The following is a 115,343-nucleotide window of genomic DNA, read 5'->3' on the forward strand; positions in this document are numbered from 1 at the left end:
TCCCATTCCGAACCCGGAAGCTAAGCCCTCCAGCGCCGATGGTACTGCACCCGACAGGGTGTGGGAGAGTAGGACACCGCCGAACACCCGTTAACCGTAAGCCCCCCAACACTGTTGGGGGGCTTACGGCATTTCAGGAGCATCTGGTCGCGCAGATGGCTCAAAGTTCTGCGCTCCTTCGGTCGACTGGGTAAGGTTGCCCCGCGGATCTGGTTGGTGGGATCGGCTGTCCAGGCAGTGCTGATCCTTCCAACTATTCGTGAGTCGATGGAGGGGAATCTCTAGTGCCGAAGAAATTGACCAAGAATGCTTCCGCAGTGAGAGCTGCAGCGATTTTCATGGGCGCCGTTGCGACCGCTGCTTCGGTGGCGGGTTGCAGTACGACGGACACGGCTAGCGGAGGTTCGCTCCTAGAGCAGCTCCAAGCAGACGGTACGGTCACCGTTGGGTTCGCCGGCGAGGCGCCGTACAGCTTCGAGGAGAACGGACAGTTGACCGGCGCGACGGTCGCATTGCACCGTGAGATTTTCAAGAACCTCGGAATCGACACCGTTGAGGGTGTGAACACCGACTTCGGTGCGCTGATACCCGGGTTGCAGGCTAGGCGTTTCGACGTCGTCAGTGCTGGAATGTCGATCCTGCCTCAGCGCTGCCAGCAGGCGGCGTTCAGCGAGCCCGAATTCAACTACACGACAGCGCTGATGGTTCCGGAAGGTAATCCTGCAGGTCTCACCGATATGCAGTCGGTGAAGGACAGTGGTGTGCGGATGGCCGCGATGACTGGCGCTATCGAATCGGACTACGCTCAAGCACTGGGAATTGATGCCATGCAGGTGGCGTCGCCGCAGGACGGAATGGATGCTGTTGCGAACGGGAGGGCGGACGTGTTCGCTCTCACGGGTATCTCGCTGAACTGGCTCGAGAAGAACAACCCCTCGATTCCCGTGGACGTAACCGAATCCTTCGTTGCAGTGATCGACGGAGTCCCTCAGGTCGGTGCCGGTGGCACAGTATTTCGCACTGAGGACGCGGAACTGCGCGACGCCTACAATGCGGAGCTGGAAAAGATCACCGCCGACAAGGACAAGTATCTGTCCATCGTCGGCGAGTTCGGATTCACCGCTGCGGAGCTGCCTGATCCGACACTGACAACTGCCAAGCTGTGCGATGGGGTCAGCTGAGCTGCTCGGAGGCTTAGGTAAGTGAAGGACAATATCGACGCTCTCCTGGATGCTTGGCCGGGCATCTGGGAGGGTCTCGTAGTGACCCTCGAGCTGACTGTGGGGGGCGCGTTGGTCGCCTTCGCGCTGGCTGTGCTGCTCGGACTGGCGGCTCGGGCGAACAACGTGGTGATCAGAGGGTCTGCAAGGGCATTCATCGAGTTCTTTCGCGGGACTTCACTGTTGGTTCAGCTCTTCTGGTTCTTCTACGTGGTCCCGCTGTTCGGATTCTTGATCGAACCTCTCGTCGTGGGAATTTTGGCGTTGGGTCTGAATTTCGGAGCGTACGGCGCGGAAGTGGTACGTGGCGCCGTGAATTCGGTCCCTCAACCACAGTGGGAAGCTGCCACCGCGCTCGATTTCAGTCATTGGCAACGGCTTCGACGAGTCATCTTGCCGCAGGCATGGGCCGAAATGATCCCGCCGTTGACGAATCTCTTGATTCAGCTCCTCAAGGGGACGGCTCTGGCGAGCTATATTCTCCTGCAAGACTTGACATTCGAGATCGATCAACTGCGGCAGACCACGGGAGATACGCTCTTCGCATTCGGTGTCGGACTCGTCATCTATTTCGTAGTCGGATATCTCCTGACGCTGTTGATGAACGCACTCGAGGTGCGGGCGAAGAACCGTCTGGGAACGGGGCCGTCCTTGCGTGAGATCTTCAGCCTCGCTCCGAGCGATCCTCGTGGAATGGAGGTCGCGAAGAGATGACCACTCAATGGAGTTGGGAGCGCGCTTTCGAGGCCTTGCCGATACTCCTCGACGGATTCAAGATCACCTTGCTGGCCACTGTCCTGGGGTTCGCCATAGCGGCTGTCCTCGGACTTGCGATTGCACTGATACGACAGTCGGCACCACGTTGGGTCAGCGGGCCCGTCCGCGCAGTCAGCGAGTTCATCAGACTGACACCGCTGGTGGTGCAACTGCTGTTCGTGTACTACTTGCTCACGGACCTGTCTGCGCTCCAAATCGGAATCGTGGTGCTGGGGATTCACTATTCGACATATATGGCCGAGGTCTATCGGGCAGGAATCGATGCCGTACCGGTCGGCCAGTGGGAAGCCGCACGCGCGTTGTCACTCGCCCCGAGCCGAACGTGGCGTGCGATAGTGTTGCCTCAAGCAATTCGGCGGGTGGTTCCGGCGCTCGGCAACTACGCGGTGTCGATGTTCAAGGACACCCCCTACCTGTTTGCGATCACCGTGGTGGAAATGGTCACGGCCGCTCAGCAATTCGGTGCGAGGAACTTCCAGTACCTAGAACCGTTGACTCTGGCCGGTGTGATCTTTCTGGTCGCCAGCTATCCGACCTCTCTACTGATACGGCGATTGGAGAAACGCCTTGCCCAATGATGCGAGCACCGATGTCCCGATGATCCAATTCGACAATGTCGTGAAGAGATTCGGGGATCACGTTGTACTCGATCACCTGAAGTTCGAGGTGGCGCGCGGAGATCGTGTCACTTTGATCGGGCCGAGTGGGTCTGGGAAGACCACGATTCTGCGGTTGCTGATGACGTTGGAGAAAGTGGACGAGGGTGTCATCTGGATCGAGGGCGATCGGCTGACGCACGAGCAGAAGGGAAGCAGGCTCGTTCCGGCGTCGGAGAAGTATCTTCGGAAAGTTCGACGCCGCATCGGCATGGTGTTTCAGCAGTTCAACCTGTTTCCGAACATGAACGTGATCGAGAACATCACGGAAGCGCCTATTCACGTCCTGGGCCTAGACAAGGCTGCGGCGGCGAAACGAGCCCGCGAACTGCTCGACATGGTCGGCCTCTCCGACAAGGAGACTGCTCATCCGACGCAACTGTCCGGCGGACAGCAGCAACGAGTGGCGATTGCCAGGGCGCTGGCGATGGACCCCGACATTCTGTTGCTCGACGAGGTGACGTCGGCGTTGGATCCGGAATTGGTTGCCGATGTCCTGGATGTGCTGAGGAACGTGGCCGAAACGACGGACATCACCATGCTCATCGTTACGCACGAGATGCAGTTCGCCAGGGACGTCTCGAACCGGGTGATGATGTTCGATGCCGGCAGGATCGTCGAGGAGGGTGATCCCACCACGATCTTCACTGCACCGCAGAACGAGCGAACCAGAACCTTCCTGAAGGCGATACTGGCCGACTGATTTTCACGGCCCCCAACGCGGGGGCCACGAAGAATGTGGACCGCTATCGGGACCGTGTCGTCGCAAGTTCAGCGTCGTCGTCATCAGTACGCCGCGCCAGCCGCCCAGCCATCCACGCACACACCAGCAGCTGTAGCTGATGAAACAGCATTAGTGGCAGCACTATCAAACCGATTGGTTGGCTGGCGAACAGTACCGTGGCCATCGGAAGACCGGTGGCGAGGCTCTTCTTCGAGCCGCAGAAGGTGATAGTGATCTGGTCTTGCTTGCTGAATCCCAGACGCGTCGATCCGAACCAGGTGACAGACAGGACGATCGCGAGCAGTATCGCGCAGACCACGAGCAGTGCGAACAGTCGGCCGACGGACAGCGTGCTCCAGATCCCTTCGTTCATTCCTTCGCTGAATGCGACATAGACAACCAGCAGGATCGATCCACGATCGACGATCTTGAGAGGTGCGCCGTGTTCCTTGACCCAGGTGCCGATCCAGCGTTGTACCACTTGGCCGGCGATGAAGGGGAGCAGCAACATGAAGAGGATTCCGACAACGGAGGACGCATCGAAACCAGACCCCTCAGTCGTCATCAGCAACGCCACGAGCAGTGGCGTGACGAAAATGCCGAGAAGGTTCGAGAACGAGGCGCTGACGATCGCGCCGGGCACGTTGCCGCGGGCGATGGATACGAAGGCTATCGAGGACTGAACCGTCGACGGTAGGAGACAGACGTAGAGGATTCCCAAGTACAACGGTTGGGTCAGGATGGATGGGACGAGAAACCGGGCGGCGATTCCGAGGATCGGGAATAGCACGAACGTGGCCGCGAGGATAGTGACATGCAGACGCCAATGCCGTAGTCCGTGCAGGGCTTCCCGCGAGGACAGCCTTGTTCCGTAGAGGAAGAAGAGCAATCCGATGGCCACCTTGACTGCCCAGCCGAATGCCGTCAAAGCCGTACCTTCCGCGGGTACGAGGCTGGCGATTCCGACGGTGATCAGGATCCCGAGAATGAACGGGTCGAGTCTTCCGAGCAGCGGGATCTTGGTCAACATGGTTCGACCCTAGGGGACTCTCGGATATTTTGAAAGACGATGAGATCGTTTACTGTAATTCTAAATTGTGATAGCAATAGGTATGTTCGATCCCGTTCATCTTCGAAGTTTTCTCGAGGTCGCGCGAAGTCGGAGTTTCACTGCGGCAGCTCGGCGCCTGAATTTGAGGCAATCGACTGTCAGTCAGCATGTGGGAAAGCTGGAACTTGCCGCGGGATGCCGTCTGTTTCTGCGTGATACACATTCGGTGGAGCTGACCTCGGATGGCTCCGTCATGGTCGGCTTTGCCACTTCGATACTCGAGCGGCATTCGGACGCCGAGCGCTACTTCACGCGGTCGGGCGTCAGGGGCCGGGTTCGGTTCGGTGCGTCGGAGGATCTGGTTTTACACGAACTTCCCCGAGTTCTCTCCGAGTTTCGGCGCAGCCATCCGCTCGTCGATTTCGAACTCACGGTCGGCTTGAGCGAGGTGCTGTTCCGTCAATTGCGTGATGGGAAATTGGATCTGGTCTTCGGGAAGCGTCGGCCAGGCGAACGCCACGGAGAGCTGGTATGGGCTGATCGCCTGGCATTCTTCGCGGCACCCGACTTCGTGCTGGATGACGACGGACCGGTGCCTCTGGTGACCTATCCGATACCGTCGATCACGAGGGAAGCCGCACTCCACGCGCTGAAAGAGTCCGGACGGGGTGCCCGCGTGGCCTGCGTGACGGACAGTTTGAACGGACTCAGGGCAGCTTGCCTTGCCGGCCTGGGCGTCGTCTATCACGCTGAGATGCTCCCACCCGCGGGGTTGGTACCGGTACGGACTCGGGTGCGCGAAGCATTTCCCACTGCTGGCGTCGAGTTCGTGCTCGAGGCCCGGCGCAGTGCCCTCAGTGAACCCGAGCAGGCTCTGCGTGCTGCCATCCTCGAGAACGCGGATCGGTTGCGCACGTGAGCCTGGACGGCAGTCGACCGCGCCGAGTTCTCGGCACCTCAGAAGATGAGAACAGACAGTGCGGTTGCCAGGACCAGTCCCGACACCACCGGGACGAAACACTTTCGGGCGAGGTCGAGGACTGGCACCCGGGCGAAGCCGGCAATCGCAATCAGTGAGGACCAGGCAACCAGTGTTCCGCCGCCGGACCAGATATTTCCCATCTGACCGATTGCGGCTAGGGTCGCGGGGTCCATGCCCACAGCCGGTCCGAGCGCACCGGCGAGGGATCCTGTCAGTGGGAGCCCTGTGAATCCGGAGCCCTCGAGACCGGCGATCATCCCGATGAGGAGAATGACGAATGAGGTGACGACTGCATTCTGTGGCAGGTGAGACTGAGCGGCGTTCACCAGGTCGAAGAGTATCGTCGGACCGCTGGAAGGATCTGAGTAGCCGAGGATTGCGCCGGAGAAGTCACCGTTGCCGATGAAGAAGAATCCGGCAATCGGAATCACGATGCCCATCGCCTTGAACGCGAAGACCAAACCGTCGATCAGATGCTCGGATGTCGTTTCGAGGAAGCTCTTCTTGTCGTTCGTCGCAGCTACGGCAAACAGAATCATTGCTGCAATTCCACCCACCATCGCCGCGGCGTCGCCGCCCTGGAGGCTGGGCACGAGATCGGTGAACTTGCCGATGATGAGATAGACGATGAACACCAGATATGCGACAGGCACCAGGATCGCGAAAGCCTTTGCCGCGCGGAAGCTCGTGAAGGTCTCTTCGATGGCTTGACGAGAGGAGACAGCGACCGGCTGCGTGAGAACTGTTCCGGATGCATCTTCTTTTGCGGCGATACTGCCGGGGGCGGCTGCAGTGGCAGGCGAACTCGAAGCGATTCTCTTGGCATCCGTCGCGGATGCTGTGGACGCTGTGCCGGGAGACGTCGAATCACCATCGGGTGCGGCGCTGCGGCCAGGTTTTCCGAAGTCGCTTTCTGCGCGTGATTCCCAGTCGGAGAGTAGCTCCGGCGAGGGTTGGCGCATGTGCTTGCGCTGGGAGAAATATGCGATGACGAGCGCTGTGATTCCGACGATCAGAGACATCACCAGTGCGCGATCGGCGACCGTGTCGGGATCGACTCCTGCGGATTTCGCCGACAAACCTGGCGCAACCTTGATGATGTAGTCCGATGACAGTGCCATTCCCTGTCCACATATGGCGATCGCCATTCCGACTGTGATCGGTGGCAGGCCGGAGCGAATGGCGACAGGTATCAAGACCGCGCCGATCAACGGAACTGCCGGCGTGGGCCAGAAGAAGAGCGAGATCGTATAGGTGACGGCGGCCAGCACGATGAAGCTACTGGTTCCACCACGCATGATGCGTCGGAACGGCGCGACCATCAAGCGGTCTGCGCCCATCTGTCGCATTGCGCCGAGCATTGCCGTCACCAGCGAGATGATCAGGAAGATGTTGAACAGCTCCTGTGCGGCTACCAAGCTGGCGTTGAAGATCGACGCGAGGCCCGTTACGAGGCTGTCGGAAAACACGAACGCGGTCAGGAACGTGCCGATGACGGCGGGGACGACGATGTTCTTCCGCATGAGCATTGTCCCGAGGATGACGATGATTCCCCCGAGGTAGACCCAGTGCGCGGCTGTGAGAGTTACATCCACGATGTGCCCTTCGACATAGGCGGTACAGACTAGTGGCTCTAGTCACAGGGTTGTGATGTTGCACCGGGTCGTTCGCAAGGGCAATAGCAGACTGCACATCGAGAGTTGGTCCAGCTGTGCAGCATGCCCAGAATTTCTTGTCTGGATTGCTTGTTGTCGTACGCCTGTAGAGGAATCCTCGGCAGAGTTCTTCAAGCCGATTGCGTACTGGCATTAGGGTTGCCTAACCTATCTTGAGGCTGGCATCACCGGACCACATCTTGGAAAGAAAGTGGATTCGTATATGAAAACTGCGGTTGACACGGCGCATCTTTCTACGGGCAAAGATCTCGGTCCCGGTACCTCCCCGGCTCTGGCGGCGCTGTTGGCCGGAACGTTTGTCGGTACGGTGAGCAACAACATCGTGAATGTCCCGTTGAACACGATCCTCACCGACTTCGATTCCGGCCTCGGAAGCGGGATTTTCGTCGTTGTCGGGTTTCTTCTCACCTTCGCGGCAACGATGCCTCTGGCCGGGTGGGCTGGTGACAGGTTCGGGCGGCGCCGCGTCTACTGCGCGGCCATGCTCGGGACTGCGATCTGCTCGCTGGGAGCAGCGCTGGCGCCGTCCCTCCTGGTCCTGGTGATCTGGAGGTCTCTCGGCGGAATAGCGGCGGCCGCCATCGTGCCGGCGGTTATGGGATTGATCGCATGGCTCTTCGGGCCCGCACGGCGGGCGCGTGCAGTTGGTGCCTGGGCTGCGGTGAACGGGATCGGTCAAGCAGTCGGTCCGTCCTTGGGAGGCGTGGTCAGCGACTGGTGGGGCTGGCGTTGGGTATTCGTACCTCTAGTGCCGATTGCCTTGATCGGGTTTGCTGCAACGCTCCGCTATGTACCCCGCTATCCGGGGAAGAAGATGCAACTCGACATGCTCGGCGCATTCGCCATCACGCTCGGTGCGGCCCTGTTCGTCCTGGGAGTCACCCTGATCTCGCAGGAACGAGTGCCTGGTGCCGTAAGTGCCGCCCTGGTTCTCGGCGGGATCGCCGCATTCGTTCTCTTCGTCGTTCACAGTCGTCGTACGGCCGACCCGTTCGTTCCAATTCACCTGGCAGTCGAATCAAGATTTCTACGCAGTGCACTGGCCGTCTTCGTCTTGATGTTCACGCTTTCCGCGGTACTACTTGCCCTTCCGCTCTACCTGACGGACTCAGGGCTGTCGACCACTCAGACAGGATTGTTGCTCTTCGTGCTTCCAGTAGTCATGGCGTTCGTGGCGCCCGTCGTGGGCCGCGTAGTCGACACAGTCGGAGGTCGAATGGTCATGCGATCCGGATTGGTCATCATGATCGGTAGCCAAGTGGCACTGGCGATCACGCTCTCATCCGGCGTTCGGAATTCGATTCTCATCGCAGCGGTACTCGTGGTGGCGGCGGTCGGAATCGGCATGGTGCAGACCCCAGCCGCAGCGGGTTCGACGAGGTCACCGGCTGGAGCGGTCGGAACGGGTCTAGGGCTGTTCAACCTGATCCGCTTCGGGGGCTCCGCTGTGGGCGCTGCCTGGGTTGGGATTGCGGCACACCTGGCAATCCAGCCGTACGCGTTGCTCTTCGCGGTGGTCGCCGTCGTCGTATCTATCGGACTAGCAGGATCCTTCATCGGGAAGAACCCGTTGGATGCCTGAGTACTGAGCAACGATCTCGTTATCGACGGATTCTCTGACGTCGGATAGCAGATCGAGACGGACTGCAAGCCACAATGTGAATTGGTTCTCCGGTACTCGGACATCCATCCCGACGAGTCGCGACATGCGATCCAGCTTCGCGATCACGGTGTTCCGATGAATCCCGAGGCGCCTCGATGTCGCATTGATGTTTCCACCTTCCTCGAGGTAGGCGAACAGCAGCTCCTCGCTGTCGCTGTGCGAGTTGGACGTCCGTAGCGGGCCTAGAACATCGCGGACAAGCCTTCGGCTCTCGTCCGTGTCCGCTGCCCGCATGAGGACGTTGAATCCTCGCAAATCGTTGTAGGCCACCGAACCCGACAGCCCCAGTCGTTGGGCAACGCCCAGGGTTGTCCGGGCCTCGCGGTAGCTTTCGCCGATAGCGCGGGCGCCTGCTGCGGGACGGCCGTGCGACACGGGAATTCGCTGGCCCAAACGTTTTTCGAGATCCAGAGACATCGCCCGTGCGTACTCGTTGATCTCGGACTCCTGCTGCGGTCCGCTCGGGGCGATCAGTGAACGTACGACCACGAGCACGTCTCCGATGACCGTAACGTGGGAACGCGCTGGGGAAGCGGGTAGGACTCCGGCGGCATATCGAGCCAGTCGCACCATGCTGGCCCCGGGATGGTCTCCAGATCGGTCGACCAGTCCGGGCGCGACGAAGACTATGTAGTGTAGATCGAGGTCGATTTCGTGCAGTGCGGCACGAGTACTCAGGTCGTGGTCGTTGACAAAGTTGCCGTGCACCAACGCCTGGACGAAGTCGCCTCGCGCTCGCTCCTCTGCTTCGTCGACGCTGCGTTGGCGGAGCATCTCCGTGCCGACTATGGTGCCAGCCTGTTCGACGACGACCTGGTACTGAGCGATATCGTGCCGCCTCGGGTTCGCTTGCGGCACGATCACCACGATCCACCCTTCGTAGCGACCCGCCAGGTGCATGGCTCCCGCTACCACCGTCGTGGGAGCAAAAAGCCCGTCCGGGTGTTCCAGTCGATGTGTGAACGTGTTGTGCGGGTGTGCCGATGACGACGCGTTCAATCGTGGAAGCGCGGCGGCGAGTGATTCACGCAGCGCGATGGCATCTTCCGACTCGACGTCCGGCAGCCCAGCCTGCGCGAGTAAGTGACCGCGAACATCAAGAGCGACAGCGATACCCGACGTCAGCGTTGCGACTTCGCGGATCAACATGGGGAGCCCGGCGCCTCGGTGCAGCAATCCAGCGAGAGACTGGTGCACCGTCACCGCATATCGCATCACGTGCGCTTCCTGCGTCAGCGCACGTTCGGCAAGAAGTCTGTTGAGTGCCGTAAATCCCACCGGGAGTTCGAGTTCCACCACGGTGAGATTGGCGGGCCAGGTGATATCTCGGGGCGCCGATCCGTCGATGATGAGAACACTTGCCCGCCGTGCAGCCACCGCCTCGAGCTCTCGATGCTTTGTGGGCAAGGATTCGGGCCGAGCATAGATGGCGACGTCGGATAGACAGTCGCGCCGGTCGATCACCTCGCTCCAAGGAAGGCACCAGGTGACGGCCTCCACGAGTCCTTCTTCGCCCGCCAGAACCCGGGCGGATGCCATCAAGGGCTCCTCGAGTAGGCCTCGTACCGACAGACGCTCGTCCTCTGCGTTCGATGTCGTCGCGTTCTCCACTGCGTGCCCCTCCTCGGGTAGCGATGAGTGTGCAGTATGTCGGAGCGCACTGCCAGGGCCATTATGCACTGTGCCCTGATTTTTGCCGATTTTCGGGCCATCATGCACATGGTTGTTCGTCGGTGACGGTGATAGAAATCTCCGCATCAACTTCCTCCCGACGACTCAACGGAGAAGACATGCATCAGGTTCATCGGATCACCCTCGACGACGCGCTTCCGCTGTTGGCCGCAGGACGAGCCAAGGCAGAGGAGATCGGCGTCAAGCAGACTCTGTGCGTCTGCGACGACGGCGGCAACGTCCTGGCGCTGCACCGACTCCCGGGAGCGCGCCTCACCGGTGTCGACATCGCAATCGCAAAGGCCTTCACCGCAGCTGGTCACGAGCGCGCCACTCACCTCTTCAACGAGGCGCCGGACGGGCCCGCGCTCCCGGGCAACGAAGCGTTCGGTATCAGTCACATGCTGCCTGGAAAGTTCGCCATTTTCGTCGGTGGATTTCCCCTTGTGTTCGAGGGGCAGATCGTCGGTGGAATAGGAATCAGCGGAGGAAATGGCAAGCAGGACAAAGCAGTCGGAGCAGCCATGCTCGCCGAGTTCGAGTCGCTCGCCCTTGTGCGTAGCTGAGCGCAGATTCTCGCCACCGCCAACCGCAAATCAACTCACACCCGCCGGCACAGTCACCGTGTCCGTGTCCGGCACATCGCAAGTCGAAGCCCGAAACTCCCCCCAATCGGATTGACCTTCCAAAAGATCAGTACTCCCTTTCGAGAAAGATGAGGCACAACAATGACCGAACTCTTGGCCAGGGACGAGTTCCGCAAAGCCCTCGAAAATGCCATCAAGGGCCGCGAAGCGAAAGATGCGTCGTTCAGCAAGGCATGGGCTGAGGGAAAGCTCGAGAGGCACCACTTCGCTCGGTGGGCCGAGAATCACTACCACTACGTCGGTCCCTTTGCCGACTACTTGGCGAACATCTACTCGAACACCCCTGATCACTACACCAACGCCAAGGACTTCACGCTCCAGAACATGTACGAGGAGGAGCTGGCCGATATCCGGCACACCGACCTGTTGATCAAGTTCGCCGAGTGCTGCGGCACCACGAAGGAGCGGGTCGAGGACCCCTCGAACATGAACGCCATCACTCGCGGCTTGCAGTCCTGGTGCTACGCGGTCTCACAGCGTGAGCACTTCGTCGTGGCGACAGCTGCCCTGGTGGTCGGCCTCGAGTCGCAGGTTCCGAGTATCTACAGGAAGCAAATTGTTCCGTTGCGCGAGGTGTACGGATTCACCGAAGACGAGATCGAGTTCTTCGACCTGCACATCACGTCAGATGTCGTGCACGGCGAGCGCGGCTACCAGATCGTGCTCGACCATGCGGACACACCTGAACTGCAGCAGCGTTGCTTGCAGTTGGTGCAGTGGGGTGCGGAGATGCGTTTCTCATACACCAAAGGCCTCTACGACTCGTACGTTGCGCCCGAACTCGAGCTCGCGAACGCCTGACAGCGCAGGTGGGGGAGCCCAGGCTCAGTGGGCTCCCCCGGTGCACTTTTGTCCGAACAGGAGAGAGCGATGGATACGAATTGGACGCGGGTAGCCACCCTGCGCGAGGTTGGCCGCCGGCGAAAGCTGCGGGTCGATGTCGGTGAGACGCCGGTAGCATTGTTTCAGGCCAATGACCGGATCTACGCGTTCCACGATCTGTGTGTCCACCAAGACCGGTCGCTCGCCAAAGGCACTCTGCTCAACGGCCGTGTCATCTGCCCCGGTCACCAGTGGGCATTCGACCTCGATACCGGGTACGAGGAAGACCAAGATCAGTGCCAGCCGACCTACGCGGTCAAAGTCGAGGACGACTACGTCTACGTCGACCTCGCCCGACGCCCCGATAACACTGAGACTGCGACTACGTCGAACGAAGGCGCCGTCAGAGAGCAAGTGAACTCATGACGCTCAATACCATCATCACCGTCGGCGCAGGTCAGACCGCTGCAGTGGCTGCCCGCACTTTGAGACGCCGTGGGTTCGACGGTGAAATCATACTGATCGGCGACGAACCTCACGCGCCGTACCAGCGGCCTCCGCTGTCGAAGGAGTTCCTGGCGGGAGAGGCTGACCCCGAGTCCTTGATGCTGCTTCCGGAGGCATGGCGACAGAAGCAGGAGGTCGAACTCCTGACGGGTGCGGCAGTTAACCGAATCGATTCGAATGCCGCAGCGGTCGAACTGTCCGACGGGCGCAGCGTTGCTGCCGATGCCGTTCTGATCGCAACCGGTGGCAGGCCGCGCACCATGCCCGTTACCGGTTCCTCGCCAGAGCGCGTGCACTACCTCCGGACCATGGACGACGCCGAGCGACTCGCCGCCCAACTTCGGCCGAGTACACGTCTGGTGCTGATCGGTGGAGGATTCGTCGGTCTGGAAATCGCCTCGACAGCGAAAGCTCTGGGAGCAGAGGTGACTGTCCTCGAAGCGGACGAGGTTCCTCTCGCTCGAATCCTCGGACCCGAGATGGGCGATGTATGCACCCGGATGCAGTTGGACAACGGCGTGGCTGTGCGAGGTGGAGTCCGTGTCGGCGCGGTGGCGACTCGGCCCGACGACGTGCTCGTCACGCTCGACAGCGGTGACGTGATTTCGGCAGAGGTAGTGGTAGTGGGAATCGGCATCATCCCCAACGACGAGGTGGCGCGGGCTTCCGGTCTCGATGTCGGGGACGGAATACTCGTGAACGCGCAAGGGCAGACGGCCATCCCGCAGGTATTCGCGGCCGGTGACGTGGCGGCGCGTTTCTCGGATTCCGCAGGCCGTCACGTACGCGTCGAACATTTCGACAACGCAAGCAAGCAGGGTGCGGCCACGGCCAATCTGATGCTCGGGCGCGTCGGAGTCGTGGACTCCGCTCACTGGTTCTGGTCGGACCAATTCGGCAAGAACCTTCAATTCGTCGGCAGTGCCCGGTATACCGAGCTAGCGCTCCGAGGCAGTGTCGAGGGCGGCGAGTTCACGGCCTTCTATCTGGACAACGGGATCGTCCGCGGTGCGTTCGCTCTCGATCGTGGCGAGGATATCGGTGCAGCACGCGAGTTGATCGGCACATCGATCGAGCCCGCTCGACTGGCGGATGAGAGTACCGATCTGTACGACCTGCTGGACGAAGATGAAGAATTGGTGACGGCATGACGATCGAGGGAATGAACTACATTGACGGACATTGGGTTCCGTCTTCATCCGGTGCAACATTCGAGTGCCGCAACCCTGCCGATCCCAATGACGTGATCGGCGCGTTCCCCGAGTCGAGCTCGGCCGACGTCAATGCGGCGATCAGCGCGGTAGCGAAGGCTGCACCGCAGTGGGCGGCCACTCCACCCGAGCGACGCGGCGCAATACTCGAATCTGCGGCAGCGTACCTGGAAGAGCGAGCCGATGAGTTGATCGGAGAGTTGGTCCGAGAAGAGGGAAAGACGCGTGCGGAGGCTGCCATGGAGGTGAGCCGCACGCCGATGAACTTGCGATTCTATGCTGGTGAGGCGCTTCGCACGACTGGCAGTACGTATCCGACACCCGGCGAGGGCCTGGTCATGACGCTGCGTCAGCCGATCGGCATCGTCGGCGCGATCACGCCGTGGAACTTTCCTTTGAACATTCCTTCGCGCAAGCTCGGTCCGGCGCTCGCGGCGGGAAACGTTGTAGTGTTCAAGCCTTCCGAACTGACGCCATTGATGGGTCAGCGTCTGGTCGAGGCGCTGCTTGCCGGGGGTCTGCCAGCCGGAGCCATTGCATTGGTGCAGGGGTCAGGTCGAGCCGGTGCGGCAGTTGCGGCGGACGAGCGCGTGGACGCCGTCACGTTCACCGGATCCACCGAAGTGGGCCGAGTTATCCACACCGCCGTGGGACCTGAACGGCGTAGCCAACTCGAGATGGGTGGCAAGAATCCTGTCGTGGTACTCGAGGACGCCGACGTAGACAAAGCTGCCGCACTGATAGTCAAGGGAGCCTTTGGATTGTCCGGACAGGCATGCACCGGTACCAGTCGGGTAATTGCCGTCGACGCCGTTCACGACGGGCTGCTCAACCGTGTGGTCGAACTGGCGTGTGAGATCGTCGTCGGCCCGGGAGGTGACACCGGCGTCGGTATGGGACCGCTCGCCAGCGCAGGACAACTCGAGAAGTTCCGTGACTACGTCCGGATCGGTTGCGAGGAAGGTGCCGAACTGGTTTGCGGTGGTGAGGTTCTCGGTGACGGAGGTGGATACTTCGTCCAACCCACCGTGTTCGCCGAGGGAAGTCCGGACATGCGAATCGTCAGAGAAGAGGTGTTCGGGCCTCTGCTGGTATTCCTGCGGGCATCCGATTTCGACGAGGCGGTCGCCTTGGCAAACGATTCGGAGTTCGGGCTCAGCGCGGGAGTCGTCACCAATGATGTCGCTCGGGCGCTCTCGTTCGCGAGTCGTTCCGAATCAGGATTGGTCAAGATCAATCAATCCACCACCGGCCAGAGTATGAACGCACCGTTCGGTGGTCACAAGTCGTCGAGCACGCAGACCCACAAGGAACAGGCGGGCGACACGATGATGCAGTTCTACCAATCAGAGAAAACCGTTTACCTCAGCCCCTCGGCTTGAGCCCTACTCGTAGTTTGATTTGAAAGAGAAGACCATGGAATTTACTCGCGTTGCGCGTTCCGGACAGGTTGCCGAAGGTATGGTGCGCCGTTTCTTCGCCGGCGAACACGAGTTCGCGGTCGCCCGGCTCAATGGAAAGGCCTATGCGACCACCAATTACTGCACGCACCTGGACTGTCTGCTCTCGTCGGGCAAGCTGGTGGACGACGGTATCGGATGCTCCTGCCACGGAAGCGTGTTCGACCTCGAGACCGGTGAGCCGGTGTGCCCGCCTGCCACAGTGGCTATCAAGACTTACCCGGTCGAGGAACGTGACGGCGAGATCTTCGTCGGAATCGACCCTGATGACGCGGCTTCGGTTCCACGTCGGCGCGCCGCGCGCGGGTGCACGAAATGAACCCCCGGCCTGCCACGCTCTCCACTGGCGGAATGGTCTCGTCCAGTCACCCCGCAGCAAGCACGGTGGGTGTGCGCGTACTGATGGATGGCGGCAATGCGATCGATGCCACCTTGGCAATGGCAGCCATGACCTGGCTGACCCTGCCGGGCCAGTGCGGAATCGGTGGCGATGCGTTTGCGGTGGTCCGTGAGCCAGACGGTTCGGTGTGGACGATAGGCGGTAGTGGTTTCGGGCCTGACGGCGGAGATCTGGCGTTCTACGAGAGTCAAGGTCTGCGGTCGATCCCCGCCGATGGGGCACTGGCCGTCACTGTCCCGGGTGCGCCGGCCGCTTTGGGTGCACTCCATGCGGCTGGGGCCACTCGCTCGCTCACCGCTCTGTGGGCACCCGCGATTCGGGCCGCCGAGCGTGGGCTGCCGTGCTCCGCCAAGACCCGAGGGGACGTTCGAGAAGTACAGGACGCCATCGCCGCAGATGCCGGACTACGTTCCGTGTACCTTCCGGATGGTCGGTTGCCGCAGGTAGGAGAGGTGCTGCCGCAGCGCGAACTCGCCAAGTCGATCCGTGCACTCGCCCGCGACCCACGCAGCTTCTACAAGGGCGCTTTCGCCGAGAAGGCCGTCGAGGCGTTGTGCGCCGCCGGTGCACCGTTCAGCGGTGACGAGTGGGTTGCCGGTGCGGAGGTGCACCCCGAAGCCGCGATCAGCGGGATCTACGCGGGCGCGGTGATCCATCAGACACCCCTACCCACACCTGGGTGGATGGTGCTCCAGCAAGCAGCGCTGTGCGACGCAGTCGTGGGCTTTTGGCCGTGGCTGAACGCACCTGCCATCGACCGGATGGCCAGTGCCGCGCGGATGGCCTTCCAGGACCGGTTGGCGCACTGCGGCAGCGACAATGATGCCTGGAAGGCGTTGCTGGAGCCCGAAGCCATCGGGGTGGCGAGGGGTCACCTCGACCGAAGGGTGGCGCCCACGGCGATGATCGACGCGCGCGATGGGGATACCACCTCGACGGTTGCGGTCGACTCCGAGGGCCGGGCGGTGAGTTTCATTCACTCGCTCGCTTTCACCTTCGGATCCAAGATGACCGTCCCCGGAACCGGTGTGCTGCTGAACAACCGTTGGGCACGGGGCGCGTATCTGATTCCAGGGCACCCCAATGCCGCGGCACCTCGGCGGAAGCCGCTCCACACGCTCAATGCGTGGGTGGTTACCGATACTTCCGGAGACCTGCTGCATGTCGGAAACACCCCCGGTGGAGACGGCCAGGTGCAGTGGAACATGCAGCTGATCTCGCACCTCCTCGACCATGGTCTGGACCCGGCCGAGGCCGTATCGGCCCCGAGGTTCACGGTGTTTCCCGGCAGCGATGCCGACGTCATCGGTCGTCCCCTGGAACTTCGGTGCGAGTCACGCATTTCGGAACAGGTGCGAGATGAGTTGGAAGAACTCGGTCACGACATCTCTCTTCAGGCGCCTTGGGGCGCGGAAGGCAGTGCTCAGATCATCTCGGTGGACAACACACGTGGCCTACTGTCCGGTGCCGCTGATCCTCGTCAGGAAGGAATAGCACTCGGTGCCTGAACAATTGATTCCTGTTGCCCCCAAACCCCAGGGCCGCTATGTCCCAGCGGTGGTGCATGGCGGGATCGCCTACTGCGCGGGCATGACTCCTCGCATTGACGGGGTGTTGACCGTAACCGGTGTCGTCGGACAGGATGTGACCCTGCCACGCGCCCAGGAGGCGGCAGCGCTGTCGGCGCGGAATGCGGTTGCGGCGGTCGCTGCGGCTGCCGGCGGGGCGGACATCATAACCAGGTGCCTGCGCATGAGCGTTTTCGTTGCCTGTGCACCGGATTTCCGGGAGCTGTCCAGGGTGGCGGATGGCGCCTCGAATGCCCTTGCCGAAATCTTGGGAATCGATGCGTTGCCTGCGCGCAGTGCGATTGGCGTCTGCGCGCTTCCGTCCGGTGCCCCGGTCGAGGTCGAATTGACCGCGGCCGTCGACGCTCGGCTTGCGATCCGGATCTGATCCGGCGGTGGGCGGGCGAACCCACTTCGGTACCCGGGGGCGAGATCACAACGGCGGAAGTGTCTTCTCGACCAGCCATGCGTCCGAGAAATGCCGCAGCGGTTCATCGGTGTAGTGGGCGGCGAGGTCGGTGAATTGCTCGACGGTGACGGTGGAGTGCCGACGAGTCTGCGTCCATTGCCGGAGCAGAGCGAAGAAGCTCTCGTCGCCTAGTTTGCCTCGCAGGGCATGCAGGGTGAGTGCGCCCCGTTTGTAGATGCGGTCGTCGAACATCAACTGTGGCCCCGGATCCGCGACGACCAGATCTTGCGGTTTGCGGGCCAGGTCCCGATGAGCCTGTACTGCGAGTTCGTGCGCCGACGGCCCGCCCGAGTTCTCGGACCAGATCCATTCGGCGTAGCAGGCGAAACCTTCATGTAGCCAGATATCTTGCCACCGACCGAGTGTCAGGCTGTTGCCGAACCATTGATGAGCGAGTTCATGTGCAACCAGGCGCTCGTATGAACGCTGACCTGTGCAGTGGTTGGCACCGAAGATCGAGATACCCTGCGCCTCGAGCGGGATCTCCAACTCGTCATCGGTCACGACCACCGTGTACTCGGCGAACGGGTAGGGACCGAACAATCGGACGAAGACGTCCATCATCTCGGGCTGTCGGCCGAAGTCCACGTCGAATGCCGATCGTAGTCGTCGGGGGGTAACTGCGAACAGTGGAACGCTTCCTGAACCGACGCTGCGGCGCTCGTAGGGTCCGATCTGGATGGTGGCGAGGTAGCTCGACATCGGCTCGGTCTGCTCGTACACCCATGTCGTCTGGCTTGCCCGAGTCCGCTTACTGACCAACGCGCCATTTGCCACCGTGTAGTACGCCGAATCGGTGGTGATCGAGATGCGGTAGCTGGCTTTGGAACTCGGATGGTCGTCGCATGGAAACCAGGAAGCCGCCCCATTCGGCTGACTGGCGACCAGGGCGCCCTCGGTCAGTTCCTCCCAGCCGACCTCACCCCACATACTGGGGATCGGCTTCGGGGATCCCCTGTACGCGACGACGAGGACCAGCGCACCGCCGGCGGGGATCTTGTGTGCGGTCGTGACGATCAGCTTTCCGTTCCGGTGAAGCCATTTGGTTTCGCGGGAACCGTTGCTGACGACCCTCGTCACCTGAAGGCTCGACGCAAGATCCAACGTGAAACGGGAGCGGGGTTCGGTAGTGACCGTGGTGATCGTCGCCTTGCCCGTCAACCTGTTGGTTTGCACCTTGTAGGTGAGGTCGAGTTCGTACCGCGACACCCGGTATCCCCGGTTGCCGTTTTGGGGGAGATAGGGGTCGATCGGGTCTTCAACCCCCTTGCCGGACGTCACGTCGACGCCCACGGTGCGATCGGATTGCCTTGCCAGCGCGTGGACGGCGGCACGGTGTCGCCGCGCATGACCAGCGAGGCCGGGCCCACAGTGCCGCCCTCGCCGATCTCCGCGGCCGGCAGCGCGACGCAGTGGGGGCCGAGCGTGGCCCCGGCCCTCAGAGTGACAGTGTCCATGGACATGATCCGATCATGGAACAGGTGAGTTTGCACTACGCACCCACGTTCAACGGTCGCTCCGTCCTCGAGTGTCACGAGATCAGCCTCTGGTAGCCAATAGGTTTCACACCACACACCCTTGCCGATTGTGGCACCGAGTCCGCGCAGCCAGATGTTGAGAACGGCAGTCCCTGTAGCTGCACGGGCGAACCATGGCGCGGCGACGGTCTCCACGAAAGTGTCTGACACCTCGTTGCGCCACACGAATTGACTCCACAGTGGATGCTCGATCTGTCCGATACGGCCGACCACAATCCACTTCGCTGCCACGGACACCAGGCCCGCGACGGCTCCCGCGACGAGGAGGACGATCCCTCCGGTCAGCGCGGCGAGCCAGAAGCCGGCGCGGCCGGCAATTGCTTCGAGGGCGAACAACACACCGAGTCCGATGGCGAACGTCACAATCATGGGGATCAGACGGCAGGTTTCGACCACCGCACGCGCCAGCTTGAGCTGGGGTGTCGGACGGAACGTGCGCATGGCATCGGTCTGGCTGGGCGCTCGGCGTAGCCGAACAGGTGGGCTGCCCAGCCAGGATGAGCCGGCCTTGGCCTTCGAGGGGGTCGCCGAAAGAACTGCGACCAGGCCGTTTTTCGGGACTCGACGGCCCGGCCCGGTCATTCCGGAGTTTCCGAGGAAGGCACGTTTGCCGACCTTGGCATGCGCTATGCGTATCCAGCCTCCCCCGAGTTCGTAGCTGGCCACCATCGTGTCGTCCGCGAGGAACGCGCCGTTTGCCACGGTGGTGTACTTCGGTAGCAACAGCACCGTCGATGCCTCCACGTTCTTGCCGACCTTGGCGCCGAGTAGCCGCAACCATCCCGGAGTCAGCAGGCTCGAGTAGAGCGGGAAAAGGAATGTGCGCGCCGAGTCCATCAGCCGTTCGGTAGCCCACACCTGCCAGCCGATTCGACTACGAACTGGGTGGTAGCCCTCCGTCAGCCGGAACGAGAGCAGCCGGACGGCTACGACTGTCGCTATGGCGAACACGCCGAGACTGGTGACCGTAGCGACGGGGAGAATCGCCAGCGACTGCCAGATCGCCGATCCGATCGTCTCGGCGTCACGGATCCAAGAGGCGATCACACACGCGCCGACCGCGAGCGCGAATATCGGTAGTCCGGCCAGCAACATCGACGTCATACCGAACATGGGCACCCAATAGGAGGCGCGGGGTGGAGATTCGTCCGGCCAGGGGTGAGCAGCCTTCCGAATCTTCACGGCAGGGGAGCCGGCCCAGTGTTGTCCGGACTTGACCCGGCCGACTACCGCCGAGCCTGCCGCCACCTCCGCGTTGCGCCCGATGCGAGCGCCGGGCAGGAGTGTCGACCGGGCGCCGACGGCGGCTCCGTCGCCGATCTTGATCTCGCCGATATGCACCACATCACCATCGATCCAGTGCCCGGACAGATCGACCTCGGGTTCGACCGAGCAGCCGTCGCCGAGTTCGAGCATGCCTGTGACAGGTGGCAACGTGTGAAGGTCGACGTCCTTGCCTACCTTCACACCGAGCGCTCGCGCGTAGTAGAGAATCCAGGGTGCGCCGGACAGGTTGGCCGCCCCGCTGGCCTCGGCGAGCCTCAGCGCTACCCACAGTCTCAGGTGTTCGCTGCCGCCGCGAGGGTACGTGCCGGGCTCGAGCCCACGGAGGAGGATTCGCGAACCGGCAACCGAGATCCCCATCCGCCCTATCGGGGTGATGAATACGACGAACGCGGGCATGATCCACCACCACGAAACGGTCGGCGCCCAGGGGATGTGCGTGAACCACGAGAAGATGTTGTTCGCGATCGCCATCCACGTGACCCACTGGAGTCCGGTGAGTGTTGTGAGTGGAATCGTGGCTGCGATCTGCAGCAGCTGGCTGCTGCGGGGGGTGGGCGAGACGGTGCGGGGTTTGGCCCTGCCGGTGGGGGCCAACTCGTCGAGGTAGTCGGACAGGGAACCGAGCCGCGGATTGTCGTAGAGTCGCGCGACCGTCATCTCGGGAAACCGTTCGCGCAGAGCCGTCACCAATTGGGCGGCGGAGAGCGAACCGCCGCCGAGTTCGAAGAAGTCGTCGTCCGAACTCGTGATCCGAGCCCCGAGGATGGACGTCCACAACCCCGCAACCCACGCGGCCGTACCATCGAGTCCGCGTTCGCCTACTCCGTCATCTACTCCCGTCGGAGGCCAGGGCAATGCGTTCCGGTCGACCTTGCCGGACGTTCGGGTGGGAAGCTCGTCGACGAGGACGAGTCGCGGAATCAACGCTGCCGGAAGCTGTTCGGTGAGTCTCTTGTGCGCAACCTTCAGGTCGAAGCCCGGTCCGGTACCCGCCAGGTAGCCGACGAGGATCTGGTGATTGGCGCCGGTCGTGCGTACTGCTGCAGCAGCGCCGCCGACGCCGGGGAGGTTCCCGAGCGCGTTGTCGACCTCACCCAACTCGATCCGTCGGCCACCGAGTTTTACCTGTTCGTCGGCGCGCCCGTGAAACAGCAGGCCGCCTTGGTCGAGTCGGACGAGGTCGCCGGTGCGGTAGGCGCGATCCCAGCCCAGCGTCGGCATCGGTGCATACTTCTCCGCGTCCTTGACGGGGTCGAGGTAACGCGCTAGACCGACACCCCCGATCACCAATTCGCCCACCTGTCCCTCGGCCACGGGCGTACCGGAACCGTCGACTACCGCGAGATCCCAACCGTCCAGTGGCAGACCGATGCTGACGCGGCTCTTCCCGTTTACCAGTGCCCCGCAGGCGACGACGGTGGCCTCGGTCGGACCGTAGGTGTTCCATACCTCGCGTCCGTCGACGGCCAAGCGTTCAACCAGTTCGGGCGGGCAGGGCTCGCCTCCGAAGATCAGCAGACGCACGGCCCCGAGCGCCTCCGCGGGCCAGAGCGACGCAAGGGTCGGCACCGTCGACACGACGCTGATATCGCGTGATAACAGCCACGGTCCGAGATCGGTTCCACTGCGGACGAGGGACCGGGGCGCGGGAACGAGACAGGCTCCGTGACGCCAGGCAAGCCACATCTCCTCGCAGGACGCGTCGAACGCTACCGACAACCCGGCAAGTACCCGGTCGCCGGGCCGGATGGGGTCTTCTTGCAGGAACATCCGGGCTTCGGCGTCGACGAAGGCCCCGGCACTACGGTGACTGACCGCGACACCCTTTGGGATGCCGGTGGATCCGGAGGTGAAGATGATCCAGGCGTCGTCGTCGACAGTCGGTAGACGTGCGGCAGAGGACTCTGCTCCGCCGGAAGCGGTGCCGGCGATGACTCCCGCCTCGGTCACCACGCATCGGACCTGTGCCTCTCCGAACACGAGTTCGGCACGCTCCTCGGGATCGTCGGCGTCGACGGGCACGTAGGCGGCACCGACTGTCAGAGTCGACAGGATGGCGACGTACAACGAGCAGGATCCCGACGGCATGCGGATACCGACTCGATCACCGGCACCGACTCCGGACTTCGTCAGGACCGCCGCGGTCCGTTGGATCTCCTCGAGCAGTGCACGGTATGTGAGCGACACCGTTCCGTCATCGAGTGCAGGAGAGTGTGGGTGCGCAGCGGCTGTCGTCAACAAGATATCGATGAGCGTGCGTGGCGTAGGCGCGAATTCGCGGCGGAGGAGCTCTCGGGGGATACGGGGCAAGATGTCCGTATCCAGCGGTGACTGGAGGGGCAACCCACGATTCCTTCCCTTGGTGGTGTGTACTACTGGTTATCTCACGATCGATGGCCTGATGGTGGGCAGTCGGTGCGGGGAGCGAGGCGTGTTCGGAGTTTCCTCGCCAGTTCGAGTGCACCGATCGCCGCACCTTGGAGTGGTGCCGTGCGGCCCAGTGGGCTGATCGTCATTTCGACCTCGGATAGGGCCGTTCGCTCGATTCGCTCGCGGAGCCCTTCGGTAACCCGGTTCATTTGCGATAACGGACCTCCGATGGCGATTCGTCCCGGGTCGACGGCGGTGGCGACGTTGACGATGGTATGAGCCAGGTCGTCGAGGATCTCGTCGACCGTGTGGCCGGGCGTGTCGGTACGGAGGAGTTCACGGGCACGCTCGAGGTCGATCGAACGTCCGTCAGGGGTGCCGATCGACGAATGTCCGAGTCGGTGCAGCAATGTTTCGCCGGAAGCTGTTCGCAGGAAACCGATTTCACCTGCGGTGCCGTTCGATCCCCGGTGCAATCCGCCGGACAGGAACAGCCCGGCACCGATACCGGCACCGAGGTAGACGTAGAGGAAGTCGTCCGCGTCCTGCATGGATCCGATGCGGCTCTCGGCGATGGTTGCCCAGTTGACGTCGTTGTCGACGAGTAGTGGCGCGACGGGCTCGATCTGTAACGCTCGGGCGAAGTCCGGGACGGATCCGGTGAAGGGTGCGTCGGGCAGTTGTTGAACGGTGTGGGTGCGGGGGTCGATCGGTGCTGCGACTGAGATCGCAGTGGCCAGTAGGGGGGTGCCGACGTCGGCGAAGCACCTCGCGATCAGATCGCGTGTGTCGGAGATGGCAGTAGGCAAATCCTCATCGTCTGCCTCGACCTGGTTTTCGCATACAACCGAGCCCTTGTGGTCGAGGGCTCTGACGGCCACGTATCCGCGCTCGAGGACCACCCCGAGGGTATGGCCGTAGCGCGGGTTCACGTCGCAGAGAGTCGCGGATCGCCCGCGCATGCCAGTGGAGGTCTGCCCGACCTCGATGATGAGCCCGGAACCGAGGAGGCGCTGCGCGGATTCGGAGATCGTCGGCTTGGAGATGCCGGTCGCCTTCGCGATTTGAGCCCGCGACGAGGGGCCTTCGCGGAACAACACATCCAGGAACGCGTCGTCCGTCAGCTGTGCGAGAGTTCTCGGCAACGGCGCGGCGGCCGGGGCGGAACCCCGGCGATACACGTCTGATGACCTCGCCACTTGTCTCCTTTCGGCCACTTGTGGTCGGCACTTGATTATCTCGGATCTGGCGCCGTCTGCGTGCCATTGACTGCTTCGCCCTCTTTACAGGTGGTCCGCGTCTCTCTACCCTATATTTCGTAAAGGTTGTTTACTAAAAGGTGTGAGGGCGTGGACATGCACGTTGACGAGCGAATCGAACGGCTTGCCGAGGACGTTCCCGGCGCGATCCGTGATGCAAAGGAGGCTCTCCGTGCGCAGGTTGGCGATGTCGAGGGCGCATTCCGCCAGGTCGAGGCGTTCATAGAGGAGGAGATCGAAAACATCTGCGCCACCAAGGAGCGCGGTGAGGAAGTATGGCCGGTGGTCGACTACGACCGGCTCGCCACGAATGAGGTGACAGACTCACAGTTGCGTCAGATCCACCGCCGCGGATGTCTGGTAGTGCGCGGCCACTTCCCGGAGCAGATGGCCAGGGACTGGGACCGTCAACTGGTCGAGTACGTCGAGAACAATGACTTCGAAAGCAAGTACAGCGGTCCTGGCGACGACTTCTTCGGCACCCTGGCCGCCTCACGCCCGGAGATCTACCCGATCTACTGGTCCCGTCCACAGATGGAGGCGCGCCAGCACGAGAGGATGGCGACGGTACAGTCGTTCCTGAATCACCAGTGGAAGTTCGATTCGCAGGGTGTCAGATGGTTCGACCCCGACCAGGACAGCATGTACCCCGACCGGATTCGCCGTCGTCCCCCCGGAACAACGTCGAAGGGGCTTGGCGCCCACACTGATTCCGGAGCTCTCGAACGCTGGCTACTGCCCGCCTATCAGAGAGTCTTCCGGCACGTTTTCGACGGAGATTTCGCCAAGTACGACGCTTGGGACGCCGCCTACCGAACCGAGGTGAACGAGTACGCCGGCGGTACCACGATGTGCTCGGTCTTCCGTAGCTTCCAAGGGTGGACGGCGCTATCGGGCATGCGCAACGACCAGGGCGTGCTGTGTACCGTCCCGATTCCCGAGGCCATGGCGTACATCTTGCTGCGCGCGCTGCGAGACGACGTCCCCGACGACGAGCTGTGCGACGTCGTCCCACGCCGTGTGCTGCCCGTCAGCGACAAATGGCACCCTTTGCTGTTGCGGGGCCTGACCGTGATCCCGGACCTGCGGCCGGGAGATTCGGTCTGGTGGCATTGCGACCTCATCCACGCGGTGCAGTCGGTGGAAAATCAGCAGGGCTGGGGCAACGTCATGTACATCCCCGCCGCCCCGATGTGTGAGAAGAACGCTGACTACGCGCGCAAGGTCGCCCAGCGCTTTCTCAGCGGTGCATCCCCGGACGACTTCCCTGGCGAAGACTACGAAGTGGGCTGGACCGACAGGTTCGCCGAGAAGGATCTCAACCTCATCGGCCGCCGTGGCCTGGGCATCGACCGCTGACGCGGGCTCCCGTCAACCCTGAACTTCACGTGAAACTGTTCGGGTCGACCCCCTCGCTGTTTTCAGTTGACGATGTCGACAACGACGCGGGTAGGCCCGCTGAGCGTGAAAACGGTAAACGGGCGCTCGGAGCCGGTAGTCCCGATGAACGACTGCATGCGACCCTCTGACCAGCTGACCCCTTCCCGGACTTCGGTCACGACGGCCCCTGTGCCTGGAACAGGGGGAAATGACCTGACTCCAGAGTTGTCGTAGGGAAACGTGATTCGGTCGATGTAGATCTGCAGGATCCCGTCTCCTGCCACAGAGATGGGCCTATTGCTGTTGTCCTGCGCGGCACTGTCGACGTAGCGGGCATGCCAACCAGGCGTCCCGGTTCCGGCGAACTCGTAGACCACCCGGTCGAATCCTGCATGCCGTCCGACCCGGATGTCGGTCAGCGTCAGATCAGCCGACGCCGAGGCCGCCGATGATTGCGGGCCGGAGTCGGCGGGGAGTGTCACATTCGGATCCGATCCCTGCGATGATTGCGGGCCGGAGTTGATGGGCAGCATCACATTCGGACCCGATCCCTGCCTGCCTACCTCTTCTGGAGTCGGTTCGGTCGGTTCGGTCAGTTCGGTGGCGAGGGGACTCGCCGTGCCCTCGTCGGTGACGGTCGTGGTCGCCGCAGCCGATGTTGTCATGGTGCCCTGTGCTGGCTGGCGGTCGGCGCCCCCGCATCCTGTGGCAGTGAATACAACTGTTGCACAAAGGATTCCGGCAGTTATCGTGCTGAGTCGGATCTGCAAGGTGAACCTTCCATGATAGAAATTGTCGTTGCGCAACCAGCGCACACGACATCGGCGGAACGTCGATCGGGCGAACAAGAGACTGCGTTCAGACGTTCGTCACAGGCAAGACTGGGACAGCGCTGCTGAACGCACTCTGCGGCCTCTCGCATCGAGCGACTCGGGCACACTTCGCGTGTACGGCAAGCACCGAACAACCCCTCCCACCTTCCGTAACGAAACGGACCGGTCGGACGACTATCTCATGACCTGATCAATAAAACGAATCGGAGTATCGCCGTGAGATTGTCGTATGCTGTTGGTGCAATGCTCATCTCGACGATGGCAATGCTGATGACGGGGTGCGGCGGAGAGGGCACTTCAAATGGGCAAAGCCCTGAATCCACCCTGCCTCGGTCGACCGTGGCCGCCCCGGCTGTCACCAGCACGACCGCCGGTGTTCCTGTTTCCCCCGTGAGTCCGGCCGATGGCGGCCGCTCCGAAACAGCCAATGAACCCACCGCACCGCCGTTCGTTCCCGCCCCGGCCGACCCCGGCAGTCCCTAGGTCTGAGATTGCTCTTGCGATGGTGGGTTGAAACGGGCTCGAGCGCGCTCGCTTTACTCCTCGTGTCGAAGATGGTGCCCGAGACCACGGCGCGGCAGCTGGACTCCATGGACGAACTCGCCGGCGAGGACGGACAAACCACCCACCCATTCCACAATTCGGCTACCACTCCGGTGGACTGAGATCAGTTCCCCTTCTCAGGCGCCACTTTTCGATGACAACGAGGGTGGAAGCAAGGACTCGGCTTGACAGCGACGCATCGATCCTGCACTCTTTCAAACAGGTCACGAGTACCAGCGTCAAGCCCCGGCTTGCTGGTCGGCAACCCTCCACTGCGGCGGGGTGCTCCGGGTGACGACCGGGCTGAGGTCCAATACCGGATCCGGCAAGCGCGGACTCCTGGGGTATCGCCCCTCTGAAGAGTCCCTGAACGTGAGGGATGTCGTAATGGCTGGTGTATTGACCGCTGATGAATGTGCTGCTCCGCTGGCCCGGGTTTCGGGCTCCGACTTGCAAGTTCCGCTGGTTCAGGGTGGAAATCGTACCTACGTCAACTTCGACTACGCGGCCAGTGCGCCGGCTCTGTCGCAGGTTACCGACCGCGTCGCGGCCCTGCTGCCGACGTACTCGAGCGTGCACCGTGGTGCCGGTTACGCATCCCGAGTGTCAACCGCTTGCTACGAGAAGGCCCGCGAGTCGGTTTCCAGATTCGTTGGAGCGGGCGAAGATCAGGTAGTCGTGTTCACCCGGAACACCACGGACTCGCTGAACCTACTCGCCGGCTGTGTACCCGGTAGTACCGTCGTCCTCGACATTGAGCACCACGCGAATTTGCTGCCCTGGAAAAACTCTCGTGTAGTGCGTGCCGCCGACACTTTGGCCGAGACCGTCCAGCTGCTTGTTGCAGAACTCTGCTCGAGACCCACCGCACTGCTGGCCGTGACGGGGGCATCCAATGTTACCGGGGAGGTGCTGCCGATTGCCGCCCTCGCAGAGGTTGCACATCGTTGCGGTGCAAGGATTCTCGTCGATGCTGCACAACTCGCACCGCATCGGCGGATCGACATCGAGGCATGGGGTGTCGACTATCTGGTGTTTTCCGGTCACAAACTGTATGCCCCGTTCGGGGCCGGTGTGTTGGTGGGACGCCCGGACTGGCTCGACGCCGCCGAGCCCTACCTTGCAGGCGGTGGCGCGGTCCGCAACGTGACTGTCGATTCCACACTGTGGGCCCCTGCCCCGGCTCGACACGAGGCGGGAACACCCAACGTTCTCGGTGCGGCCGCCTTGGCCACCGCATGCGATGTGCTGTCGGATCTGGATTTCGATCGGGTTGCCGAGCACGAGTCCGCCCTTTCGGCACGAATCCGTGCCGGCCTCGGGTCCGTGGACGGCCTGGAATTTCTCCGGCTGTGGGCGGATGTACCCGATACGGTCGGTATCGTGACGTTCACGATTGACGGATTCGAACCGGGGGAGATCGCCGCATATCTGTCCGCGGAACACGGAATCGGAGTACGCGATGGACGCTTCTGTGCGCATCCGTTGCTGGAGCGACTCGGTCGGCCTACCGGTGCAGTTCGAGTGAGCCTGGGGCTTGGAAGCACTTCCGAGGACGTGGATCGACTTGTCCACGCCGTATGCACTCTCGTGGATGGCAAACGGGCCTGGATCTATGTGAAGGAGGAAGGACAGTGGAATCCGGTGCCGGAGACCCGATTTTCGCCGGATGCGCAGGTGTGATCGCACCGCCCGTTCGAGGAACAGCGTCTGTTCACAGCGGGGTTGGCCGGTAGTAGCGGCCCTCGTGGTAAAGCAGTGGCGCTGCGGCCGAGTCGTCGTCGGCGTCGGCATGAACCCGGGTGACGAGGCCGATCACCAGCGTGTGATCCCCGATGGGAATCAACTGGTCCACGGTGACCCGAAGCCAACTGGGAGTGCCATGGAGCACCGGTTCCCCGCTGTCGAGCCTCGCCCAGAGCGACTTGTCTGCGAAGCGTTGGTCGGCGCTACGCGCGAACCGCTGAGCGAGGTGCTGCTGGTGCTCGCCGAGTAGGTGGATCACCACAGAATCGGCGGAGTGCAGAGCCCCGATACTCGAGGAGGTATGTGAGATGTTGAACGACACCAACGGCGGATCAAGTGAAAGGGAGGCGAAAGAGGTGGCGGTGAAGCCGACCGGGCCAGACCCCGAGTCGAGAGTCACGATGGTGACTCCTGCAGGGTGACGGCGCATAGCGGCGCGATAGTCCACCGCACTGATACCTGGTGCGAGTTCGCGATCGCGGGGCAGAGTCGATCGGTGGACTGTATCGGCATTCTCGACTGGGTCGGACAAAGCACTCTCCGGGTCGGCCCGTGTATCGGTTCACGAGATCTGCAGTCAACTATAGAAGGCGGGCCGAGGACTCAGTCGACGTCGATCGCAATGCCCGCTGTGATGCGCACCAACTCCGAGAACGACGTGCGGAAGATGGTATTCGGTTGTCCTGCTGCCGCCCATAGTTCGGGGTACTTGGCCAGCAGTGCGTCGACGTAGGTGGGCAGATTCGTAGGATGTCCGAGCGGTGCGATTCCCCCGATCGGCTGGCCGGTTGCCATCTGCACCATGTCTGCTGGTGCCGGAGCCAGAGTTCCCTGCAGTCGCTTGCCGGTGTTCGCGAGATCGACCTTGTGGGCTCCCGACACGAGCAGCAGGATCGGATCGTCATCCAGCATGAAGACGAGAGACTTGGTGATGGCTCCGATCTCTACCCCCAGAGACTTCGCTGCCTCGGCGGCGGAGTGAGTGGACTCGCGTTGGGTCACGATCACCCCGTGATGTCCTCTCGCGATCAGGGTTTCGGCGACGTGCGCGGCGTGGGGATGCAAGGGGATCGGCATGAACCAAGGGTAGGGCGCTTCACCGGGGAGGACTCCAAGAAGCGTCATTCGATACGAGATCGGAACGGGGCGTATCCGATTCCAGCTCGAGACGCACCGAGCGGTGGAGCCCAGGAGTAATCGGGCCGGTGAGTGAGGAGAGCGTGAGGGCAAGGGGCGCGTGCCCCGATCGGGCGAGGGAGATTCGGTATCGGTCATGGTCATGCGGGCATTCTCAACCTATTGTCGATACCATGAGTATTCAATACTCTAGGTATCATGACTGATGATCGTCGGCCGGACAGTGGTCACGGTGCGGACAGCGGCCAGGTCGAATGGGCGCCGCGGCCGCGTCCCGGTCGTGATGTCGTGCGTCAACGACTACTCGATGCCGCGGCCGAAGAATTCGCCGAACGCGGGTTCAACGCGGCCAGGCTTACCGAGGTGGCGCGACGGGCGGGCTTTACGAAGGGTGCCGTCTACTCGAACTTCGAGTCGAAGCAGGATCTGTTCGCCGAACTCTTCGCGCAGCGTTCCCTCGAGCTGGCGGGCCGCGTCCTCTCCGAGATCGCTGGGATGAGTCCTTCCGACGCCGCGGGAAGAAGTGGAGAGGCGATCGCTTCGTCGATGGTCCGTGATCAGGGATGGGCGCTGTTGGTCCTCGAATTCGGCGTCCTCGCGGCTCGGGATCCACAAATTGCGCAGGCCTACCAGAGAGAGCGGCGACAGTTGCGGGGCCGGCTCATCGAATTGATTGGCGAGCGGGCCCGCGAGTGGGGCGTCGAAGACACGCTGGACGTCCGCACGACAGCTATTTCGCTGATGGCCCTGATCTCCGGCCTGGTGCTCGAGTATTCGGTCGATCCCGAGGAAGTGGATCAGCCGGCGATGGGCGCCGCGGTCACTGCACTGTTTGCGGGCGCCCTCGCCACGGCAGGGCCGGCTTGAATTCAGGCGGTCTTGGCGACGACCCCAGCGAGAAAACGGTCGATGTGCGCCCAGGTGGAATCCTTCGCCGCCGTACCCGCGACGAGTCCGAGATGACTGCCCGGCGCGGTTTCGAACTGCACTGACGGCGAACTCGCAAGCGCGTCCGTGGCACCGCGGACCGATGCGACTGGCGCGATTACATCCTCGGTTCCGCCGATCGCGAGAACCGGGACTCTCACGTCGGCGAGGCTTACTTCCCCGCTCCGGGTCTGGAAACTGCCTGTAGCAAGGGAATTCCCGAGGACCAATTGCGTGCAAACCTGATGGAAGAATCGTGCGGGATATCCCGGCATCTGGGCCATGAACCGCTCGATCGATTCCATGCGGGCGAGGGTCTCGGTATCGTGCAGGTTCTTCGCGATGAACCACGGTTTCGTCAGTTCACGCTGCAGCGCGGTCAAACGGTAGCCGACTTGCACCAACGGTGCGGGCAGACCGCCCATCGGCCCAGTAGCGATGGCGAGGGGGCGATCGCCTGTGAAACGGCCGACGGCACGTAGCGGTGCGAACAGCGACACAGCCTCATAGTCGATCGGCGTGCCGAGCGCCGTCACCGAACCGACGGGGAGGTCGTTTCGAGCGGCCACGGTGAGCAGCGATATCGTCCCGCCGAGGCTCCACCCGATCAGATCGACGGGTGCGCCGTGGTGCCGCCGCGACACGAGATCTACAGATGTGGGAATGATGTGGTCGATCCAGTCCTCGAATCCGAGGTCACGGTCGTCGTAGCCCATCGTGCCGTAGTCGACGACGTAGGTTGCCTTGCCAGTGCCGACCAGATGCCCGGCCAGGCTTTGGCCCGGTCGCAGATCGAAACAGTGAGCGGGCGCCGCCAACGGGGGCACGAGAAGAACGGGCCGATCACCGTCGGACTTGTCGAGGTCGAACCGATGCAGGGCTTGGTGGGGTGCCTCGTGAATGAGGGTGGACGGGGTCCGCTGGATCGGTGCGATTCCGGAGCCGAAGGACAGTCGCCAGGCGTTGCGGGTCAGAGTGTTCAGCGTCGGGCTCCAAGCGATGTCGAGCACGGTGTCCTTTCGTGACGGCGTAGACCCTCCAGGTATGTGTTACGAAAACATACAGCAAATCTGTTTACGGACCTCAGCGGGTGCGGGACCGAGAGGCCAGGAACACACGCAGCGCCGTCGCCGGTCGGAGCAACATTCCCGGACGGTCGAGAAGGTGGGTCACGCGTAGGAATGCCGATCCGACGGCGGGGTCGACGGATACGGCTCGATCGAGCCTGGATGCGTAGGCGTTGGCGAACCGGACCCGCACCGGCCGTCGGCCTGGAACGGCTGGGATTCGAAGGTCGTTGTCCACCGTGAGGTTCCAGGCGCCGTCGATGCATCGATTCGCCTTGCGCAGGAATTGCCGGGTGGGATTTGTAGTCGCCGAATGTAGGCAGTCACGAAGGATCGTCGCCTCCACCGCGGCGACGCTCATGCCCTGGCCGTAGATGGGATTGAAGGAGCAGATCGCGTCGGCGAACGGCACGTAGTTCGACGGTAGGTCGGCCGCCGAATAGTGACGGCGAATGGTGGTCGGAATCCGGTATCGGACTGCATCGCCCACGGGCTCCGCCGCGGCCAGCGCGTCATACATGTCCGGGGCGGGAAACGTCCGCACGAACTCGAGGAACCCGTCTTGGTCGAGTGGCGGCACGTCGATGCCGTATCCGGCGAGGGTGACGATCCAGGTGCCGTCCTCCTGTCTGCCCATGAATCCACTGCGAGGGCTCGACGGCCCTGGTCCGATCCCGATACCGGAATCGCCACCCAGTGCAGATGTATGGAGGCGGAAGTGCCGGGTTGCATAGGTGACATCGATGACCAATTTCTTCTCGGGGGGAGCTCTGAACCCCAACCTGCCGAGCCAGGCGATACTCTGCGAACTGCGACCGGTCGAGTCCACGACGAAATCTGCGGGTACGAACTCGGTTAGGGGACCACCGAGCCGATGCTGCACGTCCACTCCGCTTACCGCCTCGCCATCGCCGACGAGTCCGGTGACGTTTCTGTGGTCGAGTATCTGAACGTTCGGCAGATCCCGAACACGTTGCCGTACTTGCCACTCGACGAGTGGCCGACTCGCGAGGATGCCGGGCACTCCGCTGGTGCCGCGGGCCAACCGGTGCCCGTCGACCACCCAGCGAATATCGGCCAGTGCGTCTCCGGTGATGGCGCCGAGGCCGAGCAGTTCTTCGACGAAGCCGGGGAGAAGGTCCTCCATCGCCGCCCGCCCACTTGCAAGCAACGCGTGCACGTGTCTGGCCTGCGGTACGCACCTTCGGGCGGTGGCGGTTGGAGGCAGACTGTCGCGCTCGAGGACGAGAACGTTCCGGAACGTACTGCTGAGAGCGGCAGCGGCCAGAAGGCCTCCGATGCCGGCGCCGAGCACGATGGCGTTGCCGCCCAACGGTTTGGTGGCACCGCCGCCGAAGCGCTTCCGATATGCCATAGAGGCTGTCCGTTCGCAGACGGTCCAGATAGCTTGATCGTACTTCGCGGGGCCTGAAGGGTAGCGGTTACTCTCTCGTCATGACAGAACAGAAGACTTGGAATGCATTCACCGTCGAATTCAAGGATCACGTTGCGCAGGTAACGCTTGTCGGTCCCGGCAAGGGCAATGCAATGGGTCCGGACTTCTGGAGTGAACTCCCGGAAATCTTCAGCCAACTCGATGCCGACCCCGAGGTGCGTGCGGTCGTGCTCGCAGGAGAGGGCAAGCACTTCTCGATCGGTCTGGACCTGGCTGCCATGAGCGGCGACCTCGGTCCCGTCCTTGCCGGCAACGCCCAGGCCGGACCCCGCACGAAGTTCCACGGCACGATCAAGCGGATGCAAGCGGCGATCAGTGCGGTCGCCGACTGCCGCAAGCCCGTTGTCGCCGCCGTGCAGGGTTGGTGCATCGGTGGTGGTGTCGACCTGATCGCCGCTGCCGACATCCGATACGCCAGCGCCGACGCGAAGTTCAGCATCCGAGAGGTCAAGGTCGCGATCGTGGCCGATGTGGGCAGTTTCGCGCGCCTGCCCGCAATCATCGGTGACGGACACCTGCGGGAACTTGCCCTCACCGGCAAGGACATCGACGCCGCTCGTGCCGCCGAGATCGGACTCGTCAACGAGGTCTTCGACGATACAGATGCCGTGCTTGCTGCAGCGCACGCTACTGCGGCGGAAATTGCCGCGAACCCGCCTCTCGTGGTGCATGGGATCAAAGACGTCCTCGACCACTCTCGCTCGGCCGCAGTCGACGACAGCCTTCGTTACGTTGCCGCCTGGAACGCTGCGTTCTTGCCATCGCAGGACCTGACGGAGGCGATTACCGCCGTATTCGAGAAGCGCACCCCCGACTTCAAAGGCGAGTAGCTGCAAACTTACCGGAAGGTAAATCCCTGTTAAGCAGTTGCCACACCCCTTGATGCGCTTTCATACTTAGTGAAAACAATTAATCACTTAGTGTAACGAGGGAACAGTGTCGCATTCGGTTGAAGCGCCGGTGTCTTTCACGCACCGGCAAGTTCTCGTCATTCTCAGCGGTCTGATGCTCGGCATGTTTCTTGCTGCGCTCGATCAGACCATCGTGGCGACGGCGATCCGCACGATCGCTGACGATCTCAACGGATATTCGCTGCAGGCGTGGGCCACCACGGCCTACCTCATCACTGCAACGCTGGCGACACCGCTGTACGGCAAATTATCCGACCTCTACGGGCGCAAGCCGTTCTTCATGTTCGCGATCACGGTGTTCGTCATCGGCTCGGCCCTTTGCGCGTTCTCGACGTCGATGTACATGCTCGCGGCTTTTCGTGCGTTGCAGGGGCTCGGTGCGGGTGGCTTGTTCTCATTGGCGCTGACCATCATCGGCGACATCGTGTCCCCCCGTGAACGCGCAAGGTATCAGGGATACTTCCTTGCGGTATTCGGTACGTCCAGCGTCATCGGACCAGTTCTCGGCGGCGTGCTTGCCGGGCAGGACTCGATCCTCGGAATCACCGGTTGGCGCTGGGTGTTCCTGGTGAACGTACCGATCGGACTCTTCGCGGTGGCGGTGGTCTTCAAGGTTCTGAACCTCCCGAAACGTCCGGTCGAGGACCAGCGGATCGACTGGTGGGGCGCAATCGCGCTCGCGATCGGTGTGGTGCCGTTGCTCATCGTCGCCGAGCAGGGGCGTGAGTGGGGATGGGGCAGTCCGCAATCTTTGGTGTGCTACGTGATCGGCGTGATCGGGGTGTTGGCGTTCGTACTGGTCGAGGTGGCGATGAAGGACGCCGCGCTCATTCCGATGCGCTTCTTCCGTAACGGCACGTTCACGCTCGGAGTCATCATCAGCTTCGTCGTTGGTGCGGCTATGTTCGGAGGCCTCACCCTCCTTCCGCAGTACCTGCAGGTGGTGAAGGGCTCTAGCCCCACTGTCGCCGGATTCCAGATCCTGCCGATGGTCATCGCTCTCATGGCGGGATCGGTGATCAGCGGTCAGATGATTTCGCGGACGGGCCACTATCGGTGGTTCCCCATCATGGGAACGGCTCTGATAGTGCTCAGCAGTGTCCTGATGCACACAGTGGCCGCCGATACGCCGATGCCGATTCTCATGGTCTACATGTCGATTGTCGGTGTCGGTCTCGGGTTCTTGATGCAGCCGTTGACCCTCGCCATTCAGAATGCGCTTCCGTCAAGGGATATGGGAGTGTCCACCGGCGCGGCGACATTCTTCCGGCAGATCGGTGGAACTGCGGGCGTTGCGATTTTCCTGTCCGTCCTCTTCTCCAGGTTGACCCCGGATATCGGCGAGCGCGTGACCGCGGCGGCAGGTTCTCCCGAATTTCAGCAAGCGGTGGTCGCGGCCACGCAGAGCAACGACCCGGCAGTAGCCGGGCTGGCCCAGGGCATAATCAGCCCGGATCACTCCGCCGTGGGCGGTGTGCTCTCGGACAGTTCGGTGATCGGCAGGCTGAGCGACGTTTTGGCCTTGCCGTTCCGGCAGGGATTCGCCGACGCCGTCGGATACGTCTTTCTGGTGGTGTCGATCCTCGCGGCCGTCGCCTTCGTTCTGACCGTCGTGTGGAAAGAACAGCCACTCCGAACCGAGTCCGGTATCGAGTCTTCGTTCAACGCAATGTCGGAGGAAGATCAGGGAGAAGAACAGGGTGTTTCCCCAAGGGTCACCTCATCGCCCCGACATGCCGCTTCATCTCCCCGGCACAGAGCCTAGATACATGAGGGTTTTATGTCGGTAGGCCTTCCGGGAGCCGCGAGGCCGGAGGAAGGCGACCGGGCCTCGTTGAACTGGTCCTACGCCTTTTAGTCCCGGGGGCAGGTACTCATCACTTCGGCGATCTCCTTGTAGGAGAGTCCTTGGCGCCTGAGTTCAACTGCTCGGCGATGTTTTTCGGCCGCGCGAGCCAGGAAATCCTCTTCAGATACTCGATCTTTTCCAAATCGTCTGTTATCGTTTCGTGACCTCAATGTAAGGGGTACGTGATGTTCGTCCGCGCGTTTGTGTGCGAGCGGACATCTCGAGTGAAAGAGGATCATGAGAAATTCAGTTCGTATCGCCATGACCGCAGCCTGTGCTGCCCCGCTCGTCGCCGCTGTGTTCGCGGCACCGGCCGGCGCGCAGGAGACCGAGGCCGTCACCCTTTCGGCTGCGGTTGCAGGCAACGACTTCGCCGTCAGCATCACCAACGACACAGAGAACGAAATCAAGTGCCAGTGGAACGTGACCGAGGCTGACGCCGACAACATCCTGGTCCAGGTCGGACCCGGAGCCGTCCAGCCCGGCGGTCCCAGCGTCTACGACCCGGTCACCCTCGCCGAGGACGGCGACTACCTGGTCAACTGGTCCTGCTACCGCTTTGATTCCCCGGATCGGTGGGGTTCGGAAGGTGGGAATGTGACAGCCGCCCCGTTCGCCTTCACCGTCGGAGAACCGGAGCCCGAGCCGGACACCGGCAGCCTGGACAAGCTCGACGAGGTGGATCTGGGTAGCCTCGCCGATGTCGCCAAATTCTTGGGCTCGGTGGCCGAATTGGACCTTGGCGGCCTGAGCGGCAGCGTCGGCATTGCCACCGGCAGCATCGACTCCGGCTCTCTGGCCCCGTGATCGAGCAAGTCGTGTAAGACGACGAAGGCCCCGCCAACTCGGCGGGGCCTTCGATCTGGATGAGCTCAATTCGCGGACACCTCGGCTTCCCGGGCTTGCGTCGCTCGTCCGTACTCCTCAGAGGTCGTCTTCCGAAGCGAAACTCTCGGGTTGGCCATTGGTGCATCTGCGTCAACACAGCGGAACGCCGAACCGCGCCACGCGGCGCCACCCGTCGAACTCTTGGAGCAGGGCCACCTCCGCCTCAGACCTGGTAGCGAAAGTGTTTGCAGGCCAGTAGATCGCGTCGACGAAATGCTCCATGAACCGAAGGGCCGTTGTCGACAGCCCCTGTCGCCGTGGTGAAGTAGTTGCCTCAGCAGGCGTCGCGGAATCGTGGAGTCGCCCATTCCAGCCTCTGCGCAGATTGGCGCCCCGGCGCGCGTTCTCGCCTATGATTCGCTCGATGCGTTTGCGGCCTATTCGCTTACGCGGCGGCGAAACCCGAGCCACACCCGAGGCAACCCGTCCTTACTACGAGTAGCGTCCAGGCTTGCCGTTCGGGACCGTGCTAGGCTCGCCGCGTGACTGCCGGGTCGGCCATTGGCCAAGAGCGAGAAGAGTTCCCGGCCGCTGCGTGATCGCGCGGCGGGCCGCGAGCCTGTCTGTCTCGAGAACTCCCGCCCCCAAACATGCGGGTCGCTCACCTCCACTTTCTCTGTCTTCGCCTTCTGCTTTCGTGCTCTCGTACGGAGGCCAAGCTTGTCTGCCCCAGACTCTCGAATCCGAAGAGGAGAACATCCGCAATGACTGTGGAGACCACTACCGACCACCTCGTGGCAGAATTCCGGGCCACCGGCGGAAGAATGAGCGGGCCGCTGTCGAACGCCCGAACCTTGCTGCTCACCACGACCGATGTGCGCACCGGCGATTCGGTCACTACGCCTGTGTCCTACCTGCCCGACACCGGAAATCGCTTTCTGTTGATCGCTGTGCCGGACGAGGCAGGCACGCTGCCCGCCTGGTATGACGACCTGCGCGCCGAGCCCCAGGCAGGGCTCGAGACAGGTGTGTTCGACCTGCAGTCGCGTGCAGAAGTGCTCGTGGGCTCCGGCCGCGACGAGGTATTCAATCGGCTGATCGAAGCGAATGGACCCAAACTTTCGAGCGCCCAGGAGCGGTTCGGGGCGCCGCTGCCGGTGATCGCGCTCTACCCGGTGTCCGCTCGTCCGTCTGCGGGTAGTGGCTGGGGCAATGAGCTGAAAGTCATCCACGACGGCTTCCGCCGTGAACTGGCGCTCGTGCGCCGTGAGGTGGCCGGCGCAGGACCGCGTCTGGCCGCGCAGCTGAAGATCAACTGCCTGACGATGTGCGGCGGCCTGACTCACCACCACACCATGGAGGGCATCCACATGCTTCCCACCGTGGCGGAGAAGCATCCAGAGCTTGCGGCTGTTGTGGCCAGGTTGAGCCAAGAGCACGAGGCGATGGCAGCGTTGCTCGATGAACTGAAGCAACTTCTCGAAGACGAGAACGTTGACCCCACGGAGATCCTGCCGAAGGTCGAGCGGATCACGAGAGATGTCGAAGCCCACTTGGACTACGAGGAGGATCAACTGGTTCCGGTACTGAACGCACTGGCGCCGGGCGACTGAGGCGCGGGCAGCTGATCGGTTGACCTTGACGCTACGTCATGGTTGAGACTTGGCCCATGCGAATAGGTCAGCTCGCGCAGGTTGCCGGAACCACGACGAGGACGGTGCGTCACTACCACCGGCTCGGCCTGTTGAACGAGCCGCAACGTCGATCCAACGGCTACCGCGAGTACACCGTCAGCGATGCCGTCCGATTGATTCGAATCCGTTGGCTGGCGACCCGCGGGGTTCCTCTCGGGTCGGTCGCAGCCCTCCTGGCCGACGAAAGGTCGAGCGAAGACGATCGCGACGTGGTGGCGGATCTTCGGGCGTTGATCGCCACTATCGAGAAGGAACAGGCCGTACTCGCAAGCCGCCGAGCTGCGCTCACCGAGATGCTCGCCGAGGCGGAACGCGGCAACCCGATCTCGGCACTGCCGGCCGAGCTGGCAAGAGCCTTCGCCGACGCCATGGACAACGCGCCATCACGCGCGGTCGGTTCGGCTATACGGCATGACCGAGACCTTGCCGAGGCCCTCGCGATGTCGAGAAGCGCACCGGAGGCACTACTCGCCGGCTACAAGGCAACGATGGCCGATGAACTCCAGCGTGAGCGATATCTGACCCTGCTTGCTGAATGGTCACAGCTCGAAGGGTGCGACCTGGCGTCGGCGGAATCAAAGATCGGTGCACTCGCAGCCGAACTCCTCGAGTTCTTCGATCAGCAGCAGATGGCGATCATGGAGCCATCCGAGGAAGCGGCCGAGGTCGTCGGCGGCTTTGGCGGGGCATTTTCGCTCGAGGATCTGATCCCCGACCCCGCACAACGTGAAGTCGTTCTGCGGGTCCAGCGAGAATTGGTTGCCCGATCCTCGATTCCTGCGGGTATCTGATGATCATGCTCCGGGCGCTATGGCTGTGGATCCGTGGACGTCACGCCGGAATCGAACCGGCTGCGATCGTTCTGAGTGCGCACCGAGGAACACTCGTGATGCCGGCGGCGTTCGCTGTAGCCACGGTCGTCGAGATCGGGGTGCTGCATCTGCTCGTGCCGTGGATGTGGCTTCGGGTGAGCCTCGCGGTCGCATCGGTCTGGTCGCTGCTCGCACTACTTGGGTACCTGGCGATTCATCGCACCAACCCGCACTATCTGACCGACACGTCCCTCGTGCTCCGTCAATCCGGTGAAGTCGTAGCAATCGTCGATCGGACCGACATCGAGTCGATCACGCTCAGGCCCCGATTCACCGAGACCGCACCGACGATAAGGGGCGATCGTCTATGCCTCCCGAACGCCGACGGAACGAAGGTCGATCTGGCCCTTGCCCGTCCGGTCACCGCTCGACTTCCCGCACTCATGCCATCGCGAAGGATCACCGAGGAGGTCAGCCGCATCAGCTTGTATGTCGACGAACCGGTACGCGTGCTCGCAATGTTGGCTCGCCGTGACGATGAGCCCACCACGGCGATCGATACCTCGAGTCGTACGAAAGCAACGTAGCGTCGACTGAGTTGGTGCTCAGCTCAGTGGCTGCCGCTGCTCTCGAGGCGCTTGATCGAAGCTTCGATCTCTGCCTTCGCCTCGGCGACACCGACCCAGTCGGCGCCCTTGACGTACTTGTTCGGCTCGAGATCCTTGTAGTGGACGAAGAAGTGCTTGATGGCGTCCAGCTCGAACTTGGGTACGTCCGTGATGTCCTGGATGTGATCCCAGCGCGGATCGCCCGCGGGTACGCACAGCACCTTGTCGTCGCCGCCGGCCTCGTCGACCATCTTGAACATGCCGACCGGCCTCGCCTCGACGATGACGCCTGGGAAAACGGGTTCGGGCAGCAGCACCATCGCGTCCAGCGGGTCGCCGTCCTCGCCGAGGGTGTTGTCGATGAAGCCGTAGTCGGCCGGATAACCGAACGACGTGTAGAGGTAGCGGTCCAGTTTCACGCGGCCGGTCACGTGGTCGACCTCGTACTTGTTTCGCTGACCCTTGGGGATCTCGATGGTGACGTCGAACTCCACGTCGATTCCTCGCTGTCGTGTTGGTGATGATTCTCTCGGAGAGGATATCGGGTCGAAGATAAGGTTGGTTGTCTGACCACCCACCAACAGCACAGTGAAGACGGAGGCGCGTTGCCGGTCCAGGGAAAGAAGAAGATCGGCTCGTTGGCCGAACGCGATCGCCGAAACAGGCGAGTTCTGTTCGCCTCGATCGTGGTGGTGCTCGCGATGGCGGCAGTTCTGGTGATCGTGGTGACGACGCAGGCCGCGAGAGCGGGTCGCGAAGATTTGAGGAGCGCTACCGAACCTCCCCGGGTCACCGCTGCACCAACTGTCAGGCCGGTGCCGGAAGATGCTCCGATTCCGACCCCGCAGGGGATTGCGGCGGCTTTGGGTCCGGCAGCCGCGAACCCGAATTTGGGTGTTTTCAGTGGAACGGTGACCGACGCTCTCACCGGGCAGGTGCTGTGGAGCCTCAATCCGCAGACACCGGTGATCCCCGCTTCCACTACGAAGATCCTCACAGCAGCATCCGCGCTGTTGTCGCTGCCGCCCGACCATCGGGTGGCGACCAAGGTGGTCCAGGGCGCGACTCCCGGCGAGATCGTCCTGGTCGCTGGAGGCGATCCCACGCTCACCGCCTTCCCGGTGGGCGAGAGCGGTTACTACCCGGGTGCGGCACATATATCGGAGCTTGTCGATCAGATTCGCGCGGCGGGGATCCAGGCGACGAGAATGGTGGTCGACACCAGCATCTACTCCGGCCCAGCAATGGCGCAGGGGTGGTACCCGGCGGATATAGGTGGGGGGTTCATCACGCCGACCGAGCCGATCATGATCGACGGTGGACGAGCGGACCCATTGGTTGAAGATTCGCCCCGAAGTGCCACACCTGCGCTCGACGCCGGAAGGGTACTGGCAGCTGCACTGGGCATGGACCCGTCTTCGGTGAGCGCCGGAGTCGCCGCGCCCGATGCGGCCGTCATCGCGAGTGTGCAGTCTGCGCCATTGCGTGACCGACTGCAGCAGATGATGGAAAACTCGGACAATGTGCTGGCTGAGGCAATTGGGCGGGAGGTGGCCATGAATGCCGGTGCGGAAGCATCATTCGAGGGAGCCGTCGCGACCATTTTCCAGACACTGACCGCGGCCGGATTCGACCTGTCGGGTCTGACTCTGTACGACGCGAGCGGGTTGTCCGTCGACGACCGTATTTCTCCACGCCTGCTCGACGAGATGCTTACGGCCGCAGCGGGGGACGGCATGCCCGCTCTGCGCCCGATGCTCGACTACCTGCCGGTGGCGGGTGCCACCGGCAGCTTGATCGACCGCTACGACTCCGGAACCCGGGAAGGTGCCGGATGGGTGCGTGCGAAGACCGGAACCCTGGATGTGGCCAGTGCACTGGCCGGGTATGTGGTTGACCAGGACGAGCGAGTCCTGACCTTTGCGCTGATGTCTACTGGCAGCCCGCCGGAGGCCAGTCGTCCCGCGCTCGACGCGCTGACGGCAACGTTGCGTACATGCGGGTGTCGTTGATGGCTGGCGGCGGAAGTGCTTTCAGTGGGGCGGTCGATTGGGACCTGGCTGCCAGGACTGGCGTGAAACTGGCTCGAAGCGGTCCGGCGACATCACGGTATACAGCCGAGACCGTGGTTGCGGAATTGTCCGAGGCGTCGATGCGGGCGGAATTGCCCGTGCGGGAAGTGACTGGGCTCGCCGACGGGTTGCCGGTGCCGACCGCGCAGATCCTCGATCGGAGCGGATGGATCCGGGCTGCAGCGCATTCGCTGGAGCAGCTCACCGGCGGTGAAGCCGTATCGGGAACGATGACCGGCAAGCCCGCAGGCATTCAGGCGGGAGCAATGCTCGCCTATCTGTCTTCGGCGATCCTCGGCCAGTACGACCCGTTCACCGGCGACAACGGGACCCTGCTGCTGGTAGCGCCCAACGTGGTTGCCGTAGAGCGTGCACTTCGAGTGCAGCCCAGTGACTTTCGGCTGTGGGTGTGCCTGCACGAGGTGACGCATCGTGTGCAATTCTCCTCGTCACCGTGGCTCACCGAGTACATGCGGGACACCGTGGAAACACTCGGGGCCTCGGTCGACGAGTCGGTCTCGGACTTCGTCGCACGGCTTTCGTCAGCGCTGCGGGACCGCAGCCGTGGCGACTCGGAAGACCCTGGCGCGCCAGGCGGCCTGGTCGGGTTGCTGCGAGCGACTCAAGCGGAACCTCAGCGCGAGGCGTTGGACCGTTTGCTGGTGCTCGGCACGTTGCTGGAGGGACATGCTGATCATGTGATGGACGCTGTCGGGCCTGCGGTCGTACCGTCGGTGACCACCATTCGCGCGGCATTCGACATTCGGCGTCGCCGCAAGAGCAACCCCGTGCACCGCCTGATCCGGGCTCTTCTCGGAATGGATGCCAAGATGGCGCAATACGTGCGGGGCAAGGCTTTCGTCGATGCCGTCGTCGACCAGGTGGGGATGGACCGGTTCAACGCGATCTGGACAAGCCCTGACACTCTGCCCAAGCTCGGTGAGATCGACCGGCCCGACGCATGGGTGTCGCGGGTGCTGGGCTGACGGGAGAGGGGGCTGAGTCGGCGATGTTACTTCCCGAAGAGCCGGCGATTCTAGTGGTCCGTCATGCCGTAAGGCGTTGGCTCGCGGAGCACTGCCCGGACGGTGACGTCGCGGTCGCGTTGTCGGGTGGAGCCGACTCATTGGCGCTGACAGCGGTCGCTGCGGCCGAGGCGCGGTCGGTTCGAGCGCTGGTAGTCGATCACCGACTACAGCCTGGGTCCGCGGAGGTGGCCGAGACAGCGGCCGCGCAGGCTCGTGCTCTGGGCTGTGCGAGTGTCGAGGTGCTCCCGGTGGAAGTGACCGGATCGGGCGGCCTCGAGGCCGCCGCCCGCCAGGTCCGTTATGCGGCGCTCGACCGTGCGCGGGGCGCCCGGCCGGTGCTGTTGGGTCACACGCTCGACGACCAGGCGGAGACGGTGCTGCTCGGGCTCTCGCGCGGGTCGGGTGGCAGATCGATCTGGGGTATGAGTGAATACGAAAGCCCCTGGGGTCGACCATTTCTCGAAGTGCGACGCGAGGTGACGCATCAGGCCTGCGACGAACTGGGGCTGATCCCGCACGTGGACCCGCACAACGCGTCGCCCGACTTCGCGCGGGTGCGGTTGCGCACAGAAGTGCTGCCGCTTCTCGAGGAGGTTCTGGGCGGTGGTGTCGCTGAAGCCCTCGCCCGTACTGCGGAGCAGTTGCGTGAGGAAGGGGCGGTACTCGACGCGGTTGCCGAAGTCGCCGCATCGGAGGCGGTGGTGGATGGGGAGATCGACGTGATGGTTCTCGCACAGTCGGCTCCTCCCGTGCGACGCCGGGTGTTGCGCACATGGCTTCTCGGCAAGGGTGCGCGGGGCCTGGGCAACAAGCAGTTGCGGGCGGTCGACGACCTCGCCGTGCGGTGGCACGGACAGGGGCCCGTAGCGATCGGTGGCGGAACGCCGAACGCGAGGTTGGTGGTCTGCCGTAGACGTGGCAGGCTGAACGTCGGATTGGAAGAGCAACGAAGGGTTTGATCGCGTGTACGAGGGCGACATCGCATCGGTACTGATCTCCGAGGACGAGATTCGTCGACGTACCGTGGAAATGGCCGAGGAAATCGCAAAGCGCTACCCGGAGGGGGAACCGGAAGGTGACCTGCTCCTGATCGGTGTCCTCAAGGGCGCGATCTTCTTCATGACCGACTTCGCTCGGGCGCTGCCGATTCCCGCCCAAATGGAGTTCATGGCCGTCAGTTCCTACGGCTCGTCCACTTCGTCTTCGGGCGTTGTGCGCATTCTCAAGGACCTCGACAAGGACATCGCCGGCCGACATGTGCTCATCGTCGAGGACATAATCGACTCCGGTCTGACGTTGTCCTGGTTGATGCGGAATCTTTCCACGCGCAACCCGGCCTCGCTCGATGTCGTCACGTTGCTGCGCAAACCCGATGCGGTCAAAGCCGACATCAAGGTCGCGAATGTGGGTTTCGACATTCCCAACGAGTTCGTGGTCGGGTACGGCCTCGACTACGCGGAGCGCTACCGCGATCTGCCGTACATCGGAACTCTCGAGCCGTCCGTCTACGGCGGCTGAACAAGCCGGAATCGCGGAGCCGACATTTCCCGGTCAGCGGGCGGGCTTCTGCGCTACTGCGGCTTCGAGCGCCCGGAGATCTTGCTCGAACTGGCGGAACAGCCAGAAGACCCCGAAGAACGCAAAGATCGAGCCGACGCACAGTATCCGAACCGCGGGAATGACCAAGCCGATTTCGTTCGGCGGCAGAAAAGTCACGCCTGCCACTCCAGCCAGCGGAACGGACGCGGCCAGCGCGAGATAGAGCGTGCTGCGGCGATCCAGGCCGCGAAGCTTGTGGGCGTCGGAGCTGCTCGCGAGGTCCTGCGGCAACAAGGCCGGATAGATGTAGCGCACTGCAATAAAGGCGACCACGAAGAACGGGTACGCCACAGACATCGCGCCGCAGACGATGAGCGACACGTTGAAGTGCACGTACGCATCCGGGGGCACGTTCCCGGCCGCGAGTTGCAGGGCGATCGGGTAGGCGATTCCCGCAATGAGCCACAATCCGAACACCACCAGCACCACGCGGTCGCCGAGTAGCAGCGTGTCGGAGCGGGCGCGGGCGAGAAGCTTGCGGTCGTACGTCCGTCCCCTGCGCAGACCCCACGGCACGATTAACGGATAGCGGCACCAGTAGAGAAGCATGATCGCGCCGAGCGGATACGCGATCGAGTTGATCACCAGTTGGATGCTGCCGAACGAGTGCTGAACTTCCGGGCTCAGATCGCTGATGATCAGCAATTTGTTGTGGTGGTAGTTGTAGGCTCCTGCGAGAGCGTTCGGCACCGCAATTCCCGCGATCAGCATGGGGAGCGCCCAGCGGCGGAGCCGCATTCGCCTGCTGTTCGGTGGTGGATCGACCAAATCGCGGGCTCGCGTGTTGAGGCACAGGTCGAATTGCTGGGCCAACTCGCTACCACAGGACCAGCGGTCTTCGGGCTTCGGCGAGAGACACTTGAGCAGGACTCGTCGCAAAGACGCCGGGCAGTCCGCCGGCAGTTGGTCGAGTAGTTCGGGATCGATCTCGCGGCTTCGGCGATCGATCATCGCTTCGAGCGAGGCCGCGGACTCAGCCGAAACCTCGCCGTCGTCGTACGGTCGTCGGCCGCACAGCAGCTCCCACAGCATCACTCCGAGCGCAAAGATGTCACTGCGGGTGTCGAGATCCGCAGCCGTCCCAGGCATCCCACGGTGACATGCTTCGAGTTGCTCGGGAGACATGTAGGCGAGGGAACCGCCGAAGTAGGCCAGTGGAGACACCCCGGCGATGTTGTCGCTGAAACTGATGTTGAAGTCGGCCAGTTTCGGCACCCCCTCTGCTGTCAGGAGGATGTTGGCCGGTTTGATGTCGCGGTGCAGGACGCCGCGCTCGTCCGCGTAGCTGAGGGCTTCGGCGAGTCGCCGCCCGAGCCAAGCGACAGTCTCCGGCCACGTCAGCGATGCGATTTCGTCGCGCACACTCGAATCGGTGGGCCTGATCTCGCCCTTCTCGTGCATCTCCTCGTCGACCACGTCCAGTAGGAGTCTTCCGGTCCGTTCGCGCTCCGGTGTGATGCGCACTCGGCGCAACACCCGTAGCAGGGTGCCACCCGGTAGGTATTGCATGTAGAGCAGTCGTAGTTTGCGATCTTCGAGCATCCGCTGGTCGAACACCCTCACGATGTAGTTGTGGTCGAGTTGTGCGAGGGTTTGTGGCTCGTTCCCGTGATCGCGTGAGATCTTCACAGCGACCAGTCTGTGCATCGACCGCTGACGCGCCAGGAACACTCGGCCGAACGCTCCGCTGCCCAGGCCCATCAACAAATCGAAGTCGTCGACCTGCTGACCGACCTCGACATCTTCGAGATCGGGGCTCGGTGGTGTCGTGATGAGCGTGTCGTGCCTGCCTGGGGTCTGCTGGCTTGCGGTCGCGGTTTGCTCAGCCTCGAGGGGTGCAGCGGAGACCGTGCGGTCGAACTTCGGGGGCGGATGTTCGGCATTTGTGACTGTGTGATCAGTACTGGAAGTGGATGTACTGACTGCAGTTGCCGACTTGTTGCTCCCGTAGCCGGAGTTTTCTGCTCTGCCGGGTCGCCCGGCAGGGTCCGATTCGGTCTTGCCCGACCCGTTTCCTCTGGTCATTGCACATCACGGGTTCTGGTAGGCGATTCCCTGACGCATAGAGGGCAGTCTGGGACTCCGTCGTCTGAAGTAGGGCAAAAAGCCCATTCTGGACAATTCTCATACTGGGATAAGCGAATCGTAACTCGCCACGACCTACCGTATCCAGCGCTGATGCTGAAATGATTGTGATGAGCGGACTGGTGAAGAGTCTCGGCAGACGACAACTCCTTCTCTCGCGTGTTGCTGCGAAGAGGGGTGCAGCGTGGATCGGTCCGGCGCGCCGGTACGGTGATCTCCAGTACATTTGGCGCCTGATCGAGGCTGGGGGGAACCGATAGGCCCTCGTAGGCGTTGATAAAGAAGAGACCGCTCGCAGGGGCGGTTGGCTGCTAGCTGGAGTCACCGGAGTGCCGTCGCGGTAACCTGGTATGTCCGGTTTTCAGCCGGAATGCGCACCCGGAAGACCCGCACTCTCGAAAGGACCGGCCATTTCGGTCGACCTGTATGAACCGTAAGACTGTGTTTCGAAACCTGGCGATCATTGCCGCCATCCTGCTTGTGTTCTATGCCTTCAGCTACTTCGGCAATGACACAAGGGGGTTCAAGGTTGTTGACACCTCGGTGGCGATCGGGCAGCTCGATGCGAACAATGTCGACAAGGCGCAGATCGACGACCGGGAACAACAGGTGCGTCTATGGCTGAAGTCCGGCAACGACGCCACTGACGGCCAGACCGAAATCCTCGCGAAGTATCCGGAGTCGGCGTCCGAACAGATCTTCAACGACGTCTCGACCAAGGGCCTCGAGAGCTACAACACGACGGTTACGCAGGAGAGCTGGCTCACCTCGATCTTGCTGTTCGTGCTGCCGATGGTGATCCTCCTCGGCATCTTCTTCTTCGTGATGAGCCGCATGCAGGGCGGCGGGCGCGGAGGCGTCATGGGCTTCGGCAAGTCGAAGGCCAAACAGCTGACGAAGGACATGCCGAAGACGACCTTCGCCGATGTCGCGGGTGCGGAGGAGGCTGTCGAGGAACTCTACGAGATCAAGGACTTCCTCCAGAATCCGGCGCGCTACCAGGCCTTGGGCGCGAAGATTCCCAAGGGTGTCCTGCTCTACGGCCCTCCCGGAACCGGCAAGACCCTGCTCGCTCGAGCGGTGGCAGGCGAGGCGGGCGTGCCATTCTTCACGATCTCGGGTTCGGACTTCGTGGAGATGTTCGTCGGTGTCGGTGCATCCCGCGTGCGTGACATGTTCGAGCAGGCCAAGCAGAACAGCCCCTGCATCATCTTCGTCGACGAGATCGACGCTGTGGGCCGTCAGCGTGGCGCAGGCCTCGGAGGTGGGCACGACGAGCGTGAGCAGACTCTCAACCAATTGCTCGTCGAGATGGACGGCTTCGGCGACCGCACCGGCATCATTCTCATTGCGGCGACGAACCGCCCCGACATCCTGGATCCGGCTCTGCTGCGTCCCGGCCGTTTCGACCGGCAGATCCCTGTCGGCGCCCCCGACCTCGCAGGTCGTCGCGCCATCCTGAAAGTCCATGCTCAGGGCAAGCCGATCGACCCCAATGCAGATCTAGAGGGGCTCGCAAAGCGCACCGTCGGTATGTCGGGTGCCGACCTCGCCAACGTAATCAACGAGGCAGCGCTGCTCACCGCGCGCGAGAACGGCAACGTCATCACAGAGGTCGCGCTCGAGGAGTCCGTCGACCGTGTGGTTGGTGGGCCCCGCCGCAAGAGCCGCATCATCAGCGAGCACGAGAAGAAGATCACCGCTTACCACGAGGGCGGGCATACGCTCGCCGCGTGGGCGATGCCAGACATCGAACCCGTCTACAAGGTCACCATCCTCGCCCGCGGCCGCACTGGAGGTCACGCGATGACAGTGCCCGAGGACGACAAGGGTCTGATGACGCGGTCGGAGATGATCGCTCGCCTCGTGATGGCGATGGGGGGTCGCGCGGCTGAAGAGCTCGTCTTCCACGAGCCGACCACTGGTGCCTCTTCGGACATCGACATGGCGACGAAGATCGCTCGGTCGATGGTCACCGAGTACGGCATGAGCGCCAGGTTGGGTGCGGTCCGGTACGGGCAGGAGGGATCGGACCCGTTCCTCGGTCGGACGATGGGGCAGCAATCCGACTATTCGCATGAGGTCGCTCGCGAGATCGACGAAGAGGTTCGGAACCTCATCGAGGCCGCTCACACCGAGGCGTGGTCCATTCTCGATGAGTACAGGGATGTGCTCGACGTCCTGGCCACCGAACTCCTCGAGCGTGAGACTCTCACGCGCAAGGACCTCGAGAAGATCTTCCACAGCGTTGAAAAGCGCCCACGTATAACCGTATTCAACGACTTTGGACAACGGACCCCGTCTGACAAGCCGCCGGTCAAGACGCCGCGGGAACTCGCGGTCGAGCGCGGCGAGACGTGGCCGAAGCAGCCTGAACCCGTGTTCGCCCAGAAGCAGTCGCAGCCGGCGCCTGCCAACGGCTATACGCAACAGGCAGCGCCCCACCCTCACAGTGGGCCTACGCAGTCGCAGCCGGACACGAGACCGGACTACGGCGCACCCGCGGGATGGTCGGCTCCAGGTTGGCCGCCGCGCGAGCCGGGCAACCAGACCTCAGAGGGGCAGATGTCCGGTAACCGGGGTTCGGGCAACCAGGATTCGGTTGGCCAGTGGAACCAGCCGCCGTACGAGCAGCGCGACACTGCGGAGGATGACGCACAGTCGAAGGCCTGGAAAGGGTCGGACGGATCCAACTGATCCACCGGACACTAGATTATTGCTTCGGGGCGATTGGTCTCGGTACTGAAGGAGTTTCGGTTGTCGGTGAATCATCTCGATAGTGAACTCATGGCGCTCGATACAGGCCGAGTGTTCGATCAGCCTCGAGCCGAAGCGGCAGTGCGCGAACTCTTGATCGCGGTCGGCGAAGACCCGGACCGCCCGGGACTGATCGACACGCCTGCCCGTGTGGCGCGTGCGTACCGAGAGGTCTTCGCGGGCCTGTATACCGACCCGGATGAAGTACTGAAGACGACATTCGACGAGGGGCACCAGGAGCTCGTGCTGGTGCGCGACATTCCCCTGTACTCGACCTGTGAGCACCATCTCGTATCGTTCCACGGGGTTGCTCACGTCGGGTACATCCCCGGTCCGACCGGCAGGGTGACGGGGCTGTCGAAGCTGGCCCGGGTGGTCGATCTCTATGCCAAGCGACCACAGGTTCAGGAGCGCCTGACCAGCCAGGTTGCCGATGCTGTCATGCGCAGTCTCGATCCGCGCGGGGCGATCGTGGTGATCGAGGCCGAGCACCTGTGCATGGCGATTCGGGGGATCCGCAAGCCCGGTGCGAGCACCACAACCTCCGCAGTACGTGGCCTGCTGCAGTCCAGTGCCGTCTCACGTGCGGAGGCGCTGGACCTTATTCTCCGGAAGTGACCGTGACCGAGCTTCCTTCACCCGGCCGAACCGCGGTGATGGGCGTATTGAACGTCACCGACGATTCCTTCAGCGACGGCGGACTGTATCTCGACCGCGACGCAGCGCTGCTGCACGGACTCGAATTGAAGCGCTTGGGCGTCGACATCGTCGACGTCGGTGGTGAGTCCACGCGGCCAGGTGCAACCCGAGTCGATCCCGAGGTCGAGGCGGGGCGGGTCGTGCCTGTGATCGCGGACCTGGTTGCCGAGGGTATATACGTCAGTGTCGACACCATGCGGGCCTCCGTCGCAAAGGCCGCGATCGAGGCGGGCGCGTCGATCGTCAACGATGTTGCCGGTGGTCGTGCGGATCCCGCGATGGCTTCGGTGCTTGCCGATGCCGGGGTTCCGTGGATTCTGATGCACTGGCGTTCAGCCGGTGACTACGTGCATCGGGGCAACGCCGATCACTACGACGACGTGGTGCGCGAGGTGCGGGACGAGTTGATGACGCAGGTCGACCTTGCTGTGAAGGCCGGTGTCGATCCTCGTTCGCTCGTACTGGATCCGGGTCTGGGCTTCGCGAAGAACGCCGATCACAATTGGGCCCTGCTCGAGGCGTTGCCCGAGTTGGCCGAATTGGGCTTTCCTGTTCTCATAGGCGCTTCGCGTAAACGCTTTCTGGGGTCGTTGTTGGCGGATGCAGAGGGCGTGAGTAGGCCACCGGCGGGACGCGAGGTGGCAACCGCCGTGGTGTCTGCGCTCGCCGCGACGCATGGCGCTTGGGGAGTCCGGGTACACGACGTGCAGGGGTCCCTCGACGCCATTGCGGTGGCCGAGGCTTGGACGAGGGGAGCGTCGGGAAGTGAGTGATCGAATCGAGTTGCGAGGATTGAGGGTTCGCGGAAACCACGGCGTCTACGAACATGAGAAGCGGGACGGCCAGGACTTCTTGGTCGATGTCAATGTGTGGATGGATCTGTCTGTGGCGGCAAACTCCGACGACCTGAAGGACACCCTTGACTACGGCAGACTAGCCGAACTTGCGGCCGCTGTTGTTGCGGGACCGCCACGGAACCTCATCGAAACCGTCGCTGCGGAGATCGCGGACTCGGTGATGGCTGACCCTCGTGTCGAGCGCACCGAGGTGGTGTTGCACAAGCCTTCTGCCCCCATCCCGCTGACCTTTGCGGACGTGGCGGTGGTCGCGAACAGGTCGAGGTCATGAGTCGCGCCGTATTGTCGATCGGTTCCAATGTCGGCGACAGTCTCGCCCACCTGCAATCAGTGGTCGATGGGTTGGGGGATCGTGTTCTTGCAATCTCCCCGGTGTACGCCACTGCGCCGTGGGGCGGCGTCGAGCAACAGGACTTCCTCAACGCAGTGCTGGTCGTAGATGATCCGGCTCTCGACTGCTTCGGCTGGCTACGGCGCGGACAGCAGTTGGAGGCGGAGGCCGATCGGGTCCGGAGCGTCCGTTGGGGCCCTCGCACTCTCGATGTAGACATCGTGACTTGCGATCAGGTTCGAAGTGATGATCCTGAGCTGACATTGCCGCACCCCCGGGCACACGAGCGTGCCTTCGTGCTCGTCCCGTGGCTCGACGTGGAACCCGACGCGATGTTGCCGGTCGAAGGGAAGGTCACCCGGGTGGAGACGCTGCTCGCGGCGCTCGACGAGGACGAACGCGCCGGTGTTCGCCGCACCCAGCTCGCTCTGAAGCGGCGGTCGGGGTGAAGTCGGAGCCGACCGGCACCATGGGGCCGACGCGTGTTCGGGATCTGCTGCTCCTGGCTGCGGTCGCGGTTGCGGGCAGTTGGATTCTGGTCCGCGTGTTCTACGGATCGATTCCGCCCATTCCGGTCTATGCGGGGGCGTCGCTGTATCCGGTCGCCGCGATCGAAGTGGTGCTCGCGTTCATGGTGCGTTCTCGGATCAGAAGTCACCAGGTGGGTGACGGACCACGTCAGTTGCACCCGATCACTGCGGCCCGCGTCGCGGCGCTGGCCAAGGCATCTGCGCTGGTAGGCGCGGCAACCGCTGGTGTATGGGGCGGGTTTCTACTGTACGTTTTTCCGCAACGGTCCTACTTGCGCGCCGCGGTCTCGGACAGTCCGGGTGCGTGGGTGGGTCTTGTGGCGGCACTGGCGCTCGTCGGTGCCGCGCTGTGGCTCGAACACTGCTGCAGAACTCCGGACGAACCTTCGGACGGCGCTGCTCTCTAGGAGCCTCTGGTCGATCGATGACCGCTCCACCTGCATGGAATGGGCCGAACACCCTCGTTGTCCAAGTACCCTGGCACTATGACGAATGCTGGTCGCCTCAGATCTGCGCGCCGCAAGCCGCGCAGCGCGAGCCAGATGATCGTTGCCGGTCTGCTGGCGCTTGCGGTGGTCGCGTCGCTGTTTCTGATCTTCAGTGAAAGCGTCCAGCTCTTGCGAGTGGGTTTGATCGCCGCATTGTGGGCCGCCACCGTGGGCGCCCTCGCCATGACGAAGTACCGGCGTGAGTCCGCGCTCGACAAGGCGAAGGTCAACGACCTGCAGATGGTCTACGAGTTGCAACTCGAGCGGGAGATCTCTGCTCGGCGTGAGTACGAACTCACAGTCGAACAGCGCGTACGACGCGAGGTGCGTGCCGACGCCGACGAACTCGCCGCCTTGCGCACCGAACTCGCGTACCTCCGCAAGAATCTCGAGGCACTGTTCGACGGCAGTATGCAGACAGAACGGATCGCGCTGCGCGCCGACTCGATGCGTGTGCAGGAACTGGGAGGTGGCTTGAACGGTGGCCATCAGCCTGCTGCCGCCGATCCGTACGTCCACGAGGGCGAACACGTTGCACCGGCAGAACACGTCACACAACCGAGGCATCGAAGCGGTGCCAACCAGTATCCCGTTGCGGATCACTATCCAGCGTTTGCTGACCCGAGAATGGACCCACTCACAGCGGAGACGTCCGTGGTGGAGCCCACATACGCAGGCTCCACCGACTACCCGGAATCCGAAGTTCAGCCGAAGCCGGAACCGGAGCCGGAGCCCGCTCCTGAACCACTTCCCGTCCAGGAGTTCGAGCCGGTGACCGTCTCGCGTCAGGGTCGGCGTGCGTTGGAGGACGAGGAACCAACAGGTGCTCACTCGAACGGACTCTCCGTAGCCGAGATCCTGGCCAATGTCGCGGCGGAGTCCGGACCGCCGCGGCGGACCGGCCGCCGCCGCCGCGCCGACTAGCCGGTCACACGGGGCGAAGACACAAAATCGCACGTCGCGTGCGCAGTGCTGTGTGAGGCATACATCACTTGGCCGGCGAATAGCGGTGCGTCTTCGCTCCAGGCTATTCTCTCCCGAGAACGTCTGGTACCCGCCGAGCGGGACTGGAACGAACGAGAGGACGAAGGTGACCTCCACCAGGTTCACTGATGACCCCGCGCCCGCACGCTTGGCGGTAGGAGTCGTCTCTGCCGGTCGAGTGGGTACAGCTATCGGCGCCGCGCTGGAGCGGGTGGGGCACGTTGTCGTTGGCTGTTCGGCCGTATCCGAAGCATCACGTCATCGAGCACGCACCCGCCTTCCCGAGACCGAGATCCTGCCGGTTGAAGATGTCGCAGCCCGATCGGAACTGCTTGTTCTCGCCGTCCCCGACTCGGAACTCGCCTCTCTGATTGCCGGGCTGGCGTCCACCTGCGCGGTTGCGAGTCGGACGATAGTGGCCCACACGTCGGGTGCGAGCGGTATCGGAATTCTGGATCCCCTCACCGAGCAGGGCATCGTTCCGCTCGCGATTCATCCGGCGATGACGTTCACCGGGCACGACGAGGACATCGCGCGACTTGGTTCAGCGTGCTTCGGCGTCACTGCCGCGGATGACATCGGCTACGCGATCGCGCAGTCGTTGGTTCTCGAGATCGGTGGTGAGCCGTTCAGGGTGAGCGAGGAAATGCGGCCGCTCTATCACGCGGCCCTCGCCCACGGCAGCAACCATCTGGTAGCCCTCGTCGTGGACGCAGTGGCCGCACTGCGAGTCGGACTCGAGGGCGAGGAGCTACTCGGTCAGGAATTGATCGGCGATGAGCCGAACGGCCTCGCCGAACGAGTTCTCCAACCGCTGCTCTCGGCGGCGCTCGACAACGCCCTGCGGCGCGGGCCCGCGGCGCTTACCGGTCCTGTGGCGCGGGGTGACTCGGAGGCGGTCGCCACGCATCTGCGGGTGCTGGAGGAGGTCGATCCACAGATCGCCGCCGGCTACCGCGCACTCTCTTTGAGGACGGCCCAACGGGCCGGCGCAAAATCCGAATTGCTCGACATATTGAAAGATCCGAGGTGAGGCCCGTGGGCGAGCTGCAAGACGGATATACACGCGGGGAACTGACCGTGCACCACGATCCCAAGGCGCTGACCCGCGTCTCGAAGGCGCTGCGCGGTGTCGGCAGGCAGGTCGCACTGGTGCCGACCATGGGCGCACTTCATGCCGGGCACATGGAGTTGGTGCGTCAGGCCAAACTCACCGGCGCGGTGGTGATCGTCTCGATCTTCGTCAACCCTCTGCAGTTCGGTGCGGGTGAAGACCTCGATGCTTACCCGCGCACCCTCGATACCGATCTCGACCTGCTGCGTGAAGCAGGCGTCGAATTGGCGTTCGTTCCGACAGCGGCGGCGATGTACCCGGCGGGGCAGCGAACGATGATCCATCCGGGGCCGCTCGGTGCCGAACTGGACGGAGCGTCCCGGCCAACTCACTTCGCGGGCATGCTGACAGTGGTAGCCAAGTTGCTTCAGATCGCGGCTCCCCACGCTGCGTATTTCGGCGAGAAGGATTACCAGCAGCTCACTTTGATCCGGCAGATGGTGGCCGATCTCAACTTCGACGTCCGAATCGTCGGAGTTCCGACCGTTCGTGAACACGACGCGCTCGCGTTGTCCTCACGCAACCGCTATCTCGATGACGGGCAGAGGAACGCGGCGACGGTATTGTCTGCGGCACTGATTGCCGGTGCTTACGCCGCAGCCGGGGGTATTGATGCGATTGTCGCGGCGGCCCGTGAGGTGCTGTCGACTGCGCCGGAGGTCGACGTCGAGTACCTCGAGGTGCGGGGTGTGGATCTCGGTCCGGCACCGGAGCGGGGTGACGGCAGACTTCTCGTGGCAGCCCGAGTCGGAACCACCCGCTTGATCGACAACGTCGGTGTCGCGATCGGCACCGGCTTTCTCGAACGTGACGACCAGCCGCACGCCTCGTCCTCCGACAAACTCGCATCCAGCTAAGAGAGTAAGGACCGGAACATGTTTCGCACCATGATGAAGTCGAAGATTCACCGCGCCACTGTCACGCATGCCGATCTGCACTATGTGGGCTCGGTGACGGTTGACCAGGATCTGATGGACGCCGCCGATCTTCTCGAGGGCGAGCAAGTGTGCATCGTCGATATCGACAATGGTGCCAGGCTCGAGACATATGTCATCGCCGGTGAACGTGGCAGTGGTGTCATCGGAATCAATGGTGCGGCCGCGCATCTGGTCAATCCCGGCGATCTGGTCATTCTGATTGCCTACGGCGTCATGAACGAGCAGGAAGTGCGTGACTACGAACCGCGCGTCGTGTTCGTCGATGCTGCGAACAAGCAGGTCGAGCTGGGCTCTGACCCCGCGCACGCGCCCGAGGGCTCCGGTCTGGTTACACCGAGGATGGTCGCGGCGGCGGACACCGATCGCAAGCCAAGTCTGGTCTGACAGTGCTTCTCGCCGTCGACGTCCGAAACACCAACATGGTTCTCGGTCTGTTTACCGGGTCGGGTGAACATGCGAAGTTGGTGCAGGATTGGCGGATGCGGACTGACGCCCGGATGACCGCAGACGAGCTGGCGCTGATGTTTCGTGGGTTGCTGGGCGGGCACGCCGAGCGAATAACGGGTGTGTCGGCGCTGTCCACCGTGCCGTCTGTACTGCATGAGATCCGAGTGATGCTGACCCGGTACTGGGGCCACGTGCCCCACGTCGTCGTCGAGCCCGGAGTACGAACCGGTGTCCCGCTGCTGGTTGACAACCCCAAAGAAGTGGGCGCCGATCGGATCGTCAATAGTCTTGCGGCGCATCATCTCTACGAATCTCCGTGCATCGTGGTGGACTTCGGAACGTCCACATGCGTTGACGTCGTGTCGGGCAAAGGGGAGTTCCTCGGCGGTGCCATCGCGCCCGGGCTCGAGATTTCCTCGGACGCCCTCGCGTCGCAGTCGGCAGCGCTGCGCAAAGTCGAACTTGTGCGTCCGCGGTCGGTAGTCGGAAAGAACACCGTCGAATGCATGCAGTCGGGAGCGGTGTTCGGATTCGCGGGACTCGTTGACGGGTTGGTCGGTCGCGTCCGACGGGAACTGTCCGCGTTCTCCGGGTCCGATGTAGTCGTCATCGCGACCGGTGTTCGTGCGCCGCTGATAATGGCGGAGACCGAGACGGTCGACGAGCATGAGCCCGATCTCACGCTCGAGGGCCTGCGCCTGGTCTACGAACGCAATCAGGTCCGCAGGGGAGACCGCCGCAGTCCACTGAAGTGAACACTTTCGCCGGCGCGGAAGTTATGCCAAGATGGTCGGCGTGAATCTCTACGCGAGTGCTCAGGAGTGTTGTCGAGGCTGAATGCTGCCTTGACCGAATTCACACTCCTGGAGTTTTCTTCTCGTGTTCGAAACACATTCTTCTACATCTGTGTCCGGTGATGCCCGCTCAGCCGGTCGTGTTTACGCAATCGAATTGCCCGAGGCCGTCTCGCATGGCGCAGTTGTCGTAGACATTCGCCCGCAAGTCCTGCGAGCTCGGGAGGGAACACTGCCCGGTGCGCTGGCCATCGAACGCGACATTCTCGAAATACGTTGCGACCCTAGTAGTTCAGCTCATTTGGCGCTGGCGGTCGGCTACGAGGTCGAGTGGATCATCGTCAGCTCCGATGGGTACGCGTCGAGCCTCGCAGTACTCGCGCTGCAGCAGTTGGGTCTACGCAAAGCCACTGACGTCGTCGGCGGGTACGAGGCGATCAAGGCCGCAGGCCTGACCGGATCGCTCATCGCGGCGCAGCATTGCGCGCGGGAGTTGGCGACCGTCTCAGCGCACTGACGGCGGGCCGTCTCGAGCGCGCTGACGGGGGGCCGTCTCGAGCGCGCTGACGGGGGCCGTCTCGAGCGCGCTGACGGGGGCCGTCTCGAGCGCACTGACGGGGACCGTCTCGGAGGTGTCGACGTAGGAGTTCCCGACGCCTGATAGGGGGACCACTGGGCCGTCGATTACGCTGGTTACCCGTGAGTGACGCAGGAGCCCAGCCAGTCGACGACACCCCCGAGCAGCTTCGGATCCGCAAGGAAAAGCGAGCGCGGATCCTTGCGGAGGGGCGCGAGGCTTACCCGGTGTCGGTTGCGCGTACCCATTCGCTAGCAGAGATCAGGGCCAGGTACCCGGACCTCGAACCCGATACGTCCACTGGCGATGTGGTCGGGATCGCAGGGCGCGTCATCTTCGTCCGTAACACGGGCAAGCTGTGCTTCGCGACGCTGCAGGAGGGTGACGGCACCCAGCTGCAGGCGATGATCAGCCTCGCTGCAGTCGGCGAGGACGCGCTTGCCTCATGGAAGTCGGATGTGGATCTCGGCGATATCGTGTTCGTTCACGGTGAGGTGATCAGTTCTCGCCGCGGTGAACTGAGCGTGATGGCCGATTCTTGGCAGATCGCCTCGAAGTCGCTTCGTCCCCTGCCTGTGGCGCACAAGGAGATGAATGAGGAGTCTCGAGTCCGGCAGCGTTACGTCGACCTGATCGTGCGGGCCGAGGCGAGGGAAAATGCGCGTAAGCGAGTCTTGGTCGTCCGCGAACTCCGAAACGCGCTCGAGCGGCGCGGATTCCTCGAAGTCGAGACGCCTATGCTGCAGACCCTTCACGGTGGGGCCGCGGCTCGACCGTTCGTGACCCGTTCCAACGCACTCGACATCGACCTTTATCTGCGTATTGCACCCGAGTTGTTCCTCAAGAGGTGTGTCGTAGGGGGTATCGAGAAGGTTTTCGAGATCAACCGGAATTTCCGCAATGAGGGTGTCGACTCCACGCACTCGCCGGAATTTGCGATGCTCGAGACGTACGAGGCTTACGGTACGTACGACGATTCGGCCCGCATGACGCGCGAACTTATCCAGGAAGTGGCGCAGGCTGCATTCGGTTCGCAGGTGGTGACTCTTGCCGACGGCACCGAGTACGACCTCAGCGGTGAATGGAAGACCCTCGAGATGTATCCGTCACTGTCCGAGTCGTTGGGTGTCGAGATAACTCCGGACACAACGGTGGACGAGCTACTCGCCCTTGCTGAAAAGGTGGGACTGGAAGTCCCCAAGGGCAAGGGTTACGGGCACGGAAAGCTGGTCGAAGAACTGTGGGAACACCAGTGGAGTGACAAGTTGTTCGAGCCGACCTTCGTCCGTGACTACCCGGTCGAGACTTCACCTCTGACTCGTGACCATCGCAGTCGGGCCGGCGTCACCGAGAAGTGGGATCTATACGTCCGTGGATTCGAGTTGGCCACGGGCTATTCGGAGCTGATAGATCCGGTCATTCAGCGTGCGCGGTTCGTCGATCAGGCGCGACTGGCATCGGCCGGTGATGACGAGGCGATGGTCCTCGACGAGGAGTTCCTCGCGGCTATGGAGCAGGGAATGCCCCCGACTACGGGAACAGGAATGGGAATCGATCGCTTGCTCATGGCTTTGACCGGATTGGGAATCCGGGAAACAATCCTCTTTCCGATTGTTCGTCCTTCGGCTCGCTGATTCACCTTGTGAAAATGCGCGGATAATATTTATCTATTCTTCATATTCCAATTTTGTAGGAAAGGGGTATGGTTACCTCCGGATAGCAGATCACGTTGACGATGTGACGTCGATTCATTCGAGAGGAATTTCATCCCATGGCTAAGAAGGTCACCGTAACCCTGATCGACGATGTTGACCAAGAGGTGTCTGCCGACGAGACGGTCGAGTTCGGGCTCGACGGTGTTCAGTACGAGATCGACCTTTCCTCGGAGAATGCCGAAAAATTGCGCGACCAAATGGACATGTGGGTTTCCCATGCCCGCAAGGTGAGTTCACGCAAGCGAGGGAGAACTTCCGCAGCTCAGTCCGCTACCAAGTCTCGGATTTCGGTGGATCGGGAACAGAGTGCAGCAATCCGCGAATGGGCACGCAAGAACAACAAAAAGGTTTCTGCGCGAGGCCGCATCTCTGCAGAAATTATCGAAGCGTACAACAAGGCTAACTGAAAGATAGCCAACAACAGAATCTACTGATTCGCTGCGCTGGAGCAATCAATCCTGCTACCGTGCGCGACTGGATTCGATATTCGGCAAATCAAGGGCCGTTGTGTGACGGGGGTCGTTACGGGGATTCTGTGCCCGGCGCCGACAATGTGGGTCGGTGCGGGCGCGGCATCCCGCCCGGTGCTCGTCCCGGCCGTGCCGGATTCCTTTCTTACGCGAGTGTCGCTGGAATTGGGGAGCCGGGCGGTTCAGCGCCCGTTCCAACGACTGATCTTTCAGCCGAGTGACGCTCATCCGGAACGGTCCTGGTACACGACCCCGGCGGCGCAGCCCAGATCGCGGTCATCGTCGATACATGGTGCGGGATGGATCCGGCCGGCAGTTGCACCGCACTGAAAACCCGGCCGAGCGGTGCCCGACCGGGGTGATGTCAGTTCAGTCTGGGTTGTTGTGGTGCGTCACATATTTGGCATGTTTGCGCACATATCGCACATCTGACCGTTCGCCATCATCATCTGGCAGTCCCACCAAGCCTGAAGGTTCGCCATCGGATCCATTGTGAACTCCTCGTTCTCATGTGCGCGGAGGTCCCCTCCGGCCATCTACGGTCTACGTACGTAGATAGTATCTAAGGTTCGTGCAGTTGTCCCTTGCCAGTTGAATACCTACTTCGACCACGGCAGATGCGTGCCGTGGAGACATTCGAAGTGTGTTTCGTGGCGTACTCTTGACACGTCGACGGCGGGAGGTATGCAGTGCGAGTGCGTGGATTCGGGGAACTCGAAGCGGTCGTGATGGACCGGATCTGGGACCGTGCAGCAGCGACGACGGTGCGAGAGATATTCGACGAGGTCAGCGAGCACCGGGAGTTGGCGTACACCACGGTGATGTCGACGATGGACAATCTCTACCGGAAAGGCTGGCTCGCCAGGGAAAAGACGGGTAAGGCGTTCAGCTACTGGCCCACTCTCACCCGCGAGGAGCACAGTGCCCGGTTGATGCGGGACGCCTTCGAGGGGGGCGGGCGAACCGACCTCGTGATGGCTCATTTCGTCGAACAGATCAGTGACGAGGAATCCGCCAGCCTCCGCGCGGCTCTCCAGCGTTTGGCCGCCGGGGACACGGGATGATTGTCGCGTTCTTCCTGCTTCTCTACAGCTTCGTGGTGGCGGTTCTCATCCCTCCGCTGCTGATACGGCTTACACACAGTGGTATCGCGCCGGGACTCGGCGTAGCGGCATGGATGGCCGCGCTCGGCAGCGTCGTCTTGTCGTGGATGGCAGCAGCGACGTTGGTCCTCGTGGAATTGGTGCGCGATCACGGGCGGCCGGGTCAGTCGGCGCTCGAATCCTGCCTGGCGAGTCTTCACGCCGTCGTCAGTGGACGGGTCGGCCTCGTCCTGCAGGTGACGCTGCTGCTGTTGGCGTTGATGGCTGTAGTCGCATTCGCAACGCTCATTTGGAAATGGAGCGATCGATTGCGGCGCATGCGCAGCCTTACCTATGGGCACGCCAGGATGACACGCATGGTCGGTCACCATGTTGCGGGAGTCGATGCGGTGGTTCTCGAGGCTTCTCAACCGGCCGCGTATTGCGTTGTGGGACGCCCTAGCGCGATCGTGGTCACCACCGCGGCTCTCGGAGCACTCGATCGTCGCGAACTCGATGCGGTCCTCGCCCACGAACGAGCCCACTTGGCCGGTCGGCATCTACAGGTGCTGGCCATGATTCGCGGACTCGCCTCGAGTCTGCCGTGGATTTCCCTGTTCACCACAGCCGAGGCGGAGGTCGCCCGGTTGCTGGAGATGTGCGCCGACGACAGTGCCGCCCGGACTCATGGCTCTCACGCTGTACTGAGTGGGCTGATAGCCATGTCTGCAACAAGCCCTTTACCAAGTGGTGCGATGGGTGCCTCCGGCGTCGCCGTTCTCGACCGCGCACGTCGACTGGCCGCTCCGGCATCCCCGCGCGATCGTATGCGGGCGCGAACATCACTTGCCGCGGCGAGCGTACTCATCTCGATCGGCCCCATGGCTACCGGCCTTTTGGCAATGTCCGGTGTGATGCTGTGCGGATCGATGGTGATGTAGTCCTCGAAGAGGAAGAGACGGCATCGAACGGCGGCAAATAACTTCTCTCGAGGCCTCCGTATGGGTAGCGAACTCGCAGTCCGTCGACCTACCCTGTTCGGACAATCAGTAGTTTCCGCCGGATTGGGGCGGTCCGGTCACGGAAGTGCAATGTGCAACGGATCGGTTCCACCCATGACGCCCGATACGTGTCGCCTGATACGTGTTCGGCAGATCACCGGGATTACGAACGCAAAACAGTGGTCCGTATCGGCGGCCGGGCTTGTTCGCTTCAGGCGTACAGCGAACGGGAAACGATTGCCGGAACTGGGACGTTGGGTATTGGTAAGCGGCCTCGGTCCCCACCCAAAGGGGGTGGAGGGGCAGCAGGGCAGTCAGCAGCCAACTAGAGTAATAGGTGGGGTGGTGGAACCATCGTCGCTTCAAGGTAAACCCTTCGGAGTAGGCGCTGGGGATCTACTTCGATCTACTCGTAGTGCCGGAGCGAAAAGCGACGAACAGGGAGCGAGACACCCGGTCTCATGACTGCACGTCGGAAAGTGTGAGGGAGAGCGATGTTCGAGAGGTTCACCGATCGCGCACGGCGCGTTGTCGTCCTGGCTCAAGAAGAAGCCAGGATGCTCAACCACAACTACATCGGTACGGAGCACATTCTGCTCGGCCTCATTCATGAGGGCGAAGGTGTCGCCGCCAAATCGCTGGAGTCGTTGGGCATCTCCCTCGAAGGAGTGCGCAGCCAGGTCGAGGAGATCATCGGTCAGGGCCAGCAGGCCCCATCTGGCCATATCCCCTTCACCCCGCGCGCCAAGAAGGTCCTGGAGCTCAGCCTGCGCGAGGCACTTCAGCTCGGACACAACTACATCGGAACCGAGCACATTCTGCTCGGACTCATCCGCGAGGGTGAAGGCGTCGCAGCACAGGTACTCGTCAAGCTCGGTGCCGACCTCAACCGCGTGCGGCAGCAGGTCATTCAGCTGCTCTCCGGTTACCAGGGCAAGGAGCCTGCCGAGGCGGGCGGCACTCGTGGTGAGGCGGGTACCCCGTCCACGTCTTTGGTCCTCGACCAGTTCGGTCGCAATCTCACCCAGGCGGCGCTCGAAGGCAAGCTCGACCCTGTCATCGGCCGCTCCAAGGAGATCGAGCGCGTCATGCAGGTGTTGTCGCGCCGCACCAAGAACAATCCCGTGCTGATCGGCGAGCCTGGTGTCGGCAAGACCGCGGTCGTCGAGGGCCTGGCTCAGGCCATCGTCAACGGCGAGGTCCCCGAGACCCTCAAGGACAAGCAGCTGTACACGCTCGACCTCGGGTCGCTCGTGGCCGGCAGTCGCTACCGGGGTGACTTCGAAGAGCGCCTGAAGAAGGTCCTCAAGGAGATCAACACCCGTGGTGACATCATCCTGTTCATCGACGAGTTGCACACTCTCGTTGGTGCCGGTGCCGCCGAGGGTGCAATCGATGCGGCCTCGATCCTCAAGCCGAAGCTAGCCCGGGGTGAGCTGCAGACGATCGGTGCCACCACTCTCGACGAATACCGCAAGTACATCGAGAAGGACGCAGCGCTCGAGCGCCGTTTCCAGCCAGTGCAGGTGGGCGAGCCGACGGTGGAGCACGCCATCGAAATCCTCAAGGGCCTGCGCGACCGTTACGAGGCTCACCACCGGGTGTCCATCACCGACGGCGCGCTCGTCGCGGCGGCGACGCTGGCAGACCGCTACATCAACGACCGCTTCTTGCCGGACAAGGCCATCGACCTCATCGACGAGGCCGGGGCCCGGATGCGAATTCGTCGGATGACTGCACCGCCGGACCTTCGGGAGTTCGACGACAAGATCGCCGACGCGCGTCGTGAGAAGGAGTCCGCGATCGACGCACAGGACTTCGAGAAGGCAGCGAATCTGCGTGACAAGGAAAAGACCCTCGTCTCGCAGCGCGCGGAGCGGGAGAAGCAGTGGCGGTCCGGTGACTTGGACGTCATCGCAGAGGTCGATGACGAGCAGATTGCCGAGGTCCTCGGCAACTGGACCGGTATCCCCGTATTCAAGCTCACCGAGGAAGAGACCACGCGCCTGCTCCGAATGGAGGAGGAGCTGCACAAGCGGATCATCGGCCAGGAAGATGCGGTCAAGGCGGTCGCGAAGGCGATCCGCCGTACCCGCGCCGGGTTGAAGGACCCGAAACGTCCGTCCGGGTCGTTCATCTTCGCTGGTCCGTCCGGAGTCGGGAAGACAGAGCTGGCGAAGTCCCTGGCGAACTTCTTGTTCGGTGAGGACGACGCACTCATCCAGATCGACATGGGTGAGTTCCACGACCGCTTCACTGCGTCGCGGCTGTTCGGTGCTCCTCCCGGATATGTCGGGTACGAAGAGGGTGGCCAGCTCACCGAGAAGGTGCGTCGCAAGCCGTTCAGTGTGGTGCTGTTCGACGAGATCGAGAAGGCGCATCAGGAGATCTACAACACTCTCCTGCAGGTGCTCGAGGACGGCCGTCTCACCGACGGTCAGGGACGCACGGTGGACTTCAAAAACACGGTGCTGATCTTCACCTCGAACCTCGGTACCTCGGACATCTCCAAGGCCGTCGGCTTGGGCTTCTCGTCCGGCAAGGGCGACGAGTCGAACTACGAGCGGATGAAGCTCAAGGTCAACGACGAGTTGAAGAAGCACTTCCGTCCCGAGTTCCTCAACCGTATCGATGACATCGTCGTGTTCCACCAGCTCACCACCGAGCAGATCGTTCAGATGGTGGACCTGATGGTCGAGCGCGTCGAGGCGGCGCTGAAGAACAAGGACATGGCCATCGAGATCACCGAGAAGGCCAAGGCCCTTCTGGCCAAGCGGGGCTTCGATCCGGTTCTCGGTGCTCGGCCGCTGCGCCGTACCATTCAGCGCGAAATCGAAGACCAGCTGTCGGAGAAGATCCTCTTCGGCGAGGTCGGCCCGGGACAGATCGTGTACGTCGACGTCGAGAACTGGGACGGCGAAGGCCAGGGCGAGGACGCCAGGTTCAGCTTCCGCGGTGAGGACAAGCCGGCTGCCGTGCCAGACGAGGTACCGGTCGACTTGGCAAAGTCCGCCGCCGTCGAATCGGAGTAGACACGATCGACAGCTGAGCGCTAGATCACGCGAACGGTCCGCCGGTGCGACTGCACCGGCGGACCGTTCGTCGTATCCGGACTAGCTCTTGCGGCCCGACCAGATGGCCAGCCGCTCGGTCGGACCGGCAGTGTCGCCTCGGCCAGTTCGATACCGCGCAGAAGTGCTCGCACCGGAAGGTCTGCGGGACTCACTGCGATCTCGGGCGCTGCGGATGGTCGATCGGTACGAGTAGGTTCGAGAAGAAGGCTCAACAACCGCGAGAGGAACTGGCATGCCGACACGGACCGCACGCACCGCGTGGAACGGATCACTCGAACAGGGAAGTGGGCAAGTCGAACTCACGAGTTCGGGTGCCGCGACATTCGACGTCTCGTTCCCCAAGAGGGCGGCCGAAGATGCCGCCGGGACCACCAGTCCCGAGGAGTTGATCGCGGCAGCACATTCCTCCTGCTTCGCCATGCAACTGTCTGCGCTCATTGCGGAGGCCGGCGGAACCCCTCAGAGCCTCGAGGTGAAAGCCGACGTGTCATTGGGCCCGGACAACCCGGGCTTCAAGCTCACGGGCATCAAGCTGACGGTTCGGGGTGAGGTGGAAGGGCTCGATGCCGACGGCTTCGCCAAGGCGGCTCAGGCAGCCAAGGAGAGCTGCCCGGTCAGCAAGGCCCTCACCGGCGTGGACATCAGTCTGGATGCAGCGCTCGAATCCTGAACCTCGACGGGCCGAACAGGCCGCGGGCCGCATCCGCTGCTCGCGGAACAGAACGAGACGCTGATCTGTTTAACTACTGCTGTGACGATTGAGCAGAATGCCCACCCCGAGAACACCGTCGAAATCGAGATCTGGTCCGATGTGGCCTGCCCGTGGTGCTACATCGGCAAACATCGCTTCCTGTCCGCCTTGGCGGAGTTCGACGGCCGTGACCGGGTCAATGTCGTGTGGCGCTCGTACCAGCTGGACCCGGATGCACCGGTGGGGACTCGGCGCAGTGAACTTCAGTTTCTGATGGAAAGCAAGGGGATTTCTGCCCCGCAGGTACGTCAGATGTTCGGTCATGTAGCGGGCCTGGGCGCCGGCGACGGTCTGAAATTCGACTTCGACACCGCGATCGCGGCCAACACCTTCGACGCGCACCGGCTGATCCACCTTGCGGGCGAGAGCCGCGACGCGCTCATGGATGCCCTGTTCCGTGCGCATTTCAGCGATGGAGTGGCGATCGACGATCGGGCGGAACTGGTGAAGATCGCGTCCCGAGTCGGACTCGACGCCGACACCGTGCGGGAGTGGCTCGAATCCGACGCGGGCGCCGACGCGGTTCGTGCGGATCTCAACGCCGCCCGGCAACTTGGGGTGTCGGGGGTGCCCTTCTTCGTTGCCAATCGGCGTGTTGCAGTGTCCGGCGCACAACCGCAGGAAGTGTTCCTGCAGTTCCTGAATCAAGCGATCGAAGCACCGGTGAGCTAGTGCACTGATTTCACTGCGGGCGGATTGGTCTGTCAATCGCCGTCAAGGGGTTGCCAAGGGGTAACGGTTTCCGAGTTACCCCTTGCCAAAGGCTCGACGACAGCGCACATTTAGTTGAACACGTCTTCGTCAGGAGGCACTGTGCGCGTACAGAGAACGTCCCGAGAACCATGGCCCTCGTTGAAGGTGGACGATTGGACGCCGACGCGGAACACACTGCACATGTGGGCGCAGATTGTCGGGAAGATCCGCATGGCCTATGCACCCTTGATCAATCACTGGTGGCAGGTGCCTCTGTATGTGAGCCCTCGCGGTCTTGCGACTTCGACCATCCCGCATGGCACCGACTGTTTCGATATCGAGTTCGATTTCCACTCCCATCAACTGGTCATCCGCAGCAGCAGGGGTTCGACCGGACAGGTTGCCCTCGAACCGAAGTCGGTCGCGCAATTCTACGGCGAGGTCATGGACACCCTGTCCGGACTGGGACTGGCTACCTCCATCCGGGCACAGCCCAACGAGGTGGAGGTTGCCATCCCCTTCACGGAGGACACCGAGCACGAGGCGTACGACGGTGAGTCGGCGAATCTGTTCTGGCGCCAGCTCGTGCAAGCGGACAGGGTGATCCACGAGTTCCGCGCGCACTTCATCGGCAAGGTGAGCCCCGTGCACTTCTTCTGGGGCGGGATGGATTTGGCGTGCACGCGATTTTCCGGCCGCACCGCGCCGGCTCACCCCGGTGGAGCTCCGAACGTCGGGGCCTGGGTGATGGTCGAGGGCTACTCGCATGAGCTCAGTAGCTGTGGGTTCTGGCCGGGCGGAGACGGCGAAGGCATGTTCTACGCGTACGCGTACCCCGAACCGGAGGGTTTCGCCGATTACCCGGTCGGGCCCGATGCGGCGTTCTACAGCAAGGATTTCGGACAGTTCCTGCTGCCGTATGAGGCCGTTCGAACCGCCGACGATCCCGATGCGGCGCTTCTGAAATTCCTGCACAGCACATACGAGGCGGCGGCGGAAAGAGGGAAGTGGGACAGGGCTGCCCTCGAAGCTGATCCGACTCGATGGGACCATCTTCGTAGCTGAGGAAATGGCGCCCCACGACCTCGTTCGGTACAGAATGACTGAGGTTGAGGTCAGCTCTGGTTGAGCCACTCCCATTCGCGTGTGTACTTGGCTCGCAGTCGGTCTCGTCGCTCCCCTGGCGGCAGGTCCGCTTGCGCGAGTAATTGTCACGGTTGTCGGCTTTCTTCACCGCAAGTGCGATCGGGTTGGTCTTGATCGCGTCGATGTAGCTGTGCCGCGGCAGTCCTGGAGTGTGGGTGAGAAGGTGGACGGCTTCGACCACTTGGTCTGGAATACCGGCCGCGATGAGACCGTCGAGGGTTAGTTCGGTGTCCTCGATGATGTCATGCAGCCACGCCGCCTGCTGCTGGTCCCCTGAACATACGTACTCGGAGTGCGCAACGCGCGTGACATGGTTGATGTAGGGCACCCCAGTATGGTCGACCTGCCCCTCGTGGTATCTGCGAGCGAGCTGTTCAGCAGTGGCTATGGGGTCGCTCACGGTCGGATCTGCACGGTTGCGAGGGTGGCCATTTCGGCATGATCAACGACCACTGTTCGTCGGCCAGATTCTTGATGCCACACAAGGTGAACACTATCGCTGATGCAAGTTCACCGAGGGCGATCTCGGTTGCCAGGCGCCCGTCGATTACCTCCAGCGCAACTTTGTATCTAGTAGGCCGACCTCCATCTGCCAGGTGTAGTTCGCTCCGGGCAAGGCTCAGACCTCGCGGAGCGGTTTGTCGAAGGTCTCTCGGATGACGAACGCGCCGACGAGCGTGAACAGCATCGCCGCTCCGCAGTAGTAGACCACGACGAGCGGGTTTTCGGTGAGGCCGACGAGCCAGAGCACCACGAAGGGTGCGGTGCCGCCGAAGAGTGCGTTGGCGAGTGTGTAGGCGATGGACAACCCGCTCATACGAACGGTGGTCGGGAAGAACTCCGCCAGGAGGGTGGGTACCAGGCCCATGATGGCTGCGGCGCAGATCCCGAAGAGGGACTGGCCGAGTGCGATGGCGGGCAGCGTCCCGATATGGTCGATCAGGACGATCGGGTAGATCAGGACCAACAGGGCAACGCTGCCACCGATGATGAACGGCTTGCGCCCGTACGTATCCGACAGGCGTCCCCACAGCAGGGTGGCCGCAGAGTAGACGACGAGACCGATCAGGTTTCCGCCGAGTGCCACGTCCAGGTCGATACCCAGGTCGTTATTGAGGAATGCCGGGATGTAGTTGTGGAAGACATAGGTGCTGACCGTGCCACCGGTGACGATCGCCGCGCCCAGTAGAACCATGCGCCCGTGGTGTCGGATGGCTTCGAGGACGGGGACGGCGGGCTTGACTTCGAACTCCTGCTGAAGGTCCTTGACCCGCTGGTAGTCGGGAGTGTCCTCGAGCTTCATTCGCATGATCAGGCCGACCACGCCCAGGGGGAAAGCGACCATGAAAGGGATCCGCCAGCCCCACGAGTCGAGTTGTTCTTGCGGAAGGACCGCGGTGAACACCAGCACCACTGCGGTGGCGGTCGCCGATCCGAGCCCGACCGTCGCGGTCTGCCAGGACCCGTATCGACCCCGCTTTCCCGGTGGGGCGTACTCGACTATGAATGCGGCGGATCCGCCGAATTCGCCGCCGGCGGTGAAACCCTGCACGATGCGGATGAGTAGAAGCAGAAGCGGGGCGATGAGGCCGATCTGGGCGTAGGTGGGTAGCGCGGCGATCAGGGCTGTTCCGACCGACATCGTGAGAACGACGCCGGCGAGTACATTGCGACGTCCGATTCGGTCGCCGAGGTTGCCGAGGATGACGGCGCCGAAGGGTCGGGCGACGAAGGCGATGCCGAAGGTGGCGAACGTGGCCAGCAAGGCGGCGTGTGGGTCGTCGTTGGAGAAGAAGACACGGGCGAGGATTGGGGCGGACGCGCCGTAGAGCACGAAGTCGTACCACTCGACGAAATTCCCGATTGCGCCGGCGGCGAGCGCCCGTTTCGACGCCTGCTCCTCGGTTGCTACGGCAACCGGGTCGCCGAGTCCTGCCTCGGGTCTGGTGGGCATGACGGATGTCCTCGAGTCAGCAAGAATGTTTGTGGCGAAGGGCGCTGATGCGGCCACTCGCGGCGACGCGAGCGTAGGCGTACGCGCTGGGCTTGGGGGTGCGAGCGAAGCCGTGTTCCCGGTCTACGGCGACGATTCCGAACTTCGGGCCGTAGCCCTCGGACCATTCGAAATTGTCGAAACCGGACCAGTGGATGTATCCACGGATGTCGACGCCCTCACGGCGCGCCTGAGCGAGGGCGTAGAGGTGGGATTCGATGTAGTCGATCCGCTCCACGTCGTCATCGGTGGCGATCCCATTCTCGGTGACGAACAGGGGAAGTCCGGTTTCGGCGGCGCGGTGCAGCATGAGCCGTAGACCCTCGGGAAATACTGCCCAGCCCATCTGCGTGACCTGGGTTCCGGCAGGTGGTGGCGCAAACAGGGTTGGGGAGGCCGTATCGACCCACTGCTTGCGGTAGTACTGGACGCCGAGCCAATCACCTCTGTCCGCACCGCTGAGGCCGTCGAGGTAGAGGTCGACGATTTCGGCACGCATGGCCGCACAGAAAGTGCGCGTCGTGTCGTCGGAGCGCGCGGGAGCGAGTAGTGGGAGTTGGACGGCGAGACCAGCTCTGGCGGAGGGCGCGCAATCACGGACCGCGCGAACAGCGGCCTGATGCGCTTCGAGGAGCACACGTCCGACCCGTCTCCACAGGATCGGATTCGCTACCCCGGGCGGGTGGTAACCCTCGAGGTAGCCGTGCAGGGCGATCATCTGAGGTTCGTTGATCGTGCACACATACGGCATCAGGTCACCCAGCTCCGCCGTCACGACGCGGCAGTAGCGCTCGAATGTGGCGATGGCGTCGGGTGCGAGCCAGCCCCCGCGCTCGGCGAACCAGGCGGGGAGCGTGAAGTGGTGCAGAGTCACGAATCCGACAAGTCCGGCGTCGGCCAGTTCGGTGAGCACCCGCCGGTAATGCGCAATCGCGGATTGGCTGAATTCGCCTGGCGCCGGTTCGATCCGGGACCACTCGAGCGACAGACGATGTGTGTTGTGGCGCAGGGCCTTCAGGAGAGCGAAATCTTCGGCGTAGCGATGGAACTGATCGATTCCGTCGCCCGAGGATTCGCGGGCCGCGGTGGACGGGCTGTGCTCGAACGCCCACCAGTCGTTGTTGAAGTTTCCCCCCTCGACCTGGTGTGCGGCGGTCGCGCAGCCCCACAGGAAGTCGGACGGGAAGTCGGGGGCGTCGGAAGCGGGCTTCAGTGTGGAGTCTTCCGGGCGGTCGAGGCCGGTGATCGCAGCCACGGGGATCTCCTCACTGAAAGCGGCCACAGAATCGGGCCGCCGTAGCTGTCCGCTCCTGTTGTGTGCACTGACGAACCTGTCGGGCGAGTCGTATATCACCGAACTTACATACTTTCGGGACGTAAGCAATACCGTAGGGTATTAATTTGATCCAATGGGATACCATATGTCCCAAATGAGAGTATTTTCTACCTCTGATCTCGTAAGATCGTTGCGGCCGGGAACTGCCTGATGGGTGAGACCGGATGGTTTCGGGCGACCTGTCGCCTGCGGAAAAAGGGAGCGCCATGACGCGACACTCCGGTCTAGTGCCCGCGGGCACCGCGTTTCCGGTTCTGAGTCTGCTGCGATCTACCGGCCGGATGACACGTACCGAACTGGTCGAGCGCACCGGCTTGACGAGGAAGGTGGTCACCCAACGGCTCGAAGAACTGATCCGCGCGGGCTTCGCGGAGGAAGGCGACGTCGGACGCTCCACCGGCGGCAGGGCACCTCGCGAAGTGAGGTTCCGCGCAGATGGCGCTCACATCCTCGTTGCCGAAATCGCTGCGACGAGTATTTCCGTCGGACTGACCGATCTGGCAGGAACCGTTGTGAGTGAGATACGAGTCGAGGCGGACTCGCGCTCAGGTCCGGATGAGACCCTCGGCCGCATCGAGTCGATCTTCGACTCCCTGATCGCGGACAGATCCGCCGACAGTCCGTCCATCTACGGTATCGGTATCGGAATCCCGGGCCCGGTCGAGATTTCGAGCGGCCGTCCGATTGGTGCGCTGTCCGTCCCGGAGTGGACCGACTACCCAGTTCGTGATCGGTTCGTCGCCCGCTACGACCTTCCGGTGTGGGTCGACAACGATGCGAATCTGATGGCACTGGGCGAACTACGCGAGGGACAGGCCCGCGGGCTCGACGACGTCCTCTTCGTCAAGATCGCCGGCGGTATCGGTGGCGCCGTGATTTCGTCGGGAATGCTGCAGCGTGGTTCGCAAGGTTCCGCAGGCGAGTTCGGGCACGTGTTGGTCTCGGAGGACGTCGCCGAGCGATGCTGGTGCGGGCACACCGGGTGTCTCACACAAGTTTCCGGCTCCGATGCGGTAGGCGAGTTCGGACAGCTCGCCGCGACCACGGGCGAGAGCGCCATCCTTGCTGCAATTGCGTCCCAAGGCCGTGCCATCGGCGCCCCCGAGGTATTCACCGCTGCCGCTGCCGGCGACCCGGTGAGCACCGATATCCTCACCTGCGCCGGACGCACCCTCGGCTCAGTGGTGTCAGTCCTGGTCAGTGGACTCAATCCCTCACTGATCCTGTTCGATGCCGGACTGGTCAGCATTGACGACCCTTACATGGACGCCTTCCGAACCACCGTCCAGGGGCGCTCACTTCCGGGTTCGGTCAGCGAGATTCAATTCGCGATCTCAACCCTGGGGAACTCGGCGGGCCTGACAGGTGCCGCGTACATGGTCGTCGACGAACTGCTTTCTCCAAGTCGTCTCGGCCTGTGGAGTGAACACGGATCACCCGTCGGCCTGGCGGATCTCATCCACCGGGCAGCCGAACGCGCCACCTGATCTTTGGAGCATTGAGGCGTCAGGTCGCCGCTGCGGTTGCCGGTTCCTTCGACTTGGCAGCACGTTCGGTCAGGAATGCGAAGACAAGTCCGAGCCCCAACCACAACGTTGCCTGTGTGGCAAGCGAAGAGAGACGGAATTCCCACAGCAGCGCTGCCGGGAAGTCGTCGCCCACTTCGTTGACGGTCGGAAGAACGAGGTATCCGATCGTCACCACGGCGAGGAAGGTGATCAGGGGTGCGGCGAGCCGCACAGTCCGAAACGCGTGAGCCGCGACAGCCCTGGCCACGAGGATGCCCGCAACTACCGCGAGTAGGCCGAGCACGACCGAGGCCAGCCACAGCCACGTCCGCTGCGTCACGGTGTCGGGATCCCCGACGGCCGGCGGGTTGGCGGGGTACTTGAAGAACGGCACCGCCTCGATTGCCAGCCAACCGAACGCTGCGAGCGTCATCGCGAAAAGCGGACCTGGCAAGGGGATTACCCTGCGCGTGTAGTGCGCGACGACCGCGAAGATCGCGCCGAGGGCCATGCCGGCGAGGGAGGTGGCCAAGAACAGGCCGAAGCGTTGTCCGTCACGACTGACCAAAGCCTCTCCGTCAGAGTGGGAGTGCCCCGTCGCCGCACCGGCCTGATCAGCATCGTGCGAGTGGCCCGCCACATCGGTCGCACCCTGTGACTCTTCGATTGCAATGGCTGCCTCGATGTGAGGTTCGCCGAGAAAAAAGGCGACGCCTCCCGCCAGGAGGCCTGCGATCAGGCCTGCCAGCAGACCACGGATGACGAGTTTCGCGAGGGAATCCGTCAGTGGCATGGGAGACCCAGGAGGTGGCGGCCGTCATGCATCAATTCGTGCATGAACATGCCGCTGCGCGAGATTGCGCCCTGGTCGAAGCCAACGAGGTATAGAGCTAGCATCGCGAAAAGAACGATCGCGAAAGAAATGACAGCAAGACGTGTCGTGTCCACCGACCTGGTCGGTGCGTAGGCGAGAGCCATGGTTCCTCCTGGGATTTCGCGTCCCCTCGGTCCATGCGATGGCTGCAATATCTGGCTGTCGAGGTGGCTCCGGTTGAGGAACTACTCCGATCACAGTGGCGCGACCGCTCCGGAATTGCACCGGATTCCTGCCGACCATCGCGTGTCTCGCGAACTCTTGCACCCAGTGGGCCGTCGTGTCAATATTGCGGATCTGTCGTGATTCCCGCGTTGTCGCGTCACTCAGCCCTTGTTGGCTGCCTCGAAGTCCATAACGACCTCGAACTCCAGTAACGAGGCCCCGGTCGACACTCGCCCCTTTTTCTCAGCGACGTGCTCTTGCATAGCCGGCTCAGCGCGCCACGCAGCGAAGGCCTCGTCGGTTTCCCAATGCATGACCGCGAAATAGCGGTTCTCGCCCTTGACCGGCCGGAGGAGTTGGAAGCCGAGGAAGCCAGGGGCGTCCTTCGCCGACCGTGAACTCGCGGCGAACCGCTTCTCGAGCTCGGGCCCAGCGCCTTCAGGGATTTCGATTGCGTTGATCTTCACCACTGCCATGCCAGCGACGTTACTCCGCTAGCGTCGGAGGGGTGGCGGGTGAGAATGCTTTACACGACGAGGGCGGGACAGGGCAGCCGATTCTGCTGCTGCACGGACTGATGGGCAGCGCTCGGACATGGCACCGCCACGTCCCGTGGCTGCGCGAACGCGGCCACGTTTTCACGTTCGATGCGGCTGGTCACGGTAGGCCGGCGCCTGCGCTGTTGACCACCGAGGCGTTTGTCGACGACTTGGCCGCGGCGCTCGATCCGTTCACCGAACCTTGGGTGGTAATCGGCCATTCGATGGGTGCCCTGCACGCCTGGTGCCTGGCAGCCGAGTTCCCCGAGAAAGTCGCGGCGCTGGTGCTCGAAGACATGGCACCCGACTTTCGTGGCCGCACCGCCGACGACTGGGCGGCGATGATTGCGAGTTGGCCACAGCCCTTCAAGACGCCGGAAGATCTGTTCGAGTTCTTCGGACCAGTTGCCGGTCAGTATTTTCTGCACTCGTTCGACAGGCGTGCCGATGGCTGGTATCTACACGGGGATCTCGACACGTTTCGGGACATCTCGCAGGAGTGGGGCGGCAGGCATTTCTGGGATCAGTGGGCGTCGGTGACGGTTCCGTCCCTGCTGATCGAGGGCGAGTTCACGATCACCCCTGACGGCCAGATGCAGGCAATGGCGGAGCGGCATCCCGGCGCCCTATACGTCCGGATCGAGCAAGCAGGGCACCTGGTCCACGACGATCAACCGGAGCAGTACCGGAAGGTCGTCGAAGAGTTCCTCGACGGGCTCGGCTTCACCCCGGCAGGAAGCTGAAGCGAACACGCCGAACTGGATTGTCGACGTTGGTGTCGACGAGGCACACGGATTGCCAGGGTCCTGTAACAAGCGCTCGGTCGACAACCGGGACCGACGCATATGGCGGCAGGAACGCCGGTAGCACATGGTCGCGGCCGTGCCCGTGGCTGCCGTGTCGGTGTTGCCAGCGATCGTCGCGGGGAAGGAATTCGTCAATAGCCGCGATCAGGTCGGTATCGCTCCCGGCTCCCGTCTCGATGACGGCCAACCCGGCAGTCGCATGCGGTACCCAGACGTGCAGCAGGCCGCTATCGCCCTCGGCCGCCGCCAGAAACTTCTCGATTTCCTGTGTCAGATCGTGGACGACAGGTTCAGTGCCGGTGCGAATTTCGATCTCGGTAGTGAACATGGTCTCGACGTTAATGCCGGTCGGCATCGTTCGCTGGAACGCTGCAATATGCCGAGGCCAAGTCTCTCAAGCGGGGTGCGGGTCGTACTCCCGAACTCCACGCCAGAGACGGAAACCGACCGGCAAGGCCGCATAGAGCCCGTCAGCTGCCGACGACGTGCGTCGCAGAAGGAGCGGAATTCTTGCGGTTTTCGCAACCTCCGCGAGGTCCGGACGCTCAAGCGCTCGGTCCACGTGCGCGCGCACCGGGATGCGCGCCGATTTGTCCAGGTTGCAGCGGCTGTCGGCAGCAACAAGATTGGCAACTCCGTCGATCGGGATCGTGGACCATGCCAGAACGTGATCGACGCGGGGATCGGCACCTAAGCGTCGGCCGCAGTAGAAGCAGAGATTGTTCTGGAGATCCCGCAACGGATCAACCAGCGACCGCAACGCCGACTGGTCGGCTTCGAACAAGAACTTGACTAGCTTTTCCGCGTCGAGTTCGGCTCGATTGAAGGCAATTACGTCGCGAATCCACGCGTTTCGGATGAAGGCTCGCAGGAGTACAGAAGTGCGCCGCAAACCTTCCGGTACGCCGGGACGAAGAGTGATGATGCCGATGCGGTCAACTTCATCCATCGTCATCTTCTTGTGGAAATCTGATGCGTCGAATAGAAAGTCGTCGCGCAGTTCACCGTTGGGTGCGTGTGGGACTGTTTGAAGATGCGTCAGTGGTTGTTGAGCAACTGTCAGCCTCACCGAGCCAATTAGCCGGAGATAGCGGCGATGTTCTGTTCCTCTTGCGGCCTCCGCGGTTCGCAAACCCTCCATTACGAGGCTTGTTCGCGCTTCGGCAACTTGATCTGGTACCGATCTTCCGCGCTTGTTCTGAGCGAGGTGCCCGTGCCTGCTGAACGCACGGGTTTGCGGCCAGTAGTACGCGACGATCCGATGGGTGATCTCGCTGATCGGGACCGCGAGACTGCCGTCCGGCGCTGGTGTGTTCTCTACGCAGATATCGACGAGCGCCATCATCGTGGCCAGCTTGTACGTCGACTCACGGCGGCCGGTCTCGAGTAGCTGGACCACTCGAGCGGCGACGTCAACGGGGTCGAACAGCGGCTGTGCCATTCCGGTCACACTAGAGGAACCTCGACCGAGCGCCGCTCAACCACCCTCTCCCGCGAGTGCGAAGAGGCCGTCCTCGGTCTGCTCGACGAGCCCGTCGACCAGAAGTGAGTGGAGCGCGCGGTCGCGTTGACCGGGATCGTCGATCCATACTTCGTCGAGCCGGATGCGTTCGACGGGCGCCGAACTTTCCCTCAGTACCGCCATCAGCTTGCCGCGCACCTGGCGATCGGTGCCTTCGAACTTCTGTACCTTGCGGCGCTGCCCGGTGTGCGCCGGACGGCCGGAGTCCACCCAAGCGCACGTAGGCAGAGGGCACCGTGAGCATTCGGGTGAGCGGGAGGTGCAGACTGTGGCGCCGAGTTCCATGAGAGCAGCAGAAAAGGTAGCAGCACGTGCGCGGGCGCGAGGCAGAAGCGCAGACACGTCGGCCAGATCCCGTTTGGTTGAGGGATTTCCCGGCTCTGCTCTTGCGTGCACAGCCCGGGCGACGACTCGGCGGACGTTGGTGTCGACGACGGGAACGCGCTGTCCGTAGGCAAAGCAGGCCACCGCACGTGCGGTGTAGGCGCCGATGCCGGGCAGTTGCAGTAGCGTCTCGACGTCGCGCGGTACCTCGTCGCCGTGCTCGGCTGCCAACAATCCTGCGCATTCGTGCAGTCTGAGGGCTCTGCGCGGGTAGCCCAACTTGCCCCAGGCGCGCAGCACATCTGCCTGGCTGGAGGCTGCCATGAGTGAGGGGACGGGCCAGCGCTCGACCCACTCTTCCCATATCGGTGCCACCCGGATCACGGGAGTCTGCTGCAGCATGATCTCGCTCATCAGCACGTGCCAGGCGCTCACGCCTTCGCGGCGCCACGGCAGGTCCCGGGCCTCGGCTTCGTACCACCCGATCAACGCGGAGGAGTCCACGCCTACTTCTCCTTACAATTTCCGTCGTTCCCGTTCGACCCGGATTTGCCTACGCTGTAAGGGTTCCCCACTGAACGTCGCAACGTGGTTGGTGCACAATATCTCCATGTCCCAATCCAACCCGGCTTCTGTGTGGAACTCCCTCCGACAGGGTAACGAGCGCTTCGGCGACGGAAAGTCGATCCATCCGAGGCAGGGAATCGCCGACCGCGAGAAACTAGTCGACGCGCAACATCCAACCGCAGTGGTGTTCGGATGCGCTGATTCACGAGTTGCGCCCGAGATCATTCTCGACCAGGGACTCGGCGACATATTCGTCGTCCGGACTGCGGGTCAAGTCATCGACGACGCTGTTGTCGGGTCCATCGAATACGCGGTCGAGGCCCTGAACGTTCCGCTGATCGTAGTGCTAGGCCACGAACATTGTGGCGCGGTGAAGGCGACGCTGGGCGCGATCGACGAGGCCAAGGTTCCGCACGGATTCATCCGCAGCGTCGTCGAGCGGGTCGCGCCGTCGATCCTGATCGGCCGGGATGAGGGCCTGACAACAGTCGACGAGCTCGTAGGACGTCACGCCGTCGAGACCGGGTCGTTGCTGACCCAGCGATCGCGCGTCATTGCGGACCGCATCGAGCGCGGTACCTGCGCCATCGTGAGTGCCACCTACAAGCTGTCCGACGGTCGTTTGCAGCTGCAGGGATCGGTTGGGGATGTGGGTGAGCTCGGTGACTGAACACGACACGCCGCATCAGCTGCGCGCTTGCCACGCGATACCGAACTACCGTTGATTCTGTGCTGCAACCGACTGGGCCGTTGCCCCCCGAGGTCTATTGGCGTCGCAGGGCGCTGGCGGTCGGCGGTGTCATCGTCGTGGTGCTGCTTATCGTCTTGCTGATCAACTCCTTTCGCAGTGGCGGCAATTCAGAGGCCGATTCTGTGGCCGCGAGTTCTTCGATGACTACGTCGGCGTCGACCACGAGGACAACTTCGGCTTCGCCCACCACAGGCAATGGATCAGGTGGTGGCGGTGCTGCAGCAGGAGCGCAGTCACCGGGCGGTCCCGGCGAGTCGAGTGGCGGGGCGTCCGGCGGCGGGAACATGAAGGGTGAGACGCCCGGCGGCGGGAACGCTAGCGGAGAGGCACCTGGCGGGGTACCCGACGGCGAGGCGCCGGGTGAGCCACCCGCAGGGCAACCCATCCCGGGACAGTGCCCTGATCAGTCGCTGGCCATCAAGGTGGCGACTGACAAGCCGACGTACCAGGCGGGTGAAGAGCCGGTCTTCACGACGGTCATCACGAACATCGGGACCGAGACGTGCGATCGCGATCTGGGCAGTGGCCTTCAGCAAGTGCTTGTCTACACGATCGACGGCGCTTTGCGCCTGTGGTCCAATATCGACTGCTACCCGCAGTCCGAGCCCGACATACGTTCTCTGGCCCCAGGTGAGCAGGCCCAGTTCACGGTGACTTGGTCCGCGACGACCTCCTCCCCCGACTGCCTGGCGCAACCGGCACCGCAGCGTGATCCTGTGGTTCCGGGCGCGTACACGGTCGTGGGGCAGTTGGGTGAGCTCCGCAGCGTGCCGGAGCCGTTCAATCTGGGCTGACCTTCGGTGCAGCGTCAAGACGTGAGCGCCGATCGAATTCCTTCTCGACGTCATTTCGGTTGGGGTCGGCAAGCAGCGCAGCGAGCAGCACGCGTGCCTGCCCGGCCCTGAGATGTGTGGAGAAGAGCGCGCCGGCCTCGGCGAGGTCGTGGCCGCCGCCGCCACCGCCATAGGCAGGGGCGATCGGGCCCCGGGGAACCCGGGTCGTAACGGCGACGGGAATGCCTGCGGCCACGCAGTCGTGAACCGAGGCGACGATCGAAGGGTTCGCGTTCCCGGACCCGAGTGCGTCGAGTACCAGGCCACGGGCCCCGGCCGCCACGCACGCGTCGACCTGAACCCGATCCGTGCCGGGGTAGATCGCGATGATGTCGACGCGTGTTCCGGCGATCGGATGCCACGGCAAGGGCTCGAGCCGGTGCTGCGGAGTTTCGGTGGCGTGCACGGAATGAAACGCCTCGAGCGACGTCGTATCGGCTTTGCGGGTCCCCGGTGCCCGATGCAGGGCACCGCCAAAACCGATCAATACGCCGCTACTGCGCAGTGCAGGGTCCGATCCCGCCGTGATCGCGGCGGCGAGGTTGGCCAGCGCGTCGGATTCGGGATGGTCGAAGGTTCTTTGCGCGCCAGTGAAGATCACCGGGCGGGGATCGTCATGGTGGAGATCGAGGAAAAATGCGGTCTCCTCCATGGTGTCGGTTCCGTGCAGCACCACCACCGCATCGACGTCGGGATCGCGAAGTTCCTCCACGACGGCAACGCGCACACGGTCCATGTCAGCGAATGACATGCTGGAACTGTCCTTCGACATCAAGTCCGTGATCCGAAGATCCGTTCCCGCCCCGACGTCACGCAGGAGATCCGAACCCGTCATCACTGGGGTGCTGACGCCACGACAGTCCTGACTGCTGGCGATCGTGCCTCCGGTGGTGACGACTGCGATCTTGGGCACGAAGGCTCCCTCTTGCTAGGCGTGGTGGTGGCGTTCCGCTGCCAGTTCGTGGATGCGCTTCCTCGCACCGAACCATCCGATCACCAGCAAGGGTGCGATGATTGCGATGGATCCGACGGTCCACGTTCCGACGGGGCGGTCCAGCGCCATCAATATGATGACGCCTACCAGGAAGACCAGTGTCAGCAGACCGGTGTAGGGAGCGCCGAACATTCGGTAACGGGGCCTGACGAGTACCCCGTCTTTTGCGAGTTTCCACAGCTTCAACTGGCACAGGATGATGACGGCCCACGCGCTGACGATTCCGAGTGCGGCGAGGTTGAGGACTATCTCGAACGCCTCGCCGGGAACGATGGCATTGAGCCCGACGCCGAGCACTGCCACGAATCCGGTGAGGGCGATTCCACCGTAGGGGACACCACTCTTGTTCATTCGAGCTGCGAACGAGGGCGCGGAGCCCGCCATCGCCATCGAGTGCAGTATCCGTCCTGTGGAATAGAGTCCGGCGTTGAGCGAGGACAATGCGGCCGTGAGGACGACGAGATTCATGACGCCGTCGGCGCCTTCGACGTTGATGGAGCTGAAGAACGTGACGAACGGACTCTCGCCGGCGGTGTACGCGGTGTGGGGGAGTAGCAGCGCGAGCAGAAGAACGGATCCGACGTAGAAGACGACGAGCCGTATGATGACCGTGTTGATTGCCCTGGGGATGACCCTCTCCGCATCCTCCGTTTCTCCGGCGGCGGTACCCACGAGTTCGATCGACGCATAGGCGAAGACGACACCCTGGACCACGACGATGGCGGGCAAGATTCCGTTGGGGAAGAGCCCCCCGTTATCCGCAATCAGGCTGAAGCCCGTCGCGTGGCCTTCGACCGGGGTTCCGAAGAGCAGGAAGTAGATTCCGAAACCCAGGAATGCCAGCAGGGCAACGACCTTGATGAGCGCAAACCAGAACTCGAGTTCGCCGAACACTTTGACGGACAACAAATTCAGACTGACCACGAGCACCACTGCGGCCAGGGCGAACACCCACTGGTCCACGTTCCCGATCGGCGCCCAGTACTTCTTGAAGAAATTCATGTACAGCGCGGCCGCGGTGACATCGACGATGCCGGTCATGGCCCAGTTCAGCCAGTACAGCCATCCCGTGGCGAAAGCCATCTTCTCGCCATAGAATTCCCGCGAATACGACACGAAGGCGCCGGAAGTGGGTCGATGCACGACCAGTTCGCCCAGTGCCCGCAGGATCAAGAACGCGAAGGTTCCGCAGACGGCGAAGACGAGAACCAGGGCTGGACCGGAGTCGTTGAGCCTGCCACCTGTCCCCAAGAACAGCCCGGTGCCGATGGCGCCGCCGATCGCGATCATCTGGATCTGTCTGGGGTGCAGATCCTTGTGGAACCCCTTCTCCTCGTCGGCGATGATTTCGAGTTCGGCGACGTCGCCGTTCTCGATGGTCATGGCACTATCGTGACGTTCGGGGCGACAGGCGCCTGCCGACTCGGATCGGGCTCCCTCAGATTGGCGAGGTGTTCAGGGCGCAGAAGTCGATCAAGTTCGTCACGGTCGAGCAGGCCTGCTTCAATCACGAGGTCGGCCACGTTGCGACCGGAAATCAGCGCCTCCTGCGCGATTCGCGTCGAGGCAGCGTAGCCGATATGTGGGTTCAGCGCAGTCGCGAGTCCGATGGAATCTTCCACACGCGCGCGCAACAGGTCAGTGTTCGCCGTGATGCCGAGTACGCAGCGGGAGGCCAGGATTCGGCAGGCGGCACCGAAGTGGCGCATTGACTTGTGCAGGGAGTGCAGGATGATCGGTTCGAAGGCGTTGAGCTGAAGCTGGCCGGATTCGGCGGCCATCGTGATGGTCACATCATTCCCGATGACTTCGTAGGCCACCTGATTGAGGACCTCGGGGATGACCGGATTGACCTTGCCCGGCATGATCGACGAACCGGCTTGTACCGGTGGAAGATTGATCTCGTTCAGTCCGGCGCGTGGCCCCGACGACAGCAGGCGGAGGTCGTTGCAGACCTTGGACAGCTTGACCGCGATCCGCTTGAGCACCCCGGAGAGGTGAACGAACTGGCCCACGTCCTGGGTGGCTTCGACAAGGTCGACGGCCAGCACGAGCGGCAGCCCGGTGAGGTCCCTGAGCGTCTCACACGCAGCCTCCGCGTAGCCGACGGGCGCGTTCAACCCTGTGCCGATAGCCGTGGCACCGAGATTGATCTCGTGAACCAGCAGTGAGGCCTCGCTGAGTCGCTCGCGGTCCTCGTCGATCATGACCGAGTAGGTGGTGAATTCCTGCCCCAACGTCATCGGGACAGCATCCTGGAGTTGGGTGCGCCCCATCTTGACTGTGTCCGCGAACTCCACGGCTTTGGTCGCGAACGCGTCCTGGAGCGCTTGAAGTGCGTCGAGAAGGTCCCCGATCGCGAAGATCGTCGCGATATTGATCGCAGTGGGGTAGACATCGTTGGTCGACTGGCTCAGATTCACGTGCTCGTTCGGGTGGAGTACCTCGTACTCTCCGCGCCCGTGGCCGAGTATTTCAAGTGCTCTATTGGCGATTACCTCGTTGGCGTTCATGTTGGTCGACGTTCCGGCTCCGCCCTGGATGACGTCGACGATGAACTGATCGTGCCAGCGGCCATCGACGATCTCCTTGCACGCCTGGCCGATTGCCGCAGCGCGACGGTGGTCGAGGATGCCGAGCTTCCTGTTGGCGATCGCCGCGGCCCATTTGACGAACGCCAGTCCCCGGATCAGTTCTGGGTTCGTGGAGATCGGTCGCCCGGTGATGGGGAAGTTCTCGACGGCACGCAGCGTGTGGATGCCCCAGTACGAGTCCGCGGGCACCTCGCGTGCACCGAGCAAATCAGTTTCCGTTCGCGTTTCGAGCACTTGATTTTTCCTCACGTGGACTTGCATGAGCTTTGTTGTGCAGATTGTGTTGTGCAAATTGCACGAACATTTCGTGTAGTGACGGGCGGCGGCGACCCCGGAGGGGTCCCGCATGGGGCAATATTTCGATCGAACTGCCGGGCAGTCCACCTGCCAGGCTGTCAGACAGGCGCCATTGTTACCCCGGTCACGCGTAGGCGTCAACCCTGGCCACACACCGAGTTGACTGTGCTGTCGGATGATGAGAACAATGTCGGCATGAACCTGTCAGACAGCTGGGCAGGCAGGCGACCTTCCACCGCGCGCGTCAGCGCTGCGGAGGCGGTCATGGCCGACCTTCGTAACGCGATCACATCCGGTGAGCTGGCGATTGGTGACCGACTTCCGTCGGAAACGTCGTTGGCTGCCCGGCACGGCGTCAGTCGTTCGGTGATTCGCGAGGCCCTTCGCTCCTGTCATGCGCTCGGGCTCACCGAGACGAAGTCGGGACTGGGCACATTCGTGGTCAGCAATTCGATCACCCGCCAAACGGATTTCGGCAACTACGCGGCTCGAGAACTCGTCGAGGCGCGGCCGCATGTTGAGATTCCCGCTGCGGGGTGGGCGGCGAAACGGCACTCGGACGAAGATGTCGCGGAGCTGCGGGGCCTGCTGGACCAGATGAGAAAAGAGAATGATCCACTGGCATGGGTCTCATTGGACGTGCAATTGCATGGGCTCATTGCCCGGATCAGTGGGAACCGCGTCTTCGAATCGGTGATTGTCGATATCCGGGAGACGCTCACCCGGCAGTCCGGAATGGTGAGCCTGCCTGACGGCCGCAGGGAAAAGGCGAACGACGAGCACGCGCGGATCGTGGCCGGGATCGAGTCCGGAAGCTACGACGAGGCCGCGCAGGCCATGGCCGGCCACCTGGATGCGATTCGGGAGGCGTTGGAAACCTTTGGCGGGTGGTCCGGTTCGGGTGGATGAAGTTGGCAACCTAGTCGTACGTGCCGGAGATCGATGTCTCGGCGAACCTGGACAAGCCCTCTCGGATGTGCCTTGCCCACGATTCGCCGATCCCGTCCACGGACTCCAAATCGGCGGCAGTCGCGGCAAGGAGTTCTTGCAGGGTTCCGAAAGACTTTACAAGACTGTGTATTTGGTCGAACTGCAGACGGGGCACTCGAGTCAGGACACGGTAGCCGCGAGGGCTGGCAGGGGCCTCCAGCGCTTCTACGGTTCCCGGATATCCGAATACTCGGGCCAAAGTTGTGAGGTCGAGAAGCTCAACGTCTGTGATCAGGTCGAGCGTTGAAAGCAGTTTCTCGACGTCGGTGGTCTTTGTAGGGCCCGGGGCGGCCAGGTAGTCGCGCGCGATGATCTCTCGGTCAGTGTCGTTGTCCCCGACCAGTTCCTCGAGTTGCAGTACCAGTTGGCGCCCATCCGTGCCCAGTTCCAGCACGTCTTGCTCGATTTCGACGGAGACACGACGCACCATTTCCAGGCGCTGTGCCACGGTCAGGGCGTCCCGCACCGTGACGAAATCCTCAATTTCGACCAGCGACAATTGCCGGGTGACCTCATCGAGGCGTGTCTTGTACCGTTCGAGGGTGGCGACCGCCTGGTTGGCCCGTGACAAGATCGTGGCAGATCCGTTGATGACATGCCGTATACCGCCGACGTACACGCTCACGATGCTCATCGACTGGCTCACCGATACGACGGGGTAGCCGGTTTGCAAGGCCGTTCGTTCTGCGGCGCGGTGCCGGGTGCCGGACTCGACTGTCGGGATCGTGTGATCCGGGACCAATTGGACGTTGGCGCGCACGATGTGGGAGCCGTCGGTGGACAGGACCACGGCGCCGTCCATCTTGGACAGCTCGCGCAGCCGGGTGGGGGCGAACTCCACATCCAGTTCGAAGCCGCCATCGCAGATCTCTTCCACCTGTGCGTCGTAGCCGAGCACGATCAGGGCACCCGTGCGGCCACGCAGAATTCGTTCCAAGCCGTCACGAAGGGCCGTTCCAGGAGCCAGCCGGGCAATTGTTTCGCGCAGCGCAGGCGACGACGCGGCATCATTCATCGCCCAGTACTCCCGCCGAGGTAGAGGCCACATGCAGTGCCGTGGTGAAGATTGGTTCGGACTCGCACACAGATTACCTGTCCACCATGGGAATCCGCGTCTCATCCAACAGCACGACCGCGGTGCGCATGTGGACGGCGTCCGCCGGGGGCCTGCAGAAACCGAGGCAGGTCAGCCTCGCATTGCGGCGATAGCCGCATCGAGGTTCCCGACCTCGGTGACCTTCATGCCGACCGGAGGCGCCCCGGAGTCGAGGGGAACCAGGGCGCGGGTGAATCCCAGACGGGCCGCCTCGGCGAGGCGCCGCCCCACCCCCGGCACTCGACGAATCTCCCCTGCAAGCCCCACTTCACCGAGGATCACGAGTCCGTCCGGGACGGGCTTGTCCCTCACTGCGGACGTGACGGCGAGAGCGAGGGCGAGATCGGCGGAGGGTTCGGTCATCCGCATGCCGCCGACGGTTGCTGCGTAGACGTCGTTCTTTGCGATGGGCACCCCGCACCGCCGATCGAGCACTGCCAGCACCATGGCAACGCGAGCGCTGTCGAGTCCGCTCACCGCCCTCCGAGGTGCGGGCATGGATGTTGCGGCGACGAGGGCCTGGACTTCGCCGAGCAACGGCCGTTTTCCGTCCATCATGACCGTGACGGCCGTCCCGGGGACGGCTTCGGTGCGGTGGTGCAGGAAGAGCCCTGACGGATCGCTGATTCCGCTGATGCCATCTTCGTGCAGTTCGAAGCAGCCGACCTCGTCCGCCGCACCGAATCGGTTCTTCACGCCGCGCACCATGCGGAGGGTGGAGTGTTTGTCGCCTTCGAAATGCAGGACCACATCCACGAGGTGTTCGAGCGATCGTGGACCGGCAACGGCGCCGTCCTTCGTGACATGACCGATCAGCAGCACGGGTACGCCACTCGCCTTCGCGAGGGATGTGAGCGCGCTGGTAACTGCTTTCACCTGGGTGACACCGCCGATGGCGCCTTCGACGTCCGCAGCGCACATGGTTTGGACAGAGTCGACGATCAACAAGGTGGGGCCGACCTGCTCCACATGGCCGAGGATGGTCGCGAGGTCGGATTCGGCGGTGAGGTAGACCCTCTCGTGCACTGCGCCGGTCCGGTCGGCGCGAAGCCGTACCTGCCCAGCGGATTCCTCACCTGTTACGTAGAGGGACTTGTCGTCGGGGCCTCGCCGAGCCCACTGGTGAACGACCTCGAGCAACAGCGTCGACTTGCCGACGCCGGGTTCTCCCGCAAGAAGGACGACCGAACCAGGTACCACGCCGCCGCCGAGGACACGGTCGAGTTCGCCGATGCCCGTCGGCTTGGCGCGGGTGGACGTGCCGTCGATCCGGGTGATCGGCGTGGCCGGGCTGGACGGAAGAACAGCACCGGCACCAGCTCTAGCCAGCGAGGCACCGGTTCGGCTGGCAACCGGCGCAGCGATCTGTGCCTCGTCGATCGAACCCCAGCTGTCGCATTCCGGGCAGCGTCCGACCCACTTGGGAACCGTGCACTGACATGACGAGCAGCGAAAGACGGATTTCGGTTTGGCCACCCGGTCAGACTAGGTATCGGGTCCGACAGCGGACGGACGAAACTGCCTCTAGTGACCGACCGCTCCGCTTTCACCACCGGACTTGTCGGAGATGTGGCGCTCGGTCTCGGGGCCTGCGTCGACAGGAACGGGGACGGTGATGTCGCCGGCGTTTTCGAACGTGAAGGTGGCGGGGAAGGTGAGGCCGGGTCGCACGCCTTCACTCAGGCCGTCGAGCGTGACCAGCAACAGGTCGGCGGGTGCGGTCGAACTTCCAGTTGCCTGGGCCTCCGCTTCGGCGCTCTGCGCGGCGTCCTGCGCGGGCAGTCCGGCGGCCAGTGCAGACTGTGGCTCGATCTCCGGTCCACCCGTGGTGTCGGCGATTGTCACAGCCTCCGCAAAATCGGTGCTGATCCCGAGAAGCCTGTCGGCGATGTACTCGTTGTTGTTGATCGCAGTGAAGGCAAGGACTGCGGTACCACCTGGTTCGATGCTGTATGCCTCGGAGTTGGGGTACACCACGTGCACGTTTCGCAGCGCGATCGATCCGCCGTCGGCTTTGTTGCCGTTCACTGCGGCGACCTGACTCGAAGTCTGGGTGATCTGACCGGCACTGCAAGCTGACAGCGTGAGGGCCGCGCCGGCAGCGAGAGCAACGGCGGTAGCGACTCGGCGAGTCGACTTGTCGAGAGCAGTCACGAATTGTCCTCCAGTTTCAGGTTCGCACTCCGACTATGAAGAGTAGTAGTTCCCCTGTGCGGCCTGCTCTCAGGGTGCTCACAATGGCTGCCCGCGCGCGCTTTGATGCCGCCGATCGGCCTTTTGCAGACGTGCGCCATGCACGTATTGCGGCCCGTGTCAACCCCCAGAATCGGGCGACGAAGCCCCTGACCTGCGCCGTTGATGCGACCAGTATTCGGACGCGTGTTAAACTCGTAAGATCGAAAGGGGCACGGGACAGATGATTTTTAAGGTCGGAGACACCGTCGTATATCCCCATCACGGTGCGGCATTGATTGAAGCTATTGAAACCCGCACCATCAAGGGTGAGAAGAAGGAATATCTCGTTCTCAAGGTTGCTCAGGGCGATCTCACCGTCCGGGTTCCAGCAGAAAACGCAGAGTACGTGGGCGTTCGCGACGTTGTCGGTCAGGAAGGCCTCGACAAGGTCTTTCAGGTCCTGCGGGCACCGCATACAGAAGAACCCACCAACTGGTCTCGCCGGTACAAGGCGAATCTCGAAAAACTCGCTTCAGGTGATGTGAACAAAGTCGCAGAGGTCGTTCGTGACCTGTGGCGTCGTGAGCAGGATCGCGGTCTGTCCGCGGGAGAGAAGCGAATGCTCGCGAAGGCGCGGCAGATCCTCGTCGGCGAACTTGCGTTGGCCGAGGGCACTGACAGCGACAAGGCGGAGACAATCCTCGACGAGGTTCTCGCGGCCGCGTCCTAGACCGCCGCGATAACAATGGTGACCCGATCCCAGGGTCCTGTCGTTGCGCTGGTTCCTGCCGCTGGTCAGGGTGTGCGTTTGGGTGAAAGTAAACCCAAGGCATTCGTTGATCTCGGCGGGAAGGCGATGCTCATCCACGCGGTTGATGGCCTCCTACGGTCGGGGGCCGTCGACCGCGTGATCGTGATCGTGCCGGAAGAGATGGTCGAGGCGACACAGGCCATGATGTCCGGCGACGTCACTGTCGTGGCTGGTGGCAGTGAGCGTACGGACTCGGTTCGTGCCGGCCTGGCAGTAGCGGACGATGCGCGGTACGTGCTGGTGCACGACGCCGCGCGCGCTCTCACACCACCTTCACTCATCGCGCGCGTCGTCGCGGAGTTGCGCTCCGGGCGTTCCGCGGTGATTCCCGTCCTACCCGTCTCGGACACGATCAAGACGGTCGACGTTCTCGGTGCGGTTACCAGCACACCCGAACGGTCCGAGTTGCGGGCCGTGCAAACACCGCAGGGCTTCACCGCGGAACTTCTCCGCCGGGCCTACGCAGAGGCGAACGGCGTCGCGACCGACGACGCCGGATTGGTCGAGCGACTCGGCGAACGGGTCCGCAGCATCGTGGGGGAACCCACAGCGTTCAAGATCACAACACCTCTGGACCTCTTGCTGGCCCGTGCGTTGGTCGAAGAAGGGACACGCTAGTGAGAGTCGGAATCGGTACCGACGTTCACCCGATCGAGCAGGGACGTCCGTGCTGGATGGCTGGACTGCTGTTCGAGGACGAGTCCGGCTGCGCGGGGCATTCCGATGGCGACGTGGCCGTCCACGCGCTATGTGATGCACTGCTCTCGGCTGCCGGCCTCGGTGATCTCGGTTCCGTCTTCGGAACTGGCCGGCCCGAGTGGTCGGGTGTGAGCGGGGCGGCGATGCTTGCGGAAGTGCGCAGGCTTCTCGAAGTGGACGGCTTCGACGTCGCAAATGCGGCTGTCCAGGTGATCGGGAATCGTCCGAAGATCGGTCCACGGCGAGGCGAGGCGCAAGAAGTACTGAGCGCCGTTCTGGGCGCACCGGTTTCGGTGTCGGCAACCACCACCGACGGCCTCGGCCTCACCGGGCGCGGAGAAGGGATAGCTGCGATGGCCACCGCGTTGGTCATTCGCCGTCAGGACGCCGGGTAAGATCGCTGGTCGTGACCCTACGCCTTTTCGACACCGAGACGCGGACCTTGCGGGACTTCGTTCCGTTGGCCCCTGGACACGCATCGGTGTACCTGTGTGGCGCCACGGTGCAGGGAGACCCTCATATCGGTCACGTACGCAGTGGAGTTGCGTTCGACGTGCTGCGCCGCTGGCTGCTCGCGCACGACTACGACGTGGCATTCGTTCGCAATGTGACCGATATCGATGACAAGATTCTCAACAAGGCCGCCGAGGCCGGACGGCCGTGGTGGGAGTGGGCCGCCACATTCGAACGGTCCTTCATCTGGGCTTATCAGCAACTCAACGTGCTGCCCCCGTCCATCGAACCGCGTGCAACAGGCCACATCACTCAAATGGTCGAGATGATGCAGCGACTCATCGACAACGGCCATGCATACGCGGCGGAAGGCGACGTCTACTTCGACGTCCGTAGTTATCCGCAGTACGGAAGCCTTTCTGGGCACAAGCTCGACGACGTTCACCAGGGGGAAAGTGACGGATGCGGCAAGCGCGATCCACGCGACTTCACGCTGTGGAAGACGGCGAAGCCGGGCGAGCCTTCGTGGCCGACGCCGTGGGGCTGGGGACGTCCGGGTTGGCACCTCGAGTGCTCGGCCATGGCCGAGTTCTATCTGGGCGAGTCGTTCGACATACATTGTGGTGGGGTCGAGTTGGTGTTCCCTCACCATGAGAACGAGATCGCGCAGGCCAAGTGTGCGGGTGACGGTTTCGCGCAGTATTGGCTGCACAACGGCTGGGTCACCATGGGCGGCGAGAAGATGTCGAAGTCGCTCGGGAATGTCCTCTCGGTGCCGAATGTGCTGGAGAAGGTTCGGCCGCAAGAACTTCGGTACTACCTCGGTAGCGCGCACTACCGCTCGGTGCTCGAGTACTCCGACACCGCACTCGAGGAGGGCGCAGCGGCGTACCGCCGGATCGAGTCGTTCATCACCCGAACACAGGAGCGGGCCGGCCAGGTATCGGTCGGCCGATGGACAGAGGCTTTCGGGCGTGCGATCGACGACGATCTTGCTGTCCCGGCGGCGCTGGCCGAGGTGCACGGCAAGGTGCGAGAGGGCAACATCGCTCTCGACAACGGGAATCTCGAGGATGCGCGGGTGATCGCATCACAAGTTCGGGCCATGATGGGAATTGTCGGTGCCGATCCGCTCGATGAACACTGGACTGAGCAGACCGCGGACACGTCTGCGGCAACCGAGGCCCTGGACGTACTGGTTCGGGCCGAACTAGAGCGCAGGGAGACTGCTCGCGCCGACAAGAACTGGGCTGTGGCCGACGAGGTGCGTGAGCGTCTCGTTCGGGCGGGCATCGAGGTCGTAGACACACCCAACGGACCGGAGTGGTCTCTCGGGACAGGACGGTAGAAGTGGCTGGAAATTCGAGTAGGCGCGGAGCCGTCCGCAAGTCCGGCACCAAGAAGGGACAGGTAGTAGGTTCCGGTGGTCGGCGCCGTAAGGGGCTGGAAGGCCGCGGCGCCACACCGCCCGCCGAAGCTCGCACCAAGCATCCCGCCGCCAAGCGGGCTGCGCGTGCAGCGAGAGAAGCAGAGAAGCATCCGAGTCGTCGTCAGGGCCAGGGGCGGAAGGTTCTCGACGGACCCGAGAACGTGCTGGGCCGCAATCCCGTCGTCGAGTGTCTACGGGCCGGAGTTCCCGCAACCGCCCTGTACGTCGCAGTAGGAGCCGAGAGCGACGATCGCCTGAAGGAAGCTGTTCAGCGGGCCGCCGATGCGGGAATCTCCATTCTCGAGGTACCGCGGACCGATCTCGATCGGCTCAGCGCCAACGGTATGCATCAAGGCATCGCGTTGCAGGTGCCGCCATACCGCTACGCGCATCCGGACGACTTGCTCGCCGAGGCGCGTAAGCATCACGAAGCTCCGCTTCTCGTCGCACTCGACAACATCACAGACCCCCGCAACCTGGGCGCCGTCGTACGTTCGGTCGCGGCATTCGGTGGGCATGGGGTGGTGATCCCGGAGCGGCGTAGCGCGGCGGTCACCGCCGTGGCATGGCGTACCAGCGCCGGAGCTGCGGCCCGCTTGCCTATCGCTCGGGCGACCAATCTCACCCGCACTTTGAAAAATTGGGCGTCCAAGGGCGTCCAGGTGGTCGGCCTCGACGCGGGCGGCGACACCACGCTCGACGAGTTCGACGGCACCGGTCCGATCGTGGTCGTCGTCGGTTCCGAGGGCAAGGGCCTGTCGCGCCTCGTCCGTGAGAACTGCGATGCCATCCTCAGCATTCCGATGGCAGGGCCAGTGGAGTCACTCAACGCGTCCGTCGCCGCAGGCGTCGTGCTCGCCGACATCGCACGCGGGCGTAGGGGCTGAATCCGCCGCCGGGCCAGAAGGCTGTGGCAGGACCGATCTGATGAAAAGGACGGGACTACGCCGCCGTTGGCGGCAGGCGTTGGGCGCGGTGCTTCAATCGTCGCCCCGGTCCGTCCTCATCCGGGGGTAGCGGGCCGGGGCGCCTGAGCACCGAGAGGCATTGCCTTGTCCCGTACCGATGCACACTCCCCTTTCTATGTCCGTCTCGTTCGCCGTGAGCTCGAACCCGAGCCGTGGCACTCGTGCCGCGGCGTTGGCTGCGATCTTCCCGAGACTCCCGCCTACGAGCCTCAGTCCGCTAGAACGCGGTGTTCCTGGTCCTTCGCATACACCGGTGTCAACATCTGTTCGTGCGACCTGTGTCGCGACAAGGTCGGACACCGCCTCGCCATGCGCCGCGCGCGGCGTGTCGGCGCTGCTCACCTCGACCACCGTCGCCTCGAATGGGAACGCGGCGACACTTCGGCCTTCGACGAGGTCGTCGTCCCGAACCGCAAGCGGGACTGGTGGTGAGTTGCCGGGGCATGCCGATGCGTTGTCGACCCCCTGGCAGCGCGATCGCGGCCATGATGCACTGCATCGGGCCCGGTCGGCGGCAGAATGGCAGGGTGGCACCATTCCCTGACGAAATGCCGTGGGCCCTCGATGGCGGCTCCATTGCGGAGGCCGTCGCCGCCGTGTCCCTCGTCGATCACCACTGCCACGGCGTGATGCGCGAACCGCTCGACAGAGCGGCATTCGAGTCGTTGCTGTGCGAGGCCGCTGCACCAGGGCCGTGGCACGGGAGTCTGTTCGACACGGAGATCGGATTCTCGGTACGTCGGTTGTGCGCGCCAGTCCTCGACATGGCACCTCACTCCGAACCCGACGAATACATCGAACGGCGCAACGAACTCGGTGTCGACGAAGTTACGCGGCGCCTGATGCGCGCGACCGGAATATCCGAATTCCTGGTCGACACAGGGTTCTTACCCGATCAGGTCACGACGCCTCACGGACTGGCCGCGTACGCCGGCGCGAGGGCGTACGAGGTGGTCCGGCTCGAGTTGGTGGCCGAGGAGGTGATCGCTTCGCACAGCGCCGACACCTTCGCGGAAGCTTGCCGAGCGAGTCTCGCGGATGCGGCTCGCACTGCGGTCGCCTTCAAATCCATTGCCGCCTATCGTGTGGGACTAGGTCTTGCCCCCGAACGCCCTTCGGATGCGGCAGTTTCCACCGCGGCGGCTCGATGGGCGGCGGAGTTCGCTGCCGGAAAGCCGATTCGGCTCACCGATGAGACGGTGATTCGTTTCCTGATCTGGACCGCCGTCGATCTGGGCCTGCCGATCCAGTTTCACGTCGGCTACGGCGACGCCGACACCGACCTGGCCCGTGGGGACCCGTTGCTGCTCATGCCACTGCTACGCGCCACCGCCGATGCGGGTGTGCCGATCATGCTGCTGCACAACTACCCGTTCCAGAGGCATGCGGGCTACCTGGCGCAGGTGTTCGATCATGTGTTCGTCGATGTCGGACTCGCGATACAGAACGTCGGCCGCAGGGGAGCTACCCGCATCCTGGCCGAATTGCTCGAGCTCGCACCGTTCGGTTCGGTGCTGTTCTCCACGGACGCCTTCGGGCTGCCCGAACTGTATTGCGTCGCCGCGATGCAGTTCCGGGAGGCACTCGTGCCGGTTGTGGAAGACAGAGTGGCCCAAGGAGATTGGTCTGAGAGTGATGCCAGGCGGATCGTACGTATGATCGCGTCAGCGAACGCCCGCCGTGCCTACCGCTTAGACAACTGAGAGCACCGATCGTTCCGGCGGGTCGCTAAGGTTTGACGATGACATCGAGCACGAATGTGCGCCCGGAACGGGTGGTGTCCAAGGCGCGCTGAAGCGCAGGCCGTAGTGCGCCCACTGTCTCGACGCGCTCGCCGGTGCCGCCGAACGCCTCGGCGACCTTCACATATTCGGGAGTGGGCTCGATGACGTTGCCGACGAAGTTGCCCTCCCGGACCGCAGCGCTGTCGGGGTAGTACTTCAGCATGTTTTTTGTTTGGGATGCGTACTGCTGGTTGTTGCAGAGCACGATCAGCAGCGGGAGTTCGTATTCCTGGGCGAACCCGAGCGCGGCGGGAACCGGGTTGTAGTGCCAGGCCCCGTCGCCCAGAATCGAGACGACGATCTGGTGCGGTCGCGCGACCTTGACACCCAATGCAGTGCCGAGGCTCGTACCGAGGGCTCCTGCGGCACCGCGGTACTGCAGAAACTGTTTGCGCTCGAAGAGATACTGCAGCATCTGTGGCGTTTCCTCGATGATTTCGTTGACGCAGATCGCGTCGTCGGGGAGTGCGTCGTGCAGTTCTCGGAACAGATCGGCGGCCGGCACGAAATCGTTTGCCTGTGCCGATGCCTGCTGGGCATCCTCGGCGCTCGTGGCGCGGACGCTCTGGCTGTAGCGGGCCCAGCGTTCGGCGGTTTCTGGTCGACTTGTCGATCGCTTGCTCACTTCGGTGGCGAGCGCTTCGAGGTTCAGGGCGAGGCTGCCGGGAATTGTGTGGGTGGTCGGGTAGCCCCAGTACGCTGCGCGTGGCCGCATAGGATCCTCGTCGACGTGAATGACGGCGCATCCGGGACGCAAGGCGAGTTTCGGTGGATGCCACGGTGCGTTGCAGCCGGCCAGCAGGATCGCGTCGGCTTCGCCCAGCACCGGTTCGACCGGCCCGGCAACGTACAGCGGATGCGAACGAGGGAAGTTGTGATACGCAGGAGACATGGGTTCGAAAACCGGTGCGGAGAGCGCCTCGGCCAGCCGTACCAGGGTGTCGCGCTGGTCGATGGTGCGTGCGCCGTGCTCGGTGATGATCAGCGGGGTGGTCGCGTCGGCGAGGACTTGAGCCACCTGCTCGATCTGTTCTGGCGCGGCGACAACAGGCGTGGGCGGAACCCAGGTCGGTATTTCTTCGTCGCTTCGACCAACCAACAGGTCGAACGGGATCTCCAGAACGGTTGGGCCGAGTGGGATCGATTGGGCCGTGAAGCAGGCCCGGCGAAGTTCGTGAACCAGTTCGGACGGCGTCCGCGCCCGCTTGGTCCATTTGGTGACGGCTTCAGCGTTGCGGGCAGGTCCGACGAGATCAACCAGAAGGGAAGGCCATTCCGGACCGGGATCGGTGGCCGGATCTTCGCCGTAGGTCAGGGTATCGGGGGAGAGCACGGTCATAGGTATGCGTTCCTGCAGGGCGGTATGCAACCCCATGGATCCGTTCTGGATTCCGATAGACGTTGGCAGGAAGACTATCTGGCTTCGGCCGGTGGCTTTGTAGTATCCGGCGGCCAGCCCGATCGCCAAGAGCTCGTGACGGCAGCGGTAGTAGCGCAGGCTCATGTCGTTTCCGCGCCGGGCAAGCGTTTCCCAGATCGGTGCCATCACCGCGATAGGGGAGGCGAAAATGCAGTCCACCCCATGGGATTCCAACTGTTCCAGAAGAACCTCGGCGCCGCTCTTGGCGGAATTCGTTTCTTGCATGGACAGCTCCCCCTCGCTCGAGAAGGTTCGACTCGATCGTAGGCCGCACTCAGATGTCACGCCATCCGCACATCCGACGTCACATCGAGATCGACGATGACACTTCGCGGTGGAACCGGACGCTGTGACCGGGCCGCAACTGCGCGGCGACGGAAAGGTCGGCCTCGGCTACGACGGCGATCACCGGGTATCCGCCCGTCACAGGATGGTCGGTCAGAAACAGGATGGGGCTGCCGTTCGGTGGAACTTGCAGCGCCCCCGCCACCATGGCCTCGCTCGGCAGTTCGTCTGTGATGGAGCGGTGCAGCGGTCCTGGGCCCTCCAGCCTTGCCCCGATGCGGTTGGTGTCGGGGCTGACCCTCCACGTTTCGCGGAACAGAGCCGCGAGGGACGCAGTGGTGAACCAGTCGTCCCGCGGTCCCGGCCTGGCTCGCATCACCACCGGGTCCTCGGGAGTGGCCGGCGGGGGAACGAATTCGTCGGCGGGCCACTCTCCCGCCTCCTTGCCTACCGGGAGCCGGTCACCCTCGGCCACGCGGTCGGGTCCGATCCACGACAGGGTGTCGGTCGAGCGGCTACCCATCACCGCCGGCACATCGAAGCCTCCGCGTACGGACAGATAGCTGCGAAGGCCTTCGGACGCATAGGCGAGTTCCAGCAGATCTCCGGTGTGCAGGTGGAGCATGGTGTAGGCGGAGCAGGGTTCGGAATTCACCGTGATGGGCATGCGTGCACCGCTGACGGCGACCGAGACCGCTCCGTCGGCACGAACAGCGAGTCCGCCGAGCGTGACTTCGAGCGTGGCGGCGTCGGGGTAGTTGCCGACAAGCCGGTTCGCGCAGTCGTGGGCGACCCGGTCCGCGGCACCTGATTCGCTGACCCCAATGGACGCGTATCCGGGGCGACCGTGATCCTGCAACGTGGTCATCGGTCCCGTGCGCACGATCTCGAGCCAAGCCATCGTTCGATTGTCCCGCATCACCCACGCGCAGAGAAGATCTAGGGAGGGTGGTGAAAGGCTGCGCGCACTGCGTCGACGAAGGGTTCTACAGCGTTGCCACCGGGTAGCCGTGTGCGGCGGCAACCTCGCCGGACAGCAGCTTTCCGTCGTGTGTGCTCAGTCCGTCGCGGAATCCGCGAATTGTCTCGGTCGCTCGTTCCCATCCCATGTCGGCGAGCGCGACGATGTAGGGGAGTGTTTCGTTGGTGAGCGCGTAAGTCGAAGTTCGCGGCACGGCGCCAGGCATATTCGCCACGCAATAGAACACGGAGTTGTGGACCATGTATGTGGGATCGGCGTGCGTGGTGGGGTGGGAATCCTCGAAGCAGCCACCCTGGTCGATGGATATGTCGACGAGCACCGAGCCCCGCCTCATCCGCTGTACCAGACTGTTCGACACCAGTTTCGGGGCAATCGCGCCGGGTACGAGAACGGCGCCGATCACGAGGTCGGCGTCGACTACGGCCTGTTCGAGTTCGAGCTTGTTGGATGCGATGGTCTTGACTTGGCCGTGGTAACGGTCGTCGATCTCGCGCAGTGGGGCGACGGACTTGTCGAGTACGGTGACGTCCGCCTGCATTCCGTGCGCGACCGCGACGGCGTTCTTGCCGGAGACCCCGGCGCCGATGACCACCACCTTCGCCGGCCGCACGCCGGGCACGCCGCCCATGAGTACCCCGCGCCCGCCACCCTGGCGCATGAGATGGTAAGCGCCGACCTGGGGCGCGAGCCGACCGGCGACCTCACTCATCGGGGCGAGCAGGGGCAGAGAACCGTCCGGTCCGGTGACGGTTTCGTAGGCAATGGAAGTGGTCTTCGATTCGAGGAGAGCGTCGGTACATTCCTTGGACGCCGCGAGGTGGAGGTAGGTGAAGAGCACCTGGCCTCCGCGTAGCCGCGAGTATTCCTCGGCGATCGGTTCCTTGACTTTCAGAAGCAATTCCGCAGTTTCCCACACTTGATCTGCGGTCCCGAGCATGATTGCACCCGCGGATTTGAAGTCATCGTCCGAAAGCGAGGAGCCTGCGCCTGCGCCGGACTCGATGAATACCTCGTGACCGTGCTCCACCAATTCGTGAACACCGGCAGGAGTAATCGCCACCCGGTATTCATGGGTCTTGATCTCGCGGGGAATTCCGATCTTCATGGGTGGCTCCGTCACGTGGTGGAAAAGTCTTCGTCGGAGACAGTTCGATGCTTTGCTATCAATGGTGAATAAAGTCAGCATCCACGCCAACAATTATGAAGATAATTCTCTAGATTTGGACTATGCCTTCCAAGTATTCACCAAGAGGTTCTTCGTCGGCGCCGGTACCGAACGATATTCGTCCTGCTCCTGACCTCGACGACATCGACAGGATTCTGCTCGATCACCTCTCTCGCGACGCTCGAATACCGAACAATGCGCTCGCGGCCGCAGCCGGGATCGCGCCGTCAACGTGCCTCGGGCGAGTTCGATCCCTTGTCAGTCGCGGGGTTATCCGTGGATTCCACGCAGACATCGACCCCGCCGCGCTGGGCCGTGATCTGCAGGCGATGATCGCGGTTCGCGTCCAGGCAAGCGCGAGAATGCAGTTGGGGGCCTTGGCGAACCAATTCGTGGCATTGGACGAAGTGCTCGACGTCTATTTCATTGCCGGCGCAGACGACTATCTGATTCATGTTGCAACACGCAGCAGCGAGGCACTGCGCAATTTCGTCCTCGAGCATCTGAGCGCACACCCGGCGGTCGCATCGACCGAGACCATCCTCATCTTCGAGCATGTACGGCCTCGATGGGGCACCGTACTTTGACTACTGTCCGGCACCTCGGGTACCGCTCGAGTCGAATGCGCTCACACGTGTTCGAAGTGGACCACGACACCTGGGCGGAGCAGAGCGGGAGGCGTGCGGGCGGGGTCCCAGATCGGTTCTTCCGTGGTGCCTATGAGCTGCCACCCACCCGGTGAACTGTGGGGGTAGATGCCGGTGAACTTGCCTGCGAGTCCCACGGCTCCCGCGGGAACACTGGTGCGGGGTGAGTCGCGGCGCGGCACCTGCAGTTCGGGAGCGCCACCCGTGAGATATCCGAAGCCAGGGGCGAATCCGCAGAACGCCACCGTCCACGGCGACCCGATGTGAGCGGCGATCACCTCGTCGACACCCAGTCCGGTGATTTCGGCTACCTCCTCGAGGTCGGGGCCGTCGTAGCGAACCTGTATCCGGATCTCCTCCGTCGGGGACTCGATCTCCGCTGGTTGTGGTTCGCTCGTGCGAACCCACTCGGCCACGCGATCCTTTCGGATCGTTTCCCGGTCGAATCGGACGAGAACGGTTCTGGCCGCGGGAATCAACTCTCGGATCCCGGTTGGACGGGATTTGTCGAGAGCGTGGAAGTGCGCGAGCACGGTGTCCAGATCCTCGAACTCGACGAGGATCGCGGCTTCTCCGACGTCGAGGATGCGCATCAGGCGAATGGCCTCACCGCGACGCCCTGTGCGTCGAGCAGAGACCTTATTGCAGTAGCTATTTCGACGGCCTGAGGAGTGTCACCATGCACGCAGACGGATTCGGCGGCAACGGAGATCACCGTGCCGTCGATGGCTTCGAGAGTGTGATCGACGACCAGTCTGCGAACTCGCTCAGCAATCAGTGCCGGGTCGTGCAGGACGGCTCCTTGCTTCGTACGGGAAACCAGGGTCCCCTCGGGTGTATAGGCGCGGTCGGCGAACGCCTCGGCGACAGTCCTGAGTCCGGCGGACTCGGCCTCTTCGAAGAAGACGGAGCCTGGCAGGCCGAGGACCGGAAGGGTCTGGTCATATGCGCTTATCGCCGCGACCACCGCGCGAGCCTGTTCCCGGTGATGAACGATCGCGTTGTACAGAGCACCGTGAGGCTTTACGTACGTCACCGAGGACCCGGCAGCCCGTGCAAGGCCGTCGAGTGCGCCGATCTGATAGATGACATCGGCCGTGAGGTCGCGTGACGTGATGTCGATGAACCGGCGCCCGAACCCGGCAAGGTCGCGGTAGCCTACCTGCGCTCCGATGCGGACTGCCAGGTCAGCCGCCGCAGTACACGTCGACAGCAGTGTCGCGGGGTCACCCGCATGGAAGCCGCAGGCAACATTGGCGCTGGTCACCAGTTTCAACATGGCGGAATCGTCGCCGAGGGTCCAAGCGCCGAAACTCTCGCCGAGATCGCTGTTCAGATCGATTGCCTGCACGGTTTCGATACTAGGTTCGGCGTGGGCGTCAGCGCCCTGTTTCCCGACTGCCCGGAATTCTCCGACCACTCCCAGTCAGTGCACGTGTGCGTGTGCGTGAGCGATCCGTCCCGCACTCTTGCGCCGCGAGGATCCGGTGAGTCGGCACACGACGTAGATGACGAAAGCGATTGCGGTGACGAAGCTCGACACCGGGACCCCGGGTGCCAACGAAAGCAGGATTCCGCCGACGGCGGCGAGTTCCGCGAACACGATCGACAGGATCGTGGCCTTCAACGGGTTCGCGGTCACGTAGGCGGCGGCGGCTGCCGGCGTGATGAGCAATGCCATCACGAGTAGCGCCCCGACGATCTGGACGCCGAGGGCGGCGGTGATACCGACGAGCACCGCGAACACGATTGACAGCGCACGCACTGGGACGCCGCGCGCCTCGGCAACATCGGGGTCGGTGCTCGCGAACAGGAGCGGCCGGTAGATGAAGCCGAGGACACCTATGACCAGCACGGCGCAGAACAGCAGCAGTTGCAGTCCGTGGTTGCCTGGGGCCACGATCTGGCCGATCAGTAGCGAGAAACTGGTGCCGGTGCGGCCCTCGTACGACCAGATGAACAGCACCGACAGGCCGAGGCCGAACGCCATGATCACGCCGATCACCGAGTCGCGGTCGCGAGCTTTCGTGCCGAGCAGTCCGAACAAGACCGCAGCGACGACGGAACCGGCAATGGCGCCTGCGCCCACACCGATACCGACCAGGAGAGCTGCCGACGCACCGGTCAGTGACAGTTCACTCGTCCCGTGCACCGCGAACGACATCTGCCGGCTGACGATGAGAGGGCCGATGGCCCCCGCCAGCAGGCCCAACATCGCACCGGCGAGCAAAGCCTGTTGAACGAAGTCGTACTGCAGCAGATCGAGGGTGGTCGAGATGTCGAACATGCGCGACATTGCGTCGATGAACTTGTTGCTCATGCGTATTCCTCGTGCGTGTGATGCACGCCCTCTCCAGGTCGGAGTCCGCCGGCGCTGCCGAGTGCATCGATCGCGTCGCCGGTGCCGATCACGACGAGACGGCCGCGGACGCGCAACACCTCGACGTCGGTGCGATACAACTCGGAGAGCACCTCCGAGGTCATGACTTCTTCCGGTGTGCCGATACGGAACTGTCCGTCAACCAGATAGAGCACACGGTCGACGAGTGGAAGGATCGGATTGATCTCGTGGGTGACGAAGAGGACTGCGGTGTCGTGGGTACGGCGACGGCGGTCGATGAGACCGGACACCAGATGCTGATTTGCCAGGTCCAAGCTGAGTAGAGGTTCGTCGCACAGCAGGATCTGCGGATTGCCGACGAGGGCCTGTGCGATGCGCAAGCGTTGCTGTTCACCACCGGACATCGAACCGATCGGCGCGTCGGCGAAGTTCTGCGCACCGACCTCGGCGATGGCGGCGTCCACGATCGTTTGCCGATGCCGGCGTCTGCGAAGTCCGATACCCCACCGATGTCCGTCGACGCCGAGCCCGACGAGGTCGCGCCCGCGCAGCGGCAACCCGTCGTCGAGAGACTTCTGCTGGGGGACATACCCGACATGCGAGTTACCGGATCGCGCAGGGGATCCGACGATCTTTGCCGTGCCTGCGGTGAGCGCGAGTTGGCCGAGCAGCACCTTCAGCAGCGACGTCTTGCCCGATCCGTTGGGTCCGAGAACGGCTACGAACTCACCGGGTTCGACGGTGAGGTCGAGGCCGTCCCACAGTGTGCGTTCACCAAAGGACAGCCGCGCCCCCGTCAGTTCCACAGCGGAGGCACGGCCGTTGGCAGTGGTTCTCGAAGTAGGTTCTTTCACCAGCCCGTCAGTTCGGTTGCAGAGCCGCGGCAAGCGCGTCGGCCGTGTCGGTCACCCACTGAATGTAGTCGAGTCCCTCGGGCAGGGTTTCGGTTACCTCGACGACGGGAATTCCCGCCGAGTCGGCCGTGGCACGTACGTCCTGGGTGACGTTGTCCTGGGTCTGCACATTGTAGATGAGCACCTGCGCCTCCCGGTCCGTGAGCAGCTGCCGCATCGCGGCGATCGACGCCGGCGAGGGGTCGGTTCCATTCTCGACGGCACTCGCGAAGTCGGCCGGAGTCAGATCAACCAGGTCCGCCGACTGCAGGAGATAGTCGGCGATCGGTTCGGTTTGCGCGACGGGGGCGTTCGGGTGGGCGGCTGCAATCGTGTCGGTTACGGCCGAGACTTGTTCGAGCTGGTCTTGGAAGGCGTCGGCGTTGGCTTGGTAGGTGCCGGCGTTGTCCGGATCTAGTTCGCCGAGCTTGTCCGCGATGGCCTGTGCCGTGGCGTCGACGGTGTCGACGTCGAACCAGACGTGCTCGTTTTCCTGTCCGTGTCCGTGTCCGTCGTCGTGTGAATCGGCGTCGTCCTCGTGCCCACCGTCCTGATGGAGGTCGTAGGCGTTGACGGTGAGCTGGTGGCCTCCACCGCTACCGATGACGTCATCGACGAACCCGTCGTATCCACCGCCGTTGTAGACGATCAAGGACGCGTCCGTGAGTTTTGCGGCGTCGGACGGGGTTGCCTCGAACGAGTGTGGATCGGCGAAGGGCTCGGAGACGATCGACGTGACGATGATTCTGTCGCCTGCGACGGCCTGCGCGACGCTGCCCCAGACGTTCGTCGACGCAACGACGGTAAGGGCACCGTCGGAGGCCCTGACGGCGCTCGTATCGGAGCCGCCTGAGGAACATGCAGCGAGCGTAAGAACGGTGGCGAACGAGAGTCCTGCCACCGCTTTGGTCAACCGTGAACCTTGAAAACCCTGCACAGAAACCCCTGCCCAGATCCGAGCGCTAAACGCTATTGGAAATCATTACCGATTCACCTTAGCGGATACTGCCTGGTAGTGCACTTTCGGTACAGCCTCGACGAGCCTGGGTGCAGTCGAGGTACTAACGTCCCCATATGCCCAGACCTCGACAGCCTCGTCGCCAAGCCACGTTGGCGTCGCTCGCGGCCGAGTTGAATATCTCGCGAACGACGGTGTCCAACGCCTACAACAGGCCGGATCAGCTTTCTGCGGAACTTCGCGACCGGGTGCTGCAGGCAGCGAAACGTCGCGGCTACCCAGGGCCGGACCCGGTGGCCCGGTCCCTTCGGACCCGCAAGGCGGGTGCCGTGGGACTGTTGCTCACCGAAGCGCTCAGCTACTCCTTCCGTGACCCCGCGGCGATGCACTTTCTGGCTGGACTCGCAGAGTCGTGCGAGACGGCCGGACAAGGACTGCTCCTGATCCCGGCAGGCCCGGTACACAGCGAGGAGGATGCCGCCGCCGTCGTCCATCAGGCCGGTGTCGACGCCTTCGTCGTGTATTCGGTCGCCGATGACGACCCCTATCTCGCCGCAGTACGCGAGCGAAACCTCCCGATGGTCATCTGTGACCAGCCGCGGGAAATTCCGGGGGCATCGCTCGTGGGGATCGACGACCGTGGTGCGATGCGCGAACTCGCCGACCATCTGATCGGCCTCGGCCACCGCGACATCGGCGTTCTGAGCATGCGGTTGGGCCGTGACCGTTCGGACGGGATCGCCGACCCGGAGCGGTTGCGGTCCCCGAACTTCCATGTGCAGCGTGAGCGAATAGAAGGGGTGCGCGACGCACTTTCCGCCGCGGGTCTGGACCCGGGGACGCTCACGGTCGTCGAGCGGTTCGAGCACACCGGAAAGTCGGGTTGTTCCGCCGCGGCGGAGGCGCTCGAAGTCAATCCCCGAATCACCGCGCTCATCTGTACGACCGATGTCCTCGCGCTCGGCGCACTGGATTGGGCGCGGCGGCGAGGCATCGACGTGCCCGGCCGGCTGTCTGTTACAGGCTTCGACGGCGTCGACGATGCGCTACGTGAAGGGTTGACCACTGTGCGTCAACCGCAGGAGGAGAAGGGACGACGAGCCGGAGCCCTGCTCATGCGCCCTTCCCGTTCCGGTGGCGCGACCGTCGAGATGCTCGAGACCGAACTGCTGCCGGGCTCGACATCGGGCCCGGCGCCGGTCTCAGGCCGGTAATCCTCAGGCCAGTAATTGGGCGCAGCGCAGCAAGCCCAGGTGGCTGTATGCCTGAGGGTGGTTGCCCAGTGATCGTTCCGCGACGGGGTCGTATTCCTCACTGAGAAGTCCGGTTGGTCCGGCCGCTGCGACCAATTGTGCGAACAGCGCCTCCGCGTCGGACCGTTGACCGATCAACAGGTACGCCTCGACCAGCCAGGCGGCGCAGAGGTGGAACCCGCCTTCTTTGCCGGGCAGTCCGTCGTCGTGGTGGTACCGATACACCGTTGCACCGCTGCGCAGTTCGGCCTCGGTCGCGGTGACGGTCGCGGCGAATCGCTCATCCGACGGATCTATCAGGCCCGACAGTCCGATGTGCAGGGTGGCGGCGTCGAGATCGGTGCCGTCGTAGGCGGCGGTGAAGGAGCGAACTTCGTCCTTCCAGCCCTTCTCACGCACTTCCTCGGAGATTTTGTCGCGCAACGGAATCCATCCGGGCTCGACGTCACGGCCGAAGACCTTCGCCAAGGTGACCGCACGGTCGACGGTGACCCAACCCATCACCTTGGAATACACGTGGTGCCGCGGATTGTCGCGAATCTCCCAGATTCCGTGATCGGGTTCGAACCAGCGGCGGTCCACGGCCTCGACCATGGCGCACACCAGTTCCCAGTCGCGGTCGTTGAGGGGCGTCTCGGCGCCCTGCCTTTCGCGCGCGTGGGCCAGATCGGAGATGAGTTCCACGATGGGACCGAATACGTCGAGTTGCACCTGCTGATTTGCCGCGTTGCCGATGCGGACGGGACGTGAGCCGGCGTACCCGGGCAGTGAGTCGATCACGGCTTCCGGGGGCAGCCCGGTCCCGTAGATCGTGTAGAGGGGGTGTAGGCGTTCAGGGCCGGGCAGTGTCTCGAGCACATCGTGCACCCAGTCGAGAAAGCCCTCCGCTTCTTCCAACGAACCGAGGCTGACGAGCGCGGATGCGGTGAGTGCGGCGTCGCGGAGCCAACAGTATCGGTAGTCCCAGTTGCGGACGCCGCCGATCTCCTCCGGTAGAGAAGTGGTGGCCGATGCCAAGATCGATCCGGAGTCGACATGTACCAACCCTCGCAGGGTGAGCGCAGAGCGCTTCATCAGGTCGGGCTTCAAGGCGGGAAGAGTGAGCTGCTTCGCCCAATCCGACCAGTACGATTCCGATTGTGCTCGACGGTCTGTTTCGGGAGTGGCGGAAGGGCCGAGGTCATCTGTTCCACAACGCAATTCCAAGATGACAGGGCCATTGGACGGATCGACCACAGCGTGAGCGGTCTGCTGGTTGCCATCCGAAACGATGTTCCACTGCACCCCTGGGGAGCGCAGCACGATCGGGTCGTTGATGCCGTGCACGCGCAGTCCTTCTGCGAGCACCTCGATCATGACCTGGCTTTGGCCGAACTCGGGCCGAGGTGAGAAAGTCACGACGGCGGCGGCCTGACCGGTGATCACACGGGTCAGGTCCGTGCGGCCCTGTTGCACGTCGTGGGGCAGGTAATCGGTCACGGCGAGGCTGGCCCACCGTGTCTGTACGGTCATCGTGCTGTCGATGTACCGCTGGCTCAGCGGCAAGGCGCTGCGGTGTGGACCGACGGTGAAGTGACCGGCTTCCGTCCCGCCGAGTAGGTGAGCGAACACCGATGCCGAGTCGGGCTCAGGGTGGCACAGCCAGGTCAAGGTCGCATCGGGTGTAACGAGTGCGACGGTCCTTGGGCTGGCGAGCATGGTGAGGCGCTCGATCGGTGGAGCGTGCGCCCCGGATAGCCAGGTGCGACGCTCTTCGAGAAGAAACGCGAGAGCGGTGGCCACGTCTTCGGTGCTGGACACTCGGAATTCTGCGAGGCTGTCACCCGGACCGACTTTCACGCCTATGTCCGGACCTTGGAGTCGGCGAAAGGCCTTCTCGTCGGTGACGTCATCGCCGAGGAAGACGGCGGCGGTGGCGCCTTCTTGGTGGCGGATCAGGTCGAGAGCGTATCCCTTGTCGGTGGCGACGACGGCCAGCTCGACGACGGACTTGCCCTCGGTGACCTCCACACCTATTCGCTGCCCGGCATCGGCATGAACCGCGGCCAAGGCCTTGGCGCCTTCCTCAGGATCGGCGTTGCGCACGTGGAGGGCCACACTCGCCGGCTTGGTCTCCACCGAGGTACCCGGATGTAAGGCCGAGATCAGCTGGAGTTCTTCGGTGATTTCGCGGAGTAGCCGTTTTGCATCGGAATCGATCGCATGGATGAATCCGATGTCGAATTCCGAGCCGTGGCTTCCGACGAGTTGAACCTCGGCGGGCAGTCGTGACAGAGCGGCGAGATCTTTCAGTGCACGTCCCGAAATGACGGCGGCCGTGGTGCCTGCAAGGCTGGCCAGTGCTCGGAGCGCACGCACCGATTCGGCATGGGGATAAGCCTTCTCCGGATCGGCGACTATCGGAGCCATCGTGCCGTCGTAGTCGGACGCCACGAGCAAACGAGGGGTACGCGCCACCCTCGAAAGGGCGCGGCGTAGTTCGATGGGCAGATCTTGGGCGCTCACATGTTCAAATCTAAGCGATACGACTGCGGTGAGCGCACCTCCGATCAGCGCTGTGCGCAGATCGCGTACTACTCGGGTCGGCGGCTTCCGTCGCCCAGCAGCAGATCAACTGTGAGTTCGAGGCGGTTCGCAACATCGGTCGCCGAAGACCGCCGTGTGAGCCAAGCCACCAGGTTCGACAGCCACACGTCGGAGATGACACGGGCAATGGCCAACTGCTCGGCGGTGGGCTCGGTGTCCGTCATGGCGCGAGCAAACAGGCGGTCCATCAACCTGCCCACCTGGTCCACCTCGGCGGCCGCAGAGGCGTCGGCGAACATGAATGCCCGCGTCATCGCCTCGGTCAGCAGCGGGTCACGCTGCATCGCCCGAGTGATCTGGCCGAGGATCAGCTGCATCCGCTCTAGTTGGTTGCGACCGGGAGGGTTCTTGCCTCGCGAATCGATGCGCTCGAACTCACGCGCGAGCGCGGACACCAGCAGGTGCACCTTGGATGGGAAATAGCGGTACAGCGTGCCCACCGCGACATCGGCTCGCTCCGCGACCGCCCGCATCTGCACAGCTTCGTATCCGCCCTTGGAGGCTAGGGCCAGGGTGGCATCGAGGATGCGCTTGCGCCGGTCTTTCTGCGCGTTGGAGCCGAGGTCGTCCTCGCCCAGCGTCGCCGCAGCGATCGGGGTGGACTGTGATCGAGAGCTGATCGTCATAACCTGTTTTCCTTCGTGCCTTGACTCATAGCCCAGAGCCATATTAGAACACGTTCTAGTGAATGTGTCATCCATGAGAGGCGGAGACCCGTTGTGACAATCGCCACCACCGAGGAGCAAAGGGCTGCAGCGGGCGCGATCCGCGCCTGGGCGCGGGCCACGAACCCACTGGCCACGGTACGCCTGGGGCCAGCAGATTCGTGGCGTACGACCTGGTCGTCCTTCGCTCCGCTCGGAACCTTTTCGGTTGCTGTGCCCGACGAGGTCGGCGGGTCGGGGGCCGAAATCGTCGACCTTGCCGCCATGCTCGAGCAGGCCGCGACCGAACTCGTGCCCGGTCCCGTGCTGTCCACCGCGCTCGCCGCTCTCGTGGTCGGGCGCAGTACGGGCGCCGCATCGAAACGGTGGTCTGCGGACCTTGCAGAGGGCGCGATGCCGTGCGCCGTGGTCCTCGGCAAGTCTCCGGCTACTGCGACGCGGAGTACGGACGGAGCGCTGACGGTCACCGGCGACGCAGGTTTCGCGATCGGTGGAGACGCAGGAGTGTCAGTGCTGCTACCGGCGGCAGTGGGCGACGAACTCGTGTGGTGCCTCGTCGACGGTGAGTCCGCCGGCCTGCAGGTCACGATCGCCGACCCGATCGACTGGAGTCGCCCGCTCGCGCGCGTTCGTTGCGAGGGTGTGACGGTCGCTCCCGATCGGGTGATTACGGGCTTGCGCGACGGGCTGGTCTCCGACCTCGCTACGACTTTGGCCGCGGCGGAAGCATCCGGCATCGCGAGCTGGTGTCTGCGAACGGCAGTGGAGTACGCCAAGATTCGGGAACAGTTCGGTAAGCCGATCGGATCGTTCCAGGCGATCAAGCATCTCTGCGCGCAGATGCTGTGCCGCGTGGAGCAGGCCGGCGCTGCGGCGTGGGACGCCGCAGTTGCAGCGGAAGATGCGTGGGATTCCGAGGGAGACGAATTAGCCATCGCTGGTGCGGTTGCCGCATCGGTAACGCTCGACGCCGCTGTCGACACGGCAAAGGATTGCATTCAGGTTCTCGGAGGGATCGGCTTCACCTGGGAGCACGACGCCCACTTCTACTTGCGGCGGGCGGTGTCGCTGCGGCAACAGCTCGGGGGCTCCACCCGATGGCGGGCGCGAGTGGCCGAACTGACTCGCGGGGGAGTGCGCAGGCACTTGTCGATCGACCTCAGCGACCTGGTCGACGAGCGCGCGCGGATCAGGGCCGAAATTGCCGAACTGATGGAGCGGCCGGAAGCCGAGCGTCGCGTCGCTCTCGCGGAGTCGGGCTATCTCGCCCCGCACTGGCCGAAACCGTACGGACGGGGTGCGCTCGCCGCGGAGCAGATCTTGATCGAGGAGGAGCTGGCGGCCGTAGGAGTCGGCCGCCCCGATCTGGTGATCGGCTGGTGGGCTGTTCCCACCATTATCGAGCACGGTAGCCCCGAGCAGATCGAGCGGTTCGCAATGCCGACGTTGCGTGGCGAGATCGTCTGGTGCCAGTTGTTCAGTGAACCCGGGGCGGGTTCCGATCTCGCAGCGCTGCGGACGGCCGCGGAGAAGGTCGAGGGTGGGTGGAAGCTGAACGGTCAGAAGGTGTGGACCTCGCTGGCGAAGGAAGCGGATTGGGCTATCTGCCTCGCCCGAACCGATCGCGACGCACCCAAGCACAAAGGCATCACCTATTTCCTCGTGGACATGACCAGCCCGGGAATCACGGTCTCGCCGCTCCGCGAGATCACGGGTGACGCTCTGTTCAACGAGGTGTATCTCGAGGATGTGTTCGTTCCCGACGAATTGGTGGTCGGCAATCTCGGTGACGGCTGGAAACTGGCCCGCACCACGCTGGCCAACGAGCGCGTCGAGATGGGCGGGGGATCGTCGCTCGGTGAGGACGTGGAGGAACTGCTTCGACTCGCGGGTGACTCCGACCCGGTAGTCGACGACCGATTGGGTCAGCTGATCAGTGATGCCCTCGTCGGATCACAACTCGAACTGCGTACAACGCTTCGGCAACTCGAAGGCCAGGATCCAGGACCCGAATCGAGTGTGCGCAAGCTTGTCGGCGTTCGCCAGCGTCAGGCGGTCGCCGAGTTCGCCCTGGAACTCGGTGGCGTCCAGGGCTGGGTGGAGGGTCCGCTGGCGAGGGAATTTCTCAATACTCGCTGCCTGTCGATCGCGGGTGGAACTACGCAGATCCTGTTGACGGTCGCGGCCGAGCGCATCCTCGGCCTGCCACGCGGTTGAGACGGACGAGATGGGGCTTTTGCGCGTCCGCCGATGGTGATACAACTAGAACACGTTCTAAATCGAAAGTGGGTTTTCGGCGTGGACTTCGCTCGAGATGAAACTCAAGAGGCCGTGGTGGAGGTCGCGGCCGGACTGCTGGCCCGCGACCTGGACGGCGACGCCCTCTGGGCGGCGTTCGCCGAAGCCGATCTGCTCACGCTCGCCTTGCCGGAACGACTCGGCGGCGAGGGTCTGACGGTCACGGACGTGGGCGCGCTCCTGACCGAGGTGGGACGCAAGTCCGCACCGATCCCGGCGCTCGCGACCCTCGGGTTCGGAGTTCTGCCCATCGTGGCGCTGGGTGACGCCTCGGTGCAGGATTCACTGCTCGCCGGGATGGCCGACGGACGTGTGTTCACCGCCGCGCTCGCCGAGCCCGGCGCCCAGTTCCCTGCCCGGCCGTCTGTGACCGCGGTCGCTGATGGAGATGCCTATCGGGTCACCGGGCGAGTGCTGGCGGTTCCGTTCGCCGAGAAGGCCTACCGGATCCTGGTTCCGACCGATGCAGGCGTTGTGCTGGTCGAGGCAGCCGCAGATGGGGTCACGCTCACCCCCACGCCGTCGGCATCGGGCAGTCCGGAGTTCGCGATCTCCTTCGACGGCGCTCGCGGCGAACTGCTGGCACCCGGCGAGGAGGCCGTTGCGACTCTCCACCGCATCGCGCTGGCTTCGATCGGAGCGGTTGCGGACGGGCTACTCGCGGGTGCGACAGCACTGGCCGGTGAACACCTCGCTACGCGGCAACAGTTCGGCAGGCCGCTCGCTACGTTCCAGGCGGTCTCTCAGCAGATTGCCGACGTCTATGTCACTTCCCGCACGCTCCACGTTTCGGCGCTCGCTGCGGCGTGGCGGGTGTCCGAAGGACTGGATGCACAGGACGACCTGGATGTCATGGCGTACTGGATCGCCGCGGAGGTACCTGCGGCCATGCAGGTGCTCCACCATCTTCACGGCGGTATCGGCGTGGACGTCACCTATCCGCTGCATCGGTACTACTCGACCGCCAAAGACCTGGCCCGCCTGGTGGGCGGCGCCTCGTACCGACTCGACCTCGTGGGGGCCCGGTGTTCATCGATCTGACAGACGAGCAGCGTGAACTGCAGGCGGAACTCCGACGCTACTTCTCCGGACTGATCAGCCCGGACGAGGCCATACGGATGCGTACCGAGCGGCATGGATCCACCTACCGCGAGGTAATCCGCCGGATGGGCAAGGACGGTTGGCTCGGGGTCGGCTGGCCGGTGGAGTTCGGGGGACGCGGTTTCGGGGAGATCGAGCAGCAGATCTTCGTCAACGAGGCCACGCGGGCGGACGTCCCGCTTCCCGCGGTGACTCTGCAGACCGTTGGCCCCACACTGCAGAAGTACGGGACGGAGGAGCAAAAGCGCAAGTTCCTTCCGGCGATCCTGGCCGGTGAGGTGCACTTCGCGATCGGCTACACCGAACCCGAGGCGGGTACAGATCTCGCGGCACTGCGGACCACGGCTGTGCGAGTGGGCGATGAGTACATAGTCAACGGCCAGAAGATCTTCACCACCGGCGGCCACGATGCCGACTATCTGTGGCTCGCTGTGCGGACAGGCTCGGCGGACTCGCGTCATCGGGGTATCTCGATTCTCATCATGGACACCCGCGACCCTGGCTACAGCTGGACGCCGATCATCACCTGCGACGGCGCGCACCACGTCAATGCCACCTACTATTCGGACGTCCGTGTTCCCGTCGAAATGCTTGTGGGTGAAGAGAATCAGGGTTGGAAGTTGATCACCACCCAGCTCAACCACGAGCGCGTCATGCTGGGGCCCGCGGGCCGTGTCGGCGGTCTCTACGATCGAATCCGCAACTGGGCTGCGGCACATGATCTGCTCGACGAGCCGGACGTCCGGCGCGCGCTCGGGGAGATTCATGCGACGTACCGGCTCAACGAACTACTCAACTGGCAGGTCGCGTCGAGCGACTCGGACGCCGTCGACGTCGCCGATGCGTCTGCGACGAAAGTATTTGCTACCGAACGTATTCAGCGGATCGGCAGGCTCGTCGAGGAGATCGTCGGGCGGTACGGTGACCCCTCGGAGCCCGAGACTGCCGACCTGATGACGTGGCTCGATATGCAGGTCAAGCGCAATCTGGTGATCACCTTCGGTGGCGGTGTCAACGAGGTGATGCGCGAGTTGATCGCGACCGCCGGCCTGAAGCTACCCCGAGTCCCGCGATAGGAGTGCCGCTTCACATGACTTCCGAACAAATTCTCGCTGCCGCAGAGGAGATTCGGGCAGCAGGTCCGAGTTCCCCACGCGCGGGGCGTGACCCGGTCAACCTGCCGATGATCCGCAACTGGGTGGAGGCGATCGGCGACAAGAACCCGATCTACGTCGACGAAGCTGCCGCACGGGCCGCCGGACACGACGGTATCGTTGCACCGCCGGCGATGGCGCAGGTGTGGACGATGCAGGGCCTGAATGCCGTTCGGCAGGAAGATGACCCACTCGGACTCATGACGAACATCCTCGATGAGGCCGGGTTCACGTCGGTGGTGGCGACCAACTCCGATCAGATCTACCACCGCTACCTGAAGGTCGGTGAAGAGGTCACTATCTCAACCACGCTCGGGGAAGTTGTCGGGCCCAAGAAGACGGCACTTGGTGAGGGTTGGTTCTACACCACCCACGCTGTGTGGACCGTCGCGGCTGAGGACGGCACCGACGAGGTCGTGGCCGAATCGCTGTTTCGCATCCTGAAGTTTGCGCCCGAACCGAAACGCACTGATCCAGGTCCGCATTCCGACGGTCAGACTGTATCGACGTCGCAATCGGCGAACGGTCAGGGCGTGCCGGTCGGTGACCTGGACCCAGCGAAGATGATGCGCCCCGGTGCATCACCGGACACACAGTTCTTCTGGGACGGTGTGGCCGCGCACGAGTTGCGGATCCAGAAGCGTGACGACGGATCGCTGCAGCACCCGCCGGTGCCCGCGCTGTGGAAGGACAAGTCCGAGACGACGGACTACGTGGTGGCCTCGGGTCGTGGCACCGTCTTCAGTTTCGTGGTCCATCGCGCACCGAAGGTCCCCGGACGATCGCTGCCATTCGTGGTGGCCCTCGTCGAACTGGAGGAAGGCGTCCGCATGCTCGGCGAGCTTCGCGGGGTACCGCCAGAGGAGGTGGAGGTCGGGATGCCGGTCGAGGCGATCTACCTCGACTTCCCAGGAGACGACGACACCGGCGGTGCGCCGTGGACGCTGCATGCGTGGCAGCGCAGAGCGAAGGAGCAGTCATGACATCCACCCTCGAGGTTGCAGTGGGAACGACACTCCCGGAGCTGTCGATCAAGGCGGCCCCCACGTTCGTGGTGTCGGCCGCGATTGCGACCCGCGACTTCCAGGACGTCCACCACGACCGTGACCTCGCGCAGCAGCGTGGGTCGAAGGACATTTTCGCCAACATCCTCACCGATACCGGACTGGTCCAGCGGTTCGTCACCGAGTGGGCGGGCCCGAGAGCCGTACTCAAGTCGATCGCGCTACGACTGGGGGTGCCCTGGTACGCCTATGACACCTTGACGTTGAGCGGAACGGTGACATCGGTAGACGACGACGGCGTCATCACCCTCGACATCGTCGGCCGCAACGGTCTCGGCAATCACATCACATCGACGGTGACCCTGGTCATGAACGATCAGAGGAACGGAGCGGGCGCATGAGCGGGCTATCGGGTAAGGCTGTGATCGCCGGTATCGGCGCCACCGACTTCTCGAAGAACTCCGGCCGCAGCGAATTGCGACTCGCGGCAGAGGCTGTCACCGCGGCACTCGAGGACGCCGGCCTGACTCCCGCCGATGTCGACGGGCTGACGTCGTTCACAATGGATACCAACACCGAAGCGGCCGTTGCCCGTTCGGTGGGAATCCCGGAACTGACATTCTTCAGCCGGGTCCACTACGGCGGCGGGGCCGCGTGCGCAACGGTGCAGCAGGCGGCAATGGCCGTTGCGACCGGTGTCGCCGAGGTGGTAGTTGCCTACCGAGCATTCAACGAACGGTCGGGGATGCGTTTCGGGCAGGTGAACTCCGGTCTGGTGGGACAGGTGAACTCCTCCGGCACGGATAACGCCTTCTCCTACCCGCACGGCCTGTCGACACCGGCGGCGTTCGTTGCAATGGTTGCTCAGCGGTACATGTACGAATACGGCGCCACGAGTGAGGACTTCGGCCGGGTCGCCGTGACCGACAGGAAGCACGCGGCCAACAACCCCGACGCGTTCTTCTACGGAAAACCGATCACCCTCGAAGACCATCAGAGCTCGCGCTTCATCGCGGAACCGCTGCATCTGCTCGACTGCTGCCAGGAGTCCGACGGCGGTGTCGCGATCGTGATCACCTCGCCGGAGCGTGCTCGGGATCTGAAGCACAAGCCGGCCGTGATCGCTGCGGCCGCCCAAGGAAGCGGCAGCGACCAGTACATCATGACCAGCTACTACAGACCTGAACTGGCAGGGTTGCCCGAGATGGAACTCGTGGGTGGGCAGTTGTGGCGGCAGGCGGGCCTCGGACCCGAGGACATGGACGTGGCCGTGCTGTACGACCACTTCACGCCATACGTATTGATGCAACTCGAAGAACTCGGCTTCTGTGGTCGCGGTGAAGCCAAGGACTTCATCGGCGACGGTGCGCTCGAACTCGACGGAGTGCTACCGCTCAACACCCATGGCGGTCAATTGGGTGAGGCCTACATTCACGGCATGAACGGTATCGCCGAGGCTGTGCGCCAGATTCGTGGGACATCCGTGAACCAGGTCTCTGATGTGCAGAACGTCCTCGTCACCGCCGGGACCGGTGTTCCCACGTCGGGGCTGGTGCTAACGGCATAGGAATCGACCGGCGAGGAGGTGTGCGAGTCGAGTCATTCCGGTATTCGGTTGAGCGCCAATACTGGAATGGTGCGGATACCGGCGGTCTTCTCCGCGTACCCGGTGAATCGGGGGTAGCGGCGGGCCTGTTCGTCGTAGATGCGGTCTCGTTCGTCGCCGGTGACCTCGTTGACGGATACGGAATATTTTTCGGTACCGCGCTCGACCTCTGCCGTGCCGGCGGCGACGAGGTTGTAATACCAGGCGGGATTTGTCGGCGCGCCTGCCTTCGAGGCGAAGACGTAAATTTTGTCCGGAGTGGACTCGTCCGGCATGTACATCGTGGGGGATACCATGGCGCGTCCCGACTTTCGACCGCGGTGGTGCAGCAGCACCAGCGGCGCCCCTTCGAACTCCCCGCCGACGCGGCCCTCGTTGGCACGAAATTCCGCGATTATGTTTGCGTTCCAGTCATCGTGGTTCGGCCTGCTCAATTGGTCTCTCCTCGTCTTGTGTGTGAGTTGCCCGGATTGGACGAGCGCGAGCTAAGTGCGCTGGACATCGATCTCTCGGCAGAGACGATCTGCGAAGGTGGCATGGACTTCAACCTCGCCGCGTCAGTGTCGGCCAACTCAACGTACAGCATTTCGCCTCGACTATTTCGGTCATTTGCCGTGGTGCTGCGGACGAGGGGAGAAGCGGACGAACACTACAGCGCAAGGCGTTCGTCGAATCTCACAATCAATCGGTGAGCAGTTCGGGCAAGATCAGAGCGCGGTGGCGAGGTTGTCGAGAGCCGCCGAGAGCCCTTCCCGAGTGCCGGTGATCATGTCGTCACCCACAAACGAGCAGATCTGCGAGACCACGGTGACCTCGGTCCCGATGTCATCCGGATCGAGGCTCCAGGTCACCAATGAGATGGCCAATGGTTCCGAGTTCAGCGATATCGCCTCGCTGTAGATAATGCGAACGTCCTCCTTGATGTCGAGGTAGCGGACTCGGCCAGTGAGTTCTGCCTGACCGACAGGCCCGCACCGGAAGTCGTCCACCCCGTCCACGTCGAACGAGGTGCTTTCGTACACCACCTCGTGCCCCTCGGGTGCCGTCCAGGAAGCACGCCGCTCGACGTCTGCGTAGGCCGCGAAGATCTTGTCGGGCAGCACCGCATAACTGCGGGCGACTACCACTGTGCTGTGACTCAGGGCGGGAGTGCTCATCAGGTTCCTTTCTGGTTGGTCTGATCTGTCGAGTCGGAGGCGGTCGGGGCACCGACCGCCTCGTCGAGCCGGTCCAGACGTGCCTCGTAGCGATTTCGTCTGCTTGCCGACCACCGCTCCAGGCGCGCAAATCCGTCTTTGCGTAGTTCGTGCACCCTGGTCCGTCCGGCCTTGCGTGATACGACCAGATCGGCCGACTCGAGGTGCTGCAAGTGTTGGACCACTGCGGCCAAGGACATATCGAGCGGTCCCGCGAGCGCCGATGTGGTCGCGGGACCGTAGACCAGACGCGTGACGATGTCGCGTCGGGCGGGATTCGCCAGCGCTTTGAAGACTGCATCGATGTCATCGGACACGCACAACCGTAGGCATAGGCGTTGCTGACAGTCAAGCAATCACTTAAGTATTACTCCACCGCGTCGTAGGAGAAGTCGCGGTTCAACTACCCGGGCATCTTTGAGGTGATACAGCGAGTGCAGTCAGCCGTCGCTGACACGGGTCTCGGTCGGTCTCAGTACCGTCCGGTCAGCGCGCCCCAACCGCTCGACAGCCCTGCCGGGCTGCGTCGCTGCGGCACCCCCCACGGGTTGTCGTCGCGTAGCGCGGGAGGAAGGAACGACTGCGGCGCATTCTGATAGCAGACCCCGCGCAGAAATCGCCCGATGGCGGCTGTGCCGACCGCGGTCGCGTCGCGCGTCGTCGCCGGGTACGGACCGCCGTGTTGCATGGCCGCGGTGACGGAGACCCCGGTGGGCCACCCGCCGAAGAGCACGCGTCCGCTGGTGCGGGACAGAACGTCGACGAGGACGCTCCAGGCTATCGGGTCTTCGTCCGGGCCGAGGTGCAGAGTCGCGGTCAGGTTGCCGGGAAACAGTCGCTCGGCGACCGAAGGGAGGATGCCTGGATCGTCGCCGTACTCGACGATTACCGACAGCGGCCCGAAACTCTCGTCCAGTACCGTGTTCATCGCGGCCTCGACGCTGTTCAGTGAAAGGACGGCCAATGTCGGTGTCGCCCACCCGAGGCCCTCCTCGTCCACCTCGACGCTGCCCTCGACGAGCACTTCTGTTCCGGGTGCGGCGAGCACCGTATCGCGGCGATCGCGGTAGCCGGCGGTGGTACCGGCGGTGAGCATGCGGTGTGCAGCGATGTCCTTTGCCGTGGTGAGCGTTTCGCGCAGCGGCTCGGCGTTCGGGACGAGAAGGAATCCCGGCTTCGTGCACAATTGCCCGCAAGACCCGGTAACGCTCGCCACGAAACCTTTGGCGAGCCCCTCCGGATCATTCTTCAACGCAGTCGGCGAAACGAATACGGGGTTGACGCTCCCGAGTTCGCCGTA

General features: G+C 63.2%; 109 protein-coding genes, 1 rRNA gene, 1 pseudogene and 2 riboswitches (1 of these 113 running past the window's edge). Of the genes and pseudogenes, 68 read left to right on the forward strand and 43 right to left on the reverse strand.

Annotated features, from left to right (window positions below; translation table 11 throughout):
- The 5 genes from rrf to ehuA form a co-directional block, all read left to right on the forward strand.
- Window positions 1–85: ribosomal RNA gene (gene rrf, locus AB0I57_RS12220) — 5S ribosomal RNA — on the forward strand; the annotation flags it as partial.
- Between the two features lie 253 nt (window positions 86–338).
- Window positions 339–1,181 (forward strand): ectoine/hydroxyectoine ABC transporter substrate-binding protein EhuB, encoded by an 843-nt coding sequence (gene ehuB, locus AB0I57_RS12225; protein WP_358336386.1) that lies wholly within the window; start codon window positions 339–341, stop codon window positions 1,179–1,181.
- Between the two features lie 21 nt (window positions 1,182–1,202).
- A complete protein-coding gene (gene ehuC / locus AB0I57_RS12230; RefSeq protein ID WP_358334954.1) occupies window positions 1,203–1,934 on the forward strand; it encodes an ectoine/hydroxyectoine ABC transporter permease subunit EhuC in 732 nt (243 codons plus the stop codon).
- A complete protein-coding gene (ehuD, locus tag AB0I57_RS12235) occupies window positions 1,931–2,575 on the forward strand; it encodes an ectoine/hydroxyectoine ABC transporter permease subunit EhuD (protein ID WP_358334957.1) in 645 nt (214 codons plus the stop codon). The genes ehuC and ehuD overlap by 4 nt, the downstream gene beginning before the upstream one ends.
- 19 nt (window positions 2,576–2,594) lie before the next feature.
- Window positions 2,595–3,356 carry an ectoine/hydroxyectoine ABC transporter ATP-binding protein EhuA gene (ehuA, locus tag AB0I57_RS12240; RefSeq protein ID WP_358336389.1) on the forward strand — a complete coding sequence of 254 codons (762 nt, stop codon included), beginning with the start codon at window positions 2,595–2,597 and terminating at the stop codon, window positions 3,354–3,356.
- Window positions 3,357–3,399: 43 nt separating this feature from the next.
- Here the strand turns inward: ehuA and AB0I57_RS12245 are convergent, their stop codons facing one another.
- A complete protein-coding gene (locus AB0I57_RS12245) occupies window positions 3,400–4,407 on the reverse strand; it encodes a bile acid:sodium symporter family protein (protein ID WP_358334960.1) in 1,008 nt (335 codons plus the stop codon).
- A gap of 82 nt (window positions 4,408–4,489) precedes the next feature.
- Here AB0I57_RS12245 and AB0I57_RS12250 point away from each other — a divergent pair, with 82 nt between their 5' ends.
- On the forward strand, window positions 4,490–5,347 hold the full coding sequence (locus tag AB0I57_RS12250) for a LysR family transcriptional regulator (RefSeq protein ID WP_358334963.1): 858 nt from the start codon (window positions 4,490–4,492) through the stop codon (window positions 5,345–5,347).
- A 38-nt stretch (window positions 5,348–5,385) separates the two neighbouring features.
- Here AB0I57_RS12250 and AB0I57_RS12255 read toward each other — a convergent pair whose 3' ends face one another.
- Window positions 5,386–7,005, reverse strand: coding sequence for a hypothetical protein (locus AB0I57_RS12255; RefSeq protein ID WP_358334966.1), 1,620 nt, complete (start codon window positions 7,003–7,005; stop codon window positions 5,386–5,388).
- Window positions 7,006–7,288: 283 nt separating this feature from the next.
- On the opposite strand from AB0I57_RS12255, the gene AB0I57_RS12260 reads away from it, so the two are divergent.
- Window positions 7,289–8,668, forward strand: coding sequence for an MFS transporter (locus tag AB0I57_RS12260; protein WP_358334969.1), 1,380 nt, complete (start codon window positions 7,289–7,291; stop codon window positions 8,666–8,668).
- On the opposite strand, the gene AB0I57_RS12265 is transcribed toward AB0I57_RS12260, so the two are convergent.
- Window positions 8,627–10,360, reverse strand: a complete 1,734-nt coding sequence (locus AB0I57_RS12265) for a helix-turn-helix domain-containing protein (RefSeq protein WP_358334972.1) — start codon at window positions 10,358–10,360, stop codon at window positions 8,627–8,629. The two genes, AB0I57_RS12260 and AB0I57_RS12265, sit on opposite strands and share 42 nt — an antisense overlap.
- Before the next feature lie 179 nt (window positions 10,361–10,539).
- Between AB0I57_RS12265 and AB0I57_RS12270 the strand changes: the two genes are divergently transcribed.
- From AB0I57_RS12270 to AB0I57_RS12305, 8 genes are all read left to right on the forward strand, one after another.
- Entirely contained in the window at window positions 10,540–10,986 is a 447-nt protein-coding gene (locus AB0I57_RS12270) for a heme-binding protein (RefSeq protein WP_358334975.1), read from the forward strand.
- A 162-nt stretch (window positions 10,987–11,148) separates the two neighbouring features.
- On the forward strand, window positions 11,149–11,868 hold the full coding sequence (locus AB0I57_RS12275; protein WP_358334978.1) for an iron-containing redox enzyme family protein: 720 nt from the start codon (window positions 11,149–11,151) through the stop codon (window positions 11,866–11,868).
- Between the two features lie 69 nt (window positions 11,869–11,937).
- Window positions 11,938–12,315 carry a Rieske 2Fe-2S domain-containing protein gene (locus AB0I57_RS12280; protein ID WP_358334981.1) on the forward strand — a complete coding sequence of 126 codons (378 nt, stop codon included), beginning with the start codon at window positions 11,938–11,940 and terminating at the stop codon, window positions 12,313–12,315.
- Window positions 12,312–13,547, forward strand: coding sequence for an FAD-dependent oxidoreductase (locus AB0I57_RS12285; protein ID WP_358334984.1), 1,236 nt, complete (start codon window positions 12,312–12,314; stop codon window positions 13,545–13,547). Before AB0I57_RS12280 ends, AB0I57_RS12285 begins: the two co-directional genes overlap by 4 nt.
- Window positions 13,544–14,989 (forward strand): aldehyde dehydrogenase family protein, encoded by a 1,446-nt coding sequence (locus AB0I57_RS12290; protein ID WP_358334988.1) that lies wholly within the window; start codon window positions 13,544–13,546, stop codon window positions 14,987–14,989. Before AB0I57_RS12285 ends, AB0I57_RS12290 begins: the two co-directional genes overlap by 4 nt.
- Before the next feature lie 34 nt (window positions 14,990–15,023).
- Window positions 15,024–15,386, forward strand: coding sequence for a non-heme iron oxygenase ferredoxin subunit (locus AB0I57_RS12295; RefSeq protein ID WP_358334991.1), 363 nt, complete (start codon window positions 15,024–15,026; stop codon window positions 15,384–15,386).
- The gene (locus AB0I57_RS12300) at window positions 15,383–16,975 is read left to right on the forward strand and encodes a gamma-glutamyltransferase (RefSeq protein ID WP_358334994.1); all 1,593 of its coding nucleotides are present in this window, start codon (window positions 15,383–15,385) and stop codon (window positions 16,973–16,975) included. The genes AB0I57_RS12295 and AB0I57_RS12300 overlap by 4 nt, the downstream gene beginning before the upstream one ends.
- Window positions 16,968–17,423 (forward strand): RidA family protein, encoded by a 456-nt coding sequence (locus AB0I57_RS12305; protein WP_358334998.1) that lies wholly within the window; start codon window positions 16,968–16,970, stop codon window positions 17,421–17,423. The genes AB0I57_RS12300 and AB0I57_RS12305 overlap by 8 nt, the downstream gene beginning before the upstream one ends.
- Window positions 17,424–17,468: 45 nt before the next feature.
- Here AB0I57_RS12305 and AB0I57_RS12310 read toward each other — a convergent pair whose 3' ends face one another.
- Genes AB0I57_RS12310 through AB0I57_RS12320 form a run of 3 tightly spaced genes read right to left on the reverse strand, consistent with a single transcriptional unit; the run spans window position 17,469 to window position 23,898 of the window.
- Window positions 17,469–18,785 carry a M1 family metallopeptidase gene (locus AB0I57_RS12310; RefSeq protein WP_358336392.1) on the reverse strand — a complete coding sequence of 439 codons (1,317 nt, stop codon included), beginning with the start codon at window positions 18,783–18,785 and terminating at the stop codon, window positions 17,469–17,471.
- Window positions 18,782–22,672 (reverse strand): Pls/PosA family non-ribosomal peptide synthetase, encoded by a 3,891-nt coding sequence (locus AB0I57_RS12315; protein ID WP_358335001.1) that lies wholly within the window; start codon window positions 22,670–22,672, stop codon window positions 18,782–18,784. The genes AB0I57_RS12310 and AB0I57_RS12315 overlap by 4 nt, the downstream gene beginning before the upstream one ends.
- Before the next feature lie 41 nt (window positions 22,673–22,713).
- Complete coding sequence (locus AB0I57_RS12320) at window positions 22,714–23,898, reverse strand: ROK family transcriptional regulator (RefSeq protein WP_358335004.1); 1,185 nt, start codon at window positions 23,896–23,898, stop codon at window positions 22,714–22,716.
- Between the two features lie 156 nt (window positions 23,899–24,054).
- Between AB0I57_RS12320 and AB0I57_RS12325 the strand changes: the two genes are divergently transcribed.
- Window positions 24,055–25,317 (forward strand): DUF1479 domain-containing protein, encoded by a 1,263-nt coding sequence (locus AB0I57_RS12325; RefSeq protein WP_358336395.1) that lies wholly within the window; start codon window positions 24,055–24,057, stop codon window positions 25,315–25,317.
- A gap of 62 nt (window positions 25,318–25,379) precedes the next feature.
- Here AB0I57_RS12325 and AB0I57_RS12330 read toward each other — a convergent pair whose 3' ends face one another.
- Entirely contained in the window at window positions 25,380–26,003 is a 624-nt protein-coding gene (locus AB0I57_RS12330) for a hypothetical protein (protein WP_358335007.1), read from the reverse strand.
- Between the two features lie 933 nt (window positions 26,004–26,936).
- Window positions 26,937–27,052, forward strand: a riboswitch (SAM riboswitch).
- A 49-nt stretch (window positions 27,053–27,101) separates the two neighbouring features.
- Between AB0I57_RS12330 and AB0I57_RS12335 the strand changes: the two genes are divergently transcribed.
- Window positions 27,102–28,397, forward strand: a complete 1,296-nt coding sequence (locus AB0I57_RS12335; protein WP_358335010.1) for an aminotransferase class V-fold PLP-dependent enzyme — start codon at window positions 27,102–27,104, stop codon at window positions 28,395–28,397.
- Between the two features lie 31 nt (window positions 28,398–28,428).
- Here the strand turns inward: AB0I57_RS12335 and AB0I57_RS12340 are convergent, their stop codons facing one another.
- Together AB0I57_RS12340 and AB0I57_RS12345 are read right to left on the reverse strand one after the other, a co-directional pair.
- On the reverse strand, window positions 28,429–28,992 hold the full coding sequence (locus AB0I57_RS12340; RefSeq protein WP_358335013.1) for a flavin reductase family protein: 564 nt from the start codon (window positions 28,990–28,992) through the stop codon (window positions 28,429–28,431).
- A gap of 71 nt (window positions 28,993–29,063) precedes the next feature.
- Window positions 29,064–29,537: a YbaK/EbsC family protein gene (locus AB0I57_RS12345; protein WP_358335015.1), complete on the reverse strand. Its 474-nt coding sequence runs from the start codon at window positions 29,535–29,537 to the stop codon at window positions 29,064–29,066.
- A 348-nt stretch (window positions 29,538–29,885) separates the two neighbouring features.
- Here AB0I57_RS12345 and AB0I57_RS12350 point away from each other — a divergent pair, with 348 nt between their 5' ends.
- Window positions 29,886–30,464 (forward strand): TetR family transcriptional regulator, encoded by a 579-nt coding sequence (locus tag AB0I57_RS12350; protein WP_358336398.1) that lies wholly within the window; start codon window positions 29,886–29,888, stop codon window positions 30,462–30,464.
- Window positions 30,465–30,466: 2 nt separating this feature from the next.
- Here AB0I57_RS12350 and AB0I57_RS12355 read toward each other — a convergent pair whose 3' ends face one another.
- Window positions 30,467–31,534: an alpha/beta fold hydrolase gene (locus tag AB0I57_RS12355; RefSeq protein ID WP_358335017.1), complete on the reverse strand. Its 1,068-nt coding sequence runs from the start codon at window positions 31,532–31,534 to the stop codon at window positions 30,467–30,469.
- 73 nt (window positions 31,535–31,607) lie between these two features.
- On the reverse strand, window positions 31,608–32,966 hold the full coding sequence (locus AB0I57_RS12360) for a monooxygenase (protein ID WP_358335020.1): 1,359 nt from the start codon (window positions 32,964–32,966) through the stop codon (window positions 31,608–31,610).
- An 80-nt stretch (window positions 32,967–33,046) separates the two neighbouring features.
- Between AB0I57_RS12360 and AB0I57_RS12365 the strand changes: the two genes are divergently transcribed.
- From AB0I57_RS12365 to AB0I57_RS12390, 6 genes are all read left to right on the forward strand, one after another.
- On the forward strand, window positions 33,047–33,877 hold the full coding sequence (locus tag AB0I57_RS12365) for a crotonase/enoyl-CoA hydratase family protein (RefSeq protein ID WP_358335023.1): 831 nt from the start codon (window positions 33,047–33,049) through the stop codon (window positions 33,875–33,877).
- A gap of 106 nt (window positions 33,878–33,983) precedes the next feature.
- Window positions 33,984–35,723: an MDR family MFS transporter gene (locus AB0I57_RS12370; RefSeq protein WP_358335026.1), complete on the forward strand. Its 1,740-nt coding sequence runs from the start codon at window positions 33,984–33,986 to the stop codon at window positions 35,721–35,723.
- Between the two features lie 321 nt (window positions 35,724–36,044).
- A complete protein-coding gene (locus AB0I57_RS12375) occupies window positions 36,045–36,614 on the forward strand; it encodes a hypothetical protein (protein ID WP_358335029.1) in 570 nt (189 codons plus the stop codon).
- 785 nt (window positions 36,615–37,399) lie between these two features.
- Window positions 37,400–38,248, forward strand: a complete 849-nt coding sequence (locus AB0I57_RS12380; RefSeq protein ID WP_358335032.1) for a nitroreductase/quinone reductase family protein — start codon at window positions 37,400–37,402, stop codon at window positions 38,246–38,248.
- Window positions 38,249–38,304: 56 nt separating this feature from the next.
- Window positions 38,305–39,120, forward strand: coding sequence for a MerR family transcriptional regulator (locus AB0I57_RS12385; RefSeq protein ID WP_358335035.1), 816 nt, complete (start codon window positions 38,305–38,307; stop codon window positions 39,118–39,120).
- Window positions 39,120–39,728: a hypothetical protein gene (locus AB0I57_RS12390; protein WP_358335038.1), complete on the forward strand. Its 609-nt coding sequence runs from the start codon at window positions 39,120–39,122 to the stop codon at window positions 39,726–39,728. The genes AB0I57_RS12385 and AB0I57_RS12390 overlap by 1 nt, the downstream gene beginning before the upstream one ends.
- Before the next feature lie 23 nt (window positions 39,729–39,751).
- On the opposite strand, the gene AB0I57_RS12395 is transcribed toward AB0I57_RS12390, so the two are convergent.
- Window positions 39,752–40,243: an inorganic diphosphatase gene (locus AB0I57_RS12395; protein WP_358335041.1), complete on the reverse strand. Its 492-nt coding sequence runs from the start codon at window positions 40,241–40,243 to the stop codon at window positions 39,752–39,754.
- 135 nt (window positions 40,244–40,378) lie between these two features.
- Here AB0I57_RS12395 and dacB point away from each other — a divergent pair, with 135 nt between their 5' ends.
- Genes dacB through hpt form a run of 4 tightly spaced genes read left to right on the forward strand, consistent with a single transcriptional unit; the run spans window position 40,379 to window position 44,367 of the window.
- On the forward strand, window positions 40,379–41,761 hold the full coding sequence (dacB, locus tag AB0I57_RS12400) for a D-alanyl-D-alanine carboxypeptidase/D-alanyl-D-alanine-endopeptidase (RefSeq protein ID WP_358336402.1): 1,383 nt from the start codon (window positions 40,379–40,381) through the stop codon (window positions 41,759–41,761).
- Entirely contained in the window at window positions 41,761–42,807 is a 1,047-nt protein-coding gene (locus AB0I57_RS12405; protein WP_358336405.1) for a zinc-dependent metalloprotease, read from the forward strand. The genes dacB and AB0I57_RS12405 overlap by 1 nt, the downstream gene beginning before the upstream one ends.
- 23 nt (window positions 42,808–42,830) lie before the next feature.
- Window positions 42,831–43,808, forward strand: a complete 978-nt coding sequence (gene tilS, locus AB0I57_RS12410; RefSeq protein ID WP_358335044.1) for a tRNA lysidine(34) synthetase TilS — start codon at window positions 42,831–42,833, stop codon at window positions 43,806–43,808.
- A gap of 4 nt (window positions 43,809–43,812) precedes the next feature.
- The gene (hpt, locus tag AB0I57_RS12415) at window positions 43,813–44,367 is read left to right on the forward strand and encodes a hypoxanthine phosphoribosyltransferase (RefSeq protein WP_358335047.1); all 555 of its coding nucleotides are present in this window, start codon (window positions 43,813–43,815) and stop codon (window positions 44,365–44,367) included.
- 33 nt (window positions 44,368–44,400) lie between these two features.
- On the opposite strand, the gene AB0I57_RS12420 is transcribed toward hpt, so the two are convergent.
- On the reverse strand, window positions 44,401–46,473 hold the full coding sequence (locus AB0I57_RS12420; protein ID WP_358335049.1) for a serine/threonine-protein kinase: 2,073 nt from the start codon (window positions 46,471–46,473) through the stop codon (window positions 44,401–44,403).
- Between the two features lie 486 nt (window positions 46,474–46,959).
- Here AB0I57_RS12420 and ftsH point away from each other — a divergent pair, with 486 nt between their 5' ends.
- The 12 genes from ftsH to AB0I57_RS12480 all read left to right on the forward strand — a co-directional run bounded on the left by ftsH (window position 46,960) and on the right by AB0I57_RS12480 (window position 56,989).
- Window positions 46,960–49,230, forward strand: a complete 2,271-nt coding sequence (gene ftsH / locus AB0I57_RS12425; protein WP_358335051.1) for an ATP-dependent zinc metalloprotease FtsH — start codon at window positions 46,960–46,962, stop codon at window positions 49,228–49,230.
- A 60-nt stretch (window positions 49,231–49,290) separates the two neighbouring features.
- Window positions 49,291–49,908 (forward strand): GTP cyclohydrolase I FolE, encoded by a 618-nt coding sequence (gene folE / locus AB0I57_RS12430; RefSeq protein ID WP_358335054.1) that lies wholly within the window; start codon window positions 49,291–49,293, stop codon window positions 49,906–49,908.
- Window positions 49,905–50,762: a dihydropteroate synthase gene (folP, locus tag AB0I57_RS12435; protein WP_358335057.1), complete on the forward strand. Its 858-nt coding sequence runs from the start codon at window positions 49,905–49,907 to the stop codon at window positions 50,760–50,762. The genes folE and folP overlap by 4 nt, the downstream gene beginning before the upstream one ends.
- The gene (gene folB / locus AB0I57_RS12440) at window positions 50,755–51,117 is read left to right on the forward strand and encodes a dihydroneopterin aldolase (protein ID WP_358335059.1); all 363 of its coding nucleotides are present in this window, start codon (window positions 50,755–50,757) and stop codon (window positions 51,115–51,117) included. The genes folP and folB overlap by 8 nt, the downstream gene beginning before the upstream one ends.
- Window positions 51,114–51,626, forward strand: coding sequence for a 2-amino-4-hydroxy-6-hydroxymethyldihydropteridine diphosphokinase (gene folK / locus AB0I57_RS12445; RefSeq protein WP_358335061.1), 513 nt, complete (start codon window positions 51,114–51,116; stop codon window positions 51,624–51,626). The genes folB and folK overlap by 4 nt, the downstream gene beginning before the upstream one ends.
- A gap of 20 nt (window positions 51,627–51,646) precedes the next feature.
- Window positions 51,647–52,114, forward strand: coding sequence for a DUF3180 domain-containing protein (locus AB0I57_RS12450; protein ID WP_358336409.1), 468 nt, complete (start codon window positions 51,647–51,649; stop codon window positions 52,112–52,114).
- 78 nt (window positions 52,115–52,192) lie between these two features.
- Entirely contained in the window at window positions 52,193–53,119 is a 927-nt protein-coding gene (locus AB0I57_RS12455) for a DUF6779 domain-containing protein (protein ID WP_358335065.1), read from the forward strand.
- Between the two features lie 166 nt (window positions 53,120–53,285).
- Window positions 53,286–54,212 carry a DUF2520 domain-containing protein gene (locus AB0I57_RS12460; protein ID WP_358335068.1) on the forward strand — a complete coding sequence of 309 codons (927 nt, stop codon included), beginning with the start codon at window positions 53,286–53,288 and terminating at the stop codon, window positions 54,210–54,212.
- 5 nt (window positions 54,213–54,217) lie between these two features.
- Complete coding sequence (gene panC / locus AB0I57_RS12465; RefSeq protein WP_358335071.1) at window positions 54,218–55,150, forward strand: pantoate--beta-alanine ligase; 933 nt, start codon at window positions 54,218–54,220, stop codon at window positions 55,148–55,150.
- Between the two features lie 18 nt (window positions 55,151–55,168).
- Window positions 55,169–55,615, forward strand: coding sequence for an aspartate 1-decarboxylase (gene panD / locus AB0I57_RS12470; protein ID WP_358335074.1), 447 nt, complete (start codon window positions 55,169–55,171; stop codon window positions 55,613–55,615).
- A gap of 2 nt (window positions 55,616–55,617) precedes the next feature.
- Window positions 55,618–56,433, forward strand: coding sequence for a type III pantothenate kinase (locus AB0I57_RS12475; protein WP_358335077.1), 816 nt, complete (start codon window positions 55,618–55,620; stop codon window positions 56,431–56,433).
- A 151-nt stretch (window positions 56,434–56,584) separates the two neighbouring features.
- A complete protein-coding gene (locus tag AB0I57_RS12480) occupies window positions 56,585–56,989 on the forward strand; it encodes a rhodanese-like domain-containing protein (RefSeq protein WP_358335079.1) in 405 nt (134 codons plus the stop codon).
- Here AB0I57_RS12480 and AB0I57_RS12485 read toward each other — a convergent pair.
- The gene (locus AB0I57_RS12485) at window positions 56,978–57,145 is read right to left on the reverse strand and encodes a hypothetical protein (protein ID WP_358335082.1); all 168 of its coding nucleotides are present in this window, start codon (window positions 57,143–57,145) and stop codon (window positions 56,978–56,980) included. The two genes, AB0I57_RS12480 and AB0I57_RS12485, sit on opposite strands and share 12 nt — an antisense overlap.
- A 26-nt stretch (window positions 57,146–57,171) precedes the next feature.
- Between AB0I57_RS12485 and lysS the strand changes: the two genes are divergently transcribed.
- The 8 genes from lysS to AB0I57_RS12525 all read left to right on the forward strand — a co-directional run bounded on the left by lysS (window position 57,172) and on the right by AB0I57_RS12525 (window position 66,900).
- A complete protein-coding gene (gene lysS / locus AB0I57_RS12490; RefSeq protein WP_358335084.1) occupies window positions 57,172–58,683 on the forward strand; it encodes a lysine--tRNA ligase in 1,512 nt (503 codons plus the stop codon).
- Between the two features lie 137 nt (window positions 58,684–58,820).
- Window positions 58,821–59,171: an Lsr2 family protein gene (locus AB0I57_RS12495; protein ID WP_358335087.1), complete on the forward strand. Its 351-nt coding sequence runs from the start codon at window positions 58,821–58,823 to the stop codon at window positions 59,169–59,171.
- A gap of 752 nt (window positions 59,172–59,923) precedes the next feature.
- Entirely contained in the window at window positions 59,924–60,298 is a 375-nt protein-coding gene (locus tag AB0I57_RS12500) for a BlaI/MecI/CopY family transcriptional regulator (RefSeq protein ID WP_358335090.1), read from the forward strand.
- On the forward strand, window positions 60,295–61,257 hold the full coding sequence (locus AB0I57_RS12505) for a M56 family metallopeptidase (protein ID WP_358335093.1): 963 nt from the start codon (window positions 60,295–60,297) through the stop codon (window positions 61,255–61,257). Before AB0I57_RS12500 ends, AB0I57_RS12505 begins: the two co-directional genes overlap by 4 nt.
- A 554-nt stretch (window positions 61,258–61,811) precedes the next feature.
- Window positions 61,812–64,349: an ATP-dependent Clp protease ATP-binding subunit gene (locus AB0I57_RS12510; protein ID WP_358335096.1), complete on the forward strand. Its 2,538-nt coding sequence runs from the start codon at window positions 61,812–61,814 to the stop codon at window positions 64,347–64,349.
- A gap of 274 nt (window positions 64,350–64,623) precedes the next feature.
- Window positions 64,624–65,061, forward strand: a complete 438-nt coding sequence (locus tag AB0I57_RS12515; protein WP_070379776.1) for an OsmC family protein — start codon at window positions 64,624–64,626, stop codon at window positions 65,059–65,061.
- An 81-nt stretch (window positions 65,062–65,142) separates the two neighbouring features.
- A complete protein-coding gene (locus tag AB0I57_RS12520; RefSeq protein WP_358335099.1) occupies window positions 65,143–65,814 on the forward strand; it encodes a DsbA family oxidoreductase in 672 nt (223 codons plus the stop codon).
- Window positions 65,815–65,955: 141 nt separating this feature from the next.
- The gene (locus AB0I57_RS12525; protein WP_358335102.1) at window positions 65,956–66,900 is read left to right on the forward strand and encodes a DUF5996 family protein; all 945 of its coding nucleotides are present in this window, start codon (window positions 65,956–65,958) and stop codon (window positions 66,898–66,900) included.
- Window positions 66,901–67,135: 235 nt separating this feature from the next.
- On the opposite strand, the pseudogene AB0I57_RS12530 reads toward AB0I57_RS12525, so the two are convergent.
- From AB0I57_RS12530 to AB0I57_RS12540, 3 genes and pseudogenes are all read right to left on the reverse strand, one after another.
- A pseudogene (locus tag AB0I57_RS12530) lies at window positions 67,136–67,381 on the reverse strand (HD domain-containing protein); the annotation flags it as partial.
- Between the two features lie 219 nt (window positions 67,382–67,600).
- Window positions 67,601–68,935, reverse strand: coding sequence for an MFS transporter (locus tag AB0I57_RS12535; protein WP_358335105.1), 1,335 nt, complete (start codon window positions 68,933–68,935; stop codon window positions 67,601–67,603).
- A 16-nt stretch (window positions 68,936–68,951) separates the two neighbouring features.
- Window positions 68,952–70,229 (reverse strand): glycoside hydrolase family 1 protein, encoded by a 1,278-nt coding sequence (locus AB0I57_RS12540; RefSeq protein ID WP_358335108.1) that lies wholly within the window; start codon window positions 70,227–70,229, stop codon window positions 68,952–68,954.
- A gap of 287 nt (window positions 70,230–70,516) precedes the next feature.
- Between AB0I57_RS12540 and AB0I57_RS12545 the strand changes: the two genes are divergently transcribed.
- Complete coding sequence (locus tag AB0I57_RS12545) at window positions 70,517–71,797, forward strand: ROK family transcriptional regulator (RefSeq protein WP_358335111.1); 1,281 nt, start codon at window positions 70,517–70,519, stop codon at window positions 71,795–71,797.
- Between the two features lie 19 nt (window positions 71,798–71,816).
- On the opposite strand, the gene AB0I57_RS12550 is transcribed toward AB0I57_RS12545, so the two are convergent.
- The 3 genes from AB0I57_RS12550 to AB0I57_RS12560 form a co-directional block, all read right to left on the reverse strand.
- Window positions 71,817–72,611, reverse strand: coding sequence for a CbtA family protein (locus AB0I57_RS12550; RefSeq protein WP_358335113.1), 795 nt, complete (start codon window positions 72,609–72,611; stop codon window positions 71,817–71,819).
- Entirely contained in the window at window positions 72,602–72,796 is a 195-nt protein-coding gene (locus tag AB0I57_RS12555) for a CbtB domain-containing protein (protein WP_358335116.1), read from the reverse strand. The genes AB0I57_RS12550 and AB0I57_RS12555 overlap by 10 nt, the downstream gene beginning before the upstream one ends.
- A 50-nt stretch (window positions 72,797–72,846) precedes the next feature.
- Window positions 72,847–72,921, reverse strand: a riboswitch (cobalamin riboswitch).
- Window positions 72,922–73,018: 97 nt separating this feature from the next.
- Complete coding sequence (locus tag AB0I57_RS12560; RefSeq protein WP_358335119.1) at window positions 73,019–73,333, reverse strand: antibiotic biosynthesis monooxygenase; 315 nt, start codon at window positions 73,331–73,333, stop codon at window positions 73,019–73,021.
- 32 nt (window positions 73,334–73,365) lie between these two features.
- Between AB0I57_RS12560 and AB0I57_RS12565 the strand changes: the two genes are divergently transcribed.
- On the forward strand, window positions 73,366–74,139 hold the full coding sequence (locus AB0I57_RS12565) for an alpha/beta hydrolase (protein ID WP_358335121.1): 774 nt from the start codon (window positions 73,366–73,368) through the stop codon (window positions 74,137–74,139).
- Here AB0I57_RS12565 and AB0I57_RS12570 read toward each other — a convergent pair.
- The 3 genes from AB0I57_RS12570 to AB0I57_RS12580 all read right to left on the reverse strand — a co-directional run bounded on the left by AB0I57_RS12570 (window position 74,120) and on the right by AB0I57_RS12580 (window position 76,552).
- The gene (locus AB0I57_RS12570) at window positions 74,120–74,530 is read right to left on the reverse strand and encodes a YjbQ family protein (protein WP_358335124.1); all 411 of its coding nucleotides are present in this window, start codon (window positions 74,528–74,530) and stop codon (window positions 74,120–74,122) included. The genes AB0I57_RS12565 and AB0I57_RS12570 overlap by 20 nt on opposite strands.
- 66 nt (window positions 74,531–74,596) lie before the next feature.
- The gene (locus AB0I57_RS12575) at window positions 74,597–75,643 is read right to left on the reverse strand and encodes an HNH endonuclease (RefSeq protein WP_358335127.1); all 1,047 of its coding nucleotides are present in this window, start codon (window positions 75,641–75,643) and stop codon (window positions 74,597–74,599) included.
- A gap of 36 nt (window positions 75,644–75,679) precedes the next feature.
- A complete protein-coding gene (locus tag AB0I57_RS12580; protein ID WP_358335130.1) occupies window positions 75,680–76,552 on the reverse strand; it encodes an A/G-specific adenine glycosylase in 873 nt (290 codons plus the stop codon).
- Window positions 76,553–76,658: 106 nt separating this feature from the next.
- Between AB0I57_RS12580 and AB0I57_RS12585 the strand changes: the two genes are divergently transcribed.
- Together AB0I57_RS12585 and AB0I57_RS12590 are read left to right on the forward strand one after the other, a co-directional pair.
- On the forward strand, window positions 76,659–77,285 hold the full coding sequence (locus tag AB0I57_RS12585) for a carbonic anhydrase (RefSeq protein WP_358335133.1): 627 nt from the start codon (window positions 76,659–76,661) through the stop codon (window positions 77,283–77,285).
- A 59-nt stretch (window positions 77,286–77,344) separates the two neighbouring features.
- The gene (locus AB0I57_RS12590) at window positions 77,345–78,160 is read left to right on the forward strand and encodes a hypothetical protein (protein WP_358335136.1); all 816 of its coding nucleotides are present in this window, start codon (window positions 77,345–77,347) and stop codon (window positions 78,158–78,160) included.
- Here AB0I57_RS12590 and AB0I57_RS12595 read toward each other — a convergent pair.
- From AB0I57_RS12595 to aspA, 3 genes are read right to left on the reverse strand one after another with little or no spacing between them, the layout of a single operon-like run.
- Complete coding sequence (locus AB0I57_RS12595; protein WP_358335139.1) at window positions 78,147–79,112, reverse strand: asparaginase; 966 nt, start codon at window positions 79,110–79,112, stop codon at window positions 78,147–78,149. The genes AB0I57_RS12590 and AB0I57_RS12595 overlap by 14 nt on opposite strands.
- A gap of 15 nt (window positions 79,113–79,127) precedes the next feature.
- Complete coding sequence (locus AB0I57_RS12600) at window positions 79,128–80,576, reverse strand: amino acid permease (protein WP_358335142.1); 1,449 nt, start codon at window positions 80,574–80,576, stop codon at window positions 79,128–79,130.
- Window positions 80,573–82,021: an aspartate ammonia-lyase gene (aspA, locus tag AB0I57_RS12605; protein ID WP_358335145.1), complete on the reverse strand. Its 1,449-nt coding sequence runs from the start codon at window positions 82,019–82,021 to the stop codon at window positions 80,573–80,575. The genes AB0I57_RS12600 and aspA overlap by 4 nt, the downstream gene beginning before the upstream one ends.
- 258 nt (window positions 82,022–82,279) lie before the next feature.
- Here aspA and AB0I57_RS12610 point away from each other — a divergent pair, with 258 nt between their 5' ends.
- Window positions 82,280–82,993 (forward strand): FadR/GntR family transcriptional regulator, encoded by a 714-nt coding sequence (locus AB0I57_RS12610; protein WP_358335148.1) that lies wholly within the window; start codon window positions 82,280–82,282, stop codon window positions 82,991–82,993.
- Window positions 82,994–83,003: 10 nt separating this feature from the next.
- Here the strand turns inward: AB0I57_RS12610 and disA are convergent, their stop codons facing one another.
- The 3 genes from disA to AB0I57_RS12625 form a co-directional block, all read right to left on the reverse strand.
- A complete protein-coding gene (gene disA / locus AB0I57_RS12615; RefSeq protein ID WP_358335151.1) occupies window positions 83,004–84,089 on the reverse strand; it encodes a DNA integrity scanning diadenylate cyclase DisA in 1,086 nt (361 codons plus the stop codon).
- Between the two features lie 171 nt (window positions 84,090–84,260).
- Window positions 84,261–85,646, reverse strand: coding sequence for a DNA repair protein RadA (radA, locus tag AB0I57_RS12620; RefSeq protein ID WP_358335154.1), 1,386 nt, complete (start codon window positions 85,644–85,646; stop codon window positions 84,261–84,263).
- Between the two features lie 48 nt (window positions 85,647–85,694).
- Window positions 85,695–86,324 carry a hypothetical protein gene (locus AB0I57_RS12625; protein ID WP_358335157.1) on the reverse strand — a complete coding sequence of 210 codons (630 nt, stop codon included), beginning with the start codon at window positions 86,322–86,324 and terminating at the stop codon, window positions 85,695–85,697.
- Window positions 86,325–86,586: 262 nt separating this feature from the next.
- Here AB0I57_RS12625 and carD point away from each other — a divergent pair, with 262 nt between their 5' ends.
- The 7 genes from carD (at window position 86,587) to AB0I57_RS12660 (ending at window position 92,408) form a co-directional block, all read left to right on the forward strand.
- A complete protein-coding gene (gene carD / locus AB0I57_RS12630) occupies window positions 86,587–87,075 on the forward strand; it encodes an RNA polymerase-binding transcription factor CarD (RefSeq protein ID WP_358335160.1) in 489 nt (162 codons plus the stop codon).
- A gap of 18 nt (window positions 87,076–87,093) precedes the next feature.
- A complete protein-coding gene (ispD, locus tag AB0I57_RS12635; RefSeq protein ID WP_358335163.1) occupies window positions 87,094–87,774 on the forward strand; it encodes a 2-C-methyl-D-erythritol 4-phosphate cytidylyltransferase in 681 nt (226 codons plus the stop codon).
- Window positions 87,774–88,250, forward strand: a complete 477-nt coding sequence (gene ispF / locus AB0I57_RS12640; protein ID WP_358335166.1) for a 2-C-methyl-D-erythritol 2,4-cyclodiphosphate synthase — start codon at window positions 87,774–87,776, stop codon at window positions 88,248–88,250. Before ispD ends, ispF begins: the two co-directional genes overlap by 1 nt.
- Window positions 88,251–88,261: 11 nt before the next feature.
- Window positions 88,262–89,656: a cysteine--tRNA ligase gene (gene cysS / locus AB0I57_RS12645; RefSeq protein ID WP_358335169.1), complete on the forward strand. Its 1,395-nt coding sequence runs from the start codon at window positions 88,262–88,264 to the stop codon at window positions 89,654–89,656.
- A 2-nt stretch (window positions 89,657–89,658) separates the two neighbouring features.
- A complete protein-coding gene (gene rlmB, locus AB0I57_RS12650; protein ID WP_358335172.1) occupies window positions 89,659–90,624 on the forward strand; it encodes a 23S rRNA (guanosine(2251)-2'-O)-methyltransferase RlmB in 966 nt (321 codons plus the stop codon).
- A gap of 390 nt (window positions 90,625–91,014) precedes the next feature.
- Entirely contained in the window at window positions 91,015–91,137 is a 123-nt protein-coding gene (locus AB0I57_RS12655; RefSeq protein ID WP_358335175.1) for a hypothetical protein, read from the forward strand.
- 95 nt (window positions 91,138–91,232) lie between these two features.
- The gene (locus AB0I57_RS12660; protein ID WP_358335178.1) at window positions 91,233–92,408 is read left to right on the forward strand and encodes an amidohydrolase family protein; all 1,176 of its coding nucleotides are present in this window, start codon (window positions 91,233–91,235) and stop codon (window positions 92,406–92,408) included.
- Between the two features lie 25 nt (window positions 92,409–92,433).
- Here AB0I57_RS12660 and AB0I57_RS12665 read toward each other — a convergent pair whose 3' ends face one another.
- The 3 genes from AB0I57_RS12665 to ald all read right to left on the reverse strand — a co-directional run bounded on the left by AB0I57_RS12665 (window position 92,434) and on the right by ald (window position 96,281).
- Window positions 92,434–94,134, reverse strand: coding sequence for a thiamine pyrophosphate-dependent enzyme (locus tag AB0I57_RS12665; protein WP_358335181.1), 1,701 nt, complete (start codon window positions 94,132–94,134; stop codon window positions 92,434–92,436).
- Window positions 94,135–94,213: 79 nt separating this feature from the next.
- On the reverse strand, window positions 94,214–95,095 hold the full coding sequence (locus AB0I57_RS12670) for a biotin-dependent carboxyltransferase family protein (protein WP_358335184.1): 882 nt from the start codon (window positions 95,093–95,095) through the stop codon (window positions 94,214–94,216).
- Window positions 95,096–95,180: 85 nt separating this feature from the next.
- Complete coding sequence (ald, locus tag AB0I57_RS12675; protein WP_358335187.1) at window positions 95,181–96,281, reverse strand: alanine dehydrogenase; 1,101 nt, start codon at window positions 96,279–96,281, stop codon at window positions 95,181–95,183.
- Window positions 96,282–96,403: 122 nt separating this feature from the next.
- On the opposite strand from ald, the gene AB0I57_RS12680 reads away from it, so the two are divergent.
- Window positions 96,404–96,928, forward strand: coding sequence for an Lrp/AsnC family transcriptional regulator (locus AB0I57_RS12680; protein WP_358335189.1), 525 nt, complete (start codon window positions 96,404–96,406; stop codon window positions 96,926–96,928).
- Between the two features lie 41 nt (window positions 96,929–96,969).
- On the opposite strand, the gene AB0I57_RS12685 is transcribed toward AB0I57_RS12680, so the two are convergent.
- From AB0I57_RS12685 to AB0I57_RS12705, 5 genes are all read right to left on the reverse strand, one after another.
- Window positions 96,970–97,581, reverse strand: coding sequence for an allophanate hydrolase subunit 1 (locus AB0I57_RS12685; protein WP_358335192.1), 612 nt, complete (start codon window positions 97,579–97,581; stop codon window positions 96,970–96,972).
- Window positions 97,581–98,339 (reverse strand): 5-oxoprolinase subunit PxpA, encoded by a 759-nt coding sequence (locus tag AB0I57_RS12690; protein ID WP_358335195.1) that lies wholly within the window; start codon window positions 98,337–98,339, stop codon window positions 97,581–97,583. The genes AB0I57_RS12685 and AB0I57_RS12690 overlap by 1 nt, the downstream gene beginning before the upstream one ends.
- A 75-nt stretch (window positions 98,340–98,414) precedes the next feature.
- On the reverse strand, window positions 98,415–99,308 hold the full coding sequence (locus AB0I57_RS12695; protein WP_358335198.1) for a metal ABC transporter permease: 894 nt from the start codon (window positions 99,306–99,308) through the stop codon (window positions 98,415–98,417).
- Window positions 99,305–100,183, reverse strand: coding sequence for an ATP-binding cassette domain-containing protein (locus tag AB0I57_RS12700; protein WP_358335201.1), 879 nt, complete (start codon window positions 100,181–100,183; stop codon window positions 99,305–99,307). Before AB0I57_RS12700 ends, AB0I57_RS12695 begins: the two co-directional genes overlap by 4 nt.
- Before the next feature lie 7 nt (window positions 100,184–100,190).
- Window positions 100,191–101,135 carry a zinc ABC transporter substrate-binding protein gene (locus AB0I57_RS12705; protein ID WP_358335204.1) on the reverse strand — a complete coding sequence of 315 codons (945 nt, stop codon included), beginning with the start codon at window positions 101,133–101,135 and terminating at the stop codon, window positions 100,191–100,193.
- Between the two features lie 161 nt (window positions 101,136–101,296).
- Between AB0I57_RS12705 and AB0I57_RS12710 the strand changes: the two genes are divergently transcribed.
- Window positions 101,297–102,394 carry a substrate-binding domain-containing protein gene (locus AB0I57_RS12710; protein WP_358335207.1) on the forward strand — a complete coding sequence of 366 codons (1,098 nt, stop codon included), beginning with the start codon at window positions 101,297–101,299 and terminating at the stop codon, window positions 102,392–102,394.
- Between the two features lie 3 nt (window positions 102,395–102,397).
- Here the strand turns inward: AB0I57_RS12710 and otsB are convergent, their stop codons facing one another.
- A complete protein-coding gene (gene otsB / locus AB0I57_RS12715) occupies window positions 102,398–104,938 on the reverse strand; it encodes a trehalose-phosphatase (RefSeq protein WP_358335210.1) in 2,541 nt (846 codons plus the stop codon).
- 68 nt (window positions 104,939–105,006) lie between these two features.
- Window positions 105,007–105,645, reverse strand: a complete 639-nt coding sequence (gene kstR, locus AB0I57_RS12720; RefSeq protein WP_358335213.1) for a cholesterol catabolism transcriptional regulator KstR — start codon at window positions 105,643–105,645, stop codon at window positions 105,007–105,009.
- Window positions 105,646–105,738: 93 nt separating this feature from the next.
- On the opposite strand from kstR, the gene AB0I57_RS12725 reads away from it, so the two are divergent.
- The 6 genes from AB0I57_RS12725 (at window position 105,739) to AB0I57_RS12750 (ending at window position 112,808) form a co-directional block, all read left to right on the forward strand.
- Window positions 105,739–107,901, forward strand: a complete 2,163-nt coding sequence (locus AB0I57_RS12725; RefSeq protein WP_358335216.1) for an acyl-CoA dehydrogenase — start codon at window positions 105,739–105,741, stop codon at window positions 107,899–107,901.
- A gap of 81 nt (window positions 107,902–107,982) precedes the next feature.
- The gene (locus AB0I57_RS12730; protein WP_358335219.1) at window positions 107,983–109,023 is read left to right on the forward strand and encodes an acyl-CoA dehydrogenase family protein; all 1,041 of its coding nucleotides are present in this window, start codon (window positions 107,983–107,985) and stop codon (window positions 109,021–109,023) included.
- Window positions 109,008–110,159 (forward strand): acyl-CoA dehydrogenase family protein, encoded by a 1,152-nt coding sequence (locus AB0I57_RS12735; protein WP_358335222.1) that lies wholly within the window; start codon window positions 109,008–109,010, stop codon window positions 110,157–110,159. The genes AB0I57_RS12730 and AB0I57_RS12735 overlap by 16 nt, the downstream gene beginning before the upstream one ends.
- A 14-nt stretch (window positions 110,160–110,173) precedes the next feature.
- Window positions 110,174–111,220: a bifunctional MaoC family dehydratase N-terminal/OB-fold nucleic acid binding domain-containing protein gene (locus AB0I57_RS12740; RefSeq protein ID WP_358335224.1), complete on the forward strand. Its 1,047-nt coding sequence runs from the start codon at window positions 110,174–110,176 to the stop codon at window positions 111,218–111,220.
- A complete protein-coding gene (locus tag AB0I57_RS12745; RefSeq protein ID WP_358335227.1) occupies window positions 111,217–111,642 on the forward strand; it encodes a MaoC family dehydratase in 426 nt (141 codons plus the stop codon). The genes AB0I57_RS12740 and AB0I57_RS12745 overlap by 4 nt, the downstream gene beginning before the upstream one ends.
- The gene (locus AB0I57_RS12750) at window positions 111,639–112,808 is read left to right on the forward strand and encodes a lipid-transfer protein (RefSeq protein WP_358335230.1); all 1,170 of its coding nucleotides are present in this window, start codon (window positions 111,639–111,641) and stop codon (window positions 112,806–112,808) included. The genes AB0I57_RS12745 and AB0I57_RS12750 overlap by 4 nt, the downstream gene beginning before the upstream one ends.
- 32 nt (window positions 112,809–112,840) lie before the next feature.
- Here AB0I57_RS12750 and AB0I57_RS12755 read toward each other — a convergent pair whose 3' ends face one another.
- From AB0I57_RS12755 to AB0I57_RS12770, 4 genes are all read right to left on the reverse strand, one after another.
- Complete coding sequence (locus tag AB0I57_RS12755) at window positions 112,841–113,281, reverse strand: nitroreductase/quinone reductase family protein (protein ID WP_358335233.1); 441 nt, start codon at window positions 113,279–113,281, stop codon at window positions 112,841–112,843.
- 273 nt (window positions 113,282–113,554) lie between these two features.
- A complete protein-coding gene (locus tag AB0I57_RS12760; RefSeq protein WP_358335236.1) occupies window positions 113,555–114,004 on the reverse strand; it encodes an SRPBCC domain-containing protein in 450 nt (149 codons plus the stop codon).
- Complete coding sequence (locus tag AB0I57_RS12765) at window positions 114,004–114,360, reverse strand: metalloregulator ArsR/SmtB family transcription factor (protein WP_358335239.1); 357 nt, start codon at window positions 114,358–114,360, stop codon at window positions 114,004–114,006. Before AB0I57_RS12765 ends, AB0I57_RS12760 begins: the two co-directional genes overlap by 1 nt.
- Window positions 114,361–114,515: 155 nt before the next feature.
- Window positions 114,516–115,343: the 3' portion of an aldehyde dehydrogenase (NADP(+)) gene (locus AB0I57_RS12770; protein ID WP_358335242.1), read on the reverse strand. The gene runs 654 nt beyond the window's last position; the window shows 828 of its 1,482 coding nt (coding positions 655–1,482); its start codon lies off the right edge, out of view; it ends in the stop codon at window positions 114,516–114,518.

Origin of the sequence: Rhodococcus sp. NPDC049939 (genome assembly GCF_040656415.1) — a bacterium.
Taxonomy (GTDB): domain Bacteria; phylum Actinomycetota; class Actinomycetes; order Mycobacteriales; family Mycobacteriaceae; genus Rhodococcus_F.

Coding starts and splice junctions, on each gene's coding strand:
- ehuB (WP_358336386.1), top strand. CDS start 339: ATGGGCGCCGTTGCGACCGCTGCTTCGGTGGCGGGTTGCAGTACGACG.
- ehuD (WP_358334957.1), top strand. CDS start 1,931: ATGACCACTCAATGGAGTTGGGAGCGCGCTTTCGAGGCCTTGCCGATA.
- ehuA (WP_358336389.1), top strand. CDS start 2,595: ATGATCCAATTCGACAATGTCGTGAAGAGATTCGGGGATCACGTTGTA.
- AB0I57_RS12245 (WP_358334960.1), bottom strand. CDS start 4,407: ATGTTGACCAAGATCCCGCTGCTCGGAAGACTCGACCCGTTCATTCTC.
- AB0I57_RS12250 (WP_358334963.1), top strand. CDS start 4,490: ATGTTCGATCCCGTTCATCTTCGAAGTTTTCTCGAGGTCGCGCGAAGT.
- AB0I57_RS12260 (WP_358334969.1), top strand. CDS start 7,289: ATGAAAACTGCGGTTGACACGGCGCATCTTTCTACGGGCAAAGATCTC.
- AB0I57_RS12270 (WP_358334975.1), top strand. CDS start 10,540: ATGCATCAGGTTCATCGGATCACCCTCGACGACGCGCTTCCGCTGTTG.
- AB0I57_RS12275 (WP_358334978.1), top strand. CDS start 11,149: ATGACCGAACTCTTGGCCAGGGACGAGTTCCGCAAAGCCCTCGAAAAT.
- AB0I57_RS12280 (WP_358334981.1), top strand. CDS start 11,938: ATGGATACGAATTGGACGCGGGTAGCCACCCTGCGCGAGGTTGGCCGC.
- AB0I57_RS12285 (WP_358334984.1), top strand. CDS start 12,312: ATGACGCTCAATACCATCATCACCGTCGGCGCAGGTCAGACCGCTGCA.
- AB0I57_RS12290 (WP_358334988.1), top strand. CDS start 13,544: ATGACGATCGAGGGAATGAACTACATTGACGGACATTGGGTTCCGTCT.
- AB0I57_RS12295 (WP_358334991.1), top strand. CDS start 15,024: ATGGAATTTACTCGCGTTGCGCGTTCCGGACAGGTTGCCGAAGGTATG.
- AB0I57_RS12300 (WP_358334994.1), top strand. CDS start 15,383: ATGAACCCCCGGCCTGCCACGCTCTCCACTGGCGGAATGGTCTCGTCC.
- AB0I57_RS12325 (WP_358336395.1), top strand. CDS start 24,055: ATGCACGTTGACGAGCGAATCGAACGGCTTGCCGAGGACGTTCCCGGC.
- AB0I57_RS12330 (WP_358335007.1), bottom strand. CDS start 26,003: ATGACAACATCGGCTGCGGCGACCACGACCGTCACCGACGAGGGCACG.
- AB0I57_RS12335 (WP_358335010.1), top strand. CDS start 27,102: ATGGCTGGTGTATTGACCGCTGATGAATGTGCTGCTCCGCTGGCCCGG.
- AB0I57_RS12345 (WP_358335015.1), bottom strand. CDS start 29,537: ATGCCGATCCCCTTGCATCCCCACGCCGCGCACGTCGCCGAAACCCTG.
- AB0I57_RS12360 (WP_358335020.1), bottom strand. CDS start 32,966: ATGGCATATCGGAAGCGCTTCGGCGGCGGTGCCACCAAACCGTTGGGC.
- AB0I57_RS12365 (WP_358335023.1), top strand. CDS start 33,047: ATGACAGAACAGAAGACTTGGAATGCATTCACCGTCGAATTCAAGGAT.
- AB0I57_RS12375 (WP_358335029.1), top strand. CDS start 36,045: ATGAGAAATTCAGTTCGTATCGCCATGACCGCAGCCTGTGCTGCCCCG.
- AB0I57_RS12380 (WP_358335032.1), top strand. CDS start 37,400: ATGACTGTGGAGACCACTACCGACCACCTCGTGGCAGAATTCCGGGCC.
- AB0I57_RS12385 (WP_358335035.1), top strand. CDS start 38,305: ATGCGAATAGGTCAGCTCGCGCAGGTTGCCGGAACCACGACGAGGACG.
- AB0I57_RS12390 (WP_358335038.1), top strand. CDS start 39,120: ATGATCATGCTCCGGGCGCTATGGCTGTGGATCCGTGGACGTCACGCC.
- AB0I57_RS12405 (WP_358336405.1), top strand. CDS start 41,761: ATGGCTGGCGGCGGAAGTGCTTTCAGTGGGGCGGTCGATTGGGACCTG.
- tilS (WP_358335044.1), top strand. CDS start 42,831: ATGTTACTTCCCGAAGAGCCGGCGATTCTAGTGGTCCGTCATGCCGTA.
- AB0I57_RS12420 (WP_358335049.1), bottom strand. CDS start 46,473: ATGACCAGAGGAAACGGGTCGGGCAAGACCGAATCGGACCCTGCCGGG.
- ftsH (WP_358335051.1), top strand. CDS start 46,960: ATGAACCGTAAGACTGTGTTTCGAAACCTGGCGATCATTGCCGCCATC.
- folK (WP_358335061.1), top strand. CDS start 51,114: ATGAGTCGCGCCGTATTGTCGATCGGTTCCAATGTCGGCGACAGTCTC.
- AB0I57_RS12450 (WP_358336409.1), top strand. CDS start 51,647: ATGGGGCCGACGCGTGTTCGGGATCTGCTGCTCCTGGCTGCGGTCGCG.
- AB0I57_RS12455 (WP_358335065.1), top strand. CDS start 52,193: ATGACGAATGCTGGTCGCCTCAGATCTGCGCGCCGCAAGCCGCGCAGC.
- panD (WP_358335074.1), top strand. CDS start 55,169: ATGTTTCGCACCATGATGAAGTCGAAGATTCACCGCGCCACTGTCACG.
- AB0I57_RS12495 (WP_358335087.1), top strand. CDS start 58,821: ATGGCTAAGAAGGTCACCGTAACCCTGATCGACGATGTTGACCAAGAG.
- AB0I57_RS12505 (WP_358335093.1), top strand. CDS start 60,295: ATGATTGTCGCGTTCTTCCTGCTTCTCTACAGCTTCGTGGTGGCGGTT.
- AB0I57_RS12510 (WP_358335096.1), top strand. CDS start 61,812: ATGTTCGAGAGGTTCACCGATCGCGCACGGCGCGTTGTCGTCCTGGCT.
- AB0I57_RS12515 (WP_070379776.1), top strand. CDS start 64,624: ATGCCGACACGGACCGCACGCACCGCGTGGAACGGATCACTCGAACAG.
- AB0I57_RS12535 (WP_358335105.1), bottom strand. CDS start 68,935: ATGCCCACCAGACCCGAGGCAGGACTCGGCGACCCGGTTGCCGTAGCA.
- AB0I57_RS12545 (WP_358335111.1), top strand. CDS start 70,517: ATGACGCGACACTCCGGTCTAGTGCCCGCGGGCACCGCGTTTCCGGTT.
- AB0I57_RS12550 (WP_358335113.1), bottom strand. CDS start 72,611: ATGCCACTGACGGATTCCCTCGCGAAACTCGTCATCCGTGGTCTGCTG.
- AB0I57_RS12555 (WP_358335116.1), bottom strand. CDS start 72,796: ATGGCTCTCGCCTACGCACCGACCAGGTCGGTGGACACGACACGTCTT.
- AB0I57_RS12560 (WP_358335119.1), bottom strand. CDS start 73,333: ATGGCAGTGGTGAAGATCAACGCAATCGAAATCCCTGAAGGCGCTGGG.
- AB0I57_RS12570 (WP_358335124.1), bottom strand. CDS start 74,530: ATGTTCACTACCGAGATCGAAATTCGCACCGGCACTGAACCTGTCGTC.
- AB0I57_RS12575 (WP_358335127.1), bottom strand. CDS start 75,643: ATGGCACAGCCGCTGTTCGACCCCGTTGACGTCGCCGCTCGAGTGGTC.
- AB0I57_RS12585 (WP_358335133.1), top strand. CDS start 76,659: ATGTCCCAATCCAACCCGGCTTCTGTGTGGAACTCCCTCCGACAGGGT.
- AB0I57_RS12600 (WP_358335142.1), bottom strand. CDS start 80,576: ATGACCATCGAGAACGGCGACGTCGCCGAACTCGAAATCATCGCCGAC.
- AB0I57_RS12610 (WP_358335148.1), top strand. CDS start 82,280: ATGAACCTGTCAGACAGCTGGGCAGGCAGGCGACCTTCCACCGCGCGC.
- disA (WP_358335151.1), bottom strand. CDS start 84,089: ATGAATGATGCCGCGTCGTCGCCTGCGCTGCGCGAAACAATTGCCCGG.
- carD (WP_358335160.1), top strand. CDS start 86,587: ATGATTTTTAAGGTCGGAGACACCGTCGTATATCCCCATCACGGTGCG.
- AB0I57_RS12655 (WP_358335175.1), top strand. CDS start 91,015: ATGCGCCGCGCGCGGCGTGTCGGCGCTGCTCACCTCGACCACCGTCGC.
- AB0I57_RS12665 (WP_358335181.1), bottom strand. CDS start 94,134: ATGCAAGAAACGAATTCCGCCAAGAGCGGCGCCGAGGTTCTTCTGGAA.
- AB0I57_RS12670 (WP_358335184.1), bottom strand. CDS start 95,095: ATGGCTTGGCTCGAGATCGTGCGCACGGGACCGATGACCACGTTGCAG.
- ald (WP_358335187.1), bottom strand. CDS start 96,281: ATGAAGATCGGAATTCCCCGCGAGATCAAGACCCATGAATACCGGGTG.
- AB0I57_RS12680 (WP_358335189.1), top strand. CDS start 96,404: ATGCCTTCCAAGTATTCACCAAGAGGTTCTTCGTCGGCGCCGGTACCG.
- AB0I57_RS12685 (WP_358335192.1), bottom strand. CDS start 97,581: ATGCGCATCCTCGACGTCGGAGAAGCCGCGATCCTCGTCGAGTTCGAG.
- AB0I57_RS12695 (WP_358335198.1), bottom strand. CDS start 99,308: ATGAGCAACAAGTTCATCGACGCAATGTCGCGCATGTTCGACATCTCG.
- AB0I57_RS12710 (WP_358335207.1), top strand. CDS start 101,297: ATGCCCAGACCTCGACAGCCTCGTCGCCAAGCCACGTTGGCGTCGCTC.
- kstR (WP_358335213.1), bottom strand. CDS start 105,645: ATGACGATCAGCTCTCGATCACAGTCCACCCCGATCGCTGCGGCGACG.
- AB0I57_RS12740 (WP_358335224.1), top strand. CDS start 110,174: ATGACTTCCGAACAAATTCTCGCTGCCGCAGAGGAGATTCGGGCAGCA.
- AB0I57_RS12745 (WP_358335227.1), top strand. CDS start 111,217: ATGACATCCACCCTCGAGGTTGCAGTGGGAACGACACTCCCGGAGCTG.
- AB0I57_RS12750 (WP_358335230.1), top strand. CDS start 111,639: ATGAGCGGGCTATCGGGTAAGGCTGTGATCGCCGGTATCGGCGCCACC.
- AB0I57_RS12760 (WP_358335236.1), bottom strand. CDS start 114,004: ATGAGCACTCCCGCCCTGAGTCACAGCACAGTGGTAGTCGCCCGCAGT.